A 112,208-nucleotide genomic window follows, 5' to 3' on the forward strand; every position below is an offset into this window, starting at 1 on the left:
GTGCATGAACTGATGGAGGCGAGGGATGAGAAGTCCCTGCTGCGCTACAAGAAGAAGCTGGCCAAATACAGATTGCTGATCGTTGACGAACTGGGCTTTGTGCCGCTCTCAAAGACCGGCGCCGAACTGTTGTTCGAGGTCTTCTCCGAGCGATATGAAAGTGGCTCCACCATCATCACCAGCAACCTTCCGTTCGACGAGTGGACAGAAACCTTCGGCTCGGAACGCCTCACCGGCGCGCTCCTCGACCGGCTGACCCACCATGTTCACATCCTCGAGATGAACGGCGAAAGCTACCGCCTCGCGCAGAGCCGCTCAAAACCCCACCCAAAATGATCGCCAAAATATGATAGCCGGGGGCATGCCCCCGGCTATCATATCAACCATATCCATACTGGCTCACTTTTACGCCGCCCTATGGCCTAATTTTGCTCCGCCCTTGACACCTGGATGGGAGTTTCGTCTGCAAAGGGTCAGCAGCTGACTTCATGATGATAATGTTAGAAAGTCCTGTTAGTTCCTGAAGCGGACACTATTGAATTGGCTGGAGGTAGGGCTGTGAATATAGCCGTTCCAACTTATGAGTCGGACAGTTATTAATTTTCAAACTTTATTCAAAATAATTGAATTAATTTTCAAACTTTATTGTTTCTGCACACCTTTGAAATACAGTCATTTTATATTTTGGCATGCCCGTTGCTGATATGAGAGGCAACAGGCCAAAAGGCCGAACGACACGACGACAGCAAAAAACACAGGTTTCAGACAGATCCAAAAACGGACAGCGGAAACCAGAAAAACGATAGCGAGGAGAAAAACAATGACCTTCTTGAACGAAGTGACAAAGCCCGAGCCAAGAGACAGCAAACCAGAAGGCGCGAAGGTATTTACCGGCTTTAGCCGCCGGCGCCAGCGCCGCTACAAATAAGCATAGAATAAAGGAGGGTAGAACCCTCCAGACACTCAGCGAGGAAGTTTGAGCGGCCCGTTTTCCAAGCCACGGGGCCGCTCTTTTTTTGGAATGCCTTCAACTGGTCTTGAGGGGATCCTCGCCCAGTTCTACCGGCCGCTTGGAGAGGTTGGCGCCTGACCCTTCGGCAAATTTCTTGAGCACGAGATCGGGCCCCGCCAGAATCATCAGGCCCAGTTGTTGCGACCCCTGCCATTTCACCACGCCTGCAAATTCGCCCAAGTCCTCGATCATCAGGATCAGTTCCGTGCCCATGGGGAATTCTTCCTCACACGTCACCAGTGTGCCAGCGTGCGATACGTCGCGTATTTCGCACGGGTAGCTGAATTCCGCTTCGTCGATCAATGTGCCGTGCCACAGGACCGGAAGCCTGTCATCGCTGCGCTTGTCGTCGGTGTCTGTCATTATTTTTCCTCTGGCTCAAGGAGGGCCGGTTTTCTTGGGGCGGCCTTTTTTGACTAACTTAATCAGAAGGTTACCTGATTTTTTTGCCAAGCGAAAGCCAGTTAGGCTGGCGTTCCCGTTGCGGGGCGGCTAAAAGACTCTGACCAAAGGTCGTCTGTATGGACAGTCATGGTCGCCAAGAAGGCGGTGCAGCCAAGCGAATGGAGTAAAAGCGTGAAAGCTTTGATGAACGGGATACGGTCTATTCTTTTCAATCTGACCTTTTATCCATTCACCCTGATTTATTGCGGCTTGATTCTGGCGCCGATCAGTCTGTTTGTATCCGAAGCCAAAACCCGTAAGGGCGTTGATATATTTTGCCGGAGCTGCCTTTGGATTGCGCGCGTGTTCGGCGGTATCAAGTATGAATATCGCGGCGTCGAGAAACTGCCGAAGGAGGGCGCCCTGATCCTTGCGGCCGCCCACCAGAGCAATATGGACCCGATTATGACCTTCCCGCTCAGGAATGATGTGACGGCCCTGGCGAAACGCCAGCTGTTCAGCGTTCCCTTCATCGGGATGCTGCTCAAGAAAATGCGCATCGTTCGCATCGACCGCGAGTCCCGCACCGCCCACAAGGGGATGGACGAGGTTGCAAAGCATGTGGTGGACCTGGGCCGCCCGCTGATCGTTTATCCGCAGGCTACTCGCGTGCCGCCGGGGCAGACGCGTCGGCTCAAGTCGGGCGCTTTCCACTTGCAGGAAGCAACCGGACTGCCGGTCTACACCGTTTCCACCAACACAGGCCTTTTCTGGACTAAGGGTTTCTGGCACCGGGCGGGCACGGCTGTGTTCGAGATAGACGGTCCTTTTGCGCCGGGGCGCACCAAGGAAGAGTTCATGGCGCTCCTGCAAGATAAGGTGGTGGACCGGTCCCACGAGTTGATGGCAGAAGCCGGTTACGAGCATTTCATTCCAAAAAAGGCGGGTTAACCCCACCTTTTCCCGGCCTATACAAAAGCTTTCCTCTCGGTTTTGTGAAGAAATTCTAGCGCGCTTTGGCCTTGTAGATGGCTGTGGCGCTCCTAAACTGTTATAAAGATAAAAACGCGAGGGCATCCAATGACGGTGACGCCAAAGAATCAGTCAGCTTCGGCAAGCAGTTTTGACGATATTGCGGCCAGGCTGAAAAATCATCATGAGAAATATGGCGACCTGTCTGGCATGTCGCTTGGCAAGATCGGCAATCTCCTGAAAAAGACGGCGGCGGTGATGTTCCCGCATTATGCGGTCGCAGAAGAGGATGATCTGTCGCTTGAAGAGCGGCTACGCGTTCTTGAAGATTCTTTCTACGATCTGGTTGATCCGCTATGCCGGGGCAAGGATGTTGGTTGCGCACGACTTCTGGTGCATGGCTTCCTTTCCGATCTGCCGGACATCGCGGACCTGTGTTATCTGGACGCCCAAGCGCTTGTGGCCGGTGACCCGGCGGCCCAGTCTATTGAGGAAGTGATCCTGTGCTATCCGGGGTTTTATGCCGTGGTGGCCTATAGACTGGCCCATGCGCTTCATAAAAGAAGTGTGCCGCTGCTGCCGCGGATGATCACCGAATACGCCCACCAAAAGACGGGTGCGGATATCCACCCAGGCGCACAGATCGGCCATTCGCTGGCGATTGACCACGCAACTGGCGTGGTTATCGGTGAGACGGCGGTCCTTGGCAACAATGTGAAAATTTACCAGGGCGTGACACTGGGCGGCCTGAGGGTGGACCCTGACCAGCGGTCGAAAAAACGCCATCCCACCATTGGCGACAATGTGGTGATTTATGCGGGTGCCACCATTCTTGGTGGTGAAACCATTGTTGGGCACAATTCCGTGATTGGCGGCAATGTCTGGATCACCCGGTCTGTGCCGGCCTGGTCCCGCGTGATGTTCCGGCCCGCAGACACTGATGAGATTGTACCGATGCGCAGCAAGAAGGCTGTGGAACGGTAAACCGGCACAACAGCAGAAATTCAACCGACCCAAAGAGGGGGAAACACGATGAAAGCTGCATCCATTCTTGATGCAATTGGCGGCACGCCGCATGTGCGCGTTTCGCGCCTTTTCCCGGACCATGAAGTCTGGATCAAGCAGGAACGATCCAACCCCGGCGGTTCGATTAAAGACCGGATCGCCCTTTCGATGGTGGAGGAAGCCGAAAAAGATGGGTCGCTGAAGCCCGGCGGCGTGATTATTGAGCCAACGTCCGGTAATACAGGCATCGGTCTTGCCATGGTGGCGGCGGTGAAAGGCTACCGCCTTATTCTGGTGATGCCAGAGAGCATGTCTATCGAGCGCCGCCGCCTGATGTTGGCCTATGGCGCCGAATTTGTGCTGACGCCGAAGGAGCTGGGCATGAAAGGGGCGCTTGCCAAAGCCAGCGAGCTTGTCGAGGAAACTGACGGCGCCTGGATGCCGCAGCAGTTCCAGAACCCCGCTAATGTGAAAGTGCACCGTGAGACAACAGGCCCTGAAATCCTGGCGGATTTCCCTGAAGGGCTGGATTATATGATCACCGGCGTTGGTACGGGCGGCCACATCACAGGCTGCGCCGAGGCGCTTAAGGCCAAGTGGGCGGATATCAAGGTCCTGGCGGTGGAGCCGACCCTGTCGCCTGTGATGTCGGGCGGTGAGCCTGGTCCGCACCCTATTCAGGGCATTGGCGCCGGCTTCATCCCCGACGTGATGAACATGGACCTGATCGACGGTGTGGTGAAGGTTGACCCGGCTGACGCCAAAGACATGGCGCGCCAGTCGGCAGCCAAGGAAGCCATGCTTGTGGGAATTTCCTCCGGTGCGACGCTCGCAGCGATTGCCCAGACCATCAAGGAAAAGAACTTGCCCAAGGGCACGCGGATCCTTGGTTTCTGCTATGACACCGGCGAGCGGTATCTGTCCGTGCCGGATTTCTTGCCAGAGGAGTAGGCCGGAAGAGTAGGTCGTGAGATTACGATATCCTGCGATAAAATAAGAAAGGGCTGCCATCTGGCAGCCCTTTTCTTCGTCTGGCGCGATTGCGCTAAGGCGCGGTTATTCCTCGTCTTCGTCGATCCCCGAACTGACCTTGCCACTTTCAAGGCGTACAATCAGGGCGACATGGTCACCGCGGATCGCAAGCTCCTTGTAGGACCCGCGCGGCAAAGGCACGCCCTGGTCGATACAGTGGTTGAGCACGGCGGCACCAACCTCACGGCTGTTGAAAAGGATGTTGTCAGACCCGTCAGACAGGATCATCTGAACGGATACTTCGCCTTCTTCATCCAACTCAGAGATGATGTTCTTGAGTGGTGGATTGGTAGACTGGCCCCGCCCTTCAAGAACAGGACGAAGTGCGAGGACGAGTTCTTCATCGGAGAAGATGATACTGCGAGACTCAAGAATCATAAAACTTACTTGCCTGTGTTTGGTTTCGCTGCCCTAATTTAGGCAGAATTGAACCCACTTGAAAAGTTTTTTTAAAATCAAGCCTTAGCCGTGCCGTTGTTGCCCTGCGAACGGTCGCGCCATGCGCGGATGATGGCGTTGGCCACCGTCGCCAGCGGAATAGCAAAGAAAACACCCCAGAAGCCCCAGATGCCGCCAAAAACCAGGATGCCGATGATGATGGCATTGGGATGCAGTTTGACGGCTTCAGAGAACAGAAGCGGCACCAGAAGGTTGCCGTCGAGCGCCTGAAGGACAAGGTAAGCAATGACTGCTGTCGCCATCTCGCCGCCCAGGCCCCATTGGAAATAGGCCACAAGCGCCACCGGGAAGGTAACCATGGCCGCACCGAAATACGGGATGATCACGCTGAGGCCAGTGGCCACCGCAAGGAGCGTGGCATAAGGCAGGCCAAGAACGCTGTAGGTGACGAAAGCGGCACTGCCGACGATCAATATTTCATAGACCTTGCCACGGGCATAGTCCCCGGCGCGTTCCAGCACTTCGCCCCAGACTTGCTCGAGCACAGGCTTGTCGCTGGGCAGGAAGCTGGCGAACCAGCCAAGGATCTGTGCCTTGTCCTTGAGGAAGAAAAAGACCATCACCGGCACCAGTACCACATAGACGACCACGGCTACAGCCCCGGTCAGACCGGACAGGGAATATTGCAGAAGCTTCGGTCCAAAGTTGGCGATCTCGTTGCCAAGGCCGGTCAACCAACTGTTGACCTGTGCCTCAGAGATCAGGTCCGGGAAGCGCTGCTGCAGCGACAGAAGCGCGTTACGCATGCTGCCGACCATGGCCGGGCTGTCATTGATGAACTGGCTGACCTGCTGAATAAGCAGCGGTACCACGGTGAGCATGGCGATAACTGAGAGAAGGATAAAGCCCAGGTAGACGGCGGAGAATGCCATCCAACGCCGTGCACCGCGCCGGATCAACCACTCTGTGGGCCCGTCCAGAAGGAAGGCGATCACAACAGCCGCAATGGCTGGGGCAAGCATATGGCCGAAGAGTGAGATGGCAAGCACGGCCGCCAGCGCGAACAGCACCAGAAGTACCATTTGCGGGTCCGAAAAAGTCCGGCGATACCATTCGCTTAGCATATTCATTCGTGCGTGCTCCCGGGGTGGGCCCTATGAGTATTATTGGTGTTCGGCCATCAGTTTCAAGCCAAACTGTGGCAATTTCATGCGTGCTGGCCCGATGACGTACCGCCGTCGACGATCACGTTGGCGCCGTTCATATAACCGGCTTCATCGCTGGCGAGATAGAGCACCGTTTTGGCGACATCATGCGGGTCTGCCGGCCCGCCCTTCGGAAGGCCGCCCGCGAATTTGCTCATGTCTCCCCCGATGTCTGCCAGCGCCCGCTCGAACATGGGTGTCAGCATCGGCCCTGGTGAGACGGCATTGATGCGGATGCCGTGGTCGGCATAGTCCAGCGCCGCGCTTTTTGTCAGGCCCACAACGGCATGTTTGCTGGTGCCGTAGGCTGCCATCCACTCAGCGCCGGATCGGGACAGGATGGAAGCTGTGTTGACGATGGCGCCAGCGCCTTGCCTCAGCATGACCGGAATTTCGTGGCGCATGGCAAGCCAGATGCCCATCACGTTGGTGCGGAAAACGTCTTCTACCATTGCCATGTCCTGGTCAGCGAAGCGCGCGGCCGTGTGGCTGATGCCCGCGTTATTAACCGCGATATCCAGAATCTCATGCCCGTCGGTCGCCTTCTCAATGAAGGACTTGACCGAGGCCTCCTCACGTACGTCGGCGTGGTGATAGTGTGCGCTGCCTTCAAGGCCTTGGGCCTGAGCCGCGACACGCTCGCCCTCTGCGTCGATCAAGCCACAGAAATGCACATGTGCGCCTTCAGCTGCGAAAGCCTTAACAATGGCCTCGCCGAAGCCCGACGTGCCGCCGGTGACTATCACTCGTTTCGCCTTGAAGCGCATGAAATGGTCCTGCTTGTTTGCGTGCGCCATGGCTACCGCCAAACGACTTGCGGTGCAAGGAAAACTAGGGGGGCGAGATTAGCTAGTGGCTGTGCCCGTGACTATGCTTGTGCCCCCGCATGGTGGGGAGAAGCTGGGAGAAAAAAACACGGGCGCCGGTGTGCACAAGCACTGCGCAGATGATGGCCAGCCACAAGGTGAACATGATCTGCCCACCTGAGGGGGTCGGGATTTCATAGGGCAACAGTTCGGCAACGACAGTCATGGCGAACCAGGCCACCAGTGTCCAGGGCGCTATCCGGCGCAGTGTCTGGTACGCCGCTTTAACGGTGCCTCCGTAGATTTTGGTATAGGTCGCAGCCCCCAACAAAATCAGGATCATCAGTGGTGCGGCCAACCGGCCGATCGATGCCATCAAGTCCACAACATGATGGGCTTCATGGGCCAACATCATTGTCACGTCGCTCGGCGCATGGTGCAGGTAATGGGCGCTGACCAGCGCAAAAAGAAACCCTATGCCGGCCCCTGTGCCAATCCGGTGGGCCCACAGGTTTTTGGCGTTTGGCGCGGTGTTATGATCGTCAAGTGGATGCAGAACCACATGAAGGAGCGACCCTGCAGCAAACGCCTGCCAATAGCCGACAAGCGGGATGTGATACCAATCGCCCGCGTAAACCACCATGACATAACCGATGATGGTCATGACCCCAAGTGCGGCCAATACAGCAACACCGGCCCAGGTGGTCAGGACTGGCCTGAGAAGCCACCAGACGGCGACCGCTACACCGATGCGGTGCAACAGGATCCCGGTGGCGACAAAGGAACCGTGTTCGCTCTGGCCTGCGAAAGCCAGGATGGCGCCATCGGATGCCGCATGCACCACAAGCGCCAGGGCCGCGACCAGCATAACGACGCGGTGGGTCATTTCTTCAGCGCGGTGGAACAGGAATTCAGCGATCCAGGGCAGGCAGAAGCCGAAGACGGCGATCAGGATTGCCCAGACACCGCTGTGTGCGAGTGCTTCAGGAAGCAGGGTGAGGGTGACAAGGCCCAGGACTGTCACCAGCACGAATCCGTCCAGCCCGCCCTTCAGGGCAGGTAGGCGTGCAACAAGCCGAGCCAACAGCGGCGCAGCCAGCAGCAGCAAGACAGACAGGATCAATGCCAGTTCCAAAACTCAAACCTCATACGTACCGGTTATGTACAGTTATAATATCACAATATGGAAAGCCAGCCAAAAAACGTCAATAAGCGGAGGTAATTTTGCATGAAAAATCCCGCAGATGGTTCTTGCCACCTGCGGGAGCCACCTTGTGAACCAAGAACTGGCGTTATTTGCGTTCAGGTGCCGATGACGAACTGTTTAAAATTTTCGCCAGCGCATCTGCCATGAAATAGGGCTCTACATCCTTTGAATGGGTGGCGATGAAGATGGCCATACCCGTTTCGGGAAAGCGCCAGAATTCTGCCCGGCTGAAATGGCTGCCGCCATTGTGCCAAACCAGTTTTTTACCCTTATAGTCCGGTACGATCGACCAGCCATAACCGTAATAGTAACCTTCTTCCCCTTCTGACACATGAGGGGCGAACAAAAGTTCTTTCGATTCTGCGCTTAGTATCTTGGTGCCCAGAAGCGCCCGATGCCACCTCAGCATGTCAGGCGCGGTGCTGAGCACGCCCCCATTACCAAATAGGTGCCATGTCTTGCCGCCTGTTCGGTCCAGGACGTCCTTGGCTGAGGACAGGCCGTCGTGCGGCACGGCGATCTGAGGGACGGTGCGTTCGCTCCAGTCAGGGCGGTAGTAGCCGGTGGTATACATACCGGCAGGCTTCCACAGGTTGTCAAAAAGATAGTCCTCGTATGCCTGGCCGCTCGTGACTTCGATAATCGCAGCCAGAAGCGAATAGCCCATATTGGAATATTCGTAGCGTGTGCCGGGTTTGGCCACCAGAGGAGCTGCAAAGGCGCGCGCCAGATAGTCATCCCTTTCTATCGCTTCCTGATCCTGGCCGACCACATCGGCAAGCCCTGCGGTGTGGGTCAGAAGCTGGTGCAGGGTGATGGCTTTTTTGTTTTCCGGTACGTCCTTGAAAAAATCATCCAGTCTGTCAGAGAGCTGGACCTTGCCTTGCTCCCGAAGTTTGAGGATTGCGGCGCCGGTGAACTGTTTGGTGATGGACGCTATGTCTACCAGCGTGACTTCACCATAAGGCGCTTCACCGGCGACGGCGTCTCCCACCGCAAAGCTAAAAATAGTGCTGCTTCCGTCGGAAATGCCGACAACGCCGACAAAGCCATCGCGTGTGGCTTGCCTCAACACTTCGTCCATTGCGGCCCTGTCGATCCACCTTGGCGCATCATGGGTTTCTGAAGCCTGAACTGCAGGAGAGGAAATCCACACCAAAAGGCACACATATAAAAATATCTGTTTCATAATTGTCTCGCTGTTGCTTTGTTTGACGACACAGGCAAAGGTGCCGTAACTGATTTTCCATTGCCGAATGGCGCTGATAAATGTCCTGACGGAAAGGTTGAGAAATGTTGCGAGAGGAAGAAAATCCTGCAATTTCAAATGCTTTGCCGCAGCGATTTCGGCTCGGGGATGTCCTGGTGGATGGTTCTCATAACTGTCTTGTCCATTCAGATGGGCGCGAAATTCGCCTTGAGCCGCGTTTGATCAGACTTCTGACAATGCTTGCCCAAGCTGGCGGCGAACCGGTGGCGCGGACAGAGTTGCTGGCTGAGGTGTCATCATTGCCCTATGCCGGCGATGAAGCGTTGACCCAGGCGATATCGAGGCTTCGACAGGCCCTGGGCGACACCCCAAAAGCACCGACCTTTATCAAGACAATCCCGCGCAAAGGCTACGCGCTTGTGATGCCAGTGAGCCTTGAGGGGATCGAGACAAAACACAGGTCAGATACCGGGTCGCAAATCACGGGTTTGACTTGGCCAAATTCCAGCCAGCTCCTGCCGCTCCTTATGGCGGTGGCTATTCTGCTGCTGTCGGGCCTTGTGGTGTGGTTCGTTTTGTTTCCCAGGGAAATCGTGCGGGAGACTGAGCTGATCCTGAATAGCGATCAGGAATTTATCGAAAAGAAAGATCAGGAGTTCACAGAAAAGGAAGATAAGGTTGGGGTGCCCTAGAGCCAGGTGCCCGCGAGGGTGACCGGGTCTGTGCCCAACCCCAGCTTGAATCGGGCGATGCCCGCGCCTTCCTCCGTGTTCAGGCCGCCCATGTCGAGGAAGCGGATGCCGCGCTCCTTCAAGGCCATGATGCCGTCCCACAGAACCTTGTTTTGCGCATTAAGTGCGCGGCCGTCATCGCCTGACCAGCCCACATGATAGGTTGCGCTGTTGCCGTGGAGCATGAATATCGCACCCGCCACTTTCTTGCGGCCAGCAAGGGCTGTCACACTCATGACGCCGATGCTGTTGTCTGTGGGGCTGAAGCGCTCAGCGATGCCAGCATAGATCGGTACCAGCCCGATGGGTACAGCCTGATAGCCGCGCCGGGTTTGCTGTTCCGCCTCGCGTTCAGTGAGCCAACTATACTGGTGCTGCTTCCTGCCGCCGATCACAGTTTCCAGCTTGCCGGATGATTCTGCCTTTTTCAGCTGATTGCGCCATTTGCCGGCCAGGTTCGCGCGCAGGGTGTCTGCGTCTGGCTCAAGATTCATCCAGATGGTGCTATAGCCTGTCATCACACGGCGATAGCCCGCCGTTTTTAAGACTTTTTGGTTTTCAGCTGTATCGGCCAGTTCCGGCTGCAACAGCATGAAGTTCCAGCGCCAGGGGCTGTAGTGCCGCCGAAGCGCCTTGAGGCCGGCGGCTTGTGTGTCGGCACTGATACCCGGCAGCCAAAGCGGGCCCCGCATCAGGCTGTTCATACGGATAAGGCGGTAAAAGCTACGCTTGCCCACCAGCGCAATAGCGATGGGGGAGCCTTCATGCGACAGGGTCAGCTGGCTTATATCGGCGCCGATGGCCTTGAGGGTTTCGCCGTATGCCCAGTGTTGCTGCAAGGGCAGCGGCTGGTCGCCGGTGAAGGTCGGCCAGAGGTTGGGGGCGATTTCGCCAAAGTCCAAATGGATGTCAGCGGCGCTAGGCAAGGGCGGGATCCCCTGTTATGGTCCGGCTATGATCGGAAAAAGACCAGTACCGGAAGATGTGATGGGGTGGCGCATTGCCCCACCCCGAATAACTTTGGGGGCCGCCATCGCAGTGCTCAAATATCTCGCCTTGCCGCTCTTTGGGGCTCTGGCGCTGCTGGACGTGATCTTTTATCTCTATTTCCAGCATGTTCTCGGGCGTTGCTATGGCGTCCTGTGTCTTTTGTCCTAGCTGTCTACAGAGACCAGTTCAACGATAAAGATCAGCGTGGAATAGGGCGGGATGCTGCGTGAACCGCGCTCGCCATATGCCAGGTCGTATGGAATGTAGAATTCATACTTGGCGCCTTCTTTCATCAGTTGCACGCCTTCTGTCCAACCCTTGATCACACCATCAAGCGGGAAGGAAGCTGGTTGGCCGCGGTCGTAGCTGCTGTCAAATTGCGTGCCGTCGATCATGGTGCCTTTATAGTGCACTGTCACCATTGAGGTTGCTTCAGGGCTGGTGCCTTCGCCTTCCTCAATTACGCGGTATTGAAGGCCGCTATCAAGCGTTACGACGCCGTCGTTCTTGGCGTTTTCTTCAAGCCATGCAAGCTGCTCGGCTTTATGGGCTTCCATCTGCTCTTCAGCTTTTTTCTGGGCTTTCTCAAGCGTCATCACGTCCAGAAGCTCAACCTCGAACACGAGCGTTGCATTGCCCGGAATGACGCCGCCGGCACCGCCTTCACCGTAGCCGAGATCAGATGGGATCGTCAGCTCCCACTTGTCGCCCACGCTCATCATCTGAATACCCTCAACCCAGCCGGGGATAACCCGGCCTACAGGGAAGGTGGCGGGTTCGCCGCGCTTGTGGCTGGAATCGAACTCGTTACCGTCAATGAACCTGCCTGCATAATGAACGGTGACATAATCATCCGCAGATGGGCTTTTGCCTTCGCCGCTTTCAATCACACGGTATTGAAGGCCGCTTTCGGTAACCTGAACACCGTCTTTTTGGGCGTTCTCTTCAAGGTATGCCAGGTTCTCTGCGCGGAACGCTTCTCTCTCACTCATTGTCTCTGATACTTTCTGTTCATCTGTTTGTGGTGCTGCAGCCTTTTCAGCTTTTTGCTCTGCGACGGTTTCTGATTGTGTTTCCGCGCTTTCGGCACTATTGCTGCCGGTGTCGGATTTTTTCTCTTCGTCGCTTTCGCCGCTGCAGGCTGCTAAGCTCAGCGCGGCAACGGTGGCCACGACCTTAAAGCTAACTTTCATGGGAACTCCTCGCCAAGATTTCTGCGGGGACACTAGCCTTTGAGCGCGTGTGGGAAAAGGAAAAATCGGGCAGGGGTGCCAGAAACAAGGGGAATTGATATGGCGAAGGCCGATACAGACATCCGTCAGGCGATTTTGGAGGCGACCGAGGACAGCAGATCAGTCGCTCCGCGGGAAATTGCACAAGTTCTGGCTGAAGAAGGTGAAGACTGGCGCAAGTATTTGCCCAGAATTCGTCATGAAGCGGTGAAGCTTCACGCCGATGGCCTCTTGGTGTTTATCCGAAAAAAGAAGGTGGTTTCCCCCGAAGGACTGAAGGGCGTCTATAGATTCTCCAGTCCAATACAAGACTAAAAGCGTAAGACTTCTTGGCAAATATGCAGTTTCGCCATAGAATAAAGACGCAAGAGAGGAGTGCTCTATGGGGGGTCAGATACCTTTGCTTGACATGCCTGTCCTTGACAGGCTCGCGGCAGAAGTAGGTAAGGAATCAGCAGCGTTCCTGCTGGATTCACTTAAGCAGGAAATTCGAAATTCCGGGTGTGAGTTGATGCAGCATGCGTCAGTGGGCGACCTGGAACAGCTTGAAATCCAGGCGCATGCGCTCAAGAGCGCGGCTCGCAGTTTCGGGGCGATGCGGCTCGGGGAGGCCTGTCAGGCAATCGAATATGCGGCCAAGGCGGACGGCAGTCCTGAGATCGAGGGGCTTTTGAGCCAGTTCCAGATTATATCGGAAGAAACGCTTGAGGCCTTCAATCAGGCAAACTGAAAGGCGGGAAGTGCCTGAGATGGGCGCTAGAAAGCTGTCAGTTGACCGATTTCCGCCCTCAGCTCCTGCAGACCCCAGCCTTTTTCGCTTGAGGTCGCCATGATGATCGGGTGGCAGGCGATGAATTTCTTCGCGTCTTCCTGCGTCTTTTTCACGATCTTCTCGCGGTCGGCTACCTTCAGCTTATCAAGCTTTGTCAGCACGATTTGATAGTTGACCGCGGCTTCATCCAGCATGTGCATGATCTCGCGGTCGTTTTCCTTCAGGCCATGGCGGCTGTCGATCAGAAGGAGCACGCGCCTTAGGTTTGGGCGGCCACGTAGATAGTCTTTCACCAGCCGCGTCCAGGCATTCACCTTCTTGCGTTCGATCTTGGCATAGCCGTAACCCGGCAAGTCCACAAGATAGGCGGGCGTGTCCATCTCCATGCCCATCTCGAAGTAATTCAGCTCCTGGGTGCGGCCCGGCGTGTTCGATGTACGCGCCAGCGTCTTGCGGCCCGTCAGCGCATTCACAAGGCTTGATTTGCCCACGTTGGAGCGTCCCGCGAATGCCACTTCGGGGCGGTCCGCGCCCGGCAGGGTCTTCAAGGATACCGCGCCCATGACAAAATCCACGCGACCGGCAAACAACAGCCGGCCACGCTCCAGGTCAGATTGGGTGTATTGCTCTTCGCTCACCTTAGCTGCTCGTCTTGCCTTGTGCCTCACGGCGGGCATGTTCGCGCTTCATGATGAAGGACTGCTGCGCAATGGACAGAAGGTTGTTCCATGTCCAGTAGAGCACCAGGCCGGAGCTGAAGCCCGCCATGATGAAGGTGAAAATGATCGGCAGGAAGCTCATGACCTTCTGCTGGGTCGGGTCCATGCTGGTCTGTGGATTCAGCTTCTGCTGCAGCCACATGGTGATGCCCATCAGAATCGGCAGCACGCCGATGGCAATCATGGCAGGTGGCGTCCAGTCAATCAGGCCGAACAGGTTCACCGGCGTGAGTGTGTCGCGGGCTGATAGGTCAGTGATCCAGCCAAAGAAGGGCTGGTGGCGCATTTCGATAGTAACGTAAAGCGTCTTATAAAGCGCAAAGAAGATGAAGATCTGAGGGATCATCGGCAGACAGCCGGCCATCGGGTTGATCTTTTCCTTCTGATAGAGCGCCATCATTTCCTGCTGCAGCTTCTGCTTGTCGTCCTTGTAGCGTTCCTGCAGCTTTTTGATCTTCGGCTGAGCGTCCTTCATGTGGCTCATGGAGCGGTAGGACTTGTTCGCCAGCGGGAACAGGATCAGTTTCAGGATCACAGTCATGGCCAGGATGGCGATGCCATAGTTTCCGGTCGCCTGGAACAGCCAGTGCAGGCCAGCAAAGATCGGCTTGGTGAAGAACCATAGCCAGCCCCAGTCGATGGTACGATCAAACAGGGCAATGTCATACTTTTCGGCATAAGCGTCGATGGTGCTGACGATTTTGGCGCCAGCATAGAAGCGGCTTTGGCTCTCAAGCGAGCCACCAGCATCGATTTGTTGCCAGTTTTCAACATAGTCCACGCGGTAAGCGCCGCCGCTATGTTTCATGCGTGCAACCGAAAGGCTGGCCTTCTGATCGGGGATCAGGGTCGCCATCCAGTATTTGCCGGTGATACCCATCCAGCCGCCGGTGATATCCGTGGCTTCAAAATTTCCATCGTCCTTGATGTCGCTGTAGGTGCGTTCTTCCAGTTTGTTGTCAAAGACGCCGAGCGGTCCTTCATGCAGGATGTAGAGGCCGTCAGTCTTTGGCTCACCACGACGGGTGATCATGCCGTATGGGGCAACTTGCAAGACTTCATCGGTGGAGTTGATCACAGTCTGGGTAACCGTGAACATGAACTTATCGTCCACTTCCACTTTCATCAGATAGCGGACGCCGTCGCCATTGTCCCACGCCAGCGTTACCGGCTGATCAGGCGTCAGCGTGTCACTGTCAGCGGTCCATGCACTGCGTGGGCCGGGTACGAAATCGCTTTCCTGACGGCTTGCGGCCCAGCCGAAGCGGGCGTAATAGGCATCAGGCTGGCCGGCGTTCCTGAGCAGGCGAATCTCATCCGCGCCTTCTTCCATGCTGACCTTGTGGTTCACCAGCAGAAGGTCGTCGAACCGGGCGCCACGGAGTGACAGGCTGCCGCTCAGCTCGGGCGTAACGATTTTGACGTGGCCGATGTCGCTATTGTCTGGTTCGGGCAAGGCCGTGTCGGATGCTTCCGCAGAGTCCATATCGACAGGAGCAGCCTCCTTGGGCGCAATGCCATCTTCCACTTGCGTTGCGGCTTGCTGTGCCGCTTCGCGCTGCAGGGCTTCCTGCTGCGGCGAGATGAAGAGCGCATTATAGCCGAAGAAGACAGCAATCGAGATTGCTGCAAACAGCACGATATTCTTAGTTTCACCCATGAGACGTCATACCCTGATCATCTGACCGGTCTGTGCCGGCCTCCAAATTCTTGTCGCATCCGCAGCCTGAGCCGTGATCATGCACACCACCCTTAGGCGTTTCGCCCGGGCGCATGCTTTGTGGCACAGGATCGTATCCGAATCCACCCCAAGGGTGGCAGCGGGCGATGCGCTTTATTGCCAGCCATCCGCCCTTAAGTCCACCATGAAGACGCAAAGCTTCCACAGCATAGCTGCTGCAGGTGGGCTGATATCGGCATCGGGGGCCGAGCATTGGCGAGATGACAAGTTGATAGAAGCGAACCAAGCCATAAAGAAGGAACGCAAGTGGGCTCATGCGTTGCCCTGTCTTCTGTTCCTTGTCTGCCATCAGGTTTTTCCCCGGCCTGCCTTGGTTTTCTGCGGTTTACCGTGTGGTTTACCTGGGCTTAGATCGGCACCCGCATGCAGTTTTGCAAGGGCCCATTTCATATCGGCCTGCATTTTCATGAAGTCGTAATCAACGGAACATGGGCGGCCGACGAGCACGTAAGTCCACCCGGCTTGCCCGAATTGCGGTAAAATAGCGCGGCAGGCTTCTTTCAGCCTTCTGCGAGCCCGAGAGCGGATCACGGCCTTGCCGACCTTCTTGGATACGGTAAAACCGGCGCGTGGGGGCGAATCACCTTCACCTGGTTTGGCCTGCAGAATAAAGCTTGGGGTCACCCACTTGCGGCGGGTGTTTGCCACGGCCAGATAGTCTGGCCGTTTGGTGATGCGCGCAAGTTTTAAAGCCTGTTCGGTCATGATGCCGATGCCCGTGAGCTAGAGCCCAAAAACAACAAAAGCCGACCGGATATCTCTCGGTCAGCTCTCATCGTGTGTGATAGAGGTGCCCCAAGGGGGCGCCCAGACCTTTACGCCGACAGGCGCTTCCGGCCTTTAGCACGGCGTGCGCGAAGCACAGCACGGCCACCTACAGTTGCTTTGCGAGCACGGAAACCGTGACGGCGTTTACGCACCAGCACACTCGGTTGAAAGGTCCGTTTCACTTGACTTACTCCAGTTAATCGCCTTGCTCTGCGGTTTCCCACGGCCCGGCGTCCAATTTCGAGCGCGCTGTATAACCGCCAGAATTGCCTAAGTCAACAACCCATCTCGCGCTTTTCCATTTCCGGCTAGCCTTCTACCATATTTTCGCCGGTTTTGCCCATAAATTAAGGACTTCCGCCGTTTCCAGGCTTTTATTTCCGAGCGCCGGGTCTGGTGGTGCGGCGAATCGGCGCTGGACTGGATGGAAAAAGTGCTATTATACGCCAATTAGTTTACTTGCATTTCCTCGCCGGATGAGATTCATAACAGGTTATGCCCGAGCATTATAAACCGCTGACATCCAGCCTCAGGTCGCGCCTATTGATCCTCACCTTCCTTTTTGTGATGGTGATATCGGCCCTTATTTATCCAACATCAATCGCGTCCTTCCGGCAGGATTATCTTGAGACACGGCTCGAAAACGCCCAGATTGCGGCGCTGGCCCTTGAGGCCGCCCCCGGCAATATGGTGAGCCCCGAGCTTGAACAGCGTCTCCTGAGCCAGTCCGGCGTGATCGCCCTTATAATGCGGCGCGAGGACAAGAGCTTGCTCCTCGGCTATGACGTCATGCCCGAAGAGGTGCAGGCTACGTTTGACCTCAGAAACCCGTCACTGGGGACGCTCATTACCGATGCCTTCGGCACGCTAGAGATGGGCGGCAACCGTGTTATCAGGGTTGTGGGTGACCCCATGGTGCCCGGAACGCGAATGCTTGAAATCACGATGGACGAATCGGGGCTTTATGCGGCGCTCAAGAATTATTCCAATAATGTGCTGGTCTTGTCGCTGATTACGTCGCTCTTTACCGGCATCCTTGTCTATCTGGCGCTGCATTGGCTTCTGGTGCGGCCCATGCGCCGCCTGAAGGACCGCATTGTTGCTTTCCGGCGCAAGCCAGAAGCCGTCCCTGCGAAGATAAAGCAAAACAGGCGGCCTGATGAAATCGGCCTTGTAGAGCGTGAGCTTGCGCGCATGCAGGAAGAGCTCAGGCTAAACCTGAAGCAGAAATCCAATCTGGCGTCGCTTGGTGAAGCGGTGGCCAAGATCAATCATGATCTCAGGAACATTTTGGCGACGGCGCAGCTCGCGTCCGATTCGCTCCAGCGGGTGGACCACCCGGGCGTGCAGAAGATTTCCCGCAGGCTTGTGAACAGCGTCAGCCGGGCTGTGGCCCTTTGCGAAAGCACGATCCGCCACGGCAAAGCAGATGATCCGGTGCCGGAGAAGGCTTGGACGCCGCTGGGCGAACTGGTGGACGATGTAGTCTTGTCTCTTGGTCTTGATGAAGACAGCAAGTTCGATTTCGTCTGCGACATAGATGAAGAAATGATGGTTTACGCGGATGCGGAGCAGTTGCACCGCGTTCTTCTCAATCTGTGCCGCAATGCGCATGACGTGCAGGGTGAGACGGGCACCATTTTGGTGGGTGCAAAGAAAGACAAGGACGGCACGGTCCATATCAAGGTGACGGACAAGGGGCCGGGCATTCCTGAGGCTATTCGACCAACGCTCTTCAAGGCGTTCCAGTCCAGCCGCGCGGGAGGCACAGGCCTTGGCCTGGCGACAGCCCGGGACATTGTCTTGTCCCACGGCGGGCAAATCGGGCTGGCGGAAACCGGGCCTGACGGCACGACATTCATGATCTGCCTGCCGGGTGAGGAAAACTGATACGCTCCCGTATCGTATGCCGGAGCAGCTGGGGAGAGACACCATGCGCATCATCGCCAAACCAGGGCTGCGCGATTCGATCACAGATATTGGCGGACTCAAGGTCGGTCAGGTGGCTTGTGAAAAAGCGGTGACCGGCGTGACGGCCGTTATCCCCGATGCGCCTGTTGCCATGGGGGTAGATGTACGTGGTGGTGGTCCGGGTACACGCGATACAGATGCGCTCGACCCCACCTGTCTGGTGGACCGCGTACACGGGGTGGTGCTTTCGGGTGGCTCTGTATTTGGCCTTGCAGCAGCGGACGGCGTGATCGCCGCTTTGTCAGAAAAAGGCATTGGCCTGCCTCTGGGGCCGCGCACAGTGCCGGTTGTGCCGTCGGCGATCCTTTTTGACCTGATGAATGGTGGCGACAAGGATTGGGGCATGGATGCGCCCTACCGGGCCTTGGGCGAGCAGGTGGTCCTGGCGCTTTCGGAAGATGTGGATCAGGGCCGGGCCGGCGCGGGCTTTGGCGCGCGGGCTGGGGCAAAGGCTGGCGGCATCGGCACTGCAAGCTTTGAAACAGAAGACGGTCTGAAGGTGGGCGCCATAGTCGCTGTAAACAGTTTCGGTTCCGTAATGAATGAGTCAGGCGTCACCCTTGGCGATGTTAGTCTGCCGAAACTCGGGTTCGTTGGCGCCAATACCACCATTGCTGTGATCGCAACGAATCTTGCGCTCGACAAGGCGGGATGCAAGCGGCTAGCGATGATGGCGCAAGACGGTTTGGCGCGATCAATCCGGCCGATTCATACACCGTTTGATGGCGATACGGTATTCGCGCTATCTACAGCGTCGAAACCGCTGGATGGGGATCTGGCGCCGACAATGGCGGTTCTGGGCACACTGGCGGCAGACTGTCTGGCCCGCGCTGTGGAGAAAGCGGTGGCTTAAGGCTTGGCTTCAAAAAGTTTCTGCCGCTCACCAACGACGAATCGCTCCATGATCTCGGTTTCTGCACTGGCCTCGGCTACAATGCGTGGCATGTCAAGCGCTAGCAAGGTATCAAGGCGGCTGGCGGTCCGGCTAAGGCGTGTAAGCGCCAGCTGGGCCGAGAACCAGGCATCCTGCTGAGCGTCGCCTTCTTCTGCCTCGGCGATTTTGGCCTTGGCCTTACGGTATGCCAGTGTTTCGTCCCTGAGCGCTTCCTTGATTTTCAGCAAAAGATCAGACGCATCCTTTTCTGTGCCTGGTATGGGGTCGGATGCAGGCGCGGGTGCTACGCCCCCGCTTAGTGCTGGACGAACAGGTGGTTGAGGCTTGCTGTTGGGAATTGCCGGTGGGATTTCCGACCGGACAATTTCGCGCTCCCTTTCCGATGGGTCCGGCACCGGGTCGGAAAGATTCGGCCAGTCACCTTTTCCGCCCGAACAGGCCGAAAGCAGCAGAATGGCACTAAAAATCGGGACAAATTTCGCGCTAATTTTCACCATAAAAGCCTTATATTATGGGGATTTGAGGGTTTTAACCTATCTCTGAAATGTGGCGGAAACAAGAAAAAGCGATTTCCCTCTTGCAATATAAATGCAATCTGATTAGGTTCCGCCGCACACCACGAGGGCAAGCCCTTGTGGTCTACAATTTGATGGCATGCACCGGTAGCTCAGCTGGATAGAGCACCAGACTACGAATCTGGGGGCCGGGGGTTCGAATCCTCCCCGGTGCGCCACTCAAAAACAACCGCCGCCTAGGCGGTTTTTTTATGGCGTACCAATTTCTATCCCATCTGGGCACCACTCAAAAACAACCGCCGCCTAGGCGGTTTTTTTATGGCGTAGCAGTCAGCCTTTTGATGTTCCTTAAGAAAATCTACCTGACCAAAGGCATTTTTGCGGGCGCGCTGATCAATAGGGGGTGTCTTGTTAACCATTTTTAGCTAAGGTCAAATTCTATCGATTGTGGGGAGGTGGTGCAGGCATCACTGAGATGATAGGCACAAGGATTTTATGGTTAAAGATTTCGTATCTTTGATTTCAGACCTCGTTGGCATTGCAAACGATGCCGCTCTGTTGGTGGACGAAAACGGGGAAATCGTGTTTGCAAATGCGGGCGCAACACATTTGACGGGATATGAGATACAGGAACTGATTGGTGCAAGCTATGAGATGCTCGTGCCGAAAGAAAGCCTGCCCAGCCACAAGGGCCTGTTCAAAAACCATATGGAAAGCGGTCCTTCCAAACATCTGATGGGCGCTCGCCGCGGCATCGACCTGATCACCAAAGACGGCGAACGGCGCCAAGTTGGTATTTCGCTGGCTAAGCAGACCTCGCTGGGGCAAAAGTTTGTAGGGGTTGTGCTGACTGATTACACCGAGATGGAAATTGCGCTTTCCAAACTCCGGGCCAATGACCTTCTGTTGACTCAAACCATCACGCAGCTCAAACGCGCACAACGGCGCTTCACATTTGCTCAGGCACTGTCTGGTGTGGGCAGTTGGGACTGGGACATAGCGTCAGGCGAATTATTCTGGTCTGATGAGGTTTATACCATTTTTGGTCTAAAGCCGGGCGACATCCAGCCGACCTATGAGGCTTTTTTGGAATTCATTCACCCGGAAGACCGCGCGCAGGTGGAAACTGCTGTGCAAAACACCCTTGATGACCCAACCGAGCGTTATGACATCATCCACCGCATTTTTTTGCCCAGTGGTGAGGTGCGCATCGTCCGCGAAATGGGGCTGGTAGAAGTGGATGAAGGCAGCAAGCCAGTATTGATGGTCGGGTCGGTTCAGGACATTACCGAAGCTCAGCAGCTTAAGCAGAAAACCGAGAATGCGCTGATGCGCGAAATCGAGGCAAGCCGCACGAAAACAGAATTTCTGGCAAACCTGAGCCATGAGCTGCGGACACCGCTGAATGCCGTTATCGGTTTTTCAACTTTGTTGAAGGACACTCAATTGGACAATCTGGATGCCCAATCTGTCGCAGAATATGCAACTTATATCCATGAAGCAGGAACGCACCTGCACCATCTTGTGGATGATATTTTGGAAGTGTCGCGCATTGATCTTGGTATTGTCGAACTGAAGGAAGCAGACGTGGACCTGGGCAAGGTTGTCCAGACAGTTCAGGCTATCCTGAATTCACGCGCCCTCGAAAAAGGCATCGCAATCATTTACGATTTCGATCTGGACCTTCCCTTCCGACTTGACGGTGATGAACTGCGTATCAAACAGATGCTGTTGAACCTCATGGGCAACAGCGCCAAGTTTTGCCCGCATGGCAGTGTGATCACTGTTCGCGTTCGGTTGCGTGAAGATAACGGTATTCAGATCGAGGTGGCCGACAACGGCCCTGGTATGGAGCAGGAGCAGGTGGAAACTATCCTGGGGCGTTTCAATCGGGCGGAGTCTGCTCTTACAAGAACTTTTGAAGGGGGGCTGGGGCTAGGGCTGACCCTCACGAAGGCTTACCTCAGTCTCCATGATGCCACGATGGCCATTGAAACGGCTCCGGGCAAAGGTATGAAAGTGCAGCTTAATTTCCCGCCGGAGAGAACCATCAACCTCTAGCCCGCCCCGGTAACAAGCTGGAGAGGCCCGCCTGACTAACGGGCTTCGCGCCACATCAGCCACATGGGTGGACAGCCCGGTGCTGGTACAATTTCTTCCGTTACACGAAAACCGTGACGCTCATAAAAGGGGGTGTTGCGAGGTTTGGAATTCTCAAGGAATGCCGGCATGTGCGCGGCATCGACCTGCGCCAGCGCCTGTTTCATCAACCGGCTGCCCACCCCCTGTCCCTGGAGTTCTGGGTCTACCGCGATAGCGAACAAGTAAAAGTGCGGCTTCTTCGGGTGCTTGTCGGTGAGGACCCGATCAAGCGCCATACCCCGCTTCAGGGCAGTTGGGCCGCTGTATTTCAGAATTACTGTCGCCAGGGCCAGATTGCCCAGGAAGCCATAGCTCTTGTTGTCCTTGGGCGGCAGCCAGAGCGTTCCGGCCAGCCCATCGTTTGTGATGTGCCCGAATCCGCGTTTCAGATAACAATGTTTTGCCATGGCGGTGAAGGCGGGGCGCATCGCCGCTGCGCCGTTGAAGGCCCAAAGGTTTACGGGGTCGTCCGCGAAGGATTTGGCCACAACGGACCCGATCAGGTCATGTTCATTGCGGCCGAGGGGGCGACAAAGGTTGGACAAAGTGCCTTCTCCAAAAAATGAAACAGTTTCACTTTAATTGGAGCAAAAGAGGATCAAGGCAAGTCAATGCTCTGGCGCCTACTGGAACCGATCCTTGATGTCATCAGACCTGATATCTTCCATCATACGGCGTGTATTACGGTCCCGCACCACCATGATCGCCCACACAGCCAGGATAAGCCACATGATGAACCCGGCGCCAAAGATGGCCAGGATCCAGGCCAAAATCCAGATAACGGCACTCAGGATGGCCTGAAAGGGCTTGCCTGCCAGCAACAGGGCAAGCGGCGGAATAATCAAGGCGATCAGATACAGCATGAAGTCTCCCCTAGAACTGTTGGGCACAAGGTATGCCCGGCGGGCTTCCTGTGGCAAGCTGCAAAATTCAGACGCCACAAAAAAGCCGGCCATTTGGGGCCGGCTCAATCACGGTTCTCTTTGGGTGGATAACCTATAGCTTCGGCAGGTCTTCCTCAAGAACGCAGACATTCATCGAATAGGACACCTCGCCTTCATCGTCGTCTTTGTATATCACGCCGATGAATTCATCACCCAACATCATCTCTACCGAATCCCCAGCCTTGGGGCGGCGCACCAGCTTGATCATATTGTTATTGAATTTTCCCTGCAGGTAGGCCTGCAGCCGTGCGATCTCGTTCGGTGTCACCCTATTGCTCCTCGGTCCAGATTAGTCGTTGCCTTGGTTTATCGAAGGCTCCCCCTACATTGCAAGGAAAACCATGAATAAAAGCACTCTGGCACCAGTTGGGCGTTTTATCGCTTGTTAATGTTTGCTAGTTAGATAGCTTTATAGGGGTCGAAAACAAGTTAAGGGCGAATCCCAGTGACGGACGATCAGTTTTCATACGCAAACGACGAAGAGTTGGTAGGCCAGTTCCTGGAGTGGACCGGCAATGCCGTGGTGGAAATGCGTGAGATCGTCGATGGTCTGCCCGAGCATGAAAGCCGCGAAAGTGATGCCTCTAGCCGTTTGTATGACCTGTCGCACAACATCAAAGGCATGGGCAGCAGTTTCGATTACCAGTTAATGACGGCCATCGGTACGTCCCTGTGTGTCTATATCAAAAAGCTTGAAGGCGAACTGAGCCGCCGCGTTGTCGATGCTCATGTGCGTGCGTTTGAGGTGATTCTCGCCAACAAGATCAAGGGTGATGGCGGGGAAAAAGGCGCCGCGCTGGAAAGCCGCCTTTCGGCCATTATCGCTGAAGAATCCTAAGGCTGATTCCACATTTGTTCACTTTTTGTTCTTTATGGTTGCGTGTGCCCGCAGGTTCCGCCATCCTTAGGCTTTCATGCTGTCAGCCTGGAGGATTGTGATGGAGGATATCGCGACCACACCCTGTTCTACTGACGCCGTGCGCCCTGTTGTGACCGATTCGGTTACCCGGGGTGTCTTGCGGTTTTTCATGGACCTCGGCTTCGCACCGATGACAGAAATACCGCTCACCAATGGTCGCCGCGTTGATGTGCTGGCACTTGACCGGCGTGGCAAGGCAGTGATCGTTGAGGTGAAATCGTCTGTTGCCGATTACCGTGCTGACAGGAAATGGACAGAGTATCTCGACTATTGCGAGGAGTTTTATTTCGCGGTGGACGCATCATTTCCCCGCGAGCTGTTTGACGAATCAGATAGCTTGCCCGAGACAGTCGGTGTGATTGTGGCTGATTCTTATGGCGCGGATATCCTACGACCTGCCGCAGTGCGACCGGTGAACGCTGCCCGCCGCAAAACACTGACGCTCAGGATGGCGCGGGCCGGGGCCCAGCGCCTGTCTTCACAGATGATTGGTCGGCCCTGAACCCTATTTGGCGTCAGTTTCCAGAACGGTGGTGTAGCTTTCCCAGCGCTCGCGCCCGCCTTTGTTTTCAAGCACATTCTGAAGGGCAGCGACCGTACGCCGTTCATAGCGTGTCCCAGCATCCCCGTTCAGGATGTCGAGCGCTTTGTCGAAGCCGAGGCCTGTGCGGTGTGCCCGGGCGGAAACCATGCCGACAAAGGCGTTGGCGACGCTGAGGACGCGGGCACCGGGCTCGATCGCATCGCCTGCCTTGCCTTCCGGTTCGCCACTGCCGTCCCAATGCTCGCGCATCTGGCCAAGGATCGCTGCGACAGGACCCTTGAAATCAAGGCCTGCCACCAGCGTGGCGCCTTTCTGCATACTGTCGCGCACCAGCGCCAGTTCTTCTTCGGTAAGCGGCGTTTGCTTGGTCAGAATCGCAGTGGGCACGAAAATCTTGCCAAGGTTCACCAGCTGTCCGGCAATGCGCACGCTTTCAAGCGCGTCATTATCCCAACCCATTTCCCGGGCAACCGTATGGGCCACGTCAGCGACCCGGTCAGAATGGTGTTTGCTCCATGGGTCGCGGGCATCAATGATCTGCGTCAGGGTGCTGACAAGCTGTTTGAAGAGCGTTTCTGACTGTTCCTTTGCGGCCACAAGGTCTGAGATGTCTTGCATCACCAGAAGCGCTGCAGCTTCCTTGTCGCCTTCCGCTTTCAGGGGCAGAAGCTGTGTCTGGAAAATCTGCTCCGCACCATCCTTTTGAATGCGCAGATGCTGGCTTGTAGCCTCACCTGCCACGGCCTTATCAAGTGCTGCGCGAAGCTTGTCGGCAATCTCGCTTGGGAAGGCTGTATCAAGCCGGCGGTTGTTCAGCTCCGCAACCGGCAGACCCGTGACATTGCCAAGATGCTTGTTGGCAAACTGCACCGTCATATCGTCGCCCAGAGCGGCAATGGCAGTGGGTTGATTGTCGCTGACCGACTGAAGGAAACGGCTAAGGGCCTCATTTTTGGCCGATAAAGCAGCTTGTTCCCGCCAGGCGGTTTCAAGGCGCCGCGACACGCCGTGCCGCCAGACCATCACGAGAGCCGCCAGAACAAAGAGCGCGGCGAGTGACAGTGTAATCATCAGGCTGTTACGGCGTTCAATGATTTCCGCCATGGCCTCGTCTGCATTGATGGTGCGCACCAGAACCCACGGCACAGGTGCAGAAAGTTCACGTCCTGTAACTAGTACTTCAGTATCGGCATAATTGGTGAGTGAGGCGAAGCCACGGGGTTGGCGGGCAGCAAAGGCCGCAGCCATGTCCACCCGCGGGTCACCGATTCGGCCCCCCTTTGCAAGAGGTGTCAATGGCACGATGATGTCACCGTCCTGGGGCATCACCAGGTAGGTTTCGCCCGTCTTGCTGGCAGCACCTGGCTGTTCCAGCGTCTTGAGGAAATCTTCATTCAGCGGGCGCGCGCCGACCACCCAGATGTCCTGCGCGGTTGCGGCTGTCATGCCTTCGCCGGTGATTCGGGCGCCAAAAAGCACAAGCGGGGTTTTGTCTTCCAGCCGAGGTCCCAGGGCGATAAAGGAGCCGCGCGCATCCGCTGGCCATTCGCCGGGGCGGAGTGCCGGCATGCCGGTGGTGGCAACAAGCGGCGTGCCGTCGCCTTTGATGATGGCCAGGCCCGCACGCTGCGGTCGTTTGACGTTGGCTGCAACCTGGTCAATGGCGCGCTGCTCATGGAAGCCTTCGCGTTCAGCCGCAGCGGAAAGAAGGGCAAACACATAACCGCGCTGGCCTTCGGCGAAGCCACTGTCGCCGCTTGTGGACTGGTTGGCATAAAGCTGGACAGTGGCGTCGGCGGCCAGTTCTTCAACGCTTGCGATATGACGGTTCAGCCATTTGGCCACTTCGAGAGCCCGGCTGTCAGCCACCAGATTCAGCCGGTCGTGCCAGCGTGTCAGGTTCTGTTCAGCCTGCGACTGCGCGAACTGGAAGATCAAAAAGAAGCCCACGGCCGCAACGGCCAAAATGCCGGTACCGGCCGCCAGAATGGATTTGCCTGATTCTGATCTATCTGACTCTTTGGCGCGCGCCATATGGTCCCCCTGCGGTTCAGGCCGCGAAAGCGCGGCCTCAGGTTTTGCCCGAAAAGTCGGGTTCGTTAAAATTATGGTGAGACATTGCCATTAGGCTTGGCGTCCCTTACCCCGGACACTATGTTGAAGCAGAATGCGTCCGATCTCAAATGGTTTTGCGGCGCACAGCATGCGGGGTATGTGTGCATCCTATGAAGGCATGAAAAAGGTTATATGACTGTATTTGCAAGGATATTGGCAATTTTGGCTCTTTTGGTCGGGTTCAGCCTGCCTACTTTTGGGGCACCAAAAAAAATTGTCATGAGCGGTTTGTTCGGCAGTCGCGAAATCCATTCCACTAACATGAAGTCCTTTGACAAATGGACCGAGATGTGGCGGCGTCACAATCTCCCTCATGCGACTGCGGAAACCCCGTCCGCCCAACCGGAAGGGGCACCCTGCCGGGGGCTGGCCCGTATTCAGTGTGGTCGTGACGCTTGGGAAAAGTTCATTGCCGATCATGCAAATTCCAGCGGATTTGATCTTTTAGAAGCTGTTAACGAATATATGAATAAATCCCCTTACATCGTCGATCCGGTGAATTGGGGGATTCCGGATTATTGGGCCACGCCCGATGAATTTTTCCTCAAGGACGGTGATTGCGAAGACTATGCAATCAGCAAATACATTACGCTCAAGCGCCTTGGCGTTCCGATAGAGGCGATGCGGCTGGTGATTTTGCAGGATGAAAATTTGCGTACGGCTCATGCGGTTCTGGCCGTCGAGAGCGAGGGGGAAAGTTATATTCTTGATAACCAGATTGATGCGGTTATGCCGCACGGCCAGATTCTGCACTACCGGCCGGTATATTCGATCAACGAAAACGGCTGGTGGTTGCATCAGGTGAAGCGGTTTTCACGCTAAATTAATGTTTTTTCTGTTCAATTGCGTCAGACAGCGGCGCATTTTCTAGGTTGCAACAAGGTGAGCAAAAACAAAACACTCGAACGGATGGTAGACTATGTCCGTGGCCTTCGGCGGCACGCTGAAGGGCGGCGGGCTGTGCATGTCAAAATGTCTGCACTCGAACGCGAGTTCCGGCAGGAACACTACCGTCTGTTTGCCGCCTCTGCCCTCAGGGGGCTTGTTACCAAGTTTGGCGCGACCATCTTTTCGCTGCCGAATGCCGATATCGTTCTTGTTGTCAAAGAGGCTTCTGTCGATGATATCGACCCGCCTCTGAACAATATCCGCCGCAAGCTCAAGAAATCAGCCGTCGTGGCGCGCCTCGACCCTGTGCAAGGCGCCAGCGATGATTTTGTAACCTGGTTCGACCTGGAAAAGGACTATGAAGGCTTCAAGACTTATGTCGAGCGCCTGTCTACCGCGCTGGAGGCCGGAGCTGCCTTCCGCGACGATCTTGAAGAAGCCATCAAGGCCCCGCCAGGCAAGAAACTTGAAATAAAAAAGCCTCAGTCTTCCGAAGGCCCGCCGATGAAGCCGCCCGCCCGCTATGTGCGGATGATGCCCATTGACGCGCCGGCCCACACATTCGAAGACCGCGAGCTGGACCCGGAATTGCTGTTGGCTATCACGAAGGCGCTGCAGGGTGCCGATGTCGCTGGGCAGCTCAGGAAACAGCATGTCATGGCCATCATCGGTGAGGGCGAGATGATGCCCGTTCTGGTGCATAAATGGATCCCGCGGCATCTTTTGTATGAAGTCCTGCTAAAGGGGCGTGTGCTAGGTTCGAACCGCTGGCTGGATGGCTATCTAGAGGATTATATCGCCAAGCGCGTGCTGGCTTCGACACCGTCGATGGCCAATGAAGACTCTTTGGCTTCCAGTATCCGCGTGACCTCAGCGGCTGTCTTGTCTGATTCGTTTGACCTGTTCGACAGTTCTATCGGTGGGGCGCCGAGGTCCAAGGTAGTGCTGGAGTTCGGCGCAGTGGATATCATCGCCAACCCGGTTGTCTATAGTGCCGCAAGCGAAAAGGTGCTTGGGCTTGGCTACAGGATCTCCATCGCAGACCTGCACCCGCTTTCGTTCCTGGCTATCGAGTATGACAAGCTGAATGGCACGTTCGTGAAGCTGGTGAAGCCCGAAGGCCCGGTGGGTAAATGGCTGACGGAAGAGACCGAAACCGCCATTCACCGCAAGGTGGACCGCGTGGGCCAGGCACGGGTTATCCTGGATGCCTGCCACGAACCGGCGGACATTGATCTTGGGCACCTGATGGGTATCACGCTGTTCCAGGGACAGGCGGTTGCACCGCTGGTGGAGCTTCAACCAGACGAGCTTGCCTAAGCCTCAGTATAATCGGAATTCGTTGTGGAACTGCCCGGCCACCTATTGTGGTGACCGTTTAGCAAGGATGCGCTGCAGCGTACGCCGGTGCATGTTCAGCCGACGTGCCGTCTCAGATACATTGCGGTCGCACAGTTCATAGACCCGCTGGATATGCTCCCATTTCACCCGATCGGCTGACATGGGGTTTTCCGGTGGTGGTGGCGTCTGCCCTTCCGGTGTCAGCAGGGTGCCTGCAATCTGGTCCGGATCTGCGGGTTTGGACAGATAGTCAACAGCGCCTGCCTTCACTGCAGCAACCGCGCTCGCGATATTGCCGTAGCCAGTCAGAATCACAACCCGCATGTCAGGATTGATCTGGCGAAGCGTTGGCACCAGGTCCAGGCCGTTGCCATCTTCCAGGCGCATGTCGATAACGGCATACTCAGGCTTGTGCTGAGCCGCCAGTTGGGCGCCTTCCTCGATACCTTCCGCCGCGAAAACATTAAAGCCCCGGCGTTCCATCGAAAGGGTCAGTCGGCCCCGAAAGGCCTTGTCGTCTTCCACTACAAGCAGGCGCATTTCGCCTTCATCGGTTGGTTCATCCGCCATTCTTTTATTCCTGTTCCGGGGTCGTCGGTTGACCCGCTTGTACCCCATGGGGCGTTGCTTCTTCAAGTGCGCTCCGGGGCCATTCGATAAGAATTTGCGCGCCGCCCATCGCGGCATTCTCGAAAGTGACCTTGGCGCCAGTGCGCTCCAGCAGCGTCTTTGCGATGAACAGTCCAAGCCCCAGACCGCCATCCTTGCCGGGTGTAGGTTGGCGTGTCGTGACATAGGGTTCGCCAAGGCGCTTGATGATTTGCGGGTCGAAACCCGGTCCGTCATCCGAGATTGAAACCGATACGATCTTTTCGTCCCAGCCCGCACTGATCTGCACTGCAGTGCGTGCAAAGCCGCTGGCATTTTCAATGATATTCCTCAGCGCATGGATCAACTCAGGTGTGCGCATGACCTTGAGCGGGCTGTCGCCCCCGGTGGCATACCGAATGATGACACCGCGGCTTTCGTGGGGGGCTGCAGCTTCGCGCAGCATGGCTTCAAGGTCCACTGTTACGAAATGCTGGTCATCCCCCGCCTGCCGGTGTTTCCGGAGTTCTGAAAGAATATCCCTGCATCGTTTCGTTTCCGAAACGATAAGTTCCAGGTCTACACGGGTTTGTTCGTCACCATCCCAATGATCAAGGAGCTCTTTGGATGCCAGCATGATGGTCCCAAGAGGAGTGCCTAGTTCATGCGCTGCGGCGGCAGCAAGCGTGCCAAGGGCAGCCAGGCGCTGTTCGCGCTCCAGTGCAATCTGCGTCACGGCAAGCGCGCGCGCGCGGCTTCGGCCCTCGCGTCCCACCCGTGCCATATAGAGCGCAAGGAAAACAAGCGTGAAACACAGGCTGACCCAAACCCCGGCCTCAAGCGTGATGGGCAACTCCGGCGGCGGCCCGGACCAGGGCAGGGGGAAGGGCGTCAGCGCCAGCGCAGATACAAGAATGAGCGACAGTGCGATCAGGAATTTGGTGCTGTGTTGCCCCAGGATGGAGGCCGATACGCTCGTTGGAGCAAGCAGAAGGACAGCAAATGGATTGTTCAGCCCGCCGGTTGCGAACACAAGTGCGAACAGGTGAATCAGATCAAACGCCAGGTGAGCGGCAGCCTGGTTATCGCCCAGGCGCCTGTTAGGATCACCCTTGAGGGTGAACCACAGATTGAGCGCCGCCGACGTCAGCACGATCGGTATAGTAATCTCCGGGCGGACATCGAAATTCAGGCCCCAACCGACGACTGCCAGCGCAAGCAATTGCCCTGCCACGGCCATCCAACGAATGAGCACAAGCGTGCCCAACCGAACGCCGCCGTCTTGGCCCAGGTCCGGGTTAACCTGCAGCAGGTCGCTGTCGTTTGTATAAAGCTGGTTCGGCATCAGGCCTGCGTCCTTTGCATCTAGGGGGTGGCGAGCGTAAACGCCAGCAGCATTAACACCGCCAGAAGACCAAGGAGTGTTGCGACCACAAGCACGAGCCCCGCTTTCCGGAGGTCGGCCCCTGTTTGTTTGGCGCGTCCATCTTTAGGGCCGATCCACGGCTGGCGCTTTCCGGGGGCAAAGCGGAACGATAAGTTTAGTCCATGCGCCAGCGCGGACAAGGGCATCAGGCGGGATGGCAGCGCGCCTTTCCGCCCCCTTAGCGGCGCGAGGAACGCGACAAGGTGAGTACCCGGGATAAAGATATGGGCTGCCGCGATTGCCAGCGTCGCAAGGATGCTTCCCGGCAGGGCTGCCAGCTCCCCGATCAACCAGAAGGGCCGCAGGAATGGGCTGTCGGGGCGCGCAACATTGAGGCCGATCTTCTGGTCAATGGCAGCACGCAGGAACCGGTAGGGCAACAAAAGCGAAAACCCGCCAACGGCAAATAGGACCAGATTGCAGGCAACCCCATCGGTAAAGCCGAAGGTGGCGCGCATGACGTTGTCACGTGTCAGGTCATATTGCTTCGGGCCGGCGATTTTGCTGTCCCTTATGATATCGGCCCATAGCCGGTGTTGCCTCAGGAACAGCGACAAGGCAAAGGCGAAGGCCACGAAGCTTATGGGGCTGGCAAACAGGAGCGGATCCAGCAACCGGCCCAGCCAGAAAAGGGCAGGCAGGAAAAGCGCCAGCACAATAATACCGCGCACCAGTCGCTCGCCATTCGAACGGGTTGAACGGTCCAGCCTTTGGGTCAGGAATGAGGTCAGTCTGGAGAAGAAATCATCAGGGCCAGGAAGCCACCCAAGAAGGCGGCGGGAGCCGAAAGCAAGGTCCAGAACAAGGGCCAGGCCGAACAGTGTAACCAGGTTCGGCCAGGGATTCCCTGTTATGGCAGCAAGGCCGTTAATATGACGCCCCCGCTTCTTCCAGCATACGCACCACGTTGCGGTTGCGGCTCAGCTTGGCATATTCAAGCGCGGTCTTGCCGGTGAAATCCTGCACATTCGGGTCGGCACCCGCTTCAAGAAGAACCCGGACAACACGCGATTTGCGTGCGCGGACAGCCTTGATGAGAGCCGTTTCCTGGCCAATGTCAGCCCGATTCGGATCTGCCTCATAGCTGAGGAGGAGCTTCACGCCGGTCACATCGCCCGCTATTGCGCGGCGCATCAGGGCGGTTTCGCCCCGATCCGGGTCGCTGATATCCGGATTGGCTTCATAGTCCAGAAGGAGTTTAACCAGCGCCAGGTTGGATTTGTCCACAGCGATCAGAAGTGCCGGTACCCTGTCAGACCGGCGGCGCGTGTCTGGCGACACGCCTTGCGCCAGAAGGTTGGTCACTTCCTGGATGTCTTGTTCGTCTACCGCCTTCAAGAGATCATACTGGGGCGAGGCCGAAACCTGCAAGGATGCACCAGCGACCAGGAACAGGAAGGAGGCGATTAGGGACAAAGTGCGTTTAAGCGCTAACATGAAATCTCCGTATCAAAATTGTGTCATAAGGCCCCAGGCATGCCGTTGGGCCGTGACATGTGCGGCACATATTTCTATAAGACTTGCGCGATCACAACCCCCAAGCGGTCAAATCGGGCCCACGGGGCGATCAATTTATGGAGATGTGGCATGAAAGTGATACGGATTGTTGCCTGGGTAGCCGTTGTGGCCGTGGGCATATTTGTCCTGTTTAACCGTTACCAGAGCATGCAGGAAACCAGTACAGGGCCCGGCGGCCCGTTCGTGCTGACTGCTCACACGGGCCAAACCGTCTCCAACAATGATTTCAAGGGCCGCTATATGCTGATCTATTTCGGCTACAGCTTCTGCCCAGATGTCTGCCCCATCGAGCTTGGAAAAATGTCAGCGGCGATGACCATGCTGGAAAATGAAGGCTATGACATCAGCCCTCTGCAGCCCATCTTCATCACCGTAGACCCGGAGCGGGATACGGTTGAGGAATTGGCAAGCTATGTCACCGATTTTCACCCAAGCCTTATTGCGCTGACCGGTAGCCCGGAAGAAATTGATGCCGTCGCGAAGGCCTACCGGGTATATTATAAGAAGCGTGAACAGGAAGGCCTGGATGGCTACCTGATGGATCATCAGTCGGTAATTTTCGTGATGGACCCTGAAGGCAAGTATGTCCGCCTGTTCTCAAGCCGCAATACGCCCGCCGATATTGCGGACGCCATGAAACCGGTTCTGGAGAAAGCCAGTTAATGCCCTTCTGGAAAGAAAAGTCGCTGGAGGATATGACCCGCGAGGAATGGGAAAGCCTGTGCGACGGCTGCGGTAAATGCTGCCTGCACAAACTGGAAGACGAAGACACGGGCGAAATCCATTTCACCGAAGTGGCGTGTCGTTTCCTTGACCCGGATACCACCAAGTGCGGAAAATATCTGGTGCGCCAGCGATATGTGGGCAATTGCGTGGTCATGAGCCCTGATCTCCTTCAAACGCTGCCTTGGATGCCCTCCACCTGTGCTTATCGCCTCCTTTATGAGGGCAAGGACCTATTCGACTGGCACCCTTTGGTTTCGGGCGACCCGGAAAGCGTTCACAAGGCCGAGCAGTCGGTGAAAGGCCGCACGGTGGACGAGCGGGAAGCAGGCGACTACGAAGACCATCTGGTAGACTGGCCCGCCTGATCTTCGTATAATCACAGCCAGTGGGATTATGGGGAACTAACTGGGCCATGAGCATTGTTTTTGGGGCATTCTTCACTGTTGGGGTACCTGTTGCCGTCACAGCTTATCTGTTGATCGGCTGGCTGATCCATAATGGCAGACTGCAGAGCTTTTCCAGCCGGAAGGAGCTCGATGAGCATATCAAAGGCATCAAGCAGCAGAAAAAAGAGCGCAAAAAAGAACAGAAGAAAAAGAAGGAAGCCAGAGAGAAAGAATCCGATCTGGCTTTCAGGAAGTGGCTGCAGTTTGGGGGCGGCTTCTATGGCACCGCGGCTCTCTATACCTTCGTTATCAATGAAATTGGCGATATCTTTCGCTTTCTATTCAAGGTCCTGAATATCGCGGATTGGCAGATAGACTGGTCCCTGGGCGGCATCATTAATTTTCTGGTCACAGCTTTCGTTGAGTTCCTGCTTAACAGCCTGCAGAATTTCCTGGCTGCGATCCTGTGGTTTATGGAGTGGGGTGAAGGTGACGGTGGCCTGCGCATCCTCATGAATTTTGCGATGGCCTATGTGGGCTACGGTATCGGCTCCAGGCTGGCAAGCGAACATGCGACCACGGACAATGGTCACCGCCATCTGTGGCGATGGATCGAAAGCAAAAGGAACCGCGGAGAGCAGCAAGAAATCATTGAGGAGGAGACGTGAGCGATCCGCTTCATGTCCTGCTTGGTGAGGAGGAAGTGCCTGTCACAGTGCGCCGGAACGCCCAGGCACAGCGTATGGTGCTGCGTGTCTGCCCCACAAGCGGGGACGTAAAGCTGACACTGCCCAAGCGCTCCAGCCTGAGACAGGCAAGGAAGTTCCTGAACCAGCACCTGGACTGGATCGGTGATCAGCGCGAGCAGGCGGAGAGTGTTCCGCCGCTTGGCCACGGCGACAGCATTCTCTTTCTGGGTATCCCGCATGAAATAGAGTTTACCGACAGATCACCGAGGAAGGTGGTCGCCGAAGGCGGCAAGCTAAGTGTGGGTGGGCCCAAGGATCTGGCGGCAGGCAGGCTCAACAAGTGGTTCAGGGCAGAAGCCAAGGCCAGTCTTACTGAGGCATCTGAAGCCTATGCTGAGCTGCTGGGCGTGCGCTTCAACCGGGTGAGCATCGGGGACATGAAAAGCCGCTGGGGCAGTTGTTCCTCGCGCGGGACGCTGCGCTATAACTGGCGGCTGATGCTGGCGCCTGAAGCGGTGATGAAATATGTCGCCGCGCATGAAGTTGCCCATCTTCTGGAGATGAACCACTCCGATAGATTCTGGGGGCATGTGGCGCGGTGCGAACCAGACTTCCAGCTGCACCGCCGCTGGCTCAAGCGCCATGGCAGCGACTTGTTTGCCGTGAAGCTTTGAGGAGTTTATTCGGCGGCGCTCAGGCGAAAAAACAGGCCCTTGCGTAGGCTGTCGGCAATCCGCCGGGCTTTTTCCCGCGCGATCGCAGCAAGCTCAGGTGGCAGTGTATCTTTCACCGATGCATCGAAATAGGTCAGCCAGATATCGAAGTGCTCAGCCTTCATGCGGTGCTGTCCTTCCTTGACCACCTTGTGGTGGGCACCGAACGGATTGCCTTTGTAGGCTGGAATCCCGCCCAGCACCGTCATCCAGAAATCGGTCAACTTCTCGAAATGCTCGTCCCATATGCCTTCAAGCCGCTCGTTGAAGATCGGGCCCAATGTGTTGTCGGCGCGTACACGGCCATAAAAATCCACCACAAAGGTGCGGATCATCGGACGGTTAACAATGGGTTCCAGGGGCAGTGGCACGGGATTTCCCTCTCTGATATCCCTTTTCCCTAAATGGGATCAGCTAGGGGAACAAGGCGTAATTTGGTCGCACCCCCCCCTTTGCCCAATCAGGATGACAGCAGCTATGAACCGCCAAAGAGGCGCTTGAAGAAGCTCTTTTTCTTTTTGGGTTTGTCAGTCTGTGTTTCGGAAGGTTGGCGGGAAGCAGGATCAGACGCCGAATCCGCATACAGGCCCGCGTCTGCAAGAAGCGGCCTGACAGGTGCCCCCGCGTGGGCTTCCAGCATAAAATCAGACCAGATACGGGCGGGCAGGCCACCACCGGTGACCCCTTTCATCGGGGTACCATCATCGTTGCCGACCCAGACAGTGGCTGTCATATCGCTGGTGAAGCCGGCAAACACGGCATCGCGGCTGTCCTGGCTGGTGCCGGACTTGCCGGCGGCGTCGCGGTCAACCTTCGCGTTCTTGCCAGACCCCCAGTCCACCACGGATTTCAGCATGCTGGCCATATCCTCAACGACAGGAAAGGCCAGAACCGGGCGCGGACGCTCCGGCAGCTTGCGGTAGATGACTTCGCCTTCAAGGGTGGTCATTTCAAGAATTGCGTAGGGTTCAACGGAAAACCCGCCGTTGGCGATAGAGGCATAGGCGCCGGTCAGGTCGATCAGCTTCACTTCCTCGGTGCCCAGCGGCAGGCTTGGAAGCGGTGTCACGTTGGTGGAAATCCCCAGCCGCTTGGCCATGGCGGCCACCCGGTCGCGGCCCGCACGTTCGGCCACCTGCACAGCTACAGTGTTGATGGACCGGGCAAAGGCTTCGCGCACCGTCATGTCGCCACCGAATTCGCCGCTATAGTTTTTAGGTGACCAGCCATCAATACTGATGGGGGCATCCTTGAAATGATCCTCCGGCTTGATGCCTGCTTCAAACGCCGCCAGATAGGAAAACAACTTGAAGGCGGATCCTGGCTGCCTGAGCGCCTGAACCGCGCGGTTATATTGGCTTTCACCATAGTCGGCACCACCCACCATGGCCCGAACGGCACCGTCGTGTTCCAGCGCAACAATAGCACCCTGGCTAGCGCCGCGTTTTTCGCCTTCGCCGGAAAGCCCGCGCTCAAGCGCCATGGCTGCCGCGCGCTGCACGCCCGGGTCCAGCGTAGTGTATATCACCAGCGATCGGCCTTGCGCTTCCGGCAGGACACGTGTGGCCTCGCTTGTGACCCAGTCGGTAAAATAGCGTACGTCGTTGCCCGCGGCGGACCCGCGAACCGTTGGTGGCTGGTTTTTGATTTTGTCAGCGGCGGCTTCGGTCAGCGCTCCGGAATCGACCATGGCCCCCAGAACCACCTTGGCCCGGTCCCAGGCACCCTTTGGATTGATGTGCGGCGCCAGGCGTGATGGTGCCTTCACGAGGCCTGCCAGCATTGCCGATTCCGCAATCGACAGGTTTCTGGCCGAATGGCCGAAAAATTTGCGGGAGGCAGCATCGACGCCGTATGCACCCCCACCGAAATAGACCCGGTTCAGATAGAGCGTCAGGATCTGTTCCTTGGTGAACTTCTGTTCCAGCCAAAAGGCGAGAAGCAACTCACGCGCCTTGCGGGTCATGGTGCGGTCGCTTGAAAGAAACAGGTTCTTCGCAAGCTGCTGGGTGATGGTGCTGCCACCGGCCCGGATGCGGCCACGCTTCACATTGGTAACCACTGCACGCGCGAGACCGCGGCCGTCAACGCCGCTGTGCTCAAAGAAGTGCCGGTCTTCAACGGAAGTAAAAGCGCGCACGAGAGCGTCCGGCACTTCCTCATACCTGATCCAGTCACCGTAGATGGGACCGTTTCGTACTAGTGTTGCACCGTTGGCGGCTTTGATGATGATGGCCTGATCGCCAGCACCCGGAGCTGGCAGGTTGTCCAGGTCCGGCAGGTCGTGCGCCAGATAAGCCATCGTGATGATGCCAAGAATGATGCCCCAAACACCAGCCACGGCGCCGCCATACAGAATCCGGCGCACCAGCGGACGTTTGGCCCTATTGGCCTCAGTTGCGGTCGCTTGGGCGCTCTGTCGGCCTTTGGTTTTCTTCGGGCTTTTCGGTTTCTGGTTACTCACGGACATGTCCTGCTTGTTTGGCCGCTTTGTAGCATGGCAGGCAAATGAGGCAAAGTTGCGAAGCATTTGCCATTGATATTTGCATGGTTCGGCGGCATTGTTAATTTACCGAACGATTGGTTGGTAACTAGCGCAAGGCCTAAGGCATGACCCGTCCACCGAAATTCAGCAAGGCAGCCATGGCAGAATTCCTAGAGCAAGTCTTTAAGGAAAATGGCTATGAGGGCGCGAGCCTCAAGCTGCTGGCAGCCACGACCGGTCTGTCGAAAGCAAGCCTTTATCATCATTTCCCGAAAGGGAAATCCGAGATGGCGGCATATGTGCTGGCCTATTCCGGCGCGCGGTTGTCGAAGTTGGTACTGGCGCCTTTGCGCAGCGCAAACAAGGAAGGGCTTTTGGCGTCGCTACGCGGGGCTGTGACCTACTATGGCGGCGATGTGCCAATTTGTCTGATGAACAGCCTGCTTCTTGGGGAAGGGCGGGAGCTGTTCGGCTCCCAGATTCGCACTGCCGTCGATGCCTGGCAGGCTGGGCTTTCAGCCTGCCTTGTGGGTGAGGGTACTGAAAAAGGTGAAGCTGATGCCTGGGCGTCGGATGCCATTGGCCGCATTCAGGGTGCCTTGGTGCTGTGCCGCGTGGAAGGGACGCGCGTGCCCCTCGATAATTGCCTCGAAGCGCTGTCCAGCGATGTAGAAAGCTGGCTTGCCGAAGGGTAGAAGCTACCTGTAACTATGCCATTGACCTTGGCGCGACAGGCAATAAGGTGCCGCGGCAGTGTGCCGTATTCCATGATTTTGACGTCTTTGGGCTTGACCTTTTGCTAGCAACACGCCACATCAGGGTCAAATCAGGAAGGATTTAGTCATGTTTATCGAAACCGAAGTCACCCCAAACCCGGAAACGCTCAAGTTCCTGCCGGGCCGGACGATCCTGGAAACCGGCACTGCCAGCTTCAATGACCCTGAGGGCGCCGATGCCTCTCCGCTCGCTGAAGCCATGTTCGGGCTCGACGGTGTGACAGGTGTGTTCCTTGGCTATGACTTTGTCACGATCACTAAATCCGAGGCGGCCGACTGGTCTGATGTGAAGCCGCAAGTTCTTGCAGGCCTGATGCAGTTTTTTGCCTCCGGCGCGCCGATCCTTAACCACGAGGGCGCGGCTGATACCTCCACGGCTGTCGACGAAGACGAAGCCGACGCTGAGATCATCGAGCAGATCAAGACGCTACTCGACGAAAAAATCCGCCCGGCTGTGGCGGGTGACGGCGGCGATATTATCTACCGCGGCTTCAAGGAAGGCGTTGTGTATCTGACGATGCAGGGCGCTTGTGCGGGCTGTCCAAGCTCCACAATCACGCTGAAGCATGGCATCGAGAATCTTCTGAAATATTATGTGCCTGAAGTGGTGGACGTCCGCGCGGTCGACTAATCCGTCGATTAATCCAGGGGGCCACCGGGCACCAGGAAAAACTTCCCATGCCAGTACCAGCGCCCGCCGCCGGCGGGCAGCGTACAATTGATACGATTCCGCCCTTTGGGAAACGCCTTGTCAAAGCGGACCTCAACGCGGTTTCCGAGGCGGATCAGCTCCGCCGGTTCGCCCAAATGGCTTGGATAGCAGGCAAGCGCTGAAAGCCCCCTGACATTATCATCCACCGTGAAGCCATAGACAGGCGGGTTGCGCTCTTCTGTGAGCAGCGTGGCTGTTGGCACTACATCTGATACCGGTAGGGCCATCGCCTGGCTGATCAGCTTGAAGCGCTGCATTTCCCCATAGCGTTCGTTCACTGGAAAACGCGGCAGGGCGAAAGGGTCGCTCCAGGTGGCTGCCGGGCTTGAAAATTGCGCAAATGCAGCATCAAAGCCCTCGGCCTCGACGGCTTGTTTGATGGCGTCGTCATACTCGCCATAAGGATAGGCGAATAAGGCGGGTACTTTGCCCAATTCTGTTTTGAACCGGTCGCTGGCACGACGCACATCTGCCATCGAGGTCTCAAGTCCCGCGTGCGGCATGTGCAGATGGCTGGCGCTATGGTGGCCGATCTCGACGCCCTCTTCGCGCAGTTGCCGCACGTCATCCCAGGTCATGTAGTTGCTGCTGACCTGATTGCTGGCGCTGTCCACCGGGTCAGTGGAGACAAACAGCGTCATTGGAATGCCGGCTGCTTTCAGCCGTGGCCAACCATGTGTAATCACCGACTTGTAGGCATCATCAACCGCGACGGTGATGGTTTTTTCCGGCAGCTGTTCCTTGGCTTTCAATTTCGCCGCGATATCGCCAAGTGCCATGAAATGATAGCCGCCATCCTTCAGCTGTTTGATCTGGGCTTCCAGTTGCTCGATGCGAATGTTGGTTGTGGGGTAGCTGTCTTCACCAAAGCGGTGGTACAGCAAAATAACAGCAGATTGGTCCGCAATGGCGGCGCCAAAACTGACAGCTGCCATGACAAGCGAAAAAACTATACGTGCGGCCCTTGTCATCAATGACCCCCTTAATTTAGCGTTCCGGGATCGATTCTGTTGCCGATCACCAATACGCAGTCTTGCCTTGTTTCATGCAAACTGGCAAGAGGGGCGATAAAGTTTCATATGAAACCGAATTGGCAACCGTTTGAAGAGTATAATAGGAAAGGGAATCAAGATGGCCGTTACCCCGTCCAATAAACTGGATGATGCAGCGCTTGATCAGCTGTTTCGAGAAGCACGCACCATTAATGTCTGGACCGACCGCGACGTCAGTGATGACCAGGTCAGGGCGCTTTTTGACCTGTTGAAAATGGCCCCGACCAGTGCCAACTGCTGCCCTGCCCGTTTTGTATTTGTGAAAAGTAAGGAAGCCAAGGAACGCCTGGTCCCGCATCTGATGGACGGCAACAAGGAAAAGGTGATGCAGGCGCCGGTGACGGCGATTATCGCCACCGACACTGCTTTCGCCGATCAACTGCCGAAGCTTTTCCCGCACGAGCCAGACGCCAAGAACTGGTTCGCCGATCCGGCCGTCAGCGAGGAAACAGCTTTCCGGAACGGTACGCTGCAGGGTGCGTATCTGATCATGGCGGCCCGAAGCCTTGGGCTGGATTGCGGCCCGATGTCCGGTTTCGACAAGGAAGGTGTGGACAAGGAGTTTTTCTCTGGTACCACCTTTAAGTCCAACTTCTTGTGCTCTATCGGCTATGGTTCTGACGAGCGTATTTTCCCGCGCAGCCCACGCTTCGACTTCGACGAGGCAGCGCAAATTCTTTAAGGACGAAGCCTGGTGACCGATCCGATCCTGCTGGCCATTGATACTTGTGAAGGGACTTGTTCCGCAGCCCTGGTGCGCGGTGAGGAGCCTCTCGGCAGTCGTATGGAGCGTATCGGTCGGGGGCATGCCGAACGCCTGTTGCCCATGATTTCTGAATTGATGGCAGAAGCGGGTCTAGGGTACGCGGACCTGACGCGCATCGCGGTATGCACGGGCCCCGGCACCTTCACGGGTCTCAGGATCGGCCTTTCTGTGGCACGTGGGCTGGCGCTCAGCAAAGGTTTGCCGTGCGTCGGGCTGATGAGCCTGCCAGTTTTGGCCGCGCAGGCCGGAGCGGATCCAGACACGGCTGTTCATGCCATTGTAATGGGCCGTGGCGGCCAGGGGTTTTACCAGGCATTTGAGGGCGTCAGCCCGGATGGCCTGCCCAGGCCCGTCTGTGATGCCGCTTGCCTGGACGGCGACGTGATCGCGGCCAAAGTTGCGGCGCAGCCGGGCATCGTTGTCGGTAGCGGCGCGCCCCTTGTGGATATGTCGAGCGACCAGGATGCGGTGAACCCGGTGGTTCTGGCACGGCTGGCGCGCGAGCTGAACCCGGCCGATCACGCCCCAGAGCCAGCCTATCTCAGGGAAGCCGACGCCAAGAAGGGCAAGGCCCTTTTGCCGGTTGAGGCATGACAGAGCTGAGTATATCGCCCTTCCCGAAGGGCTGGGACGCGGGATACGGCATTCTGGCCGACTTGCATGATGCGGCATTTTCCCCTCAGGGCGATCGGCCCTGGTCTGCGGGCGAATTTCGCCACCTGGTAGAGTCTCCCGGTATAGAAGTGTTTTTCGCACACGAGGATGACCGTCCGCTTGGCTTCATGATGGTCCGAACCATCTGTGATGAAGCCGAACTGATTTCCATTGGTGTCGATCCTGTGTGCCGCAAACAGGGCGTGGGTGGGCGATTGCTTGATGCGGCGATACAGGCGCTGGCGTCAGCAAAAGTCAGAAGCTTTTTCCTGGAAGTGCGCGAAGACAATGCTGCGGCCATCAGGCTTTATGAAAGCAGGCGCTTCAGACGATCCGGGCGCCGCCCGGAATATTATCAAACTCAAAGTGGTAGTAGGGTGGATGCGCTTTGCTTGACTTTGATTATAGATATCTAGGGCAAATCAAACCAAATAAAGATATTACACTGTTTATCTCTTTACTTCGATTTCCAGGATGGTTAATTGTACGTCATCGCTTGGGGGAGGGATGTCGGTAACAGCGTCATCATCTGTCAGGAAAGATGCCTCAATGGTCTTTTCAGACAGGATGGTGTGCCCCAAAGAGCAGATGGAACGGATCAGAGGTTCGTTTCCTGGGGACTGTTCGAAAACAACGGTTGTTGTTCCTCCGGGTGAAACTTGGTCCAGGTGGAGTTTTGTTTTGACAAAAGCCATGGGGCATGTGGCGCCGCGCAAATCTAGAAAGTCTGTCAGGTTGTGGCGTTGCATATGGGTGGCCCTTTGATTGCACGGGATGCTTATCTCATCTGCGGTCAGCTTTTGTAAAGCCAAACAGAGAATTGGCTCCAGACCATCTGGCGAGCTGGAATGAGGGTTATGGAACAAAAAGAAGTATTGAAGGAAGAATTGTTGGGGCTGACGGCCGAGATCGTCTCGTCGCATGTCGCTAACAATTCCGTGGCAGTAGCTGAGCTGCCGCAACTCATTGAACAGGTTTTCAAGACGCTCCAACAATTGGGAGCAGGCACCACAGGACAGGAAGCCAGGCCTGACCCGGCTGTGCCGATCAAGAAGTCGATTACGCCTAACTATATGATTTGTCTTGAGGACGGTAAGAAGCTCAAGATGCTCAAACGGCACCTGAAACTCAATATGATATGTCGCCCGAAGATTATCGGGAACGTTGGGGTCTTCCTGCCGATTATCCGATGGTTGCGCCAAATTACGCCAAGCAACGGCGTGAGCTGGCGAAAAAAATCGGGCTGGGGCGCAGCCGAAAAAAATAGCCTGTTTCAGGGCTTTTATTCCTGTCGGGTCAATCTCCGCGACAGAAGCGTACAAAAGGCGGCATGCATGGGTTGCGTGCACGCCCCTGCTGTGCCATCTTCCGGACATATTCCAGCAATAATTCAGAAGCTATCAGGAGTGTCTTGAGGTCATGACTACGGATCATCCAAACATTGAGGACCTGTGCCTGCAGAAAGGCATGCGGATGACGGATCAGCGACGCGTGATCGCCCAGGTTCTTACCGAAGCCGATGACCACCCGGACGTTGAAGAGGTGTATCGCCGTTCGACTGCGATTGATGAGGGCATCAGCATCGCGACCGTATACCGTACGGTGCGCCTTTTTGAAGAGGCAGGCATCCTGGAGCGTCATGATTTTCGCGACGGCCGTTCACGGTATGAGCCGGTATCAGACGAACATCATGATCATTTGATCAACGTGGAAACGGGCGAAGTGCTCGAGTTTCACAATGATGAAATAGAAAAGTTGCAGGAAGAGATAGCGCGCAAGATGGGCTACCGTCTGGTTGACCACAGAATGGAGCTCTACGGCGTGCCTATCAAGGACAAGTAAGAGCCGCCCACTGGGTCGGGCACGGAGTAGGATATGGCGGAGGAATATGGCGGGCTTAGAGCCAATCTGGATGCGGAAGGCTGGACCTTCCTCGGCTTTATGAGATTGCTTGCCGTTATTGTTGCGTCCATCCCGCTCTTGCCGCTTCAATATATCATGGTGAAATTCTTCCCACGGACATGGTGGCCCGTTGCGGGCCTTTGGCACCGGACTATGTGCCAAATCCTTGGCGTCAGAGTACGCATAAGTAAGCGCAACGCAGATGCCCACCTGGTCCACAAGGGATCAGTGCTCTATGCAGCCAATCATATTTCCTGGCTGGATATTCCCGTGCTCGGCGGCCATTTGGAAAACGCCAGTTTCATCGCAAAATCCGAGGTGGCGGGCTGGGGCTTTATCGGGACCATGTGCAACCTGCATAAAACGATTTTCGTAAACCGCATGCGCCGTACCGACAGCCTCAAGCAGCGGGATGCGCTTGTTGACCGCGTACAGGAGGGGCATAGCCTGATCCTGTTCCCAGAAGGCACGTCCACTGACGGCATGAATGTGGCACCCTTCAAATCCGCTCTTTTTTCTGTAGCGGAGCGGGCAGATGAGGCATGCGATCATGATCTTCTTATCCAGCCTGTGACACTGGCCTACACCGAAGTGAACGGCATGCCGCTTGTACGGTCCCAGAAGCCATGGGTTGCCTGGCTTGGGGATGTGGAATTGTTCCAGCACCTAAGGCAGGCGATGGGACGTGCCCGCATTGAGGCGATTATCGAATTTCATGCGCCGATCACCCTTGCTGAGGCCGGATCCAGGAAGGCGCTCGCAGCTTACTGCGAGCAGGAAGTGCGCCTGGGGCTGGAGCGTGCGCACCGGGCGGAAATGCGCCTTGGGCCGCGCGATCATGGAGGCCTTTTGCCTGCAACAGGTGACGGCGAAGGCGAACTTCTCGACAATGGCGCCGAACCCGCCTGAGGCAGCGTGTTCTGATAATAGCGCTATCCGTTGGCAATTCTTGACTCTCAAGGGGTGTCTGGACTAGGTTCCGGCACCTTTTTCACGCCGGGCTGGTAACCCGGCAGGACACAAGCTGCGGCAGGAGCAGAGACCTTGAGTAAAAAAGTTTTCATCAAGACCTATGGTTGCCAGATGAATGTCTATGACAGCAAGCGTATGGCTGACGTGCTGAAGCCCCACGGCTATGAAGTGGTGGACCAGGCTGACGGCGCTGACCTTGTGATCCTGAACACCTGCCATATCCGCGAAAAAGCGGCGGAAAAGGTCTATTCGGAAATCGGTCGCCTTCGTGCGGAAAAAGATGCCAAGGCGGCTGAAGGCAAGAATATGTACATCGCAGTCGCAGGCTGTGTGGCTCAGGCCGAAGGTCCGGAGATGATGAAACGTGCGCCAGCGATCGACATGGTGCTCGGGCCCCAGACCTACCACCGCTTGCCTGACATGCTGAAGTCTGCCGAAGAGCAGCGCACCGGTGGTCGCCGGTCTGCACGCGTTCTCGACACCGAATTTCCCATTGATACCAAGTTTGACCACCTGCCGACCGACAGTGATTTCGACGGCCCGGCGGCTTTTCTGACCATTCAGGAAGGCTGCGATAAATTCTGTGCTTTCTGCGTGGTGCCTTATACCCGCGGTGCGGAATACAGCCGCCCGGTGGCCGATGTGCTCAAGGAAGCGCAGGCCTTGGTGGACAAGGGCGTCGTGGAAATCACGCTTCTTGGCCAGAATGTGAATGCCTATCACGGTGACGACGGCAATGGCGGCACCATGACACTCGGCGGTCTGATCAAGGCGCTCGACAAGATCGAAGGGCTTGGCCGTATCCGCTATACCACATCGCACCCGCGCGATATGGACCAGGAGCTGATTGACGCTCACCGGGATATTAAGTCCTGCATGCCTTACCTGCATCTGCCGGTTCAAAGCGGCTCGGACGCCATTCTGGAAGCCATGAACCGCAAGCATACGCGCGATGAATATTTCGAGATCATCGACCGTCTGCGCGAAGCGCGGCCCGACCTGGCGCTCTCAAGCGATTTCATCGTTGGTTTCCCAGGTGAAACCGATGAAGATTTCGAAGCAACGCTGGATCTCGTTCGCCGGGTGAAATACGCCCAGGCCTACAGCTTCAAATACAGTCCGCGTCCTGGCACGCCCGCAAGCGTGAACGAAGATCAGGTGCCGGAAGAAGTGAAATCCGAGCGGCTCGCGCGCCTTCAGGCGCTGCTGAACGAGCACCAGCTGGAGTTCAATGAAAACAGCATCGGTCAGGAAATGGATGTGCTTCTGGAGCGCGAGGGCAAGCAGCCAGGGCAGCTTCTGGGGCGCAGCCCTTACCTGCAGTCGGTTCATGTCGATCTGACAAAGGGTGACAATGCGCTGGACGTGGCAGGCGATAAGCCATACACTGACTTTATGGGGCAGTTGGTGCGGGTGAAAATCGTTGAAGCCGGCCCTAACAGCCTTAAAGGGGAACTTGTCAGCGCCCTGCACTAAAGGCATGGCGCGGCAATCAAGGAGCCGCAAACAGCACAATATGTACGCCAAGGCAAGCTCAGCTTCCGCCCGACCGGGCGCCTCATCATCCAGCCACAAGAAAGTGGTTGAATTCGAAGACAACCGACTAGCGGCCGTCGTATTTGGCCAGCATGACAGAAACCTGACCCGCATCGAACAGCGGCTCGGGGTTGTGCTGATCAACCGCGGCAACAGGATCGCAATTGAAGGCACGCCTGAGCGCGCCGAAGTCGCGCGATCTGTGCTTGCTGATCTCTATGACATGGCGCGCCGCGGCCAGCCTGTGGATGTCGGTGAGGTAGACGGGGCGATCCGAATGGCGGAAGGTGTGCCGCTTGAGCCGATTGAACAGTCCATCTCCGCCCGCCCAGATGTGGTAAAGCCCAAGGACGCGGACATGAAGATCACCACCCGCAACCGGGTGATCATGCCACGGTCGCCGGGGCAGGCGGACTATATCAAGAATCTCGTCAAGCATGACATGGTGTTCGGTGTTGGCCCTGCCGGTACCGGCAAGACCTATCTGGCGGTTGCCATGGCGGTGGCGAGGATGCTCTCGGGTGAGATCGACCGTATTATCCTCAGCCGCCCCGCGGTGGAAGCGGGCGAAAACCTTGGTTTTCTGCCGGGCGATCTGAAAGACAAGGTAGACCCTTACCTGCGGCCACTATACGACGCGCTCTATGATATGATGCCCGCCGAACAGGTGGAAAAGCGCATCGCCTCCGGGCAGATCGAGATCGCGCCTTTGGCCTATATGCGGGGCCGGACGCTGGCGAACGCCTTTGTCATTCTTGATGAGGCCCAAAACACTACGCCCATGCAAATGAAAATGTTCTTGACCCGGTTTGGCGAGAACAGCCGGATGGCCATATGCGGGGACGTGACCCAGGTGGACCTGCCGCGCGGTACGCGTTCGGGTCTCCGGGACGCACTTGATATACTGAAGGGTGTGGACGGCATCGCCGTTACCCGCTTCACCGAGAAAGACGTAGTGCGCCATCCGCTGGTTGGGCGGATCGTAGAAGCTTACGGCGATGAAGACGGACGCTAGGAGCAGTCAAGGTAGAGAGATGAGCGACGATCCTTCACCGAGTATCCCCGGCCGGGCGGGCCTTGATGCACTGCCTGGCCTCACCTTCGATTTCGATCTTCTGGATGAAAGCCTTGGTGAGGCGGCCTTCGTGCGGCCAGTGATTGAGGCTGCTGTGAGCGCGGCGCTTTTCGAGACCATTGCCCGCACCCGCGTGCCGATGGAGCTCAGCGTCCGGATCGTTGGCAACGATGAAAGCCAAGCGTTGAACCGGGAGTATCGCGGCAAGGACAAGCCAACGAATGTGCTTTCTTTCCCCGGTGTTGATCCCGACGATCTGATGGACGCTTTTGATCAGGCCGAGGCGGGCGGACCGCCCGTCATGCTGGGTGATCTGGTGATCGCGGGGCCGGTTGTGGTCAAAGAAGCGGCCGAGCAAAACAAACAGGTGCATCACCATCTTGCACATTTATCGGTGCATGGGGTTTTACATTTGATGGGTTTTGACCATATCGAAGAAGAAGACGCGGAAGAGATGGAAGCTCTGGAACGCGAAATTTTGGCGGGTTTTGGGATCAGTGATCCTTATGCCCTTCCTGATGAATGATGGACGACAAAGAGTGACAGACCAATCGGCAAGTTCGCCTTCGGGCGATAGTGGCAGCGCCTCCTCAAAGGGGCAGGGCGGCTTCTGGCGTACGATAAGAGACCTGTTAGGGTTTCGGGCCAGCGAAGTCAGCCTGCGTGAAAGCCTAGAGGAGGCGATCGAGGAACATGAAGAAGAAACCCGTGGGCAGGCCCTGGGGGAGGAAGAGCGTGAGATGCTCTTCAATGTACTCCGTTATGGGGCGCTCAGGGTAGATGATGTGATGGTCCCCCGCGCCGATATCGTGGGGGTCGCTGCTGATATTGCCTATGATGATCTGATCAAGGTGTTCGCTGAGGCCAACCATTCCCGAATGCCGGTCTACCGCGAAACGCTCGATACCGTTCTGGGCATGGTGCATGTAAAGGATGCGCTCAAGGCAACGGCACACGGCGAAGTCGGCGAAGACTTCAAGGTCTCCAATATCCAGCGACCGGTTCTTTTTGTGCCGCCATCGATGAAAGTGATCGACCTTCTGGCCAAGATGCGCCTGTCGCGCACTCATATGGCCATGGTGGTTGATGAATATGGTGGAACCGATGGCCTGTTGACCGTTGAAGATATCGTCGAGGAAATCTTTGGTGAGATCGAAGACGAGCATGACGAGATAGAAGACCCGTACATCACCCCACTTGAAGGCGGCGGCTATGACGTAGACGCTCGGCTTGAGGTTGACGAACTTGAAGAAGTGATCGGTGTGGACCTTCTGCCCGAAGAATTGGACGAGGACGTGGATACAGTCGGCGGGCTTGTCTTCTCACTCGCGGGTTGCGTGCCTGAGATTGGTGAGGTTATGGTCCATGAAAGCGGTTACCGATTCGAGGTGGTTGATGCCGATCCGCGCAGGATTCACAGGGTGCGGATCCATGTGGGTACGGAAGAGACCTCGCAGGCAGCCGACGACTAAGGGCGCACCAGAGGCGCCTGACAAGAATAATTGATAAGAACTGGCGAGAACAGGCAGAGTAGCCAATGAACGATCAAAGTCGGGATCAGTCCATGCTGGGCGCGCAACTGGCGCGCCTTTTTGATTGGCTGGATAAACGCAGCAGTTATGCCATGCATGCCTTTGCGTTTCTTCTGGGTGTTCTTCTGTCGCGCACTTTCGCGCCAGCGAATTTCTTCCCGCTTCTGTTCATCGCCATCCCATTGATGATCGCCCTTATTGACCGCTCAAGGAACAGTGTGCAGGCTTTTGCCTACGGCTGGTGGGCCGGTTTCGGCCTTTTCGCCGTAGGGCTCAACTGGATTGGCTATTCCTTCACGCAGCAACAGGCCGTGCCTGTCATCCTCGCACCCATCGCCATTCTTGGATTGTCCGCGCTGCTGTCGCTCTATGTCGCCATCATATTCGTGATCTGCCGCAAGCTCTGGTGCGCTGGTTGGTTCAGGGTTCTGTTGTTTGCGGCTGTCTGGACTCTTTTTGAGGTGGCACGCGGCATGTGGTTTACCGGCTTTCCGTGGCATCTCGTGGGGGCCGCATGGGCCGAATGGCTGCCGGTTGCTCAGAGCAGCTACTATATCAGCGTCTATGGCCTGACATTCCTGACCGTGCTGGTCGCCGGTTCGTTTGTCATGCTGCTTGATGGAGGGGCTTGGCAAAGAACCATCCTGCCTCCCGCATTGGCGGTGCTTGCCTTTGTCGGTCTGTCTGTTGCGGGCTATCTGCGGCTTGAAGCGGGGCAGACCCACTATCACCTGGGCATTTCCATGCGGCTGGTGCAGGCCAATGTGAAGCAAAGCGAAAAGTGGCTTTCCTATTTGATCGAGGATCATTTCGATAAACATATGAGCCTGTCGCGCGCCGCAGACCCGGACGGTAAAGCCAAGGGCGTGCGCCTCCTGATCTGGCCCGAGACCGCAGTTCAGACGGAAAGCTTTGACCGCGATGGATCGATCCACCGCTGGCGCATGTCGAAGCTTCTGGAATATGGCTCGTTCGCCATCACCGGCGCACCCCGCTATGTGCGCACGGAAGACGGCTATGATTATTACAACAGCCTGTTCGCGCTGAATTCAAGCGCTGACCTTTATGCCCGTTATGACAAAGTGCATCTGGTGCCGTTTGGCGAATATCTGCCCTTTGAAAACCTGCTAAAAAAGCTTGGCCTCAGCCAGTTGACCGGCGGAAGCGCCTGGACGGCCGGTCGCAGGCGCCAGACGGTGGCACTACCCGGCACGCCCGGCTTTTCACCGCTGGTCTGCTATGAAGCGGTCTTCCCTGGGGAAGTCATTGACCGGCGCGACCGGCCAGAATGGATTTTGAACATCACCAATGACGCCTGGTTCGGCGCGACCGAAGGGCCGTACCAGCATCTGGCCCTTGCCCGTATGCGTGCGATCGAGGAAGGCCTGCCCCTCGTGCGCGCGGCATCCACGGGCGTGAGCGCGGTGATTGACGGGTACGGCAGGACGCTTTCAAGCATGCCGGTAGGGCGCGAAGGCATCATGGACAGCCCGCTTCCCAAGGCGATCGACGTCCCGCCGCTTTCCACGGGCACACGGATCATCCTGGCGACACTCTTGTGTTCCCTGATCGCCCTCGCCCGAGTGATCTATTGTTGGCGGCGCGATCATACACCCTGAAAAAGGGCACACCACGCGCAAAAGGGCACAAAAGGGGCTTTGTCATAGGGCCCGTTTGCGCTATAGGGGCGGCCATGAGCGACAAAGACACAGACATCAAGCAGTTCAAACTGCCAGAGCAGCGCTTTTTCGGGCGCCGCAAGGGACAGAGCTTCTCGCAGCGCCAGCAAGCGCTCTTGGACGACTTTCTGCCGACGATCTCGGTTGACGTGCCGGACGGCGAGAATGATGTGCTGGATGTGGACAAGGTCTTTGGCAAGCCGGTGAAGGAGCTGTGGCTGGAGATCGGTTTCGGTAAGGGCGAGCACCTGGCCTGGCAGGCGCAGGCACACCCCGACGTGTCGCTGATCGGATGCGAACCTTACCTTAATGGTGTGGTTGGCCTGTTAACCCACATCGAGGAAAACGACATCCAGAATATCCGTGTCTATGGCGACGACGCGCGGCACGTGATCTGGAAGCTGCCGGACGCATCCGTTGACCGCCTGTTTCTGCTGCATCCGGACCCATGGCCCAAAACCCGCCATGCCCGCCGCCGGTTCGTCAACCAGCATAACCTGGATGACCTTGCGCGAATCATGAAGGACGGTGCAGAATTCCGCGTTGGTACGGACCATCCGATCTACCGCGAATGGACCATGCTTCAGATGGCTGAGCGCGATGATTTCGAATGGCTCGCCGAAGGCCCGCAGGACTGGCTCACCCGCCCGGATGACTGGCCGGAAACCCGCTATGAAGTAAAGGCGCTTGAAGGCCGCGCTACCTATTTCCGCTTCCGCAGAATTCCCCGCGCAGAAGTGCCAGAAGCCCGTTAGGCAAAGTGGTTAGATTCGGGCTTGCCCCAAAGGCGGGTTCGCTGTATACAGGGCCCGCTTCTCCTAGAGTATTGGTTGATTATTCCAGGAGTGGGCTTCGGCCCACTGCCCGCGATAACCCATACCTAGAACGTAGTGGGCCATGGTGTTCGGCCCGACGTGAAGTGTGAAAGGACAGGACTAGTGAGCGACGCTGCGACAAACATTGCTGATCTCATCGAACCAACCGTTGAAGCTCTTGGGTTTGAACTTGTTCGCGTAACCTATGGCGGTGGCCGCAAGCCAACGCTGCAGGTAATGGCGGAAAGGCCCGATGGCACCATGGGGGTTGATGATTGCGCAACCTTGTCTCGCGAGCTTTCGCTCATTCTGGATGTCGAGGATCCATTGCCTGGTGAATATCTTCTTGAGGTAAGCTCACCAGGGATCGACCGTCCGCTCACAAGGCGCAAGGATTTCGAGCGCTGGGTGGGCTTTGAAGTGAAGGTCGAAATGGAAGAGCAGATGGATGGCCGTCGCCGTTTCCGGGGGCGCATGACATCGTTCAAGGACGATGTGGTGACGCTGGAAACAGACGAGGGTGTGGTCGAGCTCGATTTTGACGGCATCTCGAAAGCGAAGCTGCTCCTTACCGATGAACTTCTTGAGGCTGTGCAGAAGGATGCAAAGGCTCAGGCGAACCCTGACGGGACGAACACATAAGGTTTTTTGCTGGTGTGGGCCAATTGGGCGCCACGCTCTGAAAGCGACGGAGTAAAGATGATGGCTGCTGCTGTCAGTGCAAACAGGTTGGAATTGCTGCAGATCGCAGATCTCGTGGCACGTGAAAAAGCGATCGACAAGGACATCGTTCTTGAGGCCATGGAAGAAGCGATCCAAAAGGCGGCTCGTTCCCGCTATGGCGCTGAAAACGAAATCCGGGCGCAGATCGACAAGAACACTGGCGACATTCGCCTGTTCCGCGTTCTCGAGGTTGTCGAGGAGGTTGAAAACCCTGCTGTGGAAATCAGCCTGGAAGATGCCAAGGAAGACAAGCCGGACGCCGAGATCGGCGATTATCTGGCGTCCAGCCTGCCGCCAATGGATTTCGGTCGTATCGCAGCCCAAACCGCCAAGCAGGTGATTGTGCAGAAGGTGCGCGACGCCGAGCGCCAGCGCCAGTATGACGAGTTTAAGGACCGGGTGGGTGAAACCATCACCGGCGTCGTCAAGCGCGTTGAATATGGCAACGTGATTGTGGATCTGGGCCGCGCGGAAGCCATCATGCGCCGCGACCAGGTGATCCCGCGCGAGCATATCCGCCAGAACGAACGTATCCGCGGTTACATCTATGAAGTGCGCCGCGAAAACCGTGGCCCGCAGATCTTCATGTCCCGCACCAAGCCGGAATTCATGGCAGCCCTGTTTGCACAGGAAGTGCCGGAGATCTATGATGGCATTATCGAGATTCGCTCCGTGGCCCGTGATCCGGGCAGCCGTGCGAAGATCGCCGTGATCTCCAACGACCCGGGCATAGACCCTGTTGGCGCCTGCGTTGGTATGCGCGGTAGCCGTGTGCAGGCCGTTGTGAACGAACTGCAGGGCGAGAAGATCGACATTATTCCTTGGTCCCCTGATGTGGCGTCCTTCATCGTGAACGCGCTGCAGCCTGCGGAAGTGTCCAAGGTGGTTCTGGACGAAGAGCGCTCCCGCGTTGAGGTGGTTGTGCCTGACGATCAGCTGTCGCTCGCGATCGGCCGTCGTGGCCAGAACGTGCGCCTGGCATCGCAGCTCACGGGCTGGACCATTGACATCATGACCGAAGCGGAAGAAAGCGAACGCCGCCAGGAAGAATTCATGACCCAATCCAAGCGCTTTGTTGAAGCCCTGGATGTGGACGATACGCTGGCACACCTTCTGGTGGCTGAAGGCTTCACCGAAGTGGAAGAGATCGCCTACGTTGAGCCTGAAGAGCTTCTGGCCGTTGAAGGCTTCGACGACGATCTGGTTGCTGAGCTTCAGCGCCGCGCGAGCGACTTCCTGGAAGCCGAAGCACGTGCTGCAGACGAGAAGCGGATCGAGATGGGCGTTTCTGACGATCTGGCCGACGTTGAAGGTCTGACGCCGCAGATGCTTGTGAAGCTGGGTGAAGACGAGGTTAAAACCCTTGAGGACTTCGCAGGCTGTGCAGCGGATGAGCTGACAAGCAAGGAAGACGGCATCCTGCGCGACTTCGGTCTGACCGAAGAAGAAGCAAGCGACATGATCATGTCTGCCCGCGTTGTTCTTGGCTGGATTTCTGCTGAAGAAGCATTTGGTGGCGCTGAGGAAGCTGAGGAAGCTTCCGAAGAGGCTGCTGAAGCTGAAGAAGCAGCAGAAGAAGTCGCAGAAGAAGCGGCGGAAGAAACTAAAGGCGAGGAGGCCTAAGGTCTCCTCAGCGCCGCAGGTTGGAGCAGAAAATGCGCGAACGGCGGTGTATACTAACGATGCAGCCTGCATCCGAGGACACTCTGGTCAGGCTGATGGTAAGCCCCGATGGCACTTTGGTGCCGGACGTGGCAGCCCGGTTGCCCGGGCGCGGTATGTGGATTACCGCTGACCGGGCAATGATCGACCAGGCGGTCGAAAGTGGCCAGCTTGCAAAAGCGGCCAGCCGGTCCCTGAAGGCACAAGTGCAGAAAAGTGCGGTGCCCCAGGACCTTGGTGCGACGATCGACCGCTTGCTTGAGCGCCGCTGTCTGGACCGCATGGGTCTGGAACAACGCGCAGGCCACCTGGTAACAGGCTTTGACAAGATCAAGGCCGCGCTTACCAAGAAAGGCACCGGCAAGCCGGCGCTTCTGGTGACTGCGACAGACGGCGCCGAGGATGGTCGGCGAAAGATCAAGGCCGCAGTTGGCACGGACGTGCCGGAAGTGGCTATCTTTGACCGTGAAGCGCTCTCAGGTGCGCTCGGTCGGGAAAATGTGGTACATGTGCTGCTGATGGAAAGCGGCGGCACGGACAGGCTTAAGGTCGATTTTGGTCGGCTTTATGGAATGCGCGGGCTAGGCCCGCTGATCAGTGAAGCGCCCTCTCATGATGAAGGGCAGAGGAACGAAGATTAGTATGACTGACGAAAAGAAACTGACACTGTCTGGACGCGGCACCCTTGGCGTAGGTAAGGGGGTTGAGACCGGCCAAGTTCGTCAAAGCTTCAGCCATGGGCGTAGCAAGGCAGTCGTTGTTGAGCGCAAGAAGAAGCGTATCCTCAAGAAGGGCGCGACCGATGCCGCAGCCCCTGAGGCAACGCCGGCGGCACCAAAGCCGCAGCAAAAGACTTACGTTCCGAAAAAACCAGCAGGCGAAGGTGCAGGTAAGCTTTCAAATACCGAGCACGAAACCCGCCTGAAGGCTCTTGAGGAAGCGCAAAAACGCGCTGAAGAAGAAGCCAAAGCAAAAGCCGAGCGCGAAGCCCGTGAAGCTGCGGAGGCCGCCGAGCGCAAGAAGCGTGAAGCTGCGGAAGCTGCGGCGGCAGAGGCCGCGCACGATGACGAGGCTGACGCCCGTGCCCGCGCCGAAGAGGACGCGAAGAAGAAGAAAGCTGCCGAAGCTGCGAAGAAGGCAGAAGCGGATGCCGCCAAGAAAGCTGAAGAAGAGCTGAAGGTTAAGGAAAAGGCTGAAGCGGAAGCCCGCAAGAAAGCTGAACTTGAAGCCCGCGCTGTGCAGCTTAAGAAAGCAAGCGAAGCCCGTCAGGCTGCTGGTGGCGATGACGATGCGCGCAAAGGCAAGCAGAAGCGCGGCAAGGAACGCAAGGCAGGCCCGGGCGGCGATGATCGCAACCAGCGTGGCCGTGGCCGTGGCGACGACCGCCGCAAGGGTGGCCGCCTGACCATCTCAAGCGCCATGGGTGACGGTGAACGCCAGCGTTCGCTCGCAGCTTACAAGCGGGCACAAGCCAAGAAACGTCAGGCCGAGATGGGCGGTGGCCAGCAGCAAACGCGCCAGGCTCGCGAAGTAACTATCCCTGAAGCAATTACCGTTCAGGAACTGGCGAACCGGATGGCTGAAAAAGCCGTTGCCGTGATCAAGGTTCTGATGGGCCTTGGCGTGATGGCAACCATCAATCAGGTTCTGGACCAGGATACCGCCGAGCTGGTGGTTCAGGAAATGGGCCACACGCCGAAGCGCGTTTCTGACGCTGACGTCGAAATCGGCCTCACCGGCGGTGAGGACCAAGAGGGCGAACTGCTGCCGCGTGCGCCAATCGTGACCGTTATGGGCCACGTTGACCATGGTAAGACCTCGCTTCTTGATGCGCTCCGTAAAGCCAATGTTGTGTCGGGCGAAGCCGGTGGCATCACTCAGCATATCGGTGCCTATCAGGTTAGCGTGAATGACAGCAAAATCACCTTCCTCGACACACCTGGCCACGCCGCCTTTACCCAGATGCGGGCACGCGGTGCAAGTGCGACCGATATCGTGATCCTGGTGGTGGCTGCTGACGACGGCGTGATGCCGCAAACCATTGAAGCCATCAACCACGCCAAAGCGGCTGAGGTTCCGATCATCGTGGCCATCAACAAGATGGACCGTGAAGGCGCGAACCCTGATCGCGTGCGCAATGAACTGCTGCAGCATGAAGTGGTGACCGAGAGCTTCTCGGGTGACGTTCAGGAAGTTGAAGTGTCCGCCAAAACCGGCGACGGCCTCGACAAACTGAAAGAAGCCATCGCCCTGCAGGCTGAAATTCTCGAACTGAAAGCCAACCCGAACCGGTCGGCTGAAGGTGTGGTTGTTGAAGCCAAGCTTGATAAAGGCCGCGGCCCTGTTGCCACGGTTCTGGTACAGCGCGGTACGCTCCGTGTGGGTGACATCTTCGTGGCCGGTGCTGAATGGGGCCGGGTACGCGCGCTGATTAACGACAAGGGTGATCAGGTACAGGAAGCCGGCCCAAGTGTGCCGGTGGAAGTGCTTGGCCTGAACGGCACACCAGACGCTGGTGACGAGTTCGCAGTGGTGGACAACGAAAGCCGTGCCCGTGAGGTGACGTCTTATCGCCAGGACCAGAACCGCAAGAAACGCCAGGCTGCTGCCGCTGCGCCGAAGACGCTGGAGAGCATCTTCACGCAGATGAAGGAAAACGAAGGCCTGCAGACGTTCGAAGTTGTCATCAAGGGCGACGTGCAGGGCTCGGTGGAAGCCATTACCCAGGCGCTTGAAAAAGCCGGCAACGACGACATCCAGTGCCGTGTTATTCACGGTGCTGTGGGTGGTATCACCGAATCCGATATCACGCTTGCCCAGGCCAGCCACGCGCTGGTTATCGGCTTCAACGTACGCCCGAACAAACAGGCGCGCGAAGCAGCCGAAGCCGAAGGCATCACCATCAAATATTATTCCGTGATCTATGACCTGATCGACGACGTGAAAGCGGCGATGGCTGGTCAGCTGGGTCCGGAGTACAAAGAGAATGTGATTGGTCAGGCGGAAATCCGCGAAGCCTTCCAGGCTGGCAAGGCCGGCAAGGCTGCAGGCTGTTTCGTGGTCGAAGGCTCGATCCGCAACGACCTCAAGGCCCGTATCCTGCGTGACGATGTGATCATCTACGAAGGCCAGATCGAGAACCTGCGCCGCTTCAAGGATGATGTGAAAGAAGTTCGCGCGGGCCAGGAATGTGGCCTGACGTTCGAGAATTACCATGACTTCAAGGCTGGTGACGTTCTCGAGGTTTACGAGCTGGAGGAAATGGAGCGCAAGCTTTAAGCCTGCGACCAGCAGCCCGTTAAGAGTGTTTGGAGGGGTGGCCTGTTGGGGCCGCCCTCCGCTGTTTTAAGGAACTATCGATGTCTAAGTCTTCTCATTCCGGCGAGCCAAGCCTGCGCCTGTTGCGTGTGGGCGAAAACGTGCGCCACGCCATCTCCGCGATCCTGACCCGCGGTGACGTGCAGGACCCTGACCTGGTCCGCGCATCCGTGACGGTATCGGAAGTGCGTGTAAGCCCGGACCTCAGGAACGCCACGGTGTTCGTGATGCCGCTTGGCGGCGACCCTGAGCTGAAGATCACCAAGGCCCTGAACCGTAACAGCGCTTTCATCCGCGGTGAAATGAGCAAGGTCGTGCATATGAAATATATGCCGCGGCTCAAGTTCAAGCTGGACGAAAGCTTCGACGAAGCCAGCCATATCGACGCGCTACTCCGTGATCCGCGCGTGACCCGCGACCTCGACCACAAGGACGAGGAAGAGTAGGCGTGGCCCGGCGCAAGAAGGGCATCAAGGTTGACGGCTGGCTGGTGATCGACAAGCCGCTCGGCATCACAAGCTCGGGCGTTGTCGGCAAGGTGAAATTCCTGACCAAGGCGCAGAAGGTGGGCCATGGTGGTACGCTGGACCCGCTCGCCAGCGGCGTCCTGCCCATCGGGCTTGGGGAAGCCACCAAAACCATGCCTTTCATCGTGGACGCCTCGAAAGAGTATGCGTTTACCGTGAAATTCGGCACCGCGACCGATTCGGACGACCTTGAAGGCGAAATTATCGAATCCGGCGGCCGTATCCCGGCTGAAGACGAAATTCTTGAGGTTCTGCCGCGCTTTACCGGTTCGATTGAGCAAATCCCCCCGGCCTATAGCGCCATCAAGGTGGATGGCCAGCGTGCCTATAAGCTGGCGCGCGACGGAGAACTGGTGGAGCTGAAGGCAAGACCTGTTGAAATTCAAGAGCTTAGCCTTGTGTCTTTCGATCTGGATAAGGGTGAGGCAGCTTTTCACGTGACCTGCGGCAAGGGCACCTATGTGCGCTCGCTGGCGCGCGATATCGCGCGTGCTGTGGGCAGCTGCGGCCATGTGGTGGCGCTGAGGCGCCTTCGCGTTGGCCCCTTTGGTCTTAAAGACGCGATTTCACTGGAAAAACTGGAGGAGTTGGGCCATAGTGCGCCCGCTCAGGACTATGTAAGTCCGATTACGACAGCGCTGGACGACATCCCGGCGGTTGCCGTGACGGATGAGGAAGCGAAACGCATCAGATGCGGCATGACCCTCCTCAGGCCTGAGATCAAGCAAGGAACGCTTGTGTTGATGGACGGCGACGTGCCGCTGGCGGTCGCTGAAAACACCCATGGCACTATTCGCTCCTTGCGGGTCTTCAATATGTAACTTTTTTGTAGGAGAAGACGATGTCGATTACTGCTGAACGGAAACAAGAACTGATCAAAGAATACGCTACCAAAGAAGGCGACACCGGCTCCCCTGAGGTGCAGGTTGCAATTCTTTCCTCGCGTATTGCTACTTTGACCGAACACTTCAAAGACCACAAAGGGGATCACCATTCCCGTCGCGGTCTGATCAAGATGGTAAACCAGCGCCGCAAGCTGCTGGACTATCTTAAAGGCCAGGACGCCGAGCGTTACACGACGCTCATCGGTCGTCTGGGTCTTCGGAAGTAATTCAGTTCGGGGAGGCCGGTTCAAGGGAACCGGCCTTCTTCGCTTTTGGGGCTTCCGTTTCGAATTTCCCCTGAAAGCGACAAGAAGACACACCTTGGCTTCTAATCCGGGAGGCCTGGGATTTTTATTTAAGCGGGGCGTCTTCATAGGGAAGGCGCCGAAGTTGTCCGGCAGTGTAGTGCGATACCCGGGCAGCTGCTGAAAGGTTAGAAAATGTTCAATATTCATCGCAAAGAAATCGAATGGGGTGGCCGTACCCTCTCTCTGGAAACCGGTCATGTAGCTAGACAAGCTGACGGGGCCGTAATGGCCAAATATGGCGACACTGAAGTGCTGTGTACCGTTGTTGGTGCCAAGTCTCAGAAGCCAGGTCAGGACTTTTTCCCACTGACCGTAAACTATATCGAGAAATTCTACGCTGCCGGTAAGATCCCTGGCGGCTTCTTCAAGCGGGAAGGCCGCCCAAGCGAAAAAGAAACGCTTGTGAGCCGCCTGATCGACCGTCCGATCCGTCCACTGTTCCCATCGGGCTTCAAAAACGAAGTTCAGGTGATCTGTACGGTTCTGAGCCACGACCTGGAAAACGATAGCGATATCGTTGCCATGATCGGCGCTTCCGCCGCTCTCACGCTTTCCGGTCTGCCATTCTTTGGCCCGATTGCCGGTGCGAAAGTCGGCTACAAGGACGGCGAATACATCCTTAACCCAACGCTTGAAGAAGTTAAGGAATCCGAGCTTGAGCTCGTTGTTGCAGGCACCAAAGACGCTGTTCTGATGGTTGAGTCTGAAGCAAAAGAGCTTTCCGAAGAAGTGATGCTGGGCGCTGTGACTTTCGGTCATGACGAGCAGCAAAAAGTAATCGACGCGATCATCGAGCTTGCTGAAGTTGCTGCGAAAGATCCTTGGGAACTGGCTGAAGGCCCGAACAAGGATGATCTGGTGAAAGCCATCGCAGACGCTGGTGAAGCTGACCTGCGCGCCGCTTACGAGATCACGACCAAGCAGGACCGCGTTGCTAAAATCAGCGAAGCGAAAGCGAAGATCGCTGAAGCAGTAGCCCCTGTTCTTGAAGCCAATGAAGAGCTGACCGAGCAGATGGTTGGTGACCTGACCAAAAAGCTTGAGAGCAAGATCGTTCGCGGCAACATCCTGGAAACAGGCAAGCGTATCGACGGTCGCGGCCTCGCGGACGTTCGGTCGATCATGTCTGAAGTTGGCGTTCTGCCACGCAGCCACGGTTCCGCGCTTTTCACCCGCGGTGAAACGCAGGCACTTGTTGTTGCAACCCTGGGCACCGGCGAAGATGAGCAGATCATCGACGCGCTTGAGGGCAGCTGGCGCTCCAACTTCATGCTGCACTATAACTTCCCACCATTCTCTGTGGGCGAGTGTGGCCGCGTTGGCTTTACAGGCCGTCGTGAAGTGGGCCACGGCAAGCTGGCTTACCGCGCTGTTCGCGCTGTACTGCCGGAAGCCGAAGCCTTCCCTTACACCATCCGTCTGGTATCCGAGATCACTGAATCCAACGGTTCAAGCTCCATGGCGACCGTGTGTGGTGCAGCTCTCGCCATGATGGACGCAGGTGTGCCAATCAGCCGTCCGGTTTCCGGTATCGCCATGGGCCTGATCAAAGAGGGCGACGATTTCGCTGTTCTCTCTGACATCCTGGGTGACGAAGACCACCTCGGCGACATGGACTTCAAAGTGGCCGGTACTGACAAAGGTGTGACTGCGCTGCAGATGGACATCAAGATCACCGGTATCACCAAGGAAATCATGGAAAAGGCTCTTGCACAGGCTGCAGGCGGTCGTGCCCACATCCTTGACGAGATGAACAAGGCGCTCACTGGCGCGCGTACGGAACTTTCCGAGCACGCACCACGCATTGAGACCATGAAGATCCCAGTGGACAAGATCCGCGAAGTGATCGGCACGGGCGGTAAAGTGATCCGCGAGATCGTTGAAGTGACTGGCGCGAAAGTGAACATCGAAGACGATGGCACGATCAAGATTGCCTCTTCCGTGGCTTCCGAAATTGAAGCTGCGAAAGCGTGGATCAACGGCATCGTTGCTGAGCCTGAAGTAGGCGCGATCTACAAAGGCAAGGTTGTTCGCATCATGGACTTCGGCGCATTCGTGAACTTCATGGGCAGCCGCGATGGCCTCGTGCACATCTCTGAGCTTGTTGAAGAGCGCGTGGAAAAAGTGACCGACGTTGTGAACGAAGGTGACGAAGTATACGTGAAGTGCCTTGAGATCGATGGCCGCGGCAAGGTCCGCCTGTCGATGCGGATGGTGAACCAGGAAACGGGTGAAGAAAACCCGGATGCGCGTCCACCAAAAGAGTCCCCTAAAAAGGGCGGCCGCCGCGACTAAGCAATTCTGAGCAAAGCCCCTCGTGCTTTTTGTGCATGGGGGGCTTTTCTTCATTTGAAGAACTGCTTAATTGATTTGAAACCGGCGTATGGTACCATCACGCCGGTTTCACCCCTTTAGGAAGGTTCGTTTTATGCGACAGATGGCTGAACGGGCTGGGGTTTTGGGAGAGTTTGATGAGTTTCAGTTTGAATAGCATCCGCGTTGGCGGCAAAGAGGTTCTGCCCCTGATCGAAGGCGGTAAAGGCGTTGCCATTTCAACAGGTGCCAGTTCGGGCCCGTGGGCCGCAGCCGGTGGCATCGGCACAATTTCCGCTGTGATCGCAGATCAGTATGACGCGCACGGCAATATCGAGCCCCATGAATATCTGGGCCGCACGCGCAAGGACCGCCATGAAGAGATGGTCCAATATTCCATTAAGGGCACCATCGACCAGGTGCGCAAGGCATGGGAACTGTCGCGCGGCGAAGGCCTTATCAATATCAACATGCTTTGGGAAGTCGGCAGCGCGCAGCGTATCCTGCACGAAGTGCTCGAGAAAACCAAAGGCATGATCCACGGCGTGACCAGTGGTGCTGGCATGCCCTTCAAGCTGGGTGAACTGACCGCCAAATATGGCGCCCATTATTATCCGATCGTGTCTTCCGGCCGGGCCTTTGGCCTGTTGTGGAAGCGCGCATACAAGAATTTCGCAGAGCGCCTTGGCGGCGTTGTGTATGAAGATCCGTGGCTTGCGGGCGGCCATAATGGCCTCTCGAACGCCGAAGACCCCAACAAGCCGGGTGATCCATACCCGCGGGTTGTTGAGCTGCGCGCCATCATGCGCAAGCTGGGGCTTGACCATGTGCCGATCATCATGGCCGGTGGCGTGTGGAACCTGAAGGAATGGAAAGACTGGATCGATAACAAGGAAATCGGCCCAATCATGTTCCAGTTCGGCACGCGCCCGCTGGTGACCAAAGAGAGCCCGATTTCCGACAGCTGGAAAAAGAAGCTCCTGAGCCTGAAGCCTGGCGATGTGCTGTTGCAGAATTTCAGCCCGACCGGCTTTTTCTCAAGCGCACTCAAGAACAGCTTCATTGGTGAGCTGGTGCAGCGGAACGAGCATCAGATCGACTTCCGCACGGAAAAGGACGAGGAGTTCGATACCGAGCTGGTGGTTGAGCGCAAGACCTATATCGTGCGCCGCGCTGATGAAGGCAAAGCCCGCGCCTGGATGGCTGAAGGCTTTGAGCGCGCGATGAAAACCCCTGACGGGAGCCTGATTTTCGTCACGCCTGAAAAGTGTGCAGAAATCCGCAAGGACCAGGCCGACTGTGTTGGCTGCCTGAGCCAGTGCCGCTTCTCTTCGTGGGCCACGAATGAGAAGAATTCCACAGGCCGCCTCGCGGACCCACGCAGCTTCTGCATCCAGAAGACGCTTGAGGATGTGGCCCACGACGGCAGCGTGGACGATAATCTCGTGTTCGCGGGGCATAACGCGTTTCGTTTCGGGTCCGATCCATTCTATTCGAACGGCTTTATCCCAAGTGTGAAGCAGTTGATGGACCGTATCGTTTCTGGCGATTAGTACGCGCAACACATGAATTTGAAAAAGGGTGGCTTGTCGCCGCCCTTTTTTATGGGCAGCATGCCGGGAGGAGGACCAAATGATGCGACTGATTTTATCCCTTTGGATTTTGCTGATCTTTTCCGCAGTGCCCGCGTCAGCAGATGACCGGCAAGAGGTTGTCGACCTTTATGAAAGTTACCGGCAAATCTGGCTCAGGAATGACAGTACGGTGCAGCCTGACATTATGGCGCTTTTGACACCGCGCGCCGCCGTCATGCCGCAGGGTATGCCCTTGTTGGGCACCCATCAGCAGATCCGGGATTTCTGGTTCCCCGCTGACGCGCCGCCAACCAGGGTTCTGGCCTATGACCAGTCTGTTGAGCGGGTCGAAGTGTCCGGCGGGCTGGCGTATCTTTATGGGAACTTCGCGCTGTCCTTCAAATGGGACGGAGAAACCACCTCAACGCAGGGCACGCAGATGATGGTTGCCCGCCGCCTGGGTGGGGACTGGAAGATCGAGGCGTTGATCTGGACGTCCAGTCCCGTTGAAGAAGCCGACTAAAGCGGCTTCGACATATAAACCACATCGTCTTCCGGGTTGAAGTTATAGGGCTCGATCTCGGTGAAGCCGAGCTTGCCATATAGCGCTACGGCAGCCTCAAGGCGTTTCAGGCTATCCAGCAGCATGGTCTTGTAGCCCAGCGCTTTTGCTTGCGTGAGAAGTTCTTCGCACAGCCGCCGCCCGGCGCCCGTGCCCTGGCCTTCAGGCAGAACATAAAGCCGTTTCATCTCGCACACGTCTGCGCTGTGTTCCTTCAGTGCCACGGCGCCAATGGGTACGTCCCCCTTCTTGGCGATCAACAGAAGCACATAGCCTTCCGGGAACCGCGCCATTTCGGCTTCAATGCCCTGGAAGTCCAGATTGATGGGCAGGAACTCAACGAATGCCCGAAAGATGGCTTTGACGGCCGCGATGTCTTCGGCGCTCTCCGCTGTTGTGACGCGGGTTTCGGTTGTTTTTGTCATTGCTGGCCAGTCCATTCCATATAGCAGTCTGTCCCCTGATAGTGTGCGTCTTCGGGCTTGTCCATCAGGGTGAAGTTCAGCGTTTCATAAAGCCGCATGGCGGGCACAAGCTTGGTGTGTGTTTCAAGATAAAGGCGCGTGCCGCCCATGACGCAGAAATGGTCGATGACCGCCTCGCACAAAAGGCGGCCCAGCCCGAGGCCCTGTGCCGATGGGTCTACGCCAAGCTTTGTCAGTTCATAAACGCCGCCCCCGTCCGCGCGGATCGCGACCGTACCCAGAACGTCATCCCCGCGCACGGCGAAGAAAATCTCGCCGCCGCCCTCAATGATCTCGCTTTCCGGGTTTTCAAGCGCGTGCCGATGCACGGGCTCGACCGTGAAATACTTTTCCAGCCACGCCATGTTCAGGTCATGGAAAGCCTGCTTGTAGCCTGGTCTGTAGGGCACAATGCGAATGCCGTTCCGCGCATTATTCGGCAGCGATGCGGTCATTCGGGCGTCCTTTCCATTCCATATAATGGTTGGCCCGCTCATAGGGACTGGGCTCACTGGGGGTCAGTTCCACAAAACCTAGTTTTTCATAAAGCCTGATTGCCGGTTCAAGCTTGGTGTTGGTTTCCAAGTAAAGCGTTTTGCCGCCCCGCGCCTGAAAGCGTTCGATCACCTTTTCGCACAGCGCGCGGCCCATGCCGCCCTGCTGCACGTTGGGGTCCACCCCCAGCTTTGTCAGTTCATAAACCCCAGGGGACTGCAGCTTCATGGCAACGGCGCCAACAGGCTTGCCGCCGATCAGGGTGAAATAGATCTCACCGCCTTTCGCAAGGATATGCGTCTCCGGATCAGACAGGACAGTCTCGTCAATGGGCTCCATTTTGAAGTATTTCTCCACCCACCAGGCGTTGAGGTCATAGAAGGCCTGTTTGAAGCGGATGTCATAGGGCACCAGTTCAAATTCCGGCACGGTTTTCTGGCGTGCGGCCTGGCGTTCCTTGACCCGCTCATACAGGCTCTTGTCGGCATAGGTGGCTTCCATGGCGTCAATGCCCGCCAATAGTTTGGAAGCGCCGGCTTCGGTGTTGACGGCCTCAAGGTCCTGCCAAATGGGGCGCGCTTCATCTACCATGGCCTGGCCCGCGGCGGTCAGTTGCACGCACTTTTGGCGACCATCATCCATGGCTGTGGTTTCCACGAGCCCTTCGCCCGCCATGCGCTTGACTGTCTGGCTGACAGCAGAGTGGGAAAAACCCGCCAGGCGCGCTATCTCGCCAATGGGCATGCTGCCGTATTCAGAAAGCGCATACATGGCATAGAAATAGCTGACCCGGAACTTCAGTCCAGCCTCTTCATAGATGCGGTCGGCGTCGGCGGTCAGTTGCTCCTGAAGGCGGCGCATGCGGGTGCCAACGCCAAGCTCGAAAAAAATTTCATTGGGAATGCTCATGGGCCCGTTCCTTACTGTGATGTAAGAAATTATATAAGTTCTTATGTAATTGCGTCAAGAGGGCGGAAACGCAAAAAAAAGCCGCCCCGAAGGGCGGCCAGCGAGCGCTTGGTCGTGGGAAGTCCAGGCTCTAGAAATCGAACCAGCTACTGTCTATCGGGTCATCCACGCCAGCCAGCAGCAGGGTGCCACCCGACCAGGAGATTAGGAGCCCGCCGTCTGTCGCTTCGGCCGTGATGTCGTTGAAGGTGACACCCGCCCCAGTGAAGTCCAGCACGTCATCGTCTCCATCGAAACCGTAGATGACATCGTCACCTGCGTTTTCTTCAAAGACAAAGCGTTCGCTGCCATTGGCTTTGCCGCCATAGAGCGTGTCGTTGCCTTCGCCGCCAGCCAGCGTGTCGCTGTCCTTGCCGCCGAATAGCTGGTCATCACCGGCGCCGCCCTCGATCAGGTCGTTCTGGTTGCCGCCGAACAGCACATCGTCGCCGTCTCCGCCGATGATGGTGTCATCACCCATGCTGGCATAGACTGTGTCGTCACCAGCCCCGCCGTCGATCATGTCGTCACCGGTCTGGCCGCTGAACAGCAGGTCATCGCCGGCGAGGCCATAGAGCGTGTCGTCACCCACGCCTGCGCCCATGATGTCGCTGCCGCTGCCGCCGAACAGTTTGTCGTCGCCGATACCGGACCAGATGCTGTCACCTGTGTTGCCGTCGACGGTGTCGTCGCCGCCATCAATTGTGTCGTTGCCATCGTCGTTGGCACCGCCGTCATCATTGGCACCGCCGTCATCATTGGCACCGCCGTCATCATTGGCGCCACCGTCATCATTGGAGCCGCCGTCATCATTGGCACCACCGTCGTCATTGGCACCACCGTCGTGGTTGGCACCGCCGTCATCATTGGCACCACCGTCGTCGTTGGCACCGCCGTCGTCATTGGCGCCTGGGCCGCTGTCATCAGGCAGGAAGTCATCTATATCGACGATGCCGTTCTGGTTCAGGTCAACCCATGAACCGCCGACGATTGTGTCGTCTCCGGCACCGCCAAAGAGGGTGTCGTCGCCTTCCACGTCATCGGCGCCGTCGCCATCACCGATCAGAAAATCATGGCCGCCGCCACCACCGATAATGTCGTCACCCTGGCCACCATAGGCCTTGTCATTACCGTTGGCGTCAGACCCGGCCCAGATGAAGTCGTCGCCGTCGCCACCATCAATGGTGTCGTTGCCGTTGAAGCCGGACAGCGTATCGTCGCCACTGCCGCCAGCCATGGTGTCGTCATCCTGGCTGCCCTTGACGCGGTCGTCACCCCCGTCATCCCCGTCGTCTCCATCGCCCACGACTTCTTCCCATTCTGCGTCCTGCGCAGCTTCAAGGGCGTCGCGTTCGGCTTCGTGGGCTTCCTCCAGCGCCTGATAGTCCGCCTCCTTGGCTTCTTCCAGCGCTTCCCATTCTGCATTCTGTTCTTCGTCTAGGGCATCAATCCGGCCATGTAGGTCACCTTCAAGGGCATCCCATTCGGCTTCATGCGCCTCTTCAAGGGCATTCCATTCCTCTTCCTGAGCTGCGGCAAGATCAGCGATAGTCGCCTCATAGTCTGCCTCGAACTCAGCCAGTTGGGCTGCATGGTCTTCTTCCTGAGCGGCCCTCAGGGCGTTCTGTTCTTCTTCGAGGGCATCATCGGCGGTGCCTGCCGCCTCGGCTGCGGCCCATTCGTCAGCCAGTTGTGCCTCAAGGGCTTCCCATTCTGCGAACAGGGCAGCATCAAGCGCGTCATAGGCTGCGTCCAGCTGCTCCTTGAGGGTAAGCATTGCTGCCTCATGCTCTTCTGCAAGCGCCGTGGTTTCCGTTTCCTGTTCGGCGGCTAGTGCCTCGAGCGCGGCGTGCTTTTCTTCGTACAGGGCGTCCCACTCGGCCGCATGTTCGGCCTCAAGGGCATTGATGGCCTCATTCCATTGGGCGTCGAGGTCAGCATGTTCCTGTTCCTGCCGGGCCTCTAGTTCTTCCCACTGGGCTTCATGTTCGGCCTTAAGGGCTTCGATTGTCTCATCACTGACATCATTTTCGTCGTCATGTGCTTTTGGGGAAATGCCAGCAGTGCTGGCCGCCAACGGTGACGTTGGGGTAATAGATGTGATCACGTGTGCCTCCTACTATGTGCCTGTTTAGGCGGCTATGTTTTTGCCTGAAGGCACATCTTGTAGGTGGGCAATTAAGAAAACGTCAAATATTACAAACACTTAATTTATAAGTGTTGTAAAATTTATGTAGAATTTTCAGGGATCGGAGGCCCTAGGGTCAATCAATGATTTCGCGCTCGTAAACGCCCCAAAGGTACCGCCGTTCGATCCAGCCTTCCGTGCCATCTATTTCCAGCCGGCACCAGATTCCGTCACAGGCCTGCACTTCTCCGATCACGCCTGCGTCGGCGATCAGGCGCGCGGGGGACGCGGGGCTCGGGTCTTCATAGAGTTTGCGGGTGGTGCCGATGATCATGGCTGTCCGGCGGGACGACAGAAGCGACACATGCATCCATCCGGTCGTGCCCTCATGGTCGCGTACCTTGCGCCAGGCGCGGTGCTCGTCGATCACCTCCAGCGGCAACCGGGTGCGCTCATAGACCCACAGGATCGGGTACTGGCGACCGGGGCCGGTGCGCATGAAAGCCTTGCTGGCGGCGAGCGAGATCAGCCGCGGCAAGGGCTGACCGCTTTCACCGACGCGTGGCGTTTCACTTGCCGTTTGGGCGTGTGTAGGCAGGGATTGCGACAGAATCCCGCTGAAAAGTATCAAAATCGACAAAAAGCGCAGCATTACACCCCTTTCCCCGTCGCTTGGCGTTTGAACTGGCCTCCACCTTCTGGTACTAGATGCGCATGGTCTGAGGCAAGCTCTCTGTCTCGTGGTTCTGAAAAAGGTAATGAAGGCCCATGGCTCAAAAAGGAAACCGGCAGCGTACCAAGGTTGTCGTCACGCGCAAGTTGCCGGACAATATCGAAACCCGCATGGCGGAGCTTTTTGATGTGCAGCTCAATCTCGCGGACAAGCCGCTTGGCAAGGAAGGCCTCATGAAGGCTGTGCAGACGGCGGACGTTCTGGTGCCGACGGTGACCGACAATGTAGATGCGGAAGTCATTGCGGCGGCAGGCAAGAACCTGAAGATGATCGCCAACTTCGGTGCCGGTGTGAACCATATTGACACCAAGGCAGCGCATGAAAAAGGCATTGTGGTAACCAACACGCCGGGCGTGCTGACGGAAGACACGGCAGACCTTGCCATGGCGCTGCTTTTGTCCGTGCCACGCCGCCTTTTCGAAGGCGAAAAAATCCTGCGTGCAGGTGAATGGACCGGCTGGACGCCCACCTTCCTGATGGGGCACCGCATACAGGGCAAACGTCTTGGCATTATCGGCATGGGCCGAATCGGCTCTGCGATTGCCCGTCGTGCCAAGGCCTTCAACATGGCTGTGCACTATCATAAGCGCACGCGCCTGCCGGAAGACGTGGAAGCGGAACTTGAAGCGACATATTGGGATGATCTGGATGAGATGCTCAGCCGGATGGATTTCGTGTCTGTCAACTGTCCGCTGACAGATAAAACCCACCACCTTCTGGACCGCACACGCATGAAAAAGCTGCAGCCGCACGCCGTGATCATCAACACCGCCCGCGGTGAGATCATTGACGAGGAAGCTTTGGCGGACCTGATTGAGGTGGGACGTATTGCAGGCGCTGGCCTTGACGTGTTCGAACAGGAACCCGAGATCAACCCGAAGCTGCTGGAGCTCGACAATGTTGTGCTCTTGCCGCACATGGGCTCAGCAACCGTTGAGGCCCGCATGGCCATGGGCGAGAAGGTGCTGATCAATATCCGCGCCTACGCAGACGGCCACCGGCCGCCAGATCGGGTAATCCCGAGCTAAAATAGAAACAATGTCGACCGCACCTGATGTGCGGTCGTTGCCCATCGGGGCCAACAACAGTCACAGTATGAGTTAGAAACGGTTATGACCGACCAGAAGAATATCCGCAATTTTTCGATCATTGCGCACATTGACCACGGCAAGTCCACGCTTGCTGACCGCCTGATACAGAATACCGGCGCGCTGACCGACCGGGAAATGAAGTCGCAGATTCTCGATTCGATGGATATCGAGCGCGAGCGCGGCATCACCATCAAGGCGCAGACCGTGCGGCTGGAATATAAGGCCAAGGACGGCCAGAATTATACCCTGAACCTGATGGATACACCCGGCCACGTTGACTTTGCCTATGAAGTCAGCCGCTGCCTGGCCGCGTGCGAGGGCTCTATCCTGGTGGTGGACGCCAGTCAGGGCGTTGAAGCCCAGACGCTGGCGAATGTTTATCAGGCCATCGAGAATGATCACGAGATCGTGCCGGTCCTGAACAAGATTGACCTGCCTGCCGCGGAACCTGACCGCGTGCGCCAGCAGATCGAGGACGTGATCGGCATTGATGCCACGGAGGCCGTTGAATGTTCCGCCAAATCCGGCATCGGTATCGACGATGTGCTTGAAGCTATTGTAACAAAGCTGCCAGCCCCAGAAGGTGACCCAAACGCGCCGCTGAAGGCCATGCTGGTGGACAGCTGGTACGACGCCTATCTGGGTGTGATGGTGCTGGTGCGTGTGATCGACGGCAAGATCAAGAAGGGCCAGACCATCAAGATGATGGCGGCAGATGCCGAACACAAGATCGAGCGTGTTGGTGTGTTTACGCCCAAGGGCGTAATCGTGCCGGAGCTCGGCCCCGGCGAAGTGGGCTTTATCACAGCGTCGATCAAGGAAGTGGCCGACACCCATGTGGGTGATACCATCACCGATGTCGCCAGGCCGTGCACTGAAGCCCTGCCGGGCTTCCAGCCCAGCCGGTCGGTCGTATTCTGTGGCCTGTTCCCGGCTGATACAAGTGAGTTCGAACGCCTGCGCGACGCCCTGCAGAAACTCAGGCTCAACGACGCCAGCTTTGAGTTCGAGATGGAATCGTCCGCGGCGCTCGGTTTCGGGTTCCGCTGTGGCTTCCTTGGCATGCTGCATCTGGAGATCATTCAGGAACGCCTGCTCAGGGAATTCGACCTTGAGCTGATCACCACCAGCCCGAGCGTGATTTACAAGATCCATAAGACCGACGGCACAATGGTAGAGCTGCACAACCCGGCCGACATGCCGGATGTGGTGCGCATCGACCATATCGAAGAGCCCTGGATCAACGCCACCATTCTGGTGCCGGATGAGCACTTGGGTGCTGTGCTGAAGCTCTGTGAAGACAAGCGCGGCATCCAGGAAGACCTGACATACGCCGGCACACGCGCGATGCTGAAATACCGCCTGCCGCTTAACGAAGTGGTCTATGATTTCTATGATCGGCTGAAGTCCGTCAGTCGCGGCTACGCGAGCTTTGACTATGACCTATACGGCTATGAGCAATCCGACCTGGTGAAAATGTCGATCCTGGTGAACGGCGAGCCAGTGGACGCGCTTTCGATGCTGGTTCACCGCAGCCAGGCTGAAGGTCGGGGCCGGGCGCTTTGTGAGCGCCTGAAGGACCTGATCCCGCGCCAGCTCTTTAAAATTCCGATCCAGGCGGCTATTGGCGGCAAGGTGATTGCCCGCGAGACCATCTCTGCCATGCGTAAGGACGTGACGGCCAAATGTTACGGCGGTGACGTTACCCGTAAGAAAAAGCTTCTGGAAAAGCAGAAGAAGGGTAAGGCGAAGATGCGCATGTACGGGAAAGTGGAAATCCCGCACAACGCCTTTATCGCTGCGCTCAAGATGCGGGAAAACTAGGTGGTTGAAGGCATCGATATCCAGAAGCTCGCGGCTCAAGCAAAGGCGGGTGACGCTGACGCCCAATATAAGATGGCAGCCTACCTGTCTGGCGAAGGCCAGAAAGACGCCGCGATCAAAATGCTGCGCCAGGCCGCGACCGCTGGTCACCTTGATGCCCGGTTCACGCTTTCGAACTTCATGCTCTCGGGCCATATGGTTGACCGCGATGTCAGCCACGCCGTTCAGGTTCTAGCCCAGGCTGCGGCCAAGGATCACGAAGCGTCCATGCGGCTGCTGTCTGTGTTGAAGGCCATGGGCCATGGCTGTGATGCGGATTGGCCGGCGGCTGTGGCGCTTCTGGTTACCGGTGCACGCAAGGGCCATATGCTCGCATTGGCGGAGCTGGCGCTGTTGCGCGAGCTATATGGATTTGAAGATGACCTCAATACAGCGCTTCTTTTGGCGGCTGCAACCCGCGGTAATATTATCGCAGCCATGCAGCTTGTCAGCCGTCACCTGAAGGGGGACGGCACCATTGAAGCCGGGCTTGCCAAACAGTGGACAATGCAAGGGCGCCAGCTTGGCCACCCGCTTGCCGGCAACCTTCTGGTGCGCTTTGAAGGCGCCACTGCCGCGGCGCTGCCTGAGCCAACGGAGCTGCCGAAAATTCCGGAAGATATCCTGTCTGACCTCGCGACTGCGCCAGAAGCGCTTGCGCGCCCGCAGGCAAAAGTGGAACTGGATCGCCCGCATGTGGAAACGGTACCCGGCCTTATCGGGCCGAGCCTGTGCGAGCATATCATCGCCTCGTCCGCGCCAAGCCTTGCGCCCGCGCGGGTGGTGGACCCGAACTCGGGCGAGCTGCGCGCCGATCCATACCGCCATTCCTACAATATGACCTTCTGGCCCGCAGACCTGGACCTTGTTCTGCATGCCATCGGGGCGCGCATGTGCGCCGCCGCAGGTGTTGCGCCTGACCATGGTGAGATGCTGAGCGTGCTTTACTATCAACCCGGCATGTACTACGGCCCGCACTATGACTGCCTGGTCCCGGGTGCTGACGGCCAGAATGCGGAACTTGAGCGCAGCGGCCAGCGGCCAAAGACGGTACTGATTTACCTGAATGACGGTTATGAGGGTGGCAGCACAAGTTTTGTCCGCGCCGGATTCGCTCACAAAGGCGGCGTTGGTGACGCAATTGTGTTCCAGAATGTACTCGCAGACGGTGAAATTGACGAACAATCGCTGCATGAAAGCACGCCTGTGACGGCTGGGGTGAAGTGGATCGCTTCCAAATGGATCAGGGAAAAAAGCTATCAATTTTAAGGACTTTTGCTCTTTTCTTGATAGGCCTGATATGGGACAAACGAAAAATTTTTTCGCCAGATTCCAACTTTTTGATTTTTCGAGACTCTGTTTACCGGTTGTTAACAGGCTTCATTCTATAAAGAGGGTGCTGATACAGCCTAATAGCTCCCTTGATCTGACTGTGTCGCGCGGAACCGCATGTCCTCCCCCGATTGCGGTTCCGCTTTTTTATGCACGCAGCTTTTTTCCGATTGATGCGCCTTCCTCTTGCATGTAGCCCGAAGATGACTTTGAATAAGCCCTGATAACAACGGCAGGTCTGGTATGCGTTTGATTCAGTTGATCATTTTGACAATGTCTTTGGTGGGCACGCTTGTGCTGGCTCCGCATGCCGTCGCGCAGATACAAGGCGATGGGGCCGATCCGCGTCAGCTCGCACATGACATTTATGTGGGTGTCAACCGGGGCTCGCCCCCGGCGGCCGTGGCGCTCAAGCTTGCCGAAGTGATTCAGGTGTACCGATTCCGCTGTACCCGGGTGACTGACTATCAGGTTTTTGTTTCGCGCCCGAATCTCTTGGATATCAAGGCAAAATGCAGTGGGGACCCGCTTTACGGGGTGACCGTGGCGTCGAACGGTTATGTGGCAGTTTATGGCGGTAACGGCATTCTTGGGGCGCTCGACCGGCGCGACGGGTTGATCTACAGCTTTTCGGCCTCGGGTGAGATGGAATCCGATTCGCGCCTGACGGCAGATCAGGCGATCGACGAAACCGTTGAGCGCCTGCAACTGGGGGACGGCTTGAACCTTTGGTATATTCTGGCGATGTTCGCGGTTCTGCTGGCCATCTTCATATTGATTGCAGGGGTGTGGCTCAAGATGTGGCGCCGCCGCACCACCAAGGAGCGGCAGCGGCGCAAGGTCAAGCCCATGGCACGGCACACGATTCAGGCCACAAGCGATATCAAGGATATGCTGCTGAAGGAAAGCACGCGCGTTGCGGCCAATATCTACAAGCACCCGTCAGGTATTTTCATTGCCCGTGGCAAGCGCGGTAAACGTCGGTTCTACAGGTCACGTTTCTGGGCGGCAATGTATCGGTCTCTTGGTCTCAGGATGTTTGAGACCAGCGCCCCGCAACTGATGAATGTCGAGATTCTGGGGGCAGATGCACAACCAGAAGACGGACGTCGGGAAGACTAGCGCCGGAAAGGCGGGGTCCAGTCCAGCCCTGTGGTGATGGCGATCAGGTGGGCGGCAAAGACAAAGAACCCTACAATCCCAAGGAACTGGATATAGAAAGGCGGCACCAGGGAGACCGTGCCCAGCTCGTGTTTCTTTTCGCGCCAAAAGCCGAAGGCCCAAACCAGTACGCAGGCTGCAAGGCCGATAATCGTTTCTTTAACTGACATAATGCTAGTCTGTCTGCGGTGAGAAATCGGGCTTGCCGAAATGGAAGCCTTGGGCGAAATCTACTCCCAGCGAACGCAGGAAGTCTGCCTGGAAGCGGTTTTCCACGTGTTCGCCGATGGTCTTGACACCAAGGTCATTGCACAGGCGCACGATCGACAGAAGGAAAGTTGGCCGGTAACCCGGTGTGTTCATGTCTTCCACATAGGAACCGTCAATCTTCACATAGTCCACATTGAAGGCTCGCAGATACTGGTAGCCCGCCGCCCCTGCGCCGAAATCGTCCAGGCAGATGCGGTAGTCCATGGCCTTCAGGTCATTGAGGATGGCTTCAACCTTCTCAAGATTCTCAATGGCGGCTGTTTCGGTCAGCTCCACCAGGATATTGCGGGAGGCATCCTTGCCGGCGGTAAATTCTTTCATCAGCTGGTCAGTATAGCGGCTGTTGTCCAGCGTCCGCCCTGAGATGTTGACCGCAAGCGTCAGCGGGTTCCCCAGCTTCTTCATCTTCTTCACATAGTCGATCGCCTTGTGGCACAGGGCGATGTCAAACTCTTCGATGATACCCACTTCTTCGGCGAAGCGGATGATATCCAGCGTGCTCTGGTCGCCCATGCGGTCGTCGAACCGGCTCAGCACTTCATTGTGATGCACTTCGTTCGTCGACAGCGAATAGACCGGCTGGAATGCCATCTTGAAAGTCCCTGTCTCGATCATATGGCGCATGCCAACCACGCGGCGCTGGGCTTCGGACGCCATATCTTCATAGGCCGTGGATAGCGATTCGAAATCCACTGCTCCCGGGTCTTTTACAAACTGGTTCAGCACGTAAGTGAGGGTCCTCAATACCTGGTCCTCGGTGCCTTCTTTCGGGATGTCGGAGGCCACCGTTGAATAGGCGGTCTTCAGCGTGACGTTTTCATCAACATGCTCAAGGGTGCTGCCCAGGTGCGATCCGTCCGATTTGGTGCGGTGCAGGAAAGCAAAATGCTTGTCGCCGATCTGCCCGGCAATCTCGCCGTCCACCGAAAGTGTCTTGAGGTGCGCGGCCACCTGCTTGAGCAGCGTCCGCATATATTTGGGGCCGAACTTCTTCTTGGCATCCTCGATGCCTTCCACTTCGACAGCTGTCATATAAAGATTGCTGCCGACCGGGTTGTCTTTCATGGTGCGCGCCGCCAGTTCCATGAAGCTGTCGCGCTGCAAGAGGCCGGTTTCCGGATCGGTCATATTGTCCGTACCGCCGCCGCCCAGGGGCGCGGCCCGAAGCGCCAGGAAAGTGTGGCTGTCATCGCCGGGCATCTTCAGCGCAAACAGCCGAAGCGCCAGGCTGCGGCCACCATGCGAGATGAAACGTAGCGGAATTGGACCGATTCTACCCTTGTGGTTCAGATGTTGTTGAAGCGCCGCATAGACATCGCGGTCGTCTTCATCGATCTGGTTGATGATCGGTTCACCAATCAGGCTGCCTGCGTCTGTGCCCACGCGCTCTGTGGCGCCACCCTCGAAAACGATCTTGCCTTTGTCGTTGACCTCGAAAAAGATCTCGGCAGCGGCAAAAGCAAAGGCGACGAAGCGTTCACGTTCTTTTTTGATTTCTTCAATAGGGCCGGACATAGCGTTCCTGTTTGGCGTCGCAGCTTGTGCTGCGAAAAATTCCTACCCCCTTCCTTCTATTGCTATTCGGGAAAGGTAAAGGATTTATCATGAAACCACTAAAAACTTATCGCGCTTGTGATGCAAGGACAAGCTCTGCTAGGTTTTCGGACAACGAATTTACCTGACTGACAAGGGGATATAAGAAATGCGTATCACGGGGACACTCACGGCGGGCTTTCTGTGCGCTGCGGTCATGGCACCGATATCTGCGGCAGCCGATGAAGACGCCAGAAAATTTGAACTTTCAGACATTTTCAATCTGGAATATGCCACCGGCCCACGGCTGACGCCGGACGGTGAGGCTGTTGTGTATGAGCGCCGGTCGCTCGATATCATGACAGACAGCACCCGGTCCAATATTTGGCGTGTAAACCTGGATGGCAGCGGTCACCGCCCAGTGCTGTCGGGCAAGGCCAGCTACCGCATGCCGCGTTTCTCATCAGACGGCAGCCGCATGGCTTATGTGTCGTCCGTAGAAGGCAAGAACCAGATTTACGTGCGCTGGCTGGATACCGGGGAGACCGCCCGTGTGACCGACCTGCAGTATGGCCCCGGGTCGCTTTCCTGGTCGCCCGACGGCAGCATGATCGCTTTCACCATGTTTGTGCCGACAGACGCCAAACCGCTCTATAGCCTGCCACCCGCCCCGAAGGGGGCAACTTGGGCTGGGCCGGCCAAGGTGGTTGACCGGGTGACCTACCGGGCGGACGGCGCAGGCTATTTGCCGCGCGGCTTTACCCATGTGTTTGTGGTGCCGGCTGACGGCGGCACCCCGCGTCAGGTAACAAGCGGTGACTATAACCACGGCGGCGCGCTGGCCTGGACCGCTGATTCGCAGAATATCATCTTTTCCGCCAACCGCGTGGAAGGGTGGGAGCTCAACGGCCGTGAATCCGAAATCCACAGCGTGAACGTCGCTTCGGGTGACATCACGACCCTGACGAACCGCAAAGGTCCGGACGTTGCGCCCCAGATTTCGCCGGACGGCAAGCTGGTCGCCTACCTGGGCTTCGACGATGATGGCCTCTCCAGCAAGAATGCCCAGCTTTATGTCATGAATACAGACGGCAGCGGCAGCCGCGCCCTGTTGCCGACGCTTGATCGCGGTATCGGTGAAATCCAATGGGCGCCCGATGGCCGCGGCATCTTCTACAGCTATGACAATAACGGCAAGAGGCTGGTGGCTTATGTAAACCTGGTGGGCGGTGGCCGCGTGATGACCGATGCGGTTGGCGGCACCACGCTGGGTCGCCCCTACACCAGCGGCACGTTCCGGGCCACGGCTGATGGCCGCGTGGTCTTTACCCAGTCGCGCACCGATCGCCCGGCTGACCTGGCGGTGGTGGACCGGATATCGAATGTCACCACGCTGACAGACCTGAACGGCGACGTGCTAGGCCACCGCGCGATGGCGAGCGTGGAGGAGATTTCCTTCCCAGCCAGCGTTGGCGGACACCAGATACACGCGTGGGTCGCCAAGCCCGCTGACTTCGACCCGTCGAAGAAATACCCGCTGCTTCTGGAAATCCACGGTGGCCCGCACACGGCCTATGGCCCGCAGTTCTCCGCCGAAATTCAGGGGTATGCCGCTGCCGGCTATGTTGTGGTCTACGGCAACCCGCGGGGCAGTACTTCTTATGGCGAATCTTTCGCCAATGAGATTCACCAGAACTATCCGTCGAACGACTATGACGATCTGATGGATTCGGTGAACCAGGTCATCGCCCAAGGTTATATCGATGAAGACCGGATGTATGTCACGGGTGGTTCCGGCGGCGGCGTGCTGACGGCCTGGATTGTCGGCAAGACAGATCGCTTCCGCGCAGCCGTGGTGGCCAAGCCGGTGATCAACTGGACCAGCTTCGTGCTGACCGCCGATTTCAGCCCCTTCTTCACCAAATATTGGTTCGACGGCTTCCCATGGGAAAACCAGGAAAACTACTGGAAACGGTCACCGCTCAGCCTTGTCGGCAATGTGAAGACACCAACCATGCTGTTGACCGGCGAAGAGGATTACCGCACGCCCATGTCGGAAACTGAGCAATATTACCAGGCGCTGAAGCTTCAGAAAGTCGATAGCGTGATGGTACGCATCCCGGGCGCTGGGCACGGTATCGCTGCCAAGCCGTCTAACCTGGTGCAGAAGATCGGTAACATTCTGGCCTGGTTTGACAAATACAAACCGGAAGCCGAAGCCGACTAGCGGCTGAGGCATAAGGAATAGGAAAGGGCGTCATTCGGCGCCCTTTTTATATGTTGAATGCGGCCGATGGTCCCAGCCGGTTGACATAAAAGCCCTGCCAATCAAGGATTGGTCGAACGCACCAGCCGATACCGGGGGAGAACCGATGGCAGGAGAGCAACAGGCGCACCAGCCGGTGGAGATGCTACACCCGCGGTCGCTGAAATATCTGAGCCGCTATCTGCGCATCTTGGTGCGGGGTCGGCTGTGGTTGCAGGTGGTGATCGGCATGATCGCGGGGCTTGTGCTGGGCTATGGCCTCGGGCCGACAGCCGGTCTGGTGCCAGCCGACATTTCCGCCACCATTGTCAGCTGGGTGGCGCTGCCGGGGCATCTGTTCCTGGCGCTTATTCAGATGATCGTGATTCCGCTGATTTTCGCTTCCGTCATCCGCGGGCTGGCAGCCAGCGAAAATATGGAACAGCTCAGAAGCCTTGGCATGCGCATCGTGCCCTATTTTATCTGCACCACGGCGATCGCCATCACCATCGGGCTGGTGGCTGCGATGGTCATCCAGCCCGGCCATTATGTAGACGCTGAAACCGTGCGCGCCACGCTTGGTGGCCTGCCGCAGGTCTCTGCGCCCGTATCGGCTGAGATCATCGGTATCGGCGACATACCTGAGAAGATACTGGGTATCCTGCCCACCAACCCGCTTGTCGCCATGACGGACATGGACATGCTGAAGGTGGTGTTGTTTGCCGTGATTGTGGGCGTGGCACTGGTGCTGATGGAACCCGTGCAGGCCAAGCCGCTTCTTGACCTTCTTGGGTCGTTGCAGGCGGTGTGCATGACCGTTGTGCGCTGGGCGATGCTTTTGGCGCCATTCGCAGTTTTTGGCCTGATGACACAGCTGACCTCCAAGATTGGGTTTGATGCCCTTTTCGGCATGGCCGTTTATGTGCTGACGGTTTTGGCGGGGCTTGGCGTGCTGTTTCTTTTCTATATGACGGTTGTCACGCTTGTGGCGCGCCGGAACCCGATTGAGTTTGTGGGCCAGATCAGGGAGCTGCTGCTGCTGGCTTTTTCCACCTCAAGCTCGGCTGCCGTGATGCCGCTGTCGATCCGCACGGCGGAAGACAAGCTGGATGTCCGGCCCTCCATCAGCCAGTTTATCGTGCCCATCGGGGCCACCATCAACATGGACGGCACAGCACTTTACCAGGGCGTGGCTGCCGTATTTTTGGCGCAAGTGTTCGGTGTCGATATCGGCCTTTCTGGCTATCTGCTTATTGTCCTAACGTCTGTTGGGGCCTCCATCGGCACACCCGCCACGCCGGGGGTGGGGATTGTGATCCTCTCGATGGTGGTTACATCTGTTGGAATTCCGGTTGAGGGCATTGTGCTGATCATGGGGGTGGACCGGATTTTGGACATGTGCCGCACCATGCTGAATGTCACCGGCGATATGGTGGCCTCCACCGTGATGGACCGCTGGGTGGGCGGTGCGCGGCCGCTGCAGATGGAACTGGCAGCCGAAGCCCGGCGCGAAAGTATCCGCCGCGAAACCGGCGAAGACATCATCATCACCAAGCATTAAAAAAGGCGCCCTGCGGCGCCTTTTTCTCGTCTTTCGATAGGTCTTTATTCCGCCATATAGGCGACGTCGCCCTTCACCACAGTCAGGATGGCCTTGGTTTTCGGGATATCCGCCGGGGTTGCCGTCATGATATCGCGGTCGAAGGCCGTAAGGTCCGCATCCTTGCCCACGGTGATGCTGCCGAGCCGGTCTTCAGCAAAAGCGGCATAGGCAGGCCACAGGGTAAACATCTTCAGCGCTTCAGTGCGGGTGACCGCTTCTTCCGCGTGCCAGTTTTCACCCTGGAAACCCTTCAGGTCATGGCGGTGAACAGCAGCGTAAAATTCAATCATCGGATCGCCGCGTTCAACAGGCGCGTCTGACCCGCCGGCAACCACGGCGCCGCTTGCAATGAGGCTTGACCAGGCATATGCGCCCACGAGCCGGTCGTCACCCAACCGGTCCGGTGCGAAATGCAGGTCGCCGATCGCATGGCTTGGCTGCATGGACGCAATCACGCCAAGTTCAGCATAGCGCGGCAGGTCCTCCGGGGTCACGATCTGGGTATGCTCGTCGCGCCAGCGCGGGTCTGCAATGGCGCGCTCTGGCACAGCCACATCCTCAAAGGCTTCTTCAAACCAATTGAGCACCAGGCGATTGCCGCGGTCCCCGATGGCATGCATGGCGATCTGGATACCAGAGCCGAGCGCTTGGCGCAGAAGCGGCATGGTTTCGTCCTTGGTAGTCAAGAGAAGGCCGGAAGACGCGGCGTCGCTGTATGGCTCGAGGAGCGCCGCCCCGCGGGAGCCAAGCGCCCCGTCCATGTAAAGCTTGATGGTGCGGGTGACGATGCGGCCGTCCGCATTCTGGCGCATGCCGGAGGCGAACAGGCTTGGGGCATCCTCTGGCTCAATGGCGTTATAAACACGGATTTTCACATCGCCAGCGTCCGCGAGGCGCTCAAGTGCTTCCACTCGTGTCATGGGCACGGACATATTGTGAAGCCCGGTCCAGCCATACTGGGCATAGACGTTCGCACCGGTCACCAGCGCACGGTCAACGTCTGCTTGGGTGGGGGCGGGAACAAGGCCGTAAACCAGCGGCATGGCAGCATCGACCAGCATGCCTGTGGGTTCCCCAAGAGCGTTTTTGATGATCTCGCCGCCATAAGGGGCTTCGGTCTCACCTGTAACACCCGCCATCTCAAGCGCTTTCGAGTTGGCAACAACGGCATGGCCGTCAGCCCGGGTCAGGATCACCGGAATGTCGCCGACCACTTCGTCGATGTCCCAGCGTGTTGGGAAGCGTTTTTCCGGCCAGTGGGTTTCAATCCAGCCGCGTCCCACGAGCACGCTTGGTTGTTCTTTCGCCCGCCAGTCGGCAACCGTCTTTTTCACGGCTTCGAGAGAATCAATACCTTCCAGGTTCAGCGTCAGTTCGCGTTCGCCGATGCCGTGCAGGTGTGCGTGGGCATCCACGAAGCCCGGATAAAGGGCTGCGCCGTCGAGCGACAGCACAGTGGTAGTGTCCCCCACAAGGGCCTCCGCTTCAAGCCGGGTGCCGACATGGATGAAGACACCGCCCTTGATGGCAACGGCTTCAGCCGTGGGGTTGGCGTCATCTGCGGTGTAGATGGGGCCGCCCCAGATGACCATGTCGGCGACAGGCGTGGCGGCGGGTGCATTTGTTGTATCCTGCGCGAACACACCTGCTGCGGCAGTGCCAACAAGGGCAAAAAGGGTGGCAAATAGTCTGATGGGGCGCATGGTGCATCTCCTGATCTGAGACCATCATGCTATGGCTGCAAAAAGGAGTGTCAAGAGAAAGGGTTAGTCCACCCTTGCGCCCGGCATGCTGACAGGCCACAATGCAGGGCAATCCCACCCGGGAAGGCGGGGGGCTGTGGAAGGTTCGGGCTGTGCGTGACGCGATTGTTGCATTGATTGTTCTAGGCTGGTTGCCTTTCGCCTTTTTTCGTCCTGTTGTTGGTGTTTTGCTGTGGTTTTGGCTGTCGCACATGAACCCCCACGCCTATACCTATGGCTTTGCCGCGAGTTTCGGTTTTCTGGATTACGTCGCGCTGGTGACCCTGGCGGGCCTGGTGATGGACGGCACCAGAAAAAAGATTCCCGGGCATCCCATTGTCGTCATCCTAATGACCTATCTGGTCTGGATCATCCTGACCACCATCATGGCGTTCGACCCGGGCAATGCGATGGAGAAATTCGTCCATTTGTTCAAGGTGCTCTTGTTCACGTTCGTGGCCATAATAACCATGCAGACGCCCAATCGGCTCAAAGGCATTCTATTTGTTCTGATGATGTCGATGGCCTACATTGGTGTGAAGGGTGGTCTCTATACCATTGCAACAGGCGGCGGCGGTCGGGTGCAGGGTGCCGGCGGCATGATGGGGGACAACAACCAGCTTGCGGTTGCCATGGCCATGTCCCTGCCGCTGGCGATCTATTTCTTCCAGCACCCGCCAAAACCCTACCTTAAATGGCCGGCGCTTGGACTGGCGCTGTGTTTCGCCATATCGGTGGTGGGGACACAGTCCCGCGGGGGCTTTGCCGCCTTGGCGGCTGTATCCTTCATGATGCTGATGAAAACCCGGCGGAAATTTACCGCGCTATTCGTCATGGCCGCATTGGCGGTGGGGGGCTATTACTTTGCCCCGGACAGTTGGAAAAACCGTATCGAGAGTAGTGAAAAAACCACGGAAGACGACAGTTTCCGCGGGCGTGTGGTGATGTGGAAATTCTCCTCTAACCTGGCGGATGACAACCCGATCGAAGGTGGTGGATTTGATGTCTTCTATGTGCCGCGTGCGCGGGAACTGTATATGTCGCCTGGCGAGAAGGCCAGGGCGCCGCACTCCATTTATTTCGAAGTGCTGGCAGAGCATGGCTACACAGGGCTTGTGCTATGGCTGACAATATTGTTCACCGGGTGGTATGCGGGCGGCACGGCGGCGAAGCGTTACAGAGCGCATGAGGAGACTCGGTGGCTGGGGGACCTGTGCGCCGCGTGCCAGTTGTCGATGGTGGGCTACGCCGCCGGTGGCCTGACGGTGAATATCGCCACCTTTGACTATTTCCATGACCTGCTGGCCTTCATTGTGCTCAGTTCTGTAATTGGCGAAAAGCTGCTTGCCCGCGCCGAGAGAAGGGGGGCCGACATTGGTGGCGGCTCAGATGCCGAGGCGGTACCTGTCAAATCGAAGAAATGGTCACCTTACCAGAATAGGGATGGGCAGGCGGTAAGGGCGCTGTCGCGAGAGAGCGGACATAGAGCTTAGCCTTGTTCTTTCGTCTCGTCTTCTTTCAGAGGCTGGCTGGCGCTGGCATCAAATTTGGATGCAAAATCCATGGAGCTGGCGCCAGAGCGCCTGCGCACCAGAGCGACCACCACCCCAATGACCGCACCCGCCAGAATGACTGTGCCAAGCATGATGGCGAACCCGAGAATCCACCCCACTAGGCTGTACATGCTTTCACAGTCGTCGCCGCACAGGCTTTCCATGGGATTGCCAACCCAAAAACGGAAAGCGCCATAAGCCACGAGGCTCAAAAGGATAAGCCCGAACAGATGTTTGAGGCGTAGGTCCAGTGCTCCGGCCCTGCGCCGTTTCTGGCGTTTTTTGATCATGAGATGCTCTGACATGGGCGGCACTATGGGCGCGGGGCAATTCATGGTCAAGATGTGATCGCAGGGATCACGGTAAATTCACAGCTCTCTCAAAGCAGGTCGTGCTTCTTCAGGCCGTGGCGGAACTGGTCATAGGTCAGCCCAACATGCTTGGCCGCCGCGCGTTGATTGAAGCGGCTTTCTTCAAGCGCATGCCTGTATAGTTTTCGTTCGAACGATGCAGCTTCTTCCTTGAGATCAAACGGGCCGTCCGGCAGGGCAGAGCCTGCGGGTGTTGCTTGGGGCATGGGCGTAGCGGGGGCGGCAGGCTGTTTGCGGTTGGTCTTAGCAGGCGGACGGAAAGGGCTTTCGAACGGATCGAAGACAATATCGCATACCGGCTGTTCGCCGTCCCACGCGCGGTAGATAGCGCGCTCCACCACATTCTTGAGTTCCCGGATGTTGCCCGGCCAGTGATAGTCCATCATCTGGGCCGTGGCCTTCTTTGAAAAGCCGGGGAACACCAACCATTCAAGTTCACGCGCCATGGCCATGCCGAAATGTTCGGCCAGCAGCATGATGTCTTCCTTGCGTTCCCGAAGTGGTGGCACGGTAATAACGTCAAACGCCAGCCGGTCCAGAAGGTCATGGCGAAATTCACCGGCATCCGCGGCCGCTGGCAGATCGATGTTTGTGGCGCCAATCACGCGCACGTCCACATTGATGGTGTCGGTGCCGCCGACGCGCTCGAACTCGCCATATTCAATGACGCGCAGGAGCTTTTCCTGCGCCGCCATGCTCATGGTGCCGATCTCATCAAGGAACAGGCTGCCTTCGTCTGCCGCTTCAAACCGCCCCGCGCGGCGGTTCCTGGCACCTGTGAAGGCGCCGGGCTCGTACCCGAACAGCTCGCTTTCCAGAAGTGTTTCGGCCAAAGCCGCGCAGTTCATCTTCTGGAAGACCCTGTTCCAGCGGTTCGACAAATAGTGCAGACGCCAGGCGATCAGTTCCTTGCCCGTGCCGCGTTCGCCGATCACCAGCATCGGCCGGTCAAGGGGGGCTGCCCTGCTGATTTGGTCCATCATGTCCAGGAAAGCCGGGCTGTCGCCGATGATTTGTTCTTGTTTTTTAACCATGTGCTAATAATAGGTGAAAAATACTAAATATTGGTAATTATTTTTATCATGAATATCAGTTATTCAAGAGGTTAAATTTTTTATCCATTTAAAACAATGGGTTAAGAAATTTTCAAAAACTGGCACACCCCCTGCAAACAAGGGAAATGTCAGCGACAAAAAAGACTGACACGAAAAAACAAACACAAGACAGCGAACAAGAACTAGAGGACGACGAAGATGACCAAGATGCTCCACATGATGCCGGTAACGCCCGGGACACGACGCGAGGGGATGGATGCTGTTGGGGTAATTGCAGGGGTTGAGCTCGCGCGCCACACAGATGGCCGCCTGCCAGAAATAAGCCGCCGCATGCGCCGCATGGAACGTCAACGTCGTCTCAACTAGTTCATCCTGGCCCCGGCTTAACCCCGAGAAGAGGGATGCCGGGGCCGCGACTAACACCGCCCCCGAGAATAATAAAAAGCGAGGATCGGGGGCATGTCCCAAAAAATGGCAAAAGCCCGGGACACGTAGCGAGGACATACGAAAGGAAGTACAAAATGGGTATCTTTTCACGCCTGACTGACATCATTAACTCCAATATCAATGCCATTCTGGACAAAGCGGAAGATCCTGAAAAAATCATCCGTATGGTGATCCAGGAAATGGAAGACACGCTTGTTGAAGTGCGCTCTTCCGCTGCCAAGACAATCGCCGACCAGAAAGACCTGGAGCGCCGCATCAAGAAGGTGAAGCAGGCGCAGGGCGACTGGGAGAAGAAAGCCGAGCTGGCCATCTCCAAAGGCCGTGACGACCTGGCGAAAGGCGCGCTGATTGAAAAATCCAAGGTTGCCGAAATGCTGGCCCATCTTGAAGAAGAGATGAAGCATCTCTCTGAAGCGCTTGGCCGCAACGAGGAAGATGTTATCAAGCTGGAAGCCAAGCTTCGCGAGGCCCGCGCCAAGAAGGCAAGCATGCAGGCCCGCCACAAGTCAGCGTCGAACCAGGTGCGTGTCCGCAAGAATCTGTATGACAACCGCATCCAGGATGCATTCGACCGGTTTGACAAAGTCGACGCCCGCCTTGACCGCCTTGAAGGTGAAGCCGAAGCAATGGCCATTGGTCGCGGCGAAAACCTTGAGGACGCCTTCAAGGAGCTTGAGAGCAACGATGAGATCGAACAAGAGCTGGCAGCTCTGAAGGCAAAAGCTTCGGGTGAAACGAAGAAAGCTCCTGCAAAAAAATCGGCGTCGAAATAATCGGCGCCCAACAACAATAAAGACATAGGGGAACTAAAATGGACGAAGCCATACCAATCCTGCTCGTAGTCGTCGTGATCCCGCTCTGGATCATCTTCCACTACATCACCAAATGGAAGCAGATGAATGGCATCACCGCCGAAGATGAAGCATCGCTGGGCGACCTGCGCACCGCCGCCGACCGCCTGGAAGACCGCCTTCGCACCATGGAACGCATCATGGATGACGAAGTGCCAGACTGGAGGAGCCGTCACCATGACAAATTTTAACAACCGCCCGACCAAACTTTACAAAGACCCAGTCCATGGTCGTGTTATGGGTGTGTGTGCCGGCATCGCAGATTACTTCGACATCAAAGTTGGCGTGGTGCGTTTTCTGGCTTTCTTCGGCATCCTCTTTACGTTCCCGTGGCTTCTGATCGGCTATTTCATCCTGGGGATGGCGCTGGACCCAAAGCCCGAAGGCCTTTATGAGGACGAAAAGGAAGAAGAATTCTGGAAGCAGACGCGCAAGAGCCCGGACTATACGGCCGCTGAGCTGCGCCGCCGGTTCCGGGACATCGAACGCCGCACGTCCGAGATGGAGGCCTATATGACCAGCAAACGCTTCCGACTGGAGCGGGAACTGAAGGCTCTCGAAGACTAGACTTTCAAGGGACTATATGTCGGAGCCTTCCCTTCCTGGAGAGCTTTCCCTTTCTCCCGAGAGAAGTGTTGCGACAACGGGCAGGTGCTGATCGGACCTGCCCCTTTTTTCATAAGCCGGATGGTTTAACCTGATGGTAACAAAGAGCGCCTAAAAGGCGCCGACGACAGCCGAAGAGCTCGCTCATAAGAGCCGCGGCAGACAGCAAGGATAGTGAGTGACATGAGTGTAGCCGTTATTGGTTTGGCCCTTGGGCTGAACGCCACATCACCTGCGATCACGAGTGAGATGAACCCCCACATGCTGGCGGCAGACCGCCACTATCAGGAACTGGTGTACCAACACAAACCTGTTTTCCGTGTTGCCCCGACAGAGGCCAGCCGGCTGGTTCTCAGGCAAAGGACGCGGCCCGAAAGGCGCGCCGAGGGCGACGCGCAGACCGAGGTCCGCTAACAGAAGTGCAGCATCCTAAGAGTGCTGGGCGTTAAGGCGGGCTTCTTCTTCCTCAAGCGCCTTCGCGTAGGCCTTGCGACCCCAGAGCAAAAGGGCAATGCAGGCTGGCGTCGTAATCGCGGCCACTGTCGCCAGCGAATAGTTCAGCATCATTTCATCACCAAATAGATGGTCGGTGAAGGCGCCTATCAGCAAGGGGCCGGCACCATAGCCGATGATGCTGGTACACAGCACATACATCGCGATTATCTGACCACGCATCTGATTTGGCGTGATGATCTGCAGCGAGGCGAAGGCGATGCCTGACGGCAGATTGATAAACAGGTTTGAAATGCCGAGAACCCACCATGCCGTTGTGGTGTCTGCGATAAAGGGTAGTATCAGGCTGGGCACCAAGTAGCCAATGGGGGCAACCAGAAGCGCCCGGATGTGGGCATCTTTCTTGCCTTGGCCCAGCCAATAGTCCGCAAGAAAGCCGCCGAGCAAAAGACCAGCCGGCCCTGTGAGCAGCGAAATTGTACCAAAAATTTTGCCCACTTCACCGGGTGCCAGGCCGTGGTAGCGGTGAAAGAAAAAGGCCAGGAAACTGAGTGTGCCGAAACCAAGCGCCGCCACACAGGAAACACCGAGGCAGATGCCGGCATAGGCTCTGAAACGGTCTTTCACATGCTTCACGACCTCTTTTACCGGTATACTGGCCCCACTTTGAGACACACCTTTTCTACTGGGTTCCTTGACCGTCAGCATAAGAAACGTCAACAGGATGCCGGGCAGCCCAACCATGAGGAAGGCTTTTTGCCAGCTGCCCATCAGGCCAACGCCGGGGATTTCCACATCCGGCAGGCGTTCTGCCAGGTCTATCGCCGCTCCCCCCACAATGAAGGCCAGAGCTGAGCCTACCGGAATGCCCATGGAATAGACGCTGAGTGCGGTGGCCAGGCGTTTTTTGGGAAAGCTGTCTGCAAGAATGGAATTGGCGGCTGGGGCCAGCGTTGCCTCGCCAATCCCCACACCCATACGCAGCAGGAACAGCGAAATGAAATTGCTGGCCAGCGACGATGCCGCTGTCATCAGGCTCCAGAGAAACAGGCCGACGGCTATCAAGCCGCGCCGGCTTTTGCTGTCGGCAATACGGGCGCAAAAGAGGCCGAAGACGGTGTAGAAAACCGCGAAGGCAAAGCCTGTCAGGAGGCCAAACTGGGTATCCGAGATGCCAAAATCCGCCTTGATGGCTGGGCCCAAAAGCCCGAGAATCTGGCGGTCGATGAAGGAAAAGGTATAGATAACCAGCAGCAGCGCTACCATGTACCAGGCATAGGCCGGGCGTGGATAGCCGTCTTGGTTTGGTGACATGTGCGCTTCCCCTCGCTTGTGTCGCATGCCCTTTTTCAGCTTTAGGCCTTTAACTTGAGGGGCCAATCCGATAGACACACTGTCGTTAGGTAAGCATTAAGTCGGGCGTTTGGCCCGACTGTCAAGGCGCTGGTGTTTGGATAAAGATGATGTCTCTTGAAAATACGACGATCGCTGAAATTTTGGACACATTCGAGTTTCTCGATGATTGGGAAGACCGCTACCGCTATGTGATCGACCTGGGGCGCAAGTTACCGCCGCTCGACGAGAGCGAGATGACGGATGACTATAAAGTGCGCGGTTGTCAGAGCCAGGTGTGGCTGGTGCCTGAGGTGGACGCGGAAGGCCGTATCCATCTGCGCGGTGACAGCGACGCCCATATCGTCAAGGGCTTGGTGGCTTTGATGCTGCTGATCTATTCCGGCAAGACGGCTGAGGAGATTTTGGCCACAGACGCCAAGGGCATCCTGGACCAGCTTGGCCTTGCGGCGCACCTGTCGCCCATGCGGGCCAACGGCCTGTTTTCCATGGTCGAACGGATAAGGGCCATCGCCGAAGCGGCCTAAGTTTAGCCCATCAAATTGCAATGTTATGTTCAATGGATGCTGAACTTGTTTCAGGGTCTATGTCAGGTGGTAATGGCGCCAGCTTACCCTGCAAAAGAAAAGGCCCCGGATTTTCCGGGGCCTTCTTTGTGTCTGCTGGTATCTGTCTTAGGCGATGAAGTTGTCAAAGATAATCTTGCCGAAGATGATACCGATGGCCGTTGGGCTCACGAACCGCACCAGGAAGTACCAGATGCGGAAGGTCTTATCGCTGAGCGCCAGCTCATCCATCATGTTCTTGCGTGTCACGAACCAACCCACGAACAGCGCCGTGAACATGCCGCCAAGTGGCATCATGATGTTGTTGGTCAGGAAGTCTTTCACGCCCATGATGTCCAGCTCAAGCCCAAGCATGTTGATCTTGATGTCCGACAGCAGGTTTGTGCCCTGGCTGTAGGCTGACAGAACGCCAAGAAGCCCTGCGGCCACGCCCATGGTGACGGCAACCTTACGGCGGTTCCAGCCGGTTTTCTCCTCGACATAGGATACAGGTGGCTCCAGAAGCGAGATGGAGCTTGTAACTGCCGCCACAGCCAACAGGCCGAAGAACAGTGTGCCGAATACGATCCCGAAAGGCATCTGGCCGAAGGCGATTGGCAGGCTCATGAACACCAGGCCGCCGCCACCGGCAACATCAAGGCCATATGCGAATACGATTGGGAAAATCGCGAGACCAGCCATCAGTGCAACGGCACTGTCTGCTGCCGCAATGGTCACGGCGGACTTGCCGATCTTCACGTCTTTCGTCAGGTACGAACCATAGGTCATGATGGAACCAAGCGCGAGCGAGAGCGAGAAGAACGACTGGCCCAGCGCCTGCAGGACCGTGTCCAGGCTGAAGCGTGTTGCCGGTTCGCCGGCTGCGATGGCTTCAGCGGTGTTCGGCTTGAACAACAGTTTGTCGAAATCCGGGTTGAACAGGAAGTCGATGGTCTTGGCGAAGTCGCCCGTGAAGCCGGAATAGATCACCAGAATGATCAGGATGGCGAACAGCGCCGGCATCAGCACGGTTACGGCTTTTTCGAGGCCGCCCTGAACGCCTTTCGCCACGATGAAGATGGTAATGGCCATGAAGGCAAAGTGGGACACCAGCGTTTTCACCGGGTCAGAGATATAACCAACGAAGGTGTTTTGCGCCGTTTCCGCGTCAATGCCGCTGAAGGTGCCCATGGCCGCTTTGGCCATATAGGCCAGTGTCCAGCCGCCCACGACCGAATAAAAGCTGATCACGATGAAGGCGCCAACCACGCCAGACCAGCCGATCAGGCTCCACCAATGACTTTTCTTTTCGTCTTGTGCGATCTTTTTCATCGACCCGATTGGTGACAATTGCCCGCGCCGCCCAAGCGAAAGCTCTGCCACCAGCATGGGTGTGCCGATGAAGAATACAAACAGCAGGTAAACCATGACGAAGGCACCGCCGCCGCCTTCACCTGCTTCATATGGAAATTTCCAAATATTGCCCAATCCGACGGCGCTACCGACGGCGGCCATGATAAAGGCCCAGCGCGATGACCAATGAGCGTGTTGTGCTGCTCCAGCCATAAATCCCTCTCCCCGAGTTACTATATTTTTTGCGCAGTATGACAGCCCATGCGCAATTTGGGCGCCATCATAGAAAGAAGGCGCCCCAGTGGCTAGCGGAATCTTTGGTGGCGAAACAAGGCCTTAAACCAAGGCTTACGGCGACGTGTCGAGCACTGCGCAATAGTCGCCGTTGCTTTTGACCTGTTGGCAAAGGCGGCGGGCGTCATCCCGATTGTCCAGCCGCACGCCCAGGCGCACAACGCCGCCCGAAACATTGACCTCCCACTGGTCGATATAGCCCTTAAGGGATGGGAACTTGGCCTCAAGCGTCGGCTTGTTGCCCTGGGCGGACTGGTATGTCTTGTAGCTTTCCAGGTGCGCGAACCAGCGCCCAAGTGGCGAGGTGGACTGAGGCCTGTAAACGGTCATCGGCGAGCTGCTGAATCCGCTTGAAGGACGGACGGAACTGATCGCGCTGCCGCCGTCCAGGGTCGGCAGGCCTTCATGCAGTTGTTGCGGGCGCGCGGAGGCGACATCCAGCGACCGCAGGTTCTGTGCGATCAGGGCCAGGCGGCGGGCCGCTTCGCTTGAGACGGTGCCATTCGCAAGAAGTTCGGTGCCGCAGTGCAGATACACAGGGTCTGTGGACCCTGCTGCCATCAGCCCAGCATAGAGTTTGCGGGCGGATACAGGGTGCCCGCTTTTCTCCATCGCGAGCGCTGTGAAGAACTGGTCAACAGGGCTGGCGAGCGGCTCGGCGCTCAGGATTTCGACAGCGTCGGCTGCACGTCCTTCACACAGGGCATTGGCCACCGGTTTTGGTGCGCGCTTGGCGCCTGCTGTAGGCTTGGTGCCCACAGGCGCGCTTGAGCATGCCGCGACAAGCAGAAGGGACAGCGCGAAGCCTGCGCCTTTTGCGATAGCACTGATGCCGGAATTATTGAGACTGCGCATCGAGGATAATCCGGTTGTCGCGAGGTTGCACAGGGCGGTTGTTGGTGCCGACAATGCCCTGAACCAGTTTGATCTGGTCCGCGGAGAATTCGATCGGTGTCTTTAGCACATACCAGTTTACGCCCGGTGTGCATGGCGGATGGCTCAGGGACCCCATATAGCGGAAATAGTCTTTTTCCTGCGGCATGAAGTCCCGCGCATTGATTTTCACATTCGGCAGGTTCACGCCCTGGCCTGTTTCAATCGGCAGGTGCGGCAGCAGTTCTTCCGCCGCTTCGTTTGTTCCGCCTTCCTTCACCAGAACCGACACGATGGCCATTTCACCGCTCAGCGCCTGATGGGTGAACTGAATTTCAAGGGGGAAGGTGCGGTCCAGAACCTGGTGTTCTGCCGGTGTATGGAAATGGAATTCCTTCAGGACGAAAACCTTGGCCCCCACCCGCAGGATGCTGCCGGGCGCATAATTCTGGCGCACGGTGCTGCCGTCATTATGGGTGGCGACTGAGGTGACATTGTAAAGAGGCTCCAGCCGGTACATCACGGCGGGTTCGGTGCCGGAGATCACGATCGGGGACTGCATGCCCGCACCGCATGCCGGTGCAATGGATGACCATGCATCCGGGCCGGTACTGCCGCTGTAGCTCCACTCCTGTCCAAAGCTCCAACTGTCCTGAAACGCGGACGCTGCCGTCGCCGTGCCGATGATGGCGGCAAAAGCAGCCAAGGCATGTTTTCGGATCATAATCCCCTCCTGATACGGCGCCGGGCGGCTGAAAATTACAGCTGGCCGCCTTCGTCACTCAATCTGGCCTCAACCGATCTTGGCCCTAAGCTACTATGCTGGGCGCGCTATTAAAAGCCTGTAATTTCATCTAGTTCCCGGGCAAACTGTGCCAACCTTGCGGGCATATCGGCCTCTGCCATGTTGGCGAACCCAAACAACAGCCCTTTTTGTGGCTTGGCATGGCTGTAGCTGGCCGAAAGCGGCACGGCGCCAAGGCCAGCGCGGTGGGCGGCGGCCGCCAGCTTCCGGTCGTCCATATGGGCAAGGGAGGGGGCGGCAAGTCCGACAACATGCAGTCCTGCATCTGTCGGCAATAGCGTGAAATAGGGCGCGAGGCATTCGCTCGCCGTGTCGAAGAAGCACTGCAGCCGTTCCTTGTGGATCGACCGAAGCCGCCTCAGGTGGCGGGCGAAGTGACCGTCGGCGATGAAACGCTCCAGGATCATCTGGTCTGAGAGCGGTGGGAAGCTCTCTGTCTGTTCCCTGTGCCGGATCACGCGTGAAGCCATGCTGGGTGGCAGCACCAAATATCCGATCCTGAGAGACAGAAACAGCGACTTGGAAAAGCTGCCGCCATAAATCACATGTCTGCCGCCATCCAGCCCCTGAAGCGATTGCACGGGGCGCCCGCCATAGCGGAACTCGCTGTCATAGTCGTCCTCAAGGATATAGGCGCCTGTCTCTCTGGCCCATTCCAGAAGCTCAAGGCGGCGGCTGACCGGCATGGTGGAGCCCAGCGGATAGTGCCTGCTGGGCGTCACCAAAAGCATGCCCGGTGCCTCACGGGACCGGGCGGGCACCACGGCGCCGCTATTGTCGACTTGGGTAAAAGCAACCTTGTGCGGCAGGGATTCGGCTGTCCGCAGGATACCGGGATAGCCCGGATCTTCCAGGATAAGCGTCCGGTCATGTGGGATGATGCTTTCGGCCACGAACTTCAGGCCCTGCTGCAGCCCAGTGGTGATCATGATCTGGTCTGCATCCGCTAGCACGCCGCGCGCTGTTTGCAGGTAACTTGCGATGGCTTCCCTCAGCGGTCGGTACCCTGCCGGGTCATTGTGCTCCAATTCACTTGTGCCGGCATGCCGCCACACGCGTCCGGCAATTCGCGCCCAAAGGGCGAAGGGGAACTGGTCCAGCGCCGGCATGCCCGAAAGCGGCCTCTTTGCGCGGCCTGATGGCCTGTCTGTCTGCGCCTTTGGGCTGTCGCCAACCGTCAGATAGTGGTCTGGAAGGTCACTGCTGACAAACGTGCCCGCGCCAACCCGGCTTTCAAGATAGCCTTCGGCCATCAGCTGGTCATAGGCGGCAAGAACCGTATTGCGGGAAAGCGAAAGGCGTGTGGCCATGGCGCGGCTGGCGGGCAGGCGGTCCCCGGCATGCAGGTGGCCTTTCAAGATGGCGTCCTGCAGCAGAAGCATCAGCTGTTCATTCAGCGGTGTGTCGCTTTCCGGGTTCAGGCCGGGTGTCAGAAGGGTTTCCACCATCCGATCTGTGCGGCGGCGGGCGTTTGCGCCAGCGTTGATTTGACCGGACATAATTGGACCCTTGAAAAATTATAAATTGGACCTTCTTGTGGGATCAATATTATCCCAAGCTGCGGCCATGTCCAGTCCTGAAGAGAGAAGAGCGAAAGATCAGAAATGGCCGAGTTCACGATAAACGAGCGAAACAGGGTAAAGCGCGGTCACAAGCGCGCCCGGTATGATGAAGAAACCATATATGGCATCCTCGACAGTCACTTTCTTTGCCATGTGGCCTATGAGGTCGGTGGCCAGCCGCAGATCATTCCCACCAGCTACTGGCGGGAAGGCAACCGGCTTTATTGGCATGGGGCATCTAAAAGCCGGATGATCGTTGAGGTCACAAGCGGCAAAGATGTGTGTGTGAGCGTCACCCATCTGGATGGGCTTGTGCTGGCGCGCTCGGCCTTCAATACCAGCGCCAATTACCGCTCGGTGGTCTGCTATGGCCGTCCCGAACTGGTGACGGACACGGCAGAGTTCGACCGCCAGATGGAGCTGTTTTTCGAACAGCTTGCACCGGGCCGCTGGCCGCAGCTTCGACCGGTCACGGATCAGGAGCGCAAGGCCACGGGCCTTGTGGTGATGGAAATAGAGGACGCAGCGGCAAAGGTGCGCGATGGCGGCCCCGGTGACGGTGACACGGAAGATGTCGACTGGCCGGTTTGGGCCGGGCATATTCCGCTCACGACCCAGCAGCGTGGCCCAGTGGGCGTGCATGAGGGCGTGCGGGCAGCGCTTAATCACCCCTTGATGCCGGGGTACGACTGGAACAACAGGTAGGTGCGCCATGCTGGATATCAGACCCAACTGCGAGCATTGCGACAAGCATCTGGCGCCAGATGCGACTGACGCCATGATCTGCTCGTATGAATGCACCTTCTGCGCTGACTGCGTGGAAAGCGTGCTTGAAAATGTGTGTCCCAATTGTGGCGGCGGCTTTGTGTCGCGCCCTGTTCGCCCAGCCACAGAATGGCGAACAGGTGTGTCGTGCGCGCATCAGAAGCCGAGCGAGAAAAGGGTTTTAAAGCCGGTGGACAAGCATGCCCACAAGGCTTTTGCGCAAACGATCAAAACAATCCCACCCCAAAAGAGGTAGCGCCATGGACGGCATGACAAAAGCAAGCCTGAAGAATTGGGGCGGATGTAAAACACCGGGCGGTGCGGTTCTCAAGGGCCGGTATGCCGTGCTTGAGCCCCTTGACTGGGACCAGCACAGAGACGGCCTTTACGGGGCTATCGCTGGTGAGGAGAACCGGTCGATATGGGACTATATGCCCGTTGGCCCGTTCGAGGACGGCGCTTCAGCCTTTCAGGAAACATTTGAAGCCATCCGCCAGCAGGGTGGTTGGCGCACCATGGTGATCCGCGACGCACAGTGTGGCGACGTGTTGGGCATGGCCAGCTATATGCGTCTCCGCGAGGCCTTCGGCAGTTGCGAGGTAGGCTGCGTGGCCTTTGGCGAGCGCCTCAAACGCACGCGCGTCGCCACCGAAGCCATTTTCCTGATGGCCGCCCATGTGTTCGACGACCTGGCCTATCGCCGGTTCGAATGGAAATGCGATGACGGCAACGCCGCCAGCATGCGCGCGGCCGTGCGCTTCGGCTTCACTTGTGAAGGCACCTTCCGGCAGGACATGGTGGTCAAGGGCCGTAACCGCGACAGTGCCTGGTATTCCATGCTGGACAGTGAATGGCCTGCCCTGAGGGCAGCCTTCCGGACCTGGCTTGCGCCGGAAAATTTCGGTTCTGACGGCGTTCAGAAAGCTTCACTTGAAAGCTACCGCGCAGCGCTCTGAAAAAAAGAAACCCGAGCAGGGCAGGTGCCACGCTCGGGAATGAGGGCCTGAGGCAAGCCTGAATGGGAGGTTCAGCTTTCTCAGGAGGGGTTCTGTTATTTTTGTTGTTCGAGTGTCCAGTCGGTTGCGCTATTGGGTGCGGTCGGGAACGAGTTTACTCTTTGACAAAAGCGCGCCCACGGTGGCTCATCAAATTTTTCCTTTGCGAAGGCGCACCCCCATGGCGATGCCGATGCCGCCGATGATGGCCACAAGCCCCAGAAGTTCGACCAGCGTTGGTTCTTCGCCGAGCACAAGGAACGACAGGATCACCGCCACCACAGGGATCAGGGCATTCAGGGTTGCGGCCCGGCTGGTCCCCAGATAACCAACGGCCTTGTTGAACAGCACCAGCGCCAGAATGGCGGAGACAACTCCCTGCCAGAGGCCTTGGGTAAGAAGCGTTGCAGGCGAGACGCTGGTGATGCCTTCGGCAAAGCCGAACACGCAGCCGATCGCCACCAGGAGGAGTGACAGAAAGGACACGCGTGCCGCAATGACAAGGCCGTCCGTTGGCCACTGGCGCACGAAGAAAGTATAGCCTGCCCACAAAAGGCCGCCTGCCATGAACAACAGATCACCCTTCAGCGACGGCGTCATGCCGCCAGATGCAAGGCAGATCAGGCCGATAAGAATGGCCCCAGCGCCCAGTGCCCGCGTGCGGGTGATTTTCTCCCCAAACCAGATGTGCGCCAGTATAAGGCTTGTTACCAGCATGGTGCCGGGAATGATCACGCCGCCATGGCCAGCGGGTGCATGCTCAAAAGCGCTTGAAACCACCAGGCTATAGGTGAAGCCCGCCCCCAGCATCATCACGAAGGCCTGCCCCCATTCCTTGAGGCCGGGCCTGCCGCGGAAGGCAAAGGGCAAAAGCAAAGGCCCCGCCACAGCAAAGCGCAAAAGCACAATCTGGAAAGGCGTGAGGGCATCGGCATTGACCCCGATGGAGGTCACGACCGGCCATGTGCCCCAGATGAAGGCTGCTGACAGGCCACATACAAGGCCGACGACGGGAACCGCCGGCACCGGCATGGCGCCAAGCGCGGGTGTGGGCTGAACATTGTCGGTCATATTTCTATCCTGCTGTCCATCTTGCTGTGGTTTTCTTATTTTGAATAATATGGCGTGAGCGGCGCGTTTAATCTTCGCAAAATTCGCATTTTGATGATAAAGTTCATCATAATTTTACTTAAGGGCGCGGAAAAAATACGCATATGTCTGATTTAGATGGTTTTGACGTCAAGATACTCAATGAACTTCAGGACAACAGCCGGCAGACATCCGAAGTGATCGCCGACAAGGTCGGCCTGTCGCCTGCTGCCACGCAGCGCCGCATCAAGAAGCTGCGCGAGGACGGTACGATCAAAAAGGAAGTCGCCATCCTGTGCCCTAAATCACTCGGGGGGCGAACAACGCTGATTGTGCAGGTGGCCTTTTCCTGTGGCGGGGAGGCGACGATCGAGACGTTCAAGCAGCAGATGCTTCAGGTGCCTGAAGTGCAGCAGTGCTATTATGTCACCGGGCAGACCGATTTCATCCTGATCATGACGGTGAAGGATATGAAGGATTTCGACCGCATCACCCGCGAGTATCTGTTCACCAACCCGTCTATCGGAAGGTTTGAAACCATCGTCGCCATCGATACCTTCAAGGAAGGCTTCAAGATTCCACTTGATGGTGTATAAATGTGCCAGCGACAATAATTATTGGGGGCAAACGTGTCGGGTGGATTTCTATGTCAAAATATGGAGTGCAGGGCTTTTGTAAAGCCTGGGTATGACTTCAAATCAAACAAATTTATGGCCGTTTCCTGCTCGTCGTGCGGGCGGGAATATGGTTCGGAAGAAGCAGCATCCGAGGTTGAAAAAACAATTAGTGGAAGGGCTGCAAGAACGGGTGATGAATTCAAAGTCAAAGCCGGTGGCCAGTTTGGCTATGCGGTAGTCTGGGTCTGGGGGGCGTATATTCTGGGGGCTGTTCTAGTCTACCTAGTACTTTCCACCATCTACTGAATCAGGCGCTCTTGTCGCGCAGCAGGTCGTAGGCGCTCTGGATCTGGTGGAAGCGTTCCGCCGCTGCGGGGTCGCCCGGGTTGGCGTCGGGGTGATAGATTTTTGCCAGCTTGCGATACTGCTTCTTCAGTTCATCCTGGCCCGCACCCGGGTCCAGCTCCAGCGCGTCATAGGCGGCGTTTTCCGTCGACGTAAAGCCGTCATCATCCATCGCGCCACCCCATTCGAAGGTGCGGGCGCTGGCGAAGGCGTCAGACGTTTCGCTGCCATCGTTCATATGGCGCTGCGCTTCTTCGTCGCTCATGCCCTGGAAGAAATCCCAGTTGCGGTTATATTCGGCGGCGTGCGGGCGGCAGAAATACCAGCGCTCAGACGAACCCGGTGATTTGGGTGCCGGATGTGCGCCTTTTTCGCTGCAGCCGGAATAATCGCACATGCGAACGGGCTCCGCGTCCTTGTCGCGGCCGTACTCACCCCAGCGGGGGAACCCAAAGCTTTTTATATAGTCGTTCGCCATCAGATTATTTTAGGCCAGATTGGCCGCTTTGTCTTGTCCCAGTCACATTTTTACGGTGCCGCACTTTATATAAGCAGCCCATCAATGCAAACCTTTCTTGCGGGGTAGGCCGCTATTTGCATTATGGTGCATAAGGTTGACCTGAAGGGATACATATGACGCAACTGGCCCGTCGGTTCTGGCTTTTTCATTTGGGGTTCTGGGCTCTGGCAGGGGTGCTGCTGTTCCTATCCGGGTGGACACAGGGCGGTGCCTATGTGTCCATGGTGCGCAACCTGTATCTGACTGCCGTCGGGCTTTTGCTGGCCTGGCCGTTGATGCTGCTGTTGGCGCACACCCGCAGGTGGGAAGTGGCAAAGCGTGTTTTTGTTGTTGGCGCGGCCTGCTATGGCGCCAGCCTTGCGACGGTGCTGGTGATCAACCCAGTAACCTTTCTGCAGCTTGACGGCGTTTTTGCGGAAATGGATTTCCGCATTCTGACCGCCGGGTCGCTTAATTATGCCATGGTGCTTGCGCTCTGGTGCTTCTTTCACGAAACCCTTGAGAAGCAATCATCTGGCCAGCCCACGCATACGGAAGCCCCCCAAACCATTATGGTTCAGAAGGGCACGACCGCCCGGACACTGGATGTTGCGGAGATCGACTGGGTGGAGGCCGCGGGCGACTATGCCGAAATTCACGCGGCGGGGGAGAGCTATCTCAAGCGTACGACCATGACGGCAATGGAAAAGGCCTTGCCGATGGACCAGTTCCTGCGGGTGCACCGCTCCTATATTGTGGCAAAGGCTGCTGTCGCGACCGTGGAGGGCAAAAGCAAGGGCGCTTACCTGCTGCAGCTGCGTGACGGAGCCCGCATAGACACGGGACGCAGTTATTCAGAAAAGGTGAAAGAAGCCTTCCTCGGAGCTTAATGTCCCGTTCGTCTCCTGTTCGTCTCAAAATCGGGCTGTTTATCGCTCCAATGGTTCGTCCGTCGCAGTTTGCTTGTCTGGGGGGCGCACGCCCGGCACCGTCAGGCAAGGTCCGGCGCGCCTGTAGAGCTTTGCGGGCTACGACAGCAGGAGATTAGACATGAAATTAAAGTTATTTGCGGTGGCTTTTGCCGCTCTTATGCCCTTGGCCGCGCAGGCTGCGGACGATACGCTGGAGGCATCAATCGATGCATTGGCGGCCCGAACCATGGCTGAAAAACATATCCCGGGCCTCGCAATCCGCGTTGTGCACGATGGTAAGCTGCTTTTCGACAAGGGTTTTGGGGTGGAAAGCGTGGAGCGGCAGGTGCCAATGACCACCGACAGCGTGCTGCCCATCGCGTCTGTTTCCAAGATATTTGCGGGTACTACGGCAATGCTTCTGGTTCAGGATGGCAAGCTTGACCTGGACGCGCGGATCAGTGGCTGGTTCCCGGATGTGCCGGCAGACAAGGCAGCCATCACGCCCAGACATCTTCTAAGCCACAGTCACGGGATGGAAGACTATTATCATAGCGAACGCTTCAAGGCCCTGCCGGAAGAGGAGCGCGCGGCCATGACGACCGACGACCGCATTCGCTGGTCGCTCAATCAGCCCCTGAACACGAGCCCCGGCGAGACCTTTTCGTACAGCCTTGTCGGCTATGTAATGCTGCAGCAGATCATCGAGCAAATCGAAGGAAAGCCCTACCAGCAAGTAGTGCGCGAGCGCATCTTCGTCCCGGTCGGCATGGCAAGTGCAGCCTATGGCGGTAGTGATGTGATCGTCCCCGGTCGCTTCCCGCTGATATATGTCTGGAAGGACGGCGCTCTTGCGTATCATCATAGCGATTTTGCTGGGGATGATTTTACGGCAGCTGGCGCGAATGTCTCTGTGGCGGATTCGGTCAAGTTCCTGACGGCCCTCGCGGACGGCAGTCTGCTGAGCCCGAACCTTCGCGATGAGATGTGGCGAGCCTATGACTTCGAAAGCGTTGGTAGCAGGTTCTACGGCCTTGGCTGGTTCAGCTACAAGCGCCGCAAAGACGGGCGCTTTGTTGTCGGGCATGAAGGCGGGGGCTCAAGCTGGCTTCTTTATCTGCCTGAGGAAAAATTGGCCGTGGTGGCGCTTTCGAATATGAGTGGGGCGCGCGCTGATACGCTACCGCATGAGATCAGTTATCTGGTGCTTGACTATTTGGCTCAGACACACGCCAAGGCGGGTAGCGGCGGTTGACACCGGCGTGATAAAGGCATAGCCGGTTGCCCGAAGGGTCCGAAAGATAGGCTTCACGCCACAGCCAGCGCTGGTCCACCGGTTGGGCGTCAAAGGCAATGCCAGCTGTCTCAAGGCGCGTTACCTCGGCGTCCACATCTGGAACTTCGAAATAGATCAGGCCTGACCCCGTGTTGGTGGAGGGGCCTTCTACCTTGTGCAGGGATAAGGTGGCGTTTCCAGACGGCAGCTCAAACCGGGCATAGTGATTTTCGCTGAACACGATCAGGCGCAGGCCCAGCGTTTTATAAAAGGAGATGCTTGCATCGAGATCTATCGCGCCCAGGGTGACTTGGTTGAGGTCCATATCGCTGCCCTTTTCTAAAGTATATCTTTTATAAAATGGGAAATGCTTTTGCTGATTCAAGAGCGCGGATAGCGAAATTTTGAACAGCAGGGCGCTGGACGCAATGATGGTGGGTCTATACCTTCTAGGCAAACTGATCACGGGGGTTATCCATGCGTACTTTCGCAGAAATATTCGAGATGGCGGCTGAAAGAAAAGGCGGCGCTGAAGTGGTGGAAGGCATGCTGCCCGACATCAAGACCGCTGCGGAAATCAGCGCCATCCCCAGCGACCGTATTCTGGCGGGCATGACAAGGTCTGTGTTCCAGGCCGGGTTCAGTTGGAAAGTGATTGAAAAGAAATGGCCGGGGTTCGAAGAAGCCTTCGAAGGCTTTGTACCGGTGCGCTGGAAATTCATGTCCGATGACGATCTGGATAGCCTGTTGAAAGATACAAGGATCGTGCGGAACGGGCCGAAGATTCTGGCGGTGCGAGACAATGCCATTCTGGTGTGTGACCTTGAGGACGAATATGGCTCCGCCGCCAAATGCATCGCCGATTGGCCGGCGGAGGATTTTGTCGGCCTGCTGGATATGCTCAAGGCACGCGGTGGTCGTTTGGGCGGTATGACTGGCCAGATATTCCTGCGCTTTTTGGGGCGTGACGGCTGGGCGTTATCTAAAGACGTGGTGGCGGCACTGATTCGGGAAGGTGTGGTCGATAAGGCCCCGACCGGCAAGGGCGCCATGCGGGCCGTGCAGGCGGCCTTTAACGCCTGGGCGGAGGAGAGCGGTCGCCCGTTCGCGCATATTTCCCGCACGCTTTCCTACACGGTCGGCTAAGGCACGGACTCAACTTCTTGCTTCCGGGCGCCTTGCTGTTGCAGACTGATGCGGTTGGGGGCCAGTTGACCCGGGCGTGACGGGACAGCCACCGTCTGGTTTGGTGGCCACCCTGGCGTGCCGAAAGGTGTGTGGATGCATTCTGGCAAACCTGAAATAGGTACGGCAGCCTTGCGTGTTTGGCTGGGAGCGCTTTTTGCGCTCCTGCTTATCGCGCCGGTGAGCTATGTGGCCGCTTCGCCAGCCACGTCTTTTGAAAATAACGAACCAATGCAGCTGAAAGACGGCTGGTTTGTCTATCGCGATCAAATCGTTGATCCGACAAGCCTTGCCGCTACCGCGTGCGGTCAGGAAGGGGGCGAGGCGGTCAGCGCGCCTGATGTCTGGGGGCCGGCTTTCACAACCAGTCTTTCCACAGGGCACGGCAAAGCCACCTATTGCCGGGAAATCACACTGCCCCAGGATGACAATGCATATGCTTTCTGGATGGGGACGCTGAGGTCTGTTTCCCATATTTACGCAGTGGGGCAGAATGCGGACGGCTCACCCCAGACATGGCTTCTGTTCAAGAACGGCGAGCTGGAACCAGAGGGCGACCAGGTGGTGGCGAACCCGGCCACGCCCATGATCGCTCTGCCGTACGACACCGATAAATTCACGCTCGTGATCCAGCTTTCAAACTATATCCACAAGCAGGGCGGCATGATTGAGGTGCCGCTTCTGGACCTCAGGTGGCGCATGGCGGCGATGGAAAATCGCGCCACGGGCCTGCCAAGCGCTCTTGTGATTGTTCTTCTGTTCGTTGGTATTGCGGCGATTGTCATGGGGTACCGTCGTCGTACCGCGCGCTCGCATAATTTTTTCGCTCTGCTGGCCATTGCGGCTGCCGTTCGGGCGGCGTTCGTCAGCGACCTGATATGGGATTATCTCCCTTCCTTCAGCCTCGCCCGGAAATATGACCTTGAGTATCTGTCGCTCTATTTCATTGCGTTTGCCTACTATCTTTTCGTCACAGACCTCCTGCGGCAGGGCAGGCGGCTTCTGGTTGACAAGGTGATCATCGCCATTTCCTGCGCCATGATGGCCTTCGCCTTGTTGGTGACACCCTTCATGGCGCCAGGCACCATCACGCTAACACGCGAACCTGTTCAGATACTGTGGATGACCATCATCTGCATGGTGATCTATTCGGTGTTTCACGCCAGCATCAAGACCCCGGAAGTGCGCCGGGAAGCGATCTCGGTCAGCCTTGGTGGCTTGATCTACGGCGGCTATGAAATCCTGTCCGTGACCGGGGTTGTGGCCTCGTCTCTTGAATGGTCGCAGTTCATCATCTTCGCCGTGATCATGATGCACGCCCATGCGTTTGTCATTCAGGCCCGGCGGGTGGAGCAGGAACGCGACATCCTGATGGCCAGCCTTGAAGACACCAACCGCGACCTTCAGAACAGGGCGCTCGCGCTTGATGTGGCGCTGAAGGACGCGGAGCAGGCCTCAAACGCTAAAAGCCATTTCCTTGCCACCTTCAGCCATGAACTTCGCACGCCCCTGAATGCCATCATCGGCTTTTCGGAACTGATGTCGCGTGAGCTCCTGGGCAAGCTGGGGAACACGCTTTATAAGGACTATGCCCGCGATATTCACGCCTCTGGCACGCACCTTCTGGAACTGGTTGATGACCTGCTTGATCTGGCGCGCATCGAAGCCGGCGTGGACGAGGTGAAGTCGGAGCCCATGGATGTTGCAGCCCTGGCGGTCGAGGTGCTGAATATCCTCAGCCTGCTTGCTGAACAGCATGATGTGACCATGAAGCTGGATTGCAAGCAGAAGCTTCCGCTTCTTTTGGGCGACGAGCGCAAGATCAGGCAGGTGCTGATCAACCTCATCAACAACGCCATCAAGTTCAATGTGGAAAAGGGCAAGATCGATGTCAGGCTGTGGGCCGACGAAGCAGGCCTTAATATTGAAGTGGCAGACACGGGCATCGGTATTGCCGAAGCCGACCTGCCGCTTGTGCTGTCGCGCTTTGGTCAGGTGGACAGCGAACGCCGCCGCCGGAATGCCGGTGTGGGCATCGGCCTGCCGCTCAGCGGCCTTCTGGTACGCCAGCATGGCGGCAAATTTGATATCGCCAGCAAGCTTGGTGAAGGCACGCGCATCACCATCTGTTTCCCGCCCGATCGGCTCGCTGAAAACCCTCAGTTGGCGACGGCTGGCTAACAGCCGATATAAGGGAGGTTGCGTTTGTTCTCGCGGGCCCTAATCTTTATCGCGAATTCATTTCAAGGGGGGATTATGATCAAAACAGTTTTGCTTGCCGCGACCGTTGCCGGTGGTGCGCTGGCCGATGACGCGGCGCCACTTTTCAGTGACCACGCGGCCTATCCCATCAATGATGAAACGCTGCTGACAGCCGGCCTCGCCGCAGGTGATCTGGACGGCGACGGCGATATGGACATTGTCGAAGCCAATGGCCGCCACTGGGCCCAGCCAAGCTATGTTTACTATAACAGCGGGCGGCACTTTACCGCGCGGCGTATGCTTGGGGATATGGATACCACCAGCTATAGCGTGCGGCTTGCGGATATGGACGGCGATGGTGACCTGGATATTGTGGCGTCATCCGACCTGTTGGAGAACCAGATTTACTGGAATGACGGCAAAGGACAATTTGGTGCGCCCTCGTGGTTTGGCAGTGCGGCCTCATACACCCGCAGCATCACAATCGCAGACCTGAATGGCGACGGTCTTCTGGACATTCTGGAAATATGCCGGGGGACCACCAACCTGATCTATGTGAATCAGGGGGGTGGCGCCTTCGCGGCTCCTGCGCCTTTTGGCCAGGCGGATGACAGGACCCTGGATGTAGCCGTGGCGGACATGAACGGCGACGGCCACCCTGATCTGGTACTCGCCAACCGTGACGGGCAGCAAAATCAGATTCTGCTGGGGGACAGCACGCTTGCCTTTACGACCAGCATCCCGTTTGGGCTGGGCAATGATGACACGCGCGGCGTGGCCGTGGCGGATATGAACGGTGACGGCAGGCCCGATATTGTAACTGCAAATATTGCTGACCAGAACCAGCTGATCCTGAACCGCGGGAATGGCGACTTTGAGGTTGCCCAATCCTTCAGCGGAAATTCGTCCAGAAGCTATTCTCTGGCGCTGGTTGATCTGAACGGCGATGGCCATATGGATGTCGTCGTGGGGAATGACCGCAGCCCCACGGAGGTCTATCTGGGCGACGGCGCAGGTGGCCTTGTGCTGAATGCCGAGATTGAAGCCCATGGTCCACGCACCTATGTTGTTGCCGTGGCCGACATAAATGGTGATGGCAGGCCTGATATCATTGTTGGCAATTCAGGCGACAAAACCGTGGTGCATTACCAGCACGGAAATTGACGCAGCCGGTCGCGCAGAGAGGGCGACCTGTCGCAGGCGCCGTTGGCAGATTGGGGCAGCGTGCCTAGGTTCAGAGTGAAGGAGTAGCCATGTTCGAGAAGGTCAGCAAAATTCTGGGATTGAAGGGCGAGAATGAGGTCGGGGCTTCCGGCCTTGAACTTGCTACAGCAGCGCTTCTGGTGCAGGTCTCGAAAGCAGACGGCGAATTCACAAGCGACGAACGCGACCAGTTGGAAGCCTGCGTGAAAGAGCATTTCGACCTGACAAATCTTGAAGCTGCGGAGCTTCTGGCGCGCGCAGAGCGTGACCAGTCGGACGCCACCTGCCTTTATGCCTTCACCCGTACGATTGCGAAGGAACTGGATAACGAAGAGCGGCAGGAGATTGTACGCCTTTTGTGGCGCGTGGCTTTCGCCGACCGGCATATCGATAATTTCGAAGAGAATGTGCTGGCGAAAGTCTCCGGCCTTCTGGGCGTTTCCCCCCACGACCGCATCCGCATCAAGCAGGAAGTGCAATCAGCACAATAAAAAAGCGCGGGGCCGGAGCTCCGCGCTTCTTCATTTCGGTTTCGAAACTTCTTTTACTCAGCGGCTTTTGCCGTCTGGCGTGGGCTTGCGGCCAGCACGCTGTCGTCCACATGATCCGCGAACGTCTCGAAGTTCTTGATAAAGAGGCTTACCAGATGCTCAGCCTTGGCGTCATAGGCCTCTTTGTCTTCCCACGTGTCGCGCGGGTTCAGGATTTTGGCGTCAACGCCCGGCACTTCAACAGGAACTTCGAAGCCGAAGTTCTCGTCAATGCGCATCGGGGCATTGTTGAGGCTGCCGTCAAGCGCTGCGTGCAGGAGGGCACGGGTGGCCTTGATTGGCATACGGTTGCCGACGCCGTAAACACCGCCGGTCCAGCCTGTGTTCACCAGCCAGCAGTTCACGCTGCCTTCAGCGATTTTCTTACGGAGAAGATCGCCATACACGCTTGGGTGACGCGGCATGAAAGGCGCGCCGAAGCAGGTTGAGAAAGTCGCCTGTGGCTCTTTCACACCGATTTCGGTGCCAGCAACCTTCGCGGTGTAACCGCTTAGGAAGTGGTACATGGCCTGCTCTGGCGTCAGGCGCGCGATCGGAGGCAGAACGCCGAACGCATCAGCCGTCAGCATGATGATGTTCTTTGGCTTGCCGCCGCGGTTTTCTTCGCTGGTGTTCGGGATGAAATCGATCGGGTACGCGCCGCGGGTGTTCTCCGCCAGCGTGTTATCGTCCAGGTCCAGCTCACGAGTGTGCTCGCACATCACCACGTTTTCCAGGATGGTGCCGAACCGCTTCGTTGTCGCATGAATTTCAGGCTCAGCTTCTTCGGACAGGCGGATCATCTTGGCGTAACAGCCGCCTTCGAAGTTGAAGACGCTGTCGTCGGACCAGCCATGCTCGTCATCACCGATGAGGGTGCGGCTGCTGTCGGCAGACAGGGTCGTCTTGCCGGTGCCGGAAAGGCCGAAGAAGATCGCCACGTCGCCCTCTGGGCCGATGTTGGCGGAGCAGTGCATCGGCATGATGCCCTTCTCAGGCAGCAGGTAGTTGAGGATGGAGAAGACAGACTTCTTGTTCTCACCCGCATATTCGGTGCCGCCGATCAGCACGATGCCTTTCGAGAAGTTCACCGCGATAACGGTTTCGCTGTTGCAGCCCATGGTGGCCGGATCAGCCTTGAAGCTTGGCAGGTTGATCACGGTGAACTGTGGCGCCATGCCTTTGAGTTCGTCTTCGCTTGGGCGCACAAGCATGGTGCGGCAGAAAAGGCTGTGCCAGGCATATTCGCCGATGGTGCGAACAGCAACACGGTGCTCAGGGTCAGAGCCGCCCCACAGGTCCTGAACGAAAAGATCCTTGCCTTTCATGTGGGCAAGGAACGCATCATGCAGGGTGTCGAACTGTTCCGGGGTCATCGGGCGGTTGGTTTTACCCCACCAGATGGTCTCTTCGGTCATCTCGTCGCGAACGGTGAATTTGTCATTCGCGGAACGACCGGTGTGTTTCCCGGTTTTCACCACAAGCGGGCCATCTTTTGCAATCTGGCCTTCGCCGCGGCGAATCGATTCTTCATACAGGGCTGAAGTGCCCAGGTTCCAATATTGGTTTCCGGTTTCAAGGATGCCGTGTGCATCCAGACCGACGGTGCTTAGACAGGCGCCAAAGACTTGCAACGTCTTGTCCTCCAAGTGATTATTGGGGCACTCCGGGAATATGCTCACCGAAGCAATTTATGCCGGGCTCTTTATAATATCCACGCGCGCGTGCGGGCCCTGGTCAGTTCTTGTCCCGACCCATCTCGGGAAGGCCGATAAACTTGCGGATATGCCCCCTAAAATCAACCTGATTCTGAATGAAATCAAAATGATAGCGCTGTCAAAATGCTAAGTGCCGAAAAGAACTTGGACTCTTCGGTCGGGATATTTTCTTGTGTGTCGGATAAATTGCCACGGCGGTGTCCATTCTGCGCCTTTTTTTGGACTTAAAGTCGGCCTAACGCTTAACCTTGACAGGGATTTGTATCGGGGACCAAACTCCCCCATATAAGCCAGAATGAAAAAAGCGGTCGCAGGGCTTCAGGCTCGGCGAATTTGAGGGGACACTATGACAGCACAAATCGCACTGGTTGATGACGACCGGAACATCCTGACATCTGTGACAATCGCGCTGGAGGCCGAAGGCTTCCGCGTGCGCACCTACCCTGACGGCCAGAAAGCGTGGGAAGCTTTGTCCAAGAATCCTGCCGACTTGGCAGTGCTTGATATCAAGATGCCGCGGATGGACGGGATGGAGCTTCTGCGGAAGCTTCGCGAAGTGACAGACATGCCTGTGATTTTCCTCACCTCCAAGGATGAAGAGATCGACCAACTTCTGGGCCTCAGGATGGGCGCGGACGACTATATCGGCAAGCCTTTCTCCCAGCGTTTGCTGATCGAACGCATCCGGGCGCTGCTCAGGCGCATGGAAATGAACAAGCGCGAGCCTGAAGAAGTTGAAGCCGAACCCGGCGAAGAAGTGATGGAGCGCGGTCGCCTTGTGCTTGACCCCATGCGTCACCGCGTCACCTGGGCCGGCAAGGATGTGACGCTCACGGTTACGGAATTCCTGATCCTCAAGACACTGGCGCAGCACCCAGGGCATGTGAAAAGCCGCGACCAGCTGATGGACGCCGCCTATTCGGATGATGTCTATGTGGATGACCGTACAATCGACAGCCACATCAAACGCCTGCGCAAGAAATTCCGTGCCGTGGCGGATGATTTTGATGCGATCGAAACGCTTTATGGTGTTGGCTACCGCTACAGTGACGACTAAGCTTTGTGCATGACATGATCAGCACAAGTTTATGACCGACACCGAGCAGAAAAGAAAATCCGCCTCAAGCCGCCGTGACCGCGCGAAGCAATCCGCCCGGCCGCGCCACTATTCGCGCGGGCTTTCGCCCCTGATGGTGCGGATCATGGTGGTCAACGCTATTGCGTTGATCATTCTTGTGGGTGGCGTGCTCTACCTCAACCAGTTTCGCGACAATCTGATTGCCGAACGCGTCAATACACTCACGGTGCAGGCGCGCATCATTGCCGGTGCGCTGGGTGAATCGGCCGCCGGTGGCCCGGAAGCCGTTGATATTGATCTTGCGCCAGCGCGGCAAATCCTGACCCGGCTCGTGGGGCCAACGGATAACCGCGCGCGGCTTTTCGCCACCGACGGCCGCATGATCGCGGACAGCCGGTTCCTCGCGGGCGATAAGCGCCTGATTGAAGAGGAGCTGCCAGCGCTGGACGCACAGGTCAGCCTTCTGGATCAGATGGAAGACGCGGTTCACCGCCTGCTGGATAGCATCACCGAAGATATTGAGGCGCCGCCAAGCGTGGACCGGCCGGGCATGCGCGGGGAAGATTTCATTGAGGTGATGGCCGCGCTTGAGGGCGAGACCATGACCCAGATAAGGGTGCGTGAAGACGGCCGTTATATCGTCAATATCGCTGTGCCGGTACAGCGTTTCCGCCGTATCCTTGGTGTGATGCTCCTGACATCCCAGACCGACGATATCGATGCCATCGTGCGGCAGGAGCAGATGCTGACGGTGCGTGTTTTCCTGGGCGCGCTGGTGCTCACGATGCTGCTGAGCTTTTTCCTGGGGCGCACGCTGGTACGGCCCATCCGGGTGCTGGCGCGGTCCGCCGAGCGGGTGCGCCAGGCCATCGGACGCGAGGAAAATATCCCTGAATTCGCCGAGCGGATGGATGAGATCGGCGATCTTTCAAGGTCGCTTTCCGATATGACGCAGGCGCTTTATAACCAGATTGACCGGGTTGAACAGTTCGCCGCCGATGTGGCACATGAGATCAAAAACCCGCTCTCAAGCATGCGAAGTGCGCTTGAAACCCTGTCGATGACGGACAAGCCGGATGTGCAGGCCAAGCTGTTTGCCATTCTGCGCGATGACGTGAAGCGCATAGACCGGTTAATCACTGACATCTCGAACGCCTCAAGGCTTGAGGCGGAGCTGACCCGTGCCCAGACCGAACCTGTCGACCTGGCTGTGATGTTGGGCGTGCTTGTGGAATCCTACAAGACCGCGCACACGAACGGCGAGGTAGAGGTGGTGTATGACGACTATGAGTCAAATGTTTTCATGGTTGCCGGTGTTGAAGCGCGCCTGGGGCAGGTGTGGCGCAACCTGATCGATAATGCCATCAGCTTTAGCCCGGAGGGCGCCAAGGTGAAGGTGACGCTTGAGCGTCAGGACCGCTGGGTGATCGTGATGATCGAGGACGAAGGCCCGGGCCTGCCTGAGGGTGCGGAAGAAAAAATCTTCAGCCGCTTTTATTCAGAACGCCCGGACAAAGAGGACTTCGGCAAACACTCAGGCCTTGGACTTGCTATTTCCCGGCAGGTGGTGGAGGCCCACTCGGGTGTGATCCGCGCTGAAAACCGCACCGAAAATCATACTGGCGAGAATGCCACTATATTGGGTGCCCGCTTTATCGTAGAGTTGCCCATGTCCGCCTGATCGGCGGACGCTTTGATGCACTGAACACAGGGCTTGAGACGGGTGAACAACTATCACGGAACATTGGTGGATCTGGCGGGCGTTGGTGTGCTGTTGCGCGGTCCTTCCGGCTCAGGCAAGTCTGATCTGGCGCTCAGGTTGATGGACCGGGGGGCGGTTCTGGTGGCCGACGACCAGGTGGTTCTTGAGAAACGCTCCCGCGGCCTGATGGGATACGCCCCGGACAGGATTTACGGGCTTATCGAGGTGCGCGGCATCGGTGTTATGTCCCTGCCGGCGATCAAGACAGCGCTTGTGAAACTGGTGGTCGATTTGGTGGATGCTGATGCCGTAGATCGCCTGCCCGACCCCGCCAGCATCACCATAGAAGGCTTGGAATTGCCGCTTGTGAGACTGCATGCCTTTGACCTTAGCGCGCCGCAGAAAATTGAACTCGCCATCCATTATCCCGATCAGCTAGGGTTGGGTGTCGAGGACTATAAAAAGGGATAGCAGTATGGCCGAGGCCACGGCAGATAAAAGACAGCTTGTGATCGTTACGGGGCTTTCCGGCGCCGGGAAATCATCGGCCCTGCATTCCTTCGAAGATATCGGCTATCAGGCGATCGACAACCTGCCGCTGACCATGCTGGGCCGCCTGGTGGACGAAGCCCGCAGCGCGGGGGATATGACGCCGCTTGCCGTGGGGATTGATAGCCGGACACTGCATTTTTCGCCCGAACAGTTTGCCCAAACCATCACGGACTTGCGCGACATCGCAGATGTGTCGCTGCATGTGCTCTTTATGGATGCGTCCGACGATGAACTGATGAAACGCTTTTCCGAAACGCGGCGGCTGCACCCGCTTGGAAAGGGGCTTGTCCTGAGGGAAGCCATCCTGCGTGAACGCGAAATGATGGCACATATCAGGCCCCATGTGGACGGCTTGATTGATACAACGGGGCGAACAGGGGCCGAAACCCGCCGAACGGTGCTGAGCCGGTTCGCAGCCGAAGCGCTGCCCAAACTGATTGTTACCTTCATGTCCTTTGGGTTCGCCCACGGCGTGCCGCGGGACGCTGACATGGTGCTGGACGTTCGCTTTCTGAGGAACCCGCATTATGTGCCGGAGCTCAAGCCCCGAACCGGGCGCGAAGAGGATGTCGCCAATTTCGTCAAGGCGGACGAAGGCTTTGAACCCTTCGTTGAGAAGGTGGAAGACCTGCTGGAATTCCTGCTGCCGCGCTATGCACAGGAAGGAAAATCCTATCTCACGCTTGCATTTGGCTGTACAGGTGGCAAACATCGTTCTGTAGCAGTGGCGGAAACCATCGCGGCACGGGTGAAGCTGGACGGCATGGCCGTCAATCTTTGCCATAGGGAAATTGCCGGAGAAGAAGTTTAATCGGCAGATGCGGGCTACAGAGCCAGGATTAGAGAAGAGGGTGTGTGAATGATTGGCATGGTGTTGGTGACCCACGGACGGTTGGCGGACGAATTTGTTGCCGCGACAGAGCATGTGGTAGGCGCCCAGGAGCAGATTCGTGCCATTTGCATCGGGCCGGACGACGATATGGAACTCCGTCGTCAGCAGATCATGGATGCGGTCAAGGAAGTGGATAGCGGCAGCGGCGTTGTGCTGCTGACGGACATGTTCGGTGGTACGCCATCGAATCTGGCGATCTCGCTTCTTGAAAAAGGCAAGACCGAAGTGATTGCCGGTATTAATTTGCCAATGCTGATCAAGCTGGCAAGCGTACGGCATGGCTCAACGCTTGAAGAATCAGTCGAAGCCGCCAAAGAAGCGGGTGTTAAATATATCAATGTGGCCAGTCAGGTCCTTGGGGGCTGATAAAGCCGATAAATTGGCTGGATAGGAAAATAAAGCGGCGTTGCGCGGGGGCGCATCACGCTGGTGTTGGGGAGTGAAACAAAAGTGAGTATGGCAGTAGCTGGTGAAAAAAAGCGCGTGGACATCGTGAATGCGCGCGGGCTTCATGCAAGAGCATCAGCCCGGTTTGCAACGGAAGCTGGGCGCTATAACGCTATCGTTTCCGTATCCAAAGACGGCGTCAGCGTGGTTGGTACGTCCATCATGGGACTGATGATGCTAGGGGCGGCCAAGGGCGATTCCATTGAAATTTCCGCCGAAGGGGATGACGCTTTCGCAGCTGTGGAAGCCCTTTCCGCCATGGTTTCCAACCGCTTTGGCGAAGACGAATAAGTATCCAATCTTCGTTATATAAAGAAATCTTTATCTTTTTGATCCTACCTGCTATAAGCAGGCCAAATTAAGTTTGGCCTTGGTGCAAGTGCGCGGGCCCTAGAGTTAAGCAGGATCAAATTCATGACCGACTATAAAGTTGCCGATATTTCGCTCGCCGACTGGGGGCGCAAAGAAATCAAAATCGCAGAAACCGAGATGCCAGGCCTGATGGCGCTTAGGGAAGAGTTCGGTGCAAGCCAGCCCCTCAAGGGTGCGCGCATTGCCGGCTGTTTGCATATGACCATCCAGACTGCGGTTCTCATTGAAACACTGACGGCGCTTGGCGCTGAAGTGCGTTGGTCCAGCTGCAACATCTTCTCGACACAGGATCACGCGGCGGCGGCGATGGCAGCTTCCGGTATTCCTGTCTTCGCCTGGAAAGGTGAAACCGAGGAAGAAGCCGTTTGGTGTATCCACCAAACCATCAAAGGCCCTGACGGCTGGGTGCCGAACATGATTCTGGACGATGGCGGCGACCTGACTGTCATCATGCACGAAGACTATCCAGAGCTGATGGATGGTGTGAAGGGCATTTCCGAGGAAACAACAACCGGCGTGATGCGTTTGTATGAAATGGCGAAGGCCGGCACGCTCGCAGTTCCTGCAATCAACGTCAACGACAGCGTGACCAAGTCCAAGTTCGACAACCTCTATGGGTGTCGCGAAAGCCTGGTCGACGGCGTGAAACGCGCCACCGACGTAATGATCGCAGGCAAGGTTGCTGTTGTGTGCGGTTACGGCGACGTGGGCAAGGGCTCAGCCGAATCGCTCCGTAGTCAGGGTGCGCGCGTGATGGTAACGGAAATCGATCCGATCTGTGCGCTGCAGGCTGCTATGGAAGGCTATGAGGTCGTGACAATGGATGATGCCGCGAAGGTTGGCGATATCTTTGTCACCGCCACAGGCAACAAGGACGTGATCACGCTTGACCACATGCGCGATATGAAAGACCGCGCGATTGTGTGCAACATCGGCCACTTCGACAGCGAGATCCAGATCGCAGCGCTTTCCAACATGAAATGGGAAGAAGTGAAGCCGCAGGTGGACGAAGTTGTGTTCCCGGACGGCAAGCGCCTGATCGTGCTCGCTAAAGGTCGTCTCGTGAATCTCGGCTGTGCCACCGGCCACCCAAGCTTCGTGATGTCTGCCTCCTTCACCAACCAGGTGCTGGCGCAGATTGAGCTTTGGGAAAACCATACCAAGTACGACCGCAATGTTTATGTGCTGCCAAAGCACCTGGACGAGAAAGTGGCCGCGCTGCACCTTGGCAAGCTGGGCGCCAAGCTCACGCAGCTCAGTGAAGACCAGGCCAAATACCTGGGCATTCAGGTTGCAGGCCCGTTCAAGCCGGAACATTACCGTTACTAGGGGCGATTGGGGGCGGTAGCCCCCTGTCTCGAGGAGAGAAGAATGAGCGAATATGTTTTCACCAGTGAATCCGTCTCAGAAGGCCACCCGGACAAGGTAGCCGACCGGATTTCCGATAGCGTTGTGGACCTCTATCTGGGTGCAGACCCAGAAGCCCGCGTTGCGTGCGAAACCATGGTTACGACCAACCGGATCATCCTGGCGGGTGAGGTACGCGGCCCTGAAAGCGTTCAGGCGCATATCGAGGAAGTTGCCAGGAACGCTGTGCGTGAAATCGGGTACGAGCAGGAAGGCTTCCACTGGAAGAATGCCGTTTTTGAGAACCACCTGCACGAACAGTCAGCAGATATCGCCATGGGCGTTGACGCCGCTGGCAACAAGGACGAAGGCGCGGGCGACCAGGGCATCATGTTCGGCTATGCCTGCGACGAAACCGAAAG

General features: G+C 57.1%; 119 protein-coding genes, 1 tRNA gene and 1 pseudogene (1 of these 121 running past the window's edge). 76 read left to right on the forward strand and 45 right to left on the reverse strand.

Annotated features, from left to right (window positions below; all coding sequences use genetic code 11):
- A partial coding sequence (locus KORM41_RS00015) for an ATP-binding protein (protein ID WP_197420904.1) occupies nt 1-336 on the forward strand: 336 nt, incomplete at its 5' end.
- Nucleotides 337-1,027: 691 nt separating this feature from the next.
- On the opposite strand, the gene KORM41_RS00020 is transcribed toward KORM41_RS00015, so the two are convergent.
- Nucleotides 1,028-1,375 carry a PilZ domain-containing protein gene (locus tag KORM41_RS00020; RefSeq protein ID WP_068143105.1) on the reverse strand — a complete coding sequence of 116 codons (348 nt, stop codon included), beginning with the start codon at nt 1,373-1,375 and terminating at the stop codon, nt 1,028-1,030.
- 213 nt (nt 1,376-1,588) lie between these two features.
- Here KORM41_RS00020 and KORM41_RS00025 point away from each other — a divergent pair, with 213 nt between their 5' ends.
- From KORM41_RS00025 to cysK, 3 genes are all read left to right on the forward strand, one after another.
- Nucleotides 1,589-2,347, forward strand: a complete 759-nt coding sequence (locus KORM41_RS00025) for a lysophospholipid acyltransferase family protein (RefSeq protein ID WP_197420905.1) — start codon at nt 1,589-1,591, stop codon at nt 2,345-2,347.
- 135 nt (nt 2,348-2,482) lie between these two features.
- Entirely contained in the window at nt 2,483-3,352 is an 870-nt protein-coding gene (gene epsC / locus KORM41_RS00030; RefSeq protein ID WP_231727038.1) for a serine O-acetyltransferase EpsC, read from the forward strand.
- Between the two features lie 48 nt (nt 3,353-3,400).
- Nucleotides 3,401-4,324, forward strand: a complete 924-nt coding sequence (gene cysK, locus KORM41_RS00035; RefSeq protein ID WP_068143110.1) for a cysteine synthase A — start codon at nt 3,401-3,403, stop codon at nt 4,322-4,324.
- A 105-nt stretch (nt 4,325-4,429) separates the two neighbouring features.
- Here the strand turns inward: cysK and KORM41_RS00040 are convergent, their stop codons facing one another.
- From KORM41_RS00040 to KORM41_RS00060, 5 genes are all read right to left on the reverse strand, one after another.
- The gene (locus KORM41_RS00040; protein WP_068143113.1) at nt 4,430-4,783 is read right to left on the reverse strand and encodes a hypothetical protein; all 354 of its coding nucleotides are present in this window, start codon (nt 4,781-4,783) and stop codon (nt 4,430-4,432) included.
- A 77-nt stretch (nt 4,784-4,860) separates the two neighbouring features.
- Entirely contained in the window at nt 4,861-5,934 is a 1,074-nt protein-coding gene (locus tag KORM41_RS00045) for an AI-2E family transporter (RefSeq protein WP_068143117.1), read from the reverse strand.
- Nucleotides 5,935-6,011: 77 nt separating this feature from the next.
- On the reverse strand, nt 6,012-6,806 hold the full coding sequence (locus KORM41_RS00050) for an SDR family NAD(P)-dependent oxidoreductase (RefSeq protein WP_068143120.1): 795 nt from the start codon (nt 6,804-6,806) through the stop codon (nt 6,012-6,014).
- Between the two features lie 52 nt (nt 6,807-6,858).
- Nucleotides 6,859-7,950 (reverse strand): ZIP family metal transporter, encoded by a 1,092-nt coding sequence (locus KORM41_RS00055; RefSeq protein ID WP_156431831.1) that lies wholly within the window; start codon nt 7,948-7,950, stop codon nt 6,859-6,861.
- A gap of 157 nt (nt 7,951-8,107) precedes the next feature.
- Nucleotides 8,108-9,211, reverse strand: a complete 1,104-nt coding sequence (locus KORM41_RS00060) for a serine hydrolase domain-containing protein (protein WP_068143123.1) — start codon at nt 9,209-9,211, stop codon at nt 8,108-8,110.
- 176 nt (nt 9,212-9,387) lie between these two features.
- Here KORM41_RS00060 and KORM41_RS00065 point away from each other — a divergent pair, with 176 nt between their 5' ends.
- Complete coding sequence (locus KORM41_RS00065) at nt 9,388-9,924, forward strand: winged helix-turn-helix domain-containing protein (protein ID WP_197420906.1); 537 nt, start codon at nt 9,388-9,390, stop codon at nt 9,922-9,924.
- Here the strand turns inward: KORM41_RS00065 and KORM41_RS00070 are convergent.
- Nucleotides 9,921-10,889 (reverse strand): GNAT family N-acetyltransferase, encoded by a 969-nt coding sequence (locus tag KORM41_RS00070; RefSeq protein WP_068143127.1) that lies wholly within the window; start codon nt 10,887-10,889, stop codon nt 9,921-9,923. The genes KORM41_RS00065 and KORM41_RS00070 overlap by 4 nt on opposite strands.
- A gap of 28 nt (nt 10,890-10,917) precedes the next feature.
- Here KORM41_RS00070 and KORM41_RS00075 point away from each other — a divergent pair, with 28 nt between their 5' ends.
- Nucleotides 10,918-11,121: a hypothetical protein gene (locus tag KORM41_RS00075; RefSeq protein WP_156431832.1), complete on the forward strand. Its 204-nt coding sequence runs from the start codon at nt 10,918-10,920 to the stop codon at nt 11,119-11,121.
- Here KORM41_RS00075 and KORM41_RS22430 read toward each other — a convergent pair.
- On the reverse strand, nt 11,118-12,146 hold the full coding sequence (locus tag KORM41_RS22430; protein WP_068143132.1) for an FKBP-type peptidyl-prolyl cis-trans isomerase: 1,029 nt from the start codon (nt 12,144-12,146) through the stop codon (nt 11,118-11,120). The genes KORM41_RS00075 and KORM41_RS22430 overlap by 4 nt on opposite strands.
- 99 nt (nt 12,147-12,245) lie before the next feature.
- Here KORM41_RS22430 and KORM41_RS00085 point away from each other — a divergent pair, with 99 nt between their 5' ends.
- Both KORM41_RS00085 and KORM41_RS00090 read left to right on the forward strand, forming a co-directional pair.
- Complete coding sequence (locus tag KORM41_RS00085; protein ID WP_068143133.1) at nt 12,246-12,500, forward strand: DUF3253 domain-containing protein; 255 nt, start codon at nt 12,246-12,248, stop codon at nt 12,498-12,500.
- A 67-nt stretch (nt 12,501-12,567) separates the two neighbouring features.
- Complete coding sequence (locus KORM41_RS00090) at nt 12,568-12,915, forward strand: Hpt domain-containing protein (RefSeq protein ID WP_068143135.1); 348 nt, start codon at nt 12,568-12,570, stop codon at nt 12,913-12,915.
- Between the two features lie 26 nt (nt 12,916-12,941).
- Here the strand turns inward: KORM41_RS00090 and yihA are convergent, their stop codons facing one another.
- The 5 genes from yihA to rpmH form a co-directional block, all read right to left on the reverse strand.
- Nucleotides 12,942-13,634, reverse strand: coding sequence for a ribosome biogenesis GTP-binding protein YihA/YsxC (gene yihA, locus KORM41_RS00095; protein ID WP_068143138.1), 693 nt, complete (start codon nt 13,632-13,634; stop codon nt 12,942-12,944).
- The gene (yidC, locus tag KORM41_RS00100) at nt 13,597-15,336 is read right to left on the reverse strand and encodes a membrane protein insertase YidC (RefSeq protein ID WP_068143139.1); all 1,740 of its coding nucleotides are present in this window, start codon (nt 15,334-15,336) and stop codon (nt 13,597-13,599) included. The genes yihA and yidC overlap by 38 nt, the downstream gene beginning before the upstream one ends.
- The gene (gene yidD / locus KORM41_RS22435) at nt 15,329-15,673 is read right to left on the reverse strand and encodes a membrane protein insertion efficiency factor YidD (RefSeq protein WP_082719688.1); all 345 of its coding nucleotides are present in this window, start codon (nt 15,671-15,673) and stop codon (nt 15,329-15,331) included. Before yidD ends, yidC begins: the two co-directional genes overlap by 8 nt.
- Nucleotides 15,674-15,705: 32 nt before the next feature.
- Nucleotides 15,706-16,122, reverse strand: a complete 417-nt coding sequence (gene rnpA / locus KORM41_RS00110) for a ribonuclease P protein component (protein ID WP_068143143.1) — start codon at nt 16,120-16,122, stop codon at nt 15,706-15,708.
- Nucleotides 16,123-16,232: 110 nt separating this feature from the next.
- Nucleotides 16,233-16,367: a 50S ribosomal protein L34 gene (gene rpmH, locus KORM41_RS21465; RefSeq protein WP_074519531.1), complete on the reverse strand. Its 135-nt coding sequence runs from the start codon at nt 16,365-16,367 to the stop codon at nt 16,233-16,235.
- Between the two features lie 313 nt (nt 16,368-16,680).
- Between rpmH and KORM41_RS00115 the strand changes: the two genes are divergently transcribed.
- Together KORM41_RS00115 and KORM41_RS00120 are read left to right on the forward strand one after the other, a co-directional pair.
- A complete protein-coding gene (locus KORM41_RS00115) occupies nt 16,681-18,075 on the forward strand; it encodes a sensor histidine kinase (protein ID WP_082719626.1) in 1,395 nt (464 codons plus the stop codon).
- A 43-nt stretch (nt 18,076-18,118) separates the two neighbouring features.
- Nucleotides 18,119-19,009 carry a P1 family peptidase gene (locus KORM41_RS00120; RefSeq protein ID WP_068143145.1) on the forward strand — a complete coding sequence of 297 codons (891 nt, stop codon included), beginning with the start codon at nt 18,119-18,121 and terminating at the stop codon, nt 19,007-19,009.
- Here KORM41_RS00120 and KORM41_RS00125 read toward each other — a convergent pair.
- Nucleotides 19,006-19,548 carry a hypothetical protein gene (locus KORM41_RS00125; protein WP_068143146.1) on the reverse strand — a complete coding sequence of 181 codons (543 nt, stop codon included), beginning with the start codon at nt 19,546-19,548 and terminating at the stop codon, nt 19,006-19,008. The two genes, KORM41_RS00120 and KORM41_RS00125, sit on opposite strands and share 4 nt — an antisense overlap.
- A gap of 159 nt (nt 19,549-19,707) precedes the next feature.
- On the opposite strand from KORM41_RS00125, the gene KORM41_RS00130 reads away from it, so the two are divergent.
- Nucleotides 19,708-19,784, forward strand: a tRNA-Arg gene (locus KORM41_RS00130).
- 277 nt (nt 19,785-20,061) lie between these two features.
- Nucleotides 20,062-21,627 (forward strand): PAS domain-containing sensor histidine kinase, encoded by a 1,566-nt coding sequence (locus KORM41_RS00135; RefSeq protein WP_068143148.1) that lies wholly within the window; start codon nt 20,062-20,064, stop codon nt 21,625-21,627.
- Between the two features lie 35 nt (nt 21,628-21,662).
- Here the strand turns inward: KORM41_RS00135 and KORM41_RS00140 are convergent, their stop codons facing one another.
- The 3 genes from KORM41_RS00140 to KORM41_RS00150 all read right to left on the reverse strand — a co-directional run bounded on the left by KORM41_RS00140 (nt 21,663) and on the right by KORM41_RS00150 (nt 22,920).
- Complete coding sequence (locus KORM41_RS00140) at nt 21,663-22,253, reverse strand: GNAT family N-acetyltransferase (RefSeq protein WP_068143150.1); 591 nt, start codon at nt 22,251-22,253, stop codon at nt 21,663-21,665.
- A 78-nt stretch (nt 22,254-22,331) separates the two neighbouring features.
- Complete coding sequence (locus tag KORM41_RS00145; RefSeq protein WP_068143151.1) at nt 22,332-22,571, reverse strand: hypothetical protein; 240 nt, start codon at nt 22,569-22,571, stop codon at nt 22,332-22,334.
- Nucleotides 22,572-22,704: 133 nt separating this feature from the next.
- On the reverse strand, nt 22,705-22,920 hold the full coding sequence (locus KORM41_RS00150; RefSeq protein WP_068143154.1) for a DUF3126 family protein: 216 nt from the start codon (nt 22,918-22,920) through the stop codon (nt 22,705-22,707).
- Between the two features lie 177 nt (nt 22,921-23,097).
- Here KORM41_RS00150 and KORM41_RS00155 point away from each other — a divergent pair, with 177 nt between their 5' ends.
- Both KORM41_RS00155 and KORM41_RS00160 read left to right on the forward strand, forming a co-directional pair.
- The gene (locus tag KORM41_RS00155) at nt 23,098-23,490 is read left to right on the forward strand and encodes a hypothetical protein (protein ID WP_068143156.1); all 393 of its coding nucleotides are present in this window, start codon (nt 23,098-23,100) and stop codon (nt 23,488-23,490) included.
- Nucleotides 23,491-23,590: 100 nt separating this feature from the next.
- Nucleotides 23,591-24,073, forward strand: a complete 483-nt coding sequence (locus KORM41_RS00160) for an MmcB family DNA repair protein (protein ID WP_068143158.1) — start codon at nt 23,591-23,593, stop codon at nt 24,071-24,073.
- Nucleotides 24,074-24,076: 3 nt separating this feature from the next.
- On the opposite strand, the gene KORM41_RS00165 is transcribed toward KORM41_RS00160, so the two are convergent.
- Entirely contained in the window at nt 24,077-26,149 is a 2,073-nt protein-coding gene (locus tag KORM41_RS00165) for an HD-GYP domain-containing protein (protein ID WP_068143160.1), read from the reverse strand.
- A gap of 213 nt (nt 26,150-26,362) precedes the next feature.
- On the opposite strand from KORM41_RS00165, the gene KORM41_RS00170 reads away from it, so the two are divergent.
- Both KORM41_RS00170 and KORM41_RS00175 read left to right on the forward strand, forming a co-directional pair.
- A complete protein-coding gene (locus KORM41_RS00170) occupies nt 26,363-27,052 on the forward strand; it encodes a transglutaminase-like cysteine peptidase (protein ID WP_068143161.1) in 690 nt (229 codons plus the stop codon).
- Nucleotides 27,053-27,112: 60 nt separating this feature from the next.
- Nucleotides 27,113-28,438 carry a hypothetical protein gene (locus tag KORM41_RS00175; RefSeq protein ID WP_156431834.1) on the forward strand — a complete coding sequence of 442 codons (1,326 nt, stop codon included), beginning with the start codon at nt 27,113-27,115 and terminating at the stop codon, nt 28,436-28,438.
- Between the two features lie 42 nt (nt 28,439-28,480).
- Here KORM41_RS00175 and KORM41_RS00180 read toward each other — a convergent pair whose 3' ends face one another.
- The 4 genes from KORM41_RS00180 to KORM41_RS00195 form a co-directional block, all read right to left on the reverse strand.
- On the reverse strand, nt 28,481-29,029 hold the full coding sequence (locus tag KORM41_RS00180; RefSeq protein ID WP_068143165.1) for an ActR/PrrA/RegA family redox response regulator transcription factor: 549 nt from the start codon (nt 29,027-29,029) through the stop codon (nt 28,481-28,483).
- 4 nt (nt 29,030-29,033) lie between these two features.
- On the reverse strand, nt 29,034-30,392 hold the full coding sequence (locus KORM41_RS00185) for an ActS/PrrB/RegB family redox-sensitive histidine kinase (protein ID WP_068143166.1): 1,359 nt from the start codon (nt 30,390-30,392) through the stop codon (nt 29,034-29,036).
- A gap of 20 nt (nt 30,393-30,412) precedes the next feature.
- The gene (locus KORM41_RS00190) at nt 30,413-31,144 is read right to left on the reverse strand and encodes a hypothetical protein (protein ID WP_068143168.1); all 732 of its coding nucleotides are present in this window, start codon (nt 31,142-31,144) and stop codon (nt 30,413-30,415) included.
- 196 nt (nt 31,145-31,340) lie between these two features.
- The gene (locus KORM41_RS00195) at nt 31,341-31,910 is read right to left on the reverse strand and encodes an ankyrin repeat domain-containing protein (protein ID WP_068143170.1); all 570 of its coding nucleotides are present in this window, start codon (nt 31,908-31,910) and stop codon (nt 31,341-31,343) included.
- A gap of 150 nt (nt 31,911-32,060) precedes the next feature.
- On the opposite strand from KORM41_RS00195, the gene KORM41_RS00200 reads away from it, so the two are divergent.
- Genes KORM41_RS00200 through KORM41_RS00215 form a run of 4 tightly spaced genes read left to right on the forward strand, consistent with a single transcriptional unit; the run spans nt 32,061 to nt 34,466 of the window.
- Nucleotides 32,061-32,654, forward strand: coding sequence for an SCO family protein (locus KORM41_RS00200; protein ID WP_068143171.1), 594 nt, complete (start codon nt 32,061-32,063; stop codon nt 32,652-32,654).
- Entirely contained in the window at nt 32,654-33,082 is a 429-nt protein-coding gene (locus KORM41_RS00205) for a YcgN family cysteine cluster protein (RefSeq protein WP_068143173.1), read from the forward strand. The genes KORM41_RS00200 and KORM41_RS00205 overlap by 1 nt, the downstream gene beginning before the upstream one ends.
- A gap of 47 nt (nt 33,083-33,129) precedes the next feature.
- Nucleotides 33,130-33,771 carry a hypothetical protein gene (locus tag KORM41_RS00210; protein WP_068143175.1) on the forward strand — a complete coding sequence of 214 codons (642 nt, stop codon included), beginning with the start codon at nt 33,130-33,132 and terminating at the stop codon, nt 33,769-33,771.
- Nucleotides 33,768-34,466, forward strand: a complete 699-nt coding sequence (locus tag KORM41_RS00215; RefSeq protein ID WP_068143177.1) for a M48 family metallopeptidase — start codon at nt 33,768-33,770, stop codon at nt 34,464-34,466. The genes KORM41_RS00210 and KORM41_RS00215 overlap by 4 nt, the downstream gene beginning before the upstream one ends.
- Before the next feature lie 5 nt (nt 34,467-34,471).
- On the opposite strand, the gene KORM41_RS00220 is transcribed toward KORM41_RS00215, so the two are convergent.
- Nucleotides 34,472-34,876 carry a group III truncated hemoglobin gene (locus KORM41_RS00220; protein WP_068143180.1) on the reverse strand — a complete coding sequence of 135 codons (405 nt, stop codon included), beginning with the start codon at nt 34,874-34,876 and terminating at the stop codon, nt 34,472-34,474.
- Nucleotides 34,877-34,980: 104 nt separating this feature from the next.
- Entirely contained in the window at nt 34,981-36,969 is a 1,989-nt protein-coding gene (locus KORM41_RS00225; RefSeq protein ID WP_197420907.1) for a transglycosylase domain-containing protein, read from the reverse strand.
- Nucleotides 36,970-37,115: 146 nt separating this feature from the next.
- Between KORM41_RS00225 and KORM41_RS00230 the strand changes: the two genes are divergently transcribed.
- Entirely contained in the window at nt 37,116-37,685 is a 570-nt protein-coding gene (locus tag KORM41_RS00230; protein ID WP_082719627.1) for a TetR/AcrR family transcriptional regulator, read from the forward strand.
- 148 nt (nt 37,686-37,833) lie between these two features.
- Entirely contained in the window at nt 37,834-38,397 is a 564-nt protein-coding gene (locus tag KORM41_RS00235) for a NifU family protein (RefSeq protein WP_068143186.1), read from the forward strand.
- Nucleotides 38,398-38,405: 8 nt separating this feature from the next.
- On the opposite strand, the gene KORM41_RS00240 is transcribed toward KORM41_RS00235, so the two are convergent.
- Nucleotides 38,406-39,413, reverse strand: coding sequence for a polysaccharide deacetylase family protein (locus KORM41_RS00240; RefSeq protein WP_231727039.1), 1,008 nt, complete (start codon nt 39,411-39,413; stop codon nt 38,406-38,408).
- 196 nt (nt 39,414-39,609) lie between these two features.
- Between KORM41_RS00240 and KORM41_RS00245 the strand changes: the two genes are divergently transcribed.
- The 3 genes from KORM41_RS00245 to rimI are packed head-to-tail and all read left to right on the forward strand — an operon-like array spanning nt 39,610 to nt 41,366.
- Nucleotides 39,610-40,212, forward strand: a complete 603-nt coding sequence (locus KORM41_RS00245) for a malonic semialdehyde reductase (protein ID WP_068143190.1) — start codon at nt 39,610-39,612, stop codon at nt 40,210-40,212.
- 12 nt (nt 40,213-40,224) lie between these two features.
- Nucleotides 40,225-40,890, forward strand: coding sequence for a tRNA (adenosine(37)-N6)-threonylcarbamoyltransferase complex dimerization subunit type 1 TsaB (gene tsaB, locus KORM41_RS00250; protein ID WP_197420908.1), 666 nt, complete (start codon nt 40,225-40,227; stop codon nt 40,888-40,890).
- A complete protein-coding gene (rimI, locus tag KORM41_RS00255) occupies nt 40,887-41,366 on the forward strand; it encodes a ribosomal protein S18-alanine N-acetyltransferase (RefSeq protein WP_068143195.1) in 480 nt (159 codons plus the stop codon). Before tsaB ends, rimI begins: the two co-directional genes overlap by 4 nt.
- Before the next feature lie 33 nt (nt 41,367-41,399).
- Here the strand turns inward: rimI and KORM41_RS00260 are convergent, their stop codons facing one another.
- Nucleotides 41,400-41,699 carry a sulfurtransferase TusA family protein gene (locus KORM41_RS00260; protein ID WP_156431835.1) on the reverse strand — a complete coding sequence of 100 codons (300 nt, stop codon included), beginning with the start codon at nt 41,697-41,699 and terminating at the stop codon, nt 41,400-41,402.
- 108 nt (nt 41,700-41,807) lie between these two features.
- On the opposite strand from KORM41_RS00260, the pseudogene KORM41_RS00265 reads away from it, so the two are divergent.
- The 19 genes and pseudogenes from KORM41_RS00265 to KORM41_RS00355 all read left to right on the forward strand — a co-directional run bounded on the left by KORM41_RS00265 (nt 41,808) and on the right by KORM41_RS00355 (nt 62,293).
- Nucleotides 41,808-42,217 (forward strand): annotated as a pseudogene (locus KORM41_RS00265) (MucR family transcriptional regulator).
- 152 nt (nt 42,218-42,369) lie between these two features.
- Nucleotides 42,370-42,792: a Fur family transcriptional regulator gene (locus KORM41_RS00270; protein WP_068143199.1), complete on the forward strand. Its 423-nt coding sequence runs from the start codon at nt 42,370-42,372 to the stop codon at nt 42,790-42,792.
- Between the two features lie 33 nt (nt 42,793-42,825).
- Complete coding sequence (locus tag KORM41_RS00275) at nt 42,826-43,761, forward strand: lysophospholipid acyltransferase family protein (RefSeq protein ID WP_068143201.1); 936 nt, start codon at nt 42,826-42,828, stop codon at nt 43,759-43,761.
- Nucleotides 43,762-43,896: 135 nt separating this feature from the next.
- Nucleotides 43,897-45,300, forward strand: a complete 1,404-nt coding sequence (gene miaB / locus KORM41_RS00280; protein WP_068143202.1) for a tRNA (N6-isopentenyl adenosine(37)-C2)-methylthiotransferase MiaB — start codon at nt 43,897-43,899, stop codon at nt 45,298-45,300.
- A 4-nt stretch (nt 45,301-45,304) separates the two neighbouring features.
- Nucleotides 45,305-46,375 (forward strand): PhoH family protein, encoded by a 1,071-nt coding sequence (locus KORM41_RS00285; protein WP_231727040.1) that lies wholly within the window; start codon nt 45,305-45,307, stop codon nt 46,373-46,375.
- A gap of 19 nt (nt 46,376-46,394) precedes the next feature.
- Nucleotides 46,395-46,961 carry an rRNA maturation RNase YbeY gene (ybeY, locus tag KORM41_RS00290; protein ID WP_082719629.1) on the forward strand — a complete coding sequence of 189 codons (567 nt, stop codon included), beginning with the start codon at nt 46,395-46,397 and terminating at the stop codon, nt 46,959-46,961.
- A gap of 13 nt (nt 46,962-46,974) precedes the next feature.
- Nucleotides 46,975-47,907, forward strand: a complete 933-nt coding sequence (locus KORM41_RS00295; RefSeq protein ID WP_231727041.1) for a hemolysin family protein — start codon at nt 46,975-46,977, stop codon at nt 47,905-47,907.
- Between the two features lie 65 nt (nt 47,908-47,972).
- A complete protein-coding gene (lnt, locus tag KORM41_RS00300; RefSeq protein WP_068143204.1) occupies nt 47,973-49,586 on the forward strand; it encodes an apolipoprotein N-acyltransferase in 1,614 nt (537 codons plus the stop codon).
- Between the two features lie 74 nt (nt 49,587-49,660).
- Nucleotides 49,661-50,401, forward strand: a complete 741-nt coding sequence (gene trmB, locus KORM41_RS00305; RefSeq protein ID WP_068143206.1) for a tRNA (guanine(46)-N(7))-methyltransferase TrmB — start codon at nt 49,661-49,663, stop codon at nt 50,399-50,401.
- 183 nt (nt 50,402-50,584) lie between these two features.
- A complete protein-coding gene (gene rimP / locus KORM41_RS00310) occupies nt 50,585-51,103 on the forward strand; it encodes a ribosome maturation factor RimP (protein WP_068143207.1) in 519 nt (172 codons plus the stop codon).
- Between the two features lie 57 nt (nt 51,104-51,160).
- The gene (gene nusA, locus KORM41_RS00315) at nt 51,161-52,807 is read left to right on the forward strand and encodes a transcription termination factor NusA (RefSeq protein WP_068144048.1); all 1,647 of its coding nucleotides are present in this window, start codon (nt 51,161-51,163) and stop codon (nt 52,805-52,807) included.
- Between the two features lie 20 nt (nt 52,808-52,827).
- On the forward strand, nt 52,828-53,487 hold the full coding sequence (locus KORM41_RS00320) for an RNA-binding protein (RefSeq protein WP_269448940.1): 660 nt from the start codon (nt 52,828-52,830) through the stop codon (nt 53,485-53,487).
- Nucleotide 53,488: 1 nt separating this feature from the next.
- Nucleotides 53,489-56,125, forward strand: coding sequence for a translation initiation factor IF-2 (gene infB, locus KORM41_RS00325; protein WP_068143210.1), 2,637 nt, complete (start codon nt 53,489-53,491; stop codon nt 56,123-56,125).
- 80 nt (nt 56,126-56,205) lie between these two features.
- A complete protein-coding gene (rbfA, locus tag KORM41_RS00330) occupies nt 56,206-56,610 on the forward strand; it encodes a 30S ribosome-binding factor RbfA (protein ID WP_068143212.1) in 405 nt (134 codons plus the stop codon).
- A 2-nt stretch (nt 56,611-56,612) separates the two neighbouring features.
- Entirely contained in the window at nt 56,613-57,512 is a 900-nt protein-coding gene (truB, locus tag KORM41_RS00335) for a tRNA pseudouridine(55) synthase TruB (RefSeq protein ID WP_068143215.1), read from the forward strand.
- 20 nt (nt 57,513-57,532) lie between these two features.
- Nucleotides 57,533-57,802 carry a 30S ribosomal protein S15 gene (gene rpsO, locus KORM41_RS00340; protein ID WP_068143217.1) on the forward strand — a complete coding sequence of 90 codons (270 nt, stop codon included), beginning with the start codon at nt 57,533-57,535 and terminating at the stop codon, nt 57,800-57,802.
- Between the two features lie 213 nt (nt 57,803-58,015).
- Entirely contained in the window at nt 58,016-60,178 is a 2,163-nt protein-coding gene (gene pnp, locus KORM41_RS00345; protein WP_068143220.1) for a polyribonucleotide nucleotidyltransferase, read from the forward strand.
- Nucleotides 60,179-60,354: 176 nt separating this feature from the next.
- Nucleotides 60,355-61,749, forward strand: coding sequence for an NAD(P)H-dependent flavin oxidoreductase (locus KORM41_RS00350; protein WP_068143222.1), 1,395 nt, complete (start codon nt 60,355-60,357; stop codon nt 61,747-61,749).
- Nucleotides 61,750-61,828: 79 nt separating this feature from the next.
- Entirely contained in the window at nt 61,829-62,293 is a 465-nt protein-coding gene (locus tag KORM41_RS00355) for a YybH family protein (RefSeq protein ID WP_068143225.1), read from the forward strand.
- Here the strand turns inward: KORM41_RS00355 and KORM41_RS00360 are convergent.
- The 5 genes from KORM41_RS00360 to KORM41_RS00380 form a co-directional block, all read right to left on the reverse strand.
- On the reverse strand, nt 62,290-62,757 hold the full coding sequence (locus KORM41_RS00360) for a GNAT family N-acetyltransferase (RefSeq protein WP_068143226.1): 468 nt from the start codon (nt 62,755-62,757) through the stop codon (nt 62,290-62,292). The two genes, KORM41_RS00355 and KORM41_RS00360, sit on opposite strands and share 4 nt — an antisense overlap.
- Nucleotides 62,754-63,251: a GNAT family N-acetyltransferase gene (locus tag KORM41_RS00365; RefSeq protein WP_068143228.1), complete on the reverse strand. Its 498-nt coding sequence runs from the start codon at nt 63,249-63,251 to the stop codon at nt 62,754-62,756. Before KORM41_RS00365 ends, KORM41_RS00360 begins: the two co-directional genes overlap by 4 nt.
- Nucleotides 63,229-64,200, reverse strand: coding sequence for a bifunctional helix-turn-helix transcriptional regulator/GNAT family N-acetyltransferase (locus KORM41_RS00370; protein ID WP_068143230.1), 972 nt, complete (start codon nt 64,198-64,200; stop codon nt 63,229-63,231). The genes KORM41_RS00365 and KORM41_RS00370 overlap by 23 nt, the downstream gene beginning before the upstream one ends.
- A gap of 130 nt (nt 64,201-64,330) precedes the next feature.
- Nucleotides 64,331-66,346, reverse strand: a complete 2,016-nt coding sequence (locus tag KORM41_RS00375; RefSeq protein ID WP_068143232.1) for a calcium-binding protein — start codon at nt 66,344-66,346, stop codon at nt 64,331-64,333.
- Between the two features lie 157 nt (nt 66,347-66,503).
- The gene (locus tag KORM41_RS00380) at nt 66,504-67,019 is read right to left on the reverse strand and encodes an SH3 domain-containing protein (protein WP_068143235.1); all 516 of its coding nucleotides are present in this window, start codon (nt 67,017-67,019) and stop codon (nt 66,504-66,506) included.
- A 116-nt stretch (nt 67,020-67,135) separates the two neighbouring features.
- Between KORM41_RS00380 and KORM41_RS00385 the strand changes: the two genes are divergently transcribed.
- The 4 genes from KORM41_RS00385 to KORM41_RS00400 all read left to right on the forward strand — a co-directional run bounded on the left by KORM41_RS00385 (nt 67,136) and on the right by KORM41_RS00400 (nt 72,508).
- Nucleotides 67,136-68,128 carry a 2-hydroxyacid dehydrogenase gene (locus KORM41_RS00385; RefSeq protein WP_068143237.1) on the forward strand — a complete coding sequence of 331 codons (993 nt, stop codon included), beginning with the start codon at nt 67,136-67,138 and terminating at the stop codon, nt 68,126-68,128.
- A gap of 84 nt (nt 68,129-68,212) precedes the next feature.
- The gene (lepA, locus tag KORM41_RS00390) at nt 68,213-70,015 is read left to right on the forward strand and encodes a translation elongation factor 4 (RefSeq protein WP_068143239.1); all 1,803 of its coding nucleotides are present in this window, start codon (nt 68,213-68,215) and stop codon (nt 70,013-70,015) included.
- Nucleotides 70,016-71,323, forward strand: coding sequence for a 2OG-Fe(II) oxygenase (locus KORM41_RS00395; protein ID WP_068143241.1), 1,308 nt, complete (start codon nt 70,016-70,018; stop codon nt 71,321-71,323). It begins immediately after the preceding gene.
- 336 nt (nt 71,324-71,659) lie between these two features.
- Entirely contained in the window at nt 71,660-72,508 is an 849-nt protein-coding gene (locus tag KORM41_RS00400; RefSeq protein ID WP_231727043.1) for a hypothetical protein, read from the forward strand.
- Here KORM41_RS00400 and KORM41_RS00405 read toward each other — a convergent pair.
- Both KORM41_RS00405 and KORM41_RS00410 read right to left on the reverse strand, forming a co-directional pair.
- Nucleotides 72,505-72,717 carry a hypothetical protein gene (locus tag KORM41_RS00405; RefSeq protein ID WP_068143245.1) on the reverse strand — a complete coding sequence of 71 codons (213 nt, stop codon included), beginning with the start codon at nt 72,715-72,717 and terminating at the stop codon, nt 72,505-72,507. The two genes, KORM41_RS00400 and KORM41_RS00405, sit on opposite strands and share 4 nt — an antisense overlap.
- A gap of 4 nt (nt 72,718-72,721) precedes the next feature.
- Nucleotides 72,722-74,332, reverse strand: coding sequence for an EAL domain-containing protein (locus KORM41_RS00410; protein WP_068143247.1), 1,611 nt, complete (start codon nt 74,330-74,332; stop codon nt 72,722-72,724).
- 187 nt (nt 74,333-74,519) lie between these two features.
- On the opposite strand from KORM41_RS00410, the gene KORM41_RS00415 reads away from it, so the two are divergent.
- Both KORM41_RS00415 and KORM41_RS00420 read left to right on the forward strand, forming a co-directional pair.
- A complete protein-coding gene (locus KORM41_RS00415; protein WP_068143249.1) occupies nt 74,520-76,577 on the forward strand; it encodes an alpha/beta hydrolase family protein in 2,058 nt (685 codons plus the stop codon).
- A gap of 145 nt (nt 76,578-76,722) precedes the next feature.
- A complete protein-coding gene (locus KORM41_RS00420; RefSeq protein ID WP_068143251.1) occupies nt 76,723-78,156 on the forward strand; it encodes a dicarboxylate/amino acid:cation symporter in 1,434 nt (477 codons plus the stop codon).
- A 44-nt stretch (nt 78,157-78,200) separates the two neighbouring features.
- On the opposite strand, the gene KORM41_RS00425 is transcribed toward KORM41_RS00420, so the two are convergent.
- Nucleotides 78,201-79,901: an amidohydrolase gene (locus tag KORM41_RS00425; RefSeq protein ID WP_068143252.1), complete on the reverse strand. Its 1,701-nt coding sequence runs from the start codon at nt 79,899-79,901 to the stop codon at nt 78,201-78,203.
- Between the two features lie 101 nt (nt 79,902-80,002).
- Between KORM41_RS00425 and KORM41_RS00430 the strand changes: the two genes are divergently transcribed.
- Nucleotides 80,003-81,433, forward strand: a complete 1,431-nt coding sequence (locus KORM41_RS00430; RefSeq protein WP_068143254.1) for a putative O-glycosylation ligase, exosortase A system-associated — start codon at nt 80,003-80,005, stop codon at nt 81,431-81,433.
- On the opposite strand, the gene KORM41_RS00435 is transcribed toward KORM41_RS00430, so the two are convergent.
- Nucleotides 81,430-81,783 carry a hypothetical protein gene (locus tag KORM41_RS00435; RefSeq protein ID WP_068143256.1) on the reverse strand — a complete coding sequence of 118 codons (354 nt, stop codon included), beginning with the start codon at nt 81,781-81,783 and terminating at the stop codon, nt 81,430-81,432. The two genes, KORM41_RS00430 and KORM41_RS00435, sit on opposite strands and share 4 nt — an antisense overlap.
- A gap of 89 nt (nt 81,784-81,872) precedes the next feature.
- Complete coding sequence (gene pspF / locus KORM41_RS00440; RefSeq protein ID WP_068143257.1) at nt 81,873-82,898, reverse strand: phage shock protein operon transcriptional activator; 1,026 nt, start codon at nt 82,896-82,898, stop codon at nt 81,873-81,875.
- 219 nt (nt 82,899-83,117) lie between these two features.
- Here pspF and KORM41_RS21625 point away from each other — a divergent pair, with 219 nt between their 5' ends.
- From KORM41_RS21625 to KORM41_RS00460, 5 genes are all read left to right on the forward strand, one after another.
- Nucleotides 83,118-83,285 (forward strand): hypothetical protein, encoded by a 168-nt coding sequence (locus KORM41_RS21625; protein ID WP_156431836.1) that lies wholly within the window; start codon nt 83,118-83,120, stop codon nt 83,283-83,285.
- Nucleotides 83,286-83,440: 155 nt separating this feature from the next.
- Nucleotides 83,441-84,139 (forward strand): phage shock protein PspA, encoded by a 699-nt coding sequence (gene pspA / locus KORM41_RS00445; RefSeq protein ID WP_068143259.1) that lies wholly within the window; start codon nt 83,441-83,443, stop codon nt 84,137-84,139.
- 38 nt (nt 84,140-84,177) lie between these two features.
- Entirely contained in the window at nt 84,178-84,408 is a 231-nt protein-coding gene (pspB, locus tag KORM41_RS00450) for an envelope stress response membrane protein PspB (protein ID WP_068143261.1), read from the forward strand.
- Nucleotides 84,395-84,784: an envelope stress response membrane protein PspC gene (gene pspC / locus KORM41_RS00455; protein WP_068143263.1), complete on the forward strand. Its 390-nt coding sequence runs from the start codon at nt 84,395-84,397 to the stop codon at nt 84,782-84,784. Before pspB ends, pspC begins: the two co-directional genes overlap by 14 nt.
- 222 nt (nt 84,785-85,006) lie before the next feature.
- Entirely contained in the window at nt 85,007-85,237 is a 231-nt protein-coding gene (locus tag KORM41_RS00460) for a hypothetical protein (protein WP_068143265.1), read from the forward strand.
- A gap of 15 nt (nt 85,238-85,252) precedes the next feature.
- Here the strand turns inward: KORM41_RS00460 and KORM41_RS00465 are convergent, their stop codons facing one another.
- Nucleotides 85,253-86,590: a spinster family MFS transporter gene (locus tag KORM41_RS00465; protein ID WP_068143267.1), complete on the reverse strand. Its 1,338-nt coding sequence runs from the start codon at nt 86,588-86,590 to the stop codon at nt 85,253-85,255.
- Nucleotides 86,591-86,739: 149 nt separating this feature from the next.
- Between KORM41_RS00465 and KORM41_RS00470 the strand changes: the two genes are divergently transcribed.
- Complete coding sequence (locus tag KORM41_RS00470; RefSeq protein ID WP_068144050.1) at nt 86,740-87,156, forward strand: SufE family protein; 417 nt, start codon at nt 86,740-86,742, stop codon at nt 87,154-87,156.
- 147 nt (nt 87,157-87,303) lie between these two features.
- Here KORM41_RS00470 and KORM41_RS00475 read toward each other — a convergent pair whose 3' ends face one another.
- The 4 genes from KORM41_RS00475 to pdxR all read right to left on the reverse strand — a co-directional run bounded on the left by KORM41_RS00475 (nt 87,304) and on the right by pdxR (nt 91,998).
- Nucleotides 87,304-88,740, reverse strand: a complete 1,437-nt coding sequence (locus KORM41_RS00475) for a sodium-dependent transporter (RefSeq protein WP_082719635.1) — start codon at nt 88,738-88,740, stop codon at nt 87,304-87,306.
- A gap of 135 nt (nt 88,741-88,875) precedes the next feature.
- A complete protein-coding gene (locus tag KORM41_RS00480; protein WP_068143271.1) occupies nt 88,876-89,676 on the reverse strand; it encodes a hypothetical protein in 801 nt (266 codons plus the stop codon).
- Nucleotides 89,660-90,418: a carbonic anhydrase gene (locus KORM41_RS00485; RefSeq protein ID WP_068143272.1), complete on the reverse strand. Its 759-nt coding sequence runs from the start codon at nt 90,416-90,418 to the stop codon at nt 89,660-89,662. The genes KORM41_RS00480 and KORM41_RS00485 overlap by 17 nt, the downstream gene beginning before the upstream one ends.
- A gap of 110 nt (nt 90,419-90,528) precedes the next feature.
- Entirely contained in the window at nt 90,529-91,998 is a 1,470-nt protein-coding gene (pdxR, locus tag KORM41_RS00490) for a MocR-like pyridoxine biosynthesis transcription factor PdxR (RefSeq protein ID WP_068143275.1), read from the reverse strand.
- A 105-nt stretch (nt 91,999-92,103) separates the two neighbouring features.
- On the opposite strand from pdxR, the gene KORM41_RS00495 reads away from it, so the two are divergent.
- From KORM41_RS00495 to KORM41_RS00505, 3 genes are read left to right on the forward strand one after another with little or no spacing between them, the layout of a single operon-like run.
- Nucleotides 92,104-92,766: a pyridoxamine 5'-phosphate oxidase family protein gene (locus tag KORM41_RS00495; RefSeq protein WP_068143277.1), complete on the forward strand. Its 663-nt coding sequence runs from the start codon at nt 92,104-92,106 to the stop codon at nt 92,764-92,766.
- Nucleotides 92,767-92,773: 7 nt separating this feature from the next.
- A complete protein-coding gene (locus tag KORM41_RS00500; protein ID WP_068143279.1) occupies nt 92,774-93,082 on the forward strand; it encodes a DUF1272 domain-containing protein in 309 nt (102 codons plus the stop codon).
- Between the two features lie 4 nt (nt 93,083-93,086).
- A complete protein-coding gene (locus KORM41_RS00505; protein WP_231727044.1) occupies nt 93,087-93,782 on the forward strand; it encodes a GNAT family N-acetyltransferase in 696 nt (231 codons plus the stop codon).
- Nucleotides 93,783-93,971: 189 nt separating this feature from the next.
- Here KORM41_RS00505 and KORM41_RS00510 read toward each other — a convergent pair whose 3' ends face one another.
- Entirely contained in the window at nt 93,972-94,892 is a 921-nt protein-coding gene (locus tag KORM41_RS00510; protein WP_068143281.1) for a DMT family transporter, read from the reverse strand.
- 143 nt (nt 94,893-95,035) lie between these two features.
- On the opposite strand from KORM41_RS00510, the gene KORM41_RS00515 reads away from it, so the two are divergent.
- Complete coding sequence (locus KORM41_RS00515) at nt 95,036-95,506, forward strand: Lrp/AsnC family transcriptional regulator (protein ID WP_068143283.1); 471 nt, start codon at nt 95,036-95,038, stop codon at nt 95,504-95,506.
- Between the two features lie 33 nt (nt 95,507-95,539).
- The gene (locus KORM41_RS00520) at nt 95,540-95,833 is read left to right on the forward strand and encodes a hypothetical protein (protein WP_156431837.1); all 294 of its coding nucleotides are present in this window, start codon (nt 95,540-95,542) and stop codon (nt 95,831-95,833) included.
- Between the two features lies 1 nt (nt 95,834).
- Here the strand turns inward: KORM41_RS00520 and KORM41_RS22105 are convergent, their stop codons facing one another.
- Nucleotides 95,835-96,350, reverse strand: a complete 516-nt coding sequence (locus KORM41_RS22105; RefSeq protein ID WP_068143286.1) for a J domain-containing protein — start codon at nt 96,348-96,350, stop codon at nt 95,835-95,837.
- Between the two features lie 155 nt (nt 96,351-96,505).
- On the opposite strand from KORM41_RS22105, the gene KORM41_RS00530 reads away from it, so the two are divergent.
- Together KORM41_RS00530 and KORM41_RS00535 are read left to right on the forward strand one after the other, a co-directional pair.
- Nucleotides 96,506-97,261, forward strand: a complete 756-nt coding sequence (locus KORM41_RS00530; RefSeq protein WP_068143288.1) for a LytR/AlgR family response regulator transcription factor — start codon at nt 96,506-96,508, stop codon at nt 97,259-97,261.
- Nucleotides 97,262-97,421: 160 nt separating this feature from the next.
- A complete protein-coding gene (locus KORM41_RS00535; protein WP_068143290.1) occupies nt 97,422-98,537 on the forward strand; it encodes a serine hydrolase domain-containing protein in 1,116 nt (371 codons plus the stop codon).
- On the opposite strand, the gene KORM41_RS00540 is transcribed toward KORM41_RS00535, so the two are convergent.
- Nucleotides 98,476-98,883, reverse strand: a complete 408-nt coding sequence (locus KORM41_RS00540; protein WP_068143292.1) for a VOC family protein — start codon at nt 98,881-98,883, stop codon at nt 98,476-98,478. The genes KORM41_RS00535 and KORM41_RS00540 overlap by 62 nt on opposite strands.
- 152 nt (nt 98,884-99,035) lie before the next feature.
- On the opposite strand from KORM41_RS00540, the gene KORM41_RS00545 reads away from it, so the two are divergent.
- From KORM41_RS00545 to KORM41_RS00560, 4 genes are all read left to right on the forward strand, one after another.
- On the forward strand, nt 99,036-99,704 hold the full coding sequence (locus KORM41_RS00545) for a DNA-3-methyladenine glycosylase I (protein WP_068143294.1): 669 nt from the start codon (nt 99,036-99,038) through the stop codon (nt 99,702-99,704).
- A 171-nt stretch (nt 99,705-99,875) separates the two neighbouring features.
- The gene (locus KORM41_RS00550) at nt 99,876-101,924 is read left to right on the forward strand and encodes a sensor histidine kinase (protein WP_231727045.1); all 2,049 of its coding nucleotides are present in this window, start codon (nt 99,876-99,878) and stop codon (nt 101,922-101,924) included.
- Between the two features lie 75 nt (nt 101,925-101,999).
- On the forward strand, nt 102,000-103,109 hold the full coding sequence (locus tag KORM41_RS00555) for an FG-GAP repeat domain-containing protein (RefSeq protein WP_068143298.1): 1,110 nt from the start codon (nt 102,000-102,002) through the stop codon (nt 103,107-103,109).
- Between the two features lie 89 nt (nt 103,110-103,198).
- Entirely contained in the window at nt 103,199-103,639 is a 441-nt protein-coding gene (locus KORM41_RS00560; protein ID WP_068143302.1) for a tellurite resistance TerB family protein, read from the forward strand.
- A 53-nt stretch (nt 103,640-103,692) separates the two neighbouring features.
- On the opposite strand, the gene KORM41_RS00565 is transcribed toward KORM41_RS00560, so the two are convergent.
- Nucleotides 103,693-105,312 carry a phosphoenolpyruvate carboxykinase gene (locus KORM41_RS00565; RefSeq protein WP_082719636.1) on the reverse strand — a complete coding sequence of 540 codons (1,620 nt, stop codon included), beginning with the start codon at nt 105,310-105,312 and terminating at the stop codon, nt 103,693-103,695.
- A 430-nt stretch (nt 105,313-105,742) separates the two neighbouring features.
- Between KORM41_RS00565 and KORM41_RS00570 the strand changes: the two genes are divergently transcribed.
- The 8 genes from KORM41_RS00570 to metK all read left to right on the forward strand — a co-directional run.
- The gene (locus KORM41_RS00570; protein WP_068143305.1) at nt 105,743-106,453 is read left to right on the forward strand and encodes a response regulator transcription factor; all 711 of its coding nucleotides are present in this window, start codon (nt 105,743-105,745) and stop codon (nt 106,451-106,453) included.
- 31 nt (nt 106,454-106,484) lie between these two features.
- On the forward strand, nt 106,485-108,155 hold the full coding sequence (locus tag KORM41_RS00575; RefSeq protein ID WP_068143307.1) for a sensor histidine kinase: 1,671 nt from the start codon (nt 106,485-106,487) through the stop codon (nt 108,153-108,155).
- A 42-nt stretch (nt 108,156-108,197) separates the two neighbouring features.
- Nucleotides 108,198-108,647 carry an HPr kinase/phosphorylase gene (locus KORM41_RS00580; RefSeq protein WP_156431838.1) on the forward strand — a complete coding sequence of 150 codons (450 nt, stop codon included), beginning with the start codon at nt 108,198-108,200 and terminating at the stop codon, nt 108,645-108,647.
- 4 nt (nt 108,648-108,651) lie between these two features.
- Nucleotides 108,652-109,539, forward strand: a complete 888-nt coding sequence (rapZ, locus tag KORM41_RS00585) for an RNase adapter RapZ (RefSeq protein ID WP_068143311.1) — start codon at nt 108,652-108,654, stop codon at nt 109,537-109,539.
- Nucleotides 109,540-109,587: 48 nt separating this feature from the next.
- Nucleotides 109,588-109,986, forward strand: coding sequence for a PTS sugar transporter subunit IIA (locus KORM41_RS00590; RefSeq protein ID WP_068143312.1), 399 nt, complete (start codon nt 109,588-109,590; stop codon nt 109,984-109,986).
- Between the two features lie 90 nt (nt 109,987-110,076).
- Nucleotides 110,077-110,358 (forward strand): HPr family phosphocarrier protein, encoded by a 282-nt coding sequence (locus KORM41_RS00595; RefSeq protein ID WP_068143314.1) that lies wholly within the window; start codon nt 110,077-110,079, stop codon nt 110,356-110,358.
- 123 nt (nt 110,359-110,481) lie between these two features.
- On the forward strand, nt 110,482-111,768 hold the full coding sequence (ahcY, locus tag KORM41_RS00600; protein ID WP_068143315.1) for an adenosylhomocysteinase: 1,287 nt from the start codon (nt 110,482-110,484) through the stop codon (nt 111,766-111,768).
- Nucleotides 111,769-111,810: 42 nt separating this feature from the next.
- Nucleotides 111,811-112,208, forward strand: the 5' portion of a protein-coding gene (metK, locus tag KORM41_RS00605) for a methionine adenosyltransferase (protein WP_068143317.1). Its footprint extends 769 nt past the window's final position; the window shows 398 of its 1,167 coding nt (coding positions 1-398); its start codon is at nt 111,811-111,813; its stop codon lies off the right edge, out of view.

The organism is Kordiimonas lipolytica, assembly GCF_001550065.1.

Bases quoted from the DNA above. Each gene is read 5' to 3' on its own strand.
- KORM41_RS00020 (WP_068143105.1), bottom strand. From the start codon at position 1,375: ATGACAGACACCGACGACAAGCGCAGCGATGACAGGCTTCCGGTCCTG.
- cysK (WP_068143110.1), top strand. From the start codon at position 3,401: ATGAAAGCTGCATCCATTCTTGATGCAATTGGCGGCACGCCGCATGTG.
- KORM41_RS00040 (WP_068143113.1), bottom strand. From the start codon at position 4,783: ATGATTCTTGAGTCTCGCAGTATCATCTTCTCCGATGAAGAACTCGTC.
- KORM41_RS00045 (WP_068143117.1), bottom strand. From the start codon at position 5,934: ATGAATATGCTAAGCGAATGGTATCGCCGGACTTTTTCGGACCCGCAA.
- KORM41_RS00050 (WP_068143120.1), bottom strand. From the start codon at position 6,806: ATGGCGCACGCAAACAAGCAGGACCATTTCATGCGCTTCAAGGCGAAA.
- KORM41_RS00060 (WP_068143123.1), bottom strand. From the start codon at position 9,211: ATGAAACAGATATTTTTATATGTGTGCCTTTTGGTGTGGATTTCCTCT.
- KORM41_RS00075 (WP_156431832.1), top strand. From the start codon at position 10,918: ATGATCGGAAAAAGACCAGTACCGGAAGATGTGATGGGGTGGCGCATT.
- KORM41_RS22430 (WP_068143132.1), bottom strand. From the start codon at position 12,146: ATGAAAGTTAGCTTTAAGGTCGTGGCCACCGTTGCCGCGCTGAGCTTA.
- KORM41_RS00085 (WP_068143133.1), top strand. From the start codon at position 12,246: ATGGCGAAGGCCGATACAGACATCCGTCAGGCGATTTTGGAGGCGACC.
- KORM41_RS00090 (WP_068143135.1), top strand. From the start codon at position 12,568: ATGGGGGGTCAGATACCTTTGCTTGACATGCCTGTCCTTGACAGGCTC.
- yihA (WP_068143138.1), bottom strand. From the start codon at position 13,634: ATGCCCGCCGTGAGGCACAAGGCAAGACGAGCAGCTAAGGTGAGCGAA.
- yidC (WP_068143139.1), bottom strand. From the start codon at position 15,336: ATGGGTGAAACTAAGAATATCGTGCTGTTTGCAGCAATCTCGATTGCT.
- yidD (WP_082719688.1), bottom strand. From the start codon at position 15,673: ATGAGCCCACTTGCGTTCCTTCTTTATGGCTTGGTTCGCTTCTATCAA.
- rnpA (WP_068143143.1), bottom strand. From the start codon at position 16,122: ATGACCGAACAGGCTTTAAAACTTGCGCGCATCACCAAACGGCCAGAC.
- KORM41_RS00115 (WP_082719626.1), top strand. From the start codon at position 16,681: ATGCCCGAGCATTATAAACCGCTGACATCCAGCCTCAGGTCGCGCCTA.
- KORM41_RS00120 (WP_068143145.1), top strand. From the start codon at position 18,119: ATGCGCATCATCGCCAAACCAGGGCTGCGCGATTCGATCACAGATATT.
- KORM41_RS00125 (WP_068143146.1), bottom strand. From the start codon at position 19,548: ATGGTGAAAATTAGCGCGAAATTTGTCCCGATTTTTAGTGCCATTCTG.
- KORM41_RS00135 (WP_068143148.1), top strand. From the start codon at position 20,062: ATGGTTAAAGATTTCGTATCTTTGATTTCAGACCTCGTTGGCATTGCA.
- KORM41_RS00145 (WP_068143151.1), bottom strand. From the start codon at position 22,571: ATGCTGTATCTGATCGCCTTGATTATTCCGCCGCTTGCCCTGTTGCTG.
- KORM41_RS00160 (WP_068143158.1), top strand. From the start codon at position 23,591: ATGGAGGATATCGCGACCACACCCTGTTCTACTGACGCCGTGCGCCCT.
- KORM41_RS00165 (WP_068143160.1), bottom strand. From the start codon at position 26,149: ATGGCGCGCGCCAAAGAGTCAGATAGATCAGAATCAGGCAAATCCATT.
- KORM41_RS00170 (WP_068143161.1), top strand. From the start codon at position 26,363: ATGACTGTATTTGCAAGGATATTGGCAATTTTGGCTCTTTTGGTCGGG.
- KORM41_RS00180 (WP_068143165.1), bottom strand. From the start codon at position 29,029: ATGGCGGATGAACCAACCGATGAAGGCGAAATGCGCCTGCTTGTAGTG.
- KORM41_RS00185 (WP_068143166.1), bottom strand. From the start codon at position 30,392: ATGCCGAACCAGCTTTATACAAACGACAGCGACCTGCTGCAGGTTAAC.
- KORM41_RS00195 (WP_068143170.1), bottom strand. From the start codon at position 31,910: ATGTTAGCGCTTAAACGCACTTTGTCCCTAATCGCCTCCTTCCTGTTC.
- KORM41_RS00200 (WP_068143171.1), top strand. From the start codon at position 32,061: ATGAAAGTGATACGGATTGTTGCCTGGGTAGCCGTTGTGGCCGTGGGC.
- KORM41_RS00205 (WP_068143173.1), top strand. From the start codon at position 32,654: ATGCCCTTCTGGAAAGAAAAGTCGCTGGAGGATATGACCCGCGAGGAA.
- KORM41_RS00210 (WP_068143175.1), top strand. From the start codon at position 33,130: ATGAGCATTGTTTTTGGGGCATTCTTCACTGTTGGGGTACCTGTTGCC.
- KORM41_RS00230 (WP_082719627.1), top strand. From the start codon at position 37,116: ATGACCCGTCCACCGAAATTCAGCAAGGCAGCCATGGCAGAATTCCTA.
- KORM41_RS00235 (WP_068143186.1), top strand. From the start codon at position 37,834: ATGTTTATCGAAACCGAAGTCACCCCAAACCCGGAAACGCTCAAGTTC.
- KORM41_RS00240 (WP_231727039.1), bottom strand. From the start codon at position 39,413: ATGGCAGCTGTCAGTTTTGGCGCCGCCATTGCGGACCAATCTGCTGTT.
- KORM41_RS00245 (WP_068143190.1), top strand. From the start codon at position 39,610: ATGGCCGTTACCCCGTCCAATAAACTGGATGATGCAGCGCTTGATCAG.
- rimI (WP_068143195.1), top strand. From the start codon at position 40,887: ATGACAGAGCTGAGTATATCGCCCTTCCCGAAGGGCTGGGACGCGGGA.
- KORM41_RS00260 (WP_156431835.1), bottom strand. From the start codon at position 41,699: ATGCAACGCCACAACCTGACAGACTTTCTAGATTTGCGCGGCGCCACA.
- KORM41_RS00270 (WP_068143199.1), top strand. From the start codon at position 42,370: ATGACTACGGATCATCCAAACATTGAGGACCTGTGCCTGCAGAAAGGC.
- KORM41_RS00275 (WP_068143201.1), top strand. From the start codon at position 42,826: ATGGCGGAGGAATATGGCGGGCTTAGAGCCAATCTGGATGCGGAAGGC.
- KORM41_RS00285 (WP_231727040.1), top strand. From the start codon at position 45,305: ATGGCGCGGCAATCAAGGAGCCGCAAACAGCACAATATGTACGCCAAG.
- ybeY (WP_082719629.1), top strand. From the start codon at position 46,395: ATGAGCGACGATCCTTCACCGAGTATCCCCGGCCGGGCGGGCCTTGAT.
- lnt (WP_068143204.1), top strand. From the start codon at position 47,973: ATGAACGATCAAAGTCGGGATCAGTCCATGCTGGGCGCGCAACTGGCG.
- trmB (WP_068143206.1), top strand. From the start codon at position 49,661: ATGAGCGACAAAGACACAGACATCAAGCAGTTCAAACTGCCAGAGCAG.
- nusA (WP_068144048.1), top strand. From the start codon at position 51,161: ATGATGGCTGCTGCTGTCAGTGCAAACAGGTTGGAATTGCTGCAGATC.
- infB (WP_068143210.1), top strand. From the start codon at position 53,489: ATGACTGACGAAAAGAAACTGACACTGTCTGGACGCGGCACCCTTGGC.
- rbfA (WP_068143212.1), top strand. From the start codon at position 56,206: ATGTCTAAGTCTTCTCATTCCGGCGAGCCAAGCCTGCGCCTGTTGCGT.
- rpsO (WP_068143217.1), top strand. From the start codon at position 57,533: ATGTCGATTACTGCTGAACGGAAACAAGAACTGATCAAAGAATACGCT.
- pnp (WP_068143220.1), top strand. From the start codon at position 58,016: ATGTTCAATATTCATCGCAAAGAAATCGAATGGGGTGGCCGTACCCTC.
- KORM41_RS00350 (WP_068143222.1), top strand. From the start codon at position 60,355: ATGAGTTTCAGTTTGAATAGCATCCGCGTTGGCGGCAAAGAGGTTCTG.
- KORM41_RS00355 (WP_068143225.1), top strand. From the start codon at position 61,829: ATGATGCGACTGATTTTATCCCTTTGGATTTTGCTGATCTTTTCCGCA.
- KORM41_RS00360 (WP_068143226.1), bottom strand. From the start codon at position 62,757: ATGACAAAAACAACCGAAACCCGCGTCACAACAGCGGAGAGCGCCGAA.
- KORM41_RS00365 (WP_068143228.1), bottom strand. From the start codon at position 63,251: ATGACCGCATCGCTGCCGAATAATGCGCGGAACGGCATTCGCATTGTG.
- KORM41_RS00370 (WP_068143230.1), bottom strand. From the start codon at position 64,200: ATGAGCATTCCCAATGAAATTTTTTTCGAGCTTGGCGTTGGCACCCGC.
- KORM41_RS00380 (WP_068143235.1), bottom strand. From the start codon at position 67,019: ATGCTGCGCTTTTTGTCGATTTTGATACTTTTCAGCGGGATTCTGTCG.
- KORM41_RS00385 (WP_068143237.1), top strand. From the start codon at position 67,136: ATGGCTCAAAAAGGAAACCGGCAGCGTACCAAGGTTGTCGTCACGCGC.
- lepA (WP_068143239.1), top strand. From the start codon at position 68,213: ATGACCGACCAGAAGAATATCCGCAATTTTTCGATCATTGCGCACATT.
- KORM41_RS00400 (WP_231727043.1), top strand. From the start codon at position 71,660: ATGTCTTTGGTGGGCACGCTTGTGCTGGCTCCGCATGCCGTCGCGCAG.
- KORM41_RS00405 (WP_068143245.1), bottom strand. From the start codon at position 72,717: ATGTCAGTTAAAGAAACGATTATCGGCCTTGCAGCCTGCGTACTGGTT.
- KORM41_RS00410 (WP_068143247.1), bottom strand. From the start codon at position 74,332: ATGTCCGGCCCTATTGAAGAAATCAAAAAAGAACGTGAACGCTTCGTC.
- KORM41_RS00415 (WP_068143249.1), top strand. From the start codon at position 74,520: ATGCGTATCACGGGGACACTCACGGCGGGCTTTCTGTGCGCTGCGGTC.
- KORM41_RS00420 (WP_068143251.1), top strand. From the start codon at position 76,723: ATGGCAGGAGAGCAACAGGCGCACCAGCCGGTGGAGATGCTACACCCG.
- KORM41_RS00425 (WP_068143252.1), bottom strand. From the start codon at position 79,901: ATGCGCCCCATCAGACTATTTGCCACCCTTTTTGCCCTTGTTGGCACT.
- KORM41_RS00430 (WP_068143254.1), top strand. From the start codon at position 80,003: ATGCAGGGCAATCCCACCCGGGAAGGCGGGGGGCTGTGGAAGGTTCGG.
- KORM41_RS00435 (WP_068143256.1), bottom strand. From the start codon at position 81,783: ATGATCAAAAAACGCCAGAAACGGCGCAGGGCCGGAGCACTGGACCTA.
- pspF (WP_068143257.1), bottom strand. From the start codon at position 82,898: ATGGTTAAAAAACAAGAACAAATCATCGGCGACAGCCCGGCTTTCCTG.
- KORM41_RS21625 (WP_156431836.1), top strand. From the start codon at position 83,118: ATGACCAAGATGCTCCACATGATGCCGGTAACGCCCGGGACACGACGC.
- pspA (WP_068143259.1), top strand. From the start codon at position 83,441: ATGGGTATCTTTTCACGCCTGACTGACATCATTAACTCCAATATCAAT.
- pspB (WP_068143261.1), top strand. From the start codon at position 84,178: ATGGACGAAGCCATACCAATCCTGCTCGTAGTCGTCGTGATCCCGCTC.
- pspC (WP_068143263.1), top strand. From the start codon at position 84,395: ATGACAAATTTTAACAACCGCCCGACCAAACTTTACAAAGACCCAGTC.
- KORM41_RS00460 (WP_068143265.1), top strand. From the start codon at position 85,007: ATGAGTGTAGCCGTTATTGGTTTGGCCCTTGGGCTGAACGCCACATCA.
- KORM41_RS00465 (WP_068143267.1), bottom strand. From the start codon at position 86,590: ATGTCACCAAACCAAGACGGCTATCCACGCCCGGCCTATGCCTGGTAC.
- KORM41_RS00470 (WP_068144050.1), top strand. From the start codon at position 86,740: ATGTCTCTTGAAAATACGACGATCGCTGAAATTTTGGACACATTCGAG.
- KORM41_RS00475 (WP_082719635.1), bottom strand. From the start codon at position 88,740: ATGGCTGGAGCAGCACAACACGCTCATTGGTCATCGCGCTGGGCCTTT.
- KORM41_RS00480 (WP_068143271.1), bottom strand. From the start codon at position 89,676: ATGCGCAGTCTCAATAATTCCGGCATCAGTGCTATCGCAAAAGGCGCA.
- KORM41_RS00485 (WP_068143272.1), bottom strand. From the start codon at position 90,418: ATGATCCGAAAACATGCCTTGGCTGCTTTTGCCGCCATCATCGGCACG.
- pdxR (WP_068143275.1), bottom strand. From the start codon at position 91,998: ATGTCCGGTCAAATCAACGCTGGCGCAAACGCCCGCCGCCGCACAGAT.
- KORM41_RS00495 (WP_068143277.1), top strand. From the start codon at position 92,104: ATGGCCGAGTTCACGATAAACGAGCGAAACAGGGTAAAGCGCGGTCAC.
- KORM41_RS00500 (WP_068143279.1), top strand. From the start codon at position 92,774: ATGCTGGATATCAGACCCAACTGCGAGCATTGCGACAAGCATCTGGCG.
- KORM41_RS00505 (WP_231727044.1), top strand. From the start codon at position 93,087: ATGGACGGCATGACAAAAGCAAGCCTGAAGAATTGGGGCGGATGTAAA.
- KORM41_RS00510 (WP_068143281.1), bottom strand. From the start codon at position 94,892: ATGACCGACAATGTTCAGCCCACACCCGCGCTTGGCGCCATGCCGGTG.
- KORM41_RS00515 (WP_068143283.1), top strand. From the start codon at position 95,036: ATGTCTGATTTAGATGGTTTTGACGTCAAGATACTCAATGAACTTCAG.
- KORM41_RS22105 (WP_068143286.1), bottom strand. From the start codon at position 96,350: ATGGCGAACGACTATATAAAAAGCTTTGGGTTCCCCCGCTGGGGTGAG.
- KORM41_RS00530 (WP_068143288.1), top strand. From the start codon at position 96,506: ATGACGCAACTGGCCCGTCGGTTCTGGCTTTTTCATTTGGGGTTCTGG.
- KORM41_RS00535 (WP_068143290.1), top strand. From the start codon at position 97,422: ATGAAATTAAAGTTATTTGCGGTGGCTTTTGCCGCTCTTATGCCCTTG.
- KORM41_RS00540 (WP_068143292.1), bottom strand. From the start codon at position 98,883: ATGGACCTCAACCAAGTCACCCTGGGCGCGATAGATCTCGATGCAAGC.
- KORM41_RS00545 (WP_068143294.1), top strand. From the start codon at position 99,036: ATGCGTACTTTCGCAGAAATATTCGAGATGGCGGCTGAAAGAAAAGGC.
- KORM41_RS00555 (WP_068143298.1), top strand. From the start codon at position 102,000: ATGATCAAAACAGTTTTGCTTGCCGCGACCGTTGCCGGTGGTGCGCTG.
- KORM41_RS00560 (WP_068143302.1), top strand. From the start codon at position 103,199: ATGTTCGAGAAGGTCAGCAAAATTCTGGGATTGAAGGGCGAGAATGAG.
- KORM41_RS00570 (WP_068143305.1), top strand. From the start codon at position 105,743: ATGACAGCACAAATCGCACTGGTTGATGACGACCGGAACATCCTGACA.
- KORM41_RS00575 (WP_068143307.1), top strand. From the start codon at position 106,485: ATGACCGACACCGAGCAGAAAAGAAAATCCGCCTCAAGCCGCCGTGAC.
- rapZ (WP_068143311.1), top strand. From the start codon at position 108,652: ATGGCCGAGGCCACGGCAGATAAAAGACAGCTTGTGATCGTTACGGGG.
- KORM41_RS00590 (WP_068143312.1), top strand. From the start codon at position 109,588: ATGATTGGCATGGTGTTGGTGACCCACGGACGGTTGGCGGACGAATTT.
- KORM41_RS00595 (WP_068143314.1), top strand. From the start codon at position 110,077: ATGGCAGTAGCTGGTGAAAAAAAGCGCGTGGACATCGTGAATGCGCGC.
- ahcY (WP_068143315.1), top strand. From the start codon at position 110,482: ATGACCGACTATAAAGTTGCCGATATTTCGCTCGCCGACTGGGGGCGC.